General features: G+C 72.3%; 101 protein-coding genes, 3 tRNA genes, 5 pseudogenes and 1 riboswitch (2 of these 110 only partly in view). Of the genes and pseudogenes, 61 read left to right on the top strand and 48 right to left on the bottom strand.

Going from position 1 to position 114,063, the window contains the following annotated elements; genetic code table 11:
* The 6 genes in view from tdh to BEK98_RS17830 are tightly spaced (at most 46 nt apart) and all read left to right on the top strand, a layout consistent with a single transcriptional unit that may run on beyond the window.
* A protein-coding gene (tdh, locus tag BEK98_RS17805) for an L-threonine 3-dehydrogenase (protein WP_094217541.1) crosses the window boundary here: on the top strand, positions 1-439 show its end. It extends 590 nt beyond the left edge of the window; only the last 439 of its 1,029 coding nucleotides appear in the window; the start codon falls outside the window, past its left edge; the stop codon is at positions 437-439.
* A gap of 26 nt (positions 440-465) precedes the next feature.
* Positions 466-1,659, top strand: coding sequence for a glycine C-acetyltransferase (locus BEK98_RS17810; protein ID WP_094217542.1), 1,194 nt, complete (start codon positions 466-468; stop codon positions 1,657-1,659).
* Positions 1,660-1,690: 31 nt separating this feature from the next.
* Positions 1,691-2,593, top strand: a complete 903-nt coding sequence (locus BEK98_RS17815) for a LysR family transcriptional regulator (RefSeq protein WP_094217543.1) — start codon at positions 1,691-1,693, stop codon at positions 2,591-2,593.
* Positions 2,594-2,639: 46 nt separating this feature from the next.
* The gene (locus BEK98_RS17820; protein WP_094217544.1) at positions 2,640-3,212 is read left to right on the top strand and encodes a helix-turn-helix domain-containing protein; all 573 of its coding nucleotides are present in this window, start codon (positions 2,640-2,642) and stop codon (positions 3,210-3,212) included.
* Positions 3,209-3,739 (top strand): GNAT family N-acetyltransferase, encoded by a 531-nt coding sequence (locus BEK98_RS17825; RefSeq protein WP_425276611.1) that lies wholly within the window; start codon positions 3,209-3,211, stop codon positions 3,737-3,739. The genes BEK98_RS17820 and BEK98_RS17825 overlap by 4 nt, the downstream gene beginning before the upstream one ends.
* 30 nt (positions 3,740-3,769) lie before the next feature.
* Positions 3,770-4,129, top strand: a complete 360-nt coding sequence (locus BEK98_RS17830) for an MmcQ/YjbR family DNA-binding protein (protein WP_094217545.1) — start codon at positions 3,770-3,772, stop codon at positions 4,127-4,129.
* A 16-nt stretch (positions 4,130-4,145) separates the two neighbouring features.
* Here the strand turns inward: BEK98_RS17830 and BEK98_RS17835 are convergent, their stop codons facing one another.
* Both BEK98_RS17835 and BEK98_RS17840 read right to left on the bottom strand, forming a co-directional pair.
* On the bottom strand, positions 4,146-5,066 hold the full coding sequence (locus BEK98_RS17835; protein WP_094217546.1) for a transketolase family protein: 921 nt from the start codon (positions 5,064-5,066) through the stop codon (positions 4,146-4,148).
* Between the two features lie 32 nt (positions 5,067-5,098).
* On the bottom strand, positions 5,099-5,806 hold the full coding sequence (locus BEK98_RS17840) for a thiamine pyrophosphate-dependent enzyme (RefSeq protein ID WP_094217547.1): 708 nt from the start codon (positions 5,804-5,806) through the stop codon (positions 5,099-5,101).
* Between the two features lie 123 nt (positions 5,807-5,929).
* On the opposite strand from BEK98_RS17840, the gene BEK98_RS17845 reads away from it, so the two are divergent.
* Positions 5,930-6,006: transfer RNA gene (locus tag BEK98_RS17845), tRNA-Pro, on the top strand.
* Here the strand turns inward: BEK98_RS17845 and BEK98_RS17850 are convergent.
* From BEK98_RS17850 to BEK98_RS17880, 7 genes are all read right to left on the bottom strand, one after another.
* Complete coding sequence (locus tag BEK98_RS17850) at positions 5,985-7,052, bottom strand: MASE1 domain-containing protein (protein WP_094217548.1); 1,068 nt, start codon at positions 7,050-7,052, stop codon at positions 5,985-5,987. The two genes, BEK98_RS17845 and BEK98_RS17850, sit on opposite strands and share 22 nt — an antisense overlap.
* A 71-nt stretch (positions 7,053-7,123) precedes the next feature.
* Positions 7,124-8,458: a PP2C family protein-serine/threonine phosphatase gene (locus BEK98_RS17855; protein ID WP_094217549.1), complete on the bottom strand. Its 1,335-nt coding sequence runs from the start codon at positions 8,456-8,458 to the stop codon at positions 7,124-7,126.
* A 125-nt stretch (positions 8,459-8,583) separates the two neighbouring features.
* Complete coding sequence (locus tag BEK98_RS17860; protein WP_094217550.1) at positions 8,584-9,384, bottom strand: COG4705 family protein; 801 nt, start codon at positions 9,382-9,384, stop codon at positions 8,584-8,586.
* A gap of 183 nt (positions 9,385-9,567) precedes the next feature.
* On the bottom strand, positions 9,568-10,095 hold the full coding sequence (locus BEK98_RS17865; RefSeq protein WP_167444205.1) for an NUDIX hydrolase family protein: 528 nt from the start codon (positions 10,093-10,095) through the stop codon (positions 9,568-9,570).
* A 42-nt stretch (positions 10,096-10,137) separates the two neighbouring features.
* The gene (locus BEK98_RS17870; RefSeq protein ID WP_094217552.1) at positions 10,138-11,286 is read right to left on the bottom strand and encodes an amidohydrolase family protein; all 1,149 of its coding nucleotides are present in this window, start codon (positions 11,284-11,286) and stop codon (positions 10,138-10,140) included.
* Positions 11,287-11,288: 2 nt separating this feature from the next.
* On the bottom strand, positions 11,289-12,692 hold the full coding sequence (locus BEK98_RS17875) for a type I glutamate--ammonia ligase (protein ID WP_094217553.1): 1,404 nt from the start codon (positions 12,690-12,692) through the stop codon (positions 11,289-11,291).
* A 39-nt stretch (positions 12,693-12,731) separates the two neighbouring features.
* On the bottom strand, positions 12,732-13,577 hold the full coding sequence (locus tag BEK98_RS17880) for an SAM-dependent methyltransferase (RefSeq protein WP_425276612.1): 846 nt from the start codon (positions 13,575-13,577) through the stop codon (positions 12,732-12,734).
* A 146-nt stretch (positions 13,578-13,723) separates the two neighbouring features.
* Between BEK98_RS17880 and BEK98_RS17885 the strand changes: the two genes are divergently transcribed.
* Positions 13,724-14,584, top strand: a complete 861-nt coding sequence (locus tag BEK98_RS17885) for a Cof-type HAD-IIB family hydrolase (protein ID WP_094217694.1) — start codon at positions 13,724-13,726, stop codon at positions 14,582-14,584.
* Positions 14,585-14,636: 52 nt separating this feature from the next.
* On the opposite strand, the gene BEK98_RS17890 is transcribed toward BEK98_RS17885, so the two are convergent.
* Entirely contained in the window at positions 14,637-15,434 is a 798-nt protein-coding gene (locus BEK98_RS17890) for an SAM-dependent methyltransferase (protein WP_094217554.1), read from the bottom strand.
* A 155-nt stretch (positions 15,435-15,589) separates the two neighbouring features.
* Positions 15,590-16,459, bottom strand: coding sequence for an alpha/beta hydrolase (locus BEK98_RS17895; RefSeq protein WP_094217555.1), 870 nt, complete (start codon positions 16,457-16,459; stop codon positions 15,590-15,592).
* Between the two features lie 156 nt (positions 16,460-16,615).
* Here BEK98_RS17895 and BEK98_RS17900 point away from each other — a divergent pair, with 156 nt between their 5' ends.
* From BEK98_RS17900 to BEK98_RS17910, 3 genes are all read left to right on the top strand, one after another.
* Positions 16,616-17,803, top strand: coding sequence for a thiolase family protein (locus BEK98_RS17900; protein WP_094217556.1), 1,188 nt, complete (start codon positions 16,616-16,618; stop codon positions 17,801-17,803).
* A 73-nt stretch (positions 17,804-17,876) separates the two neighbouring features.
* A complete protein-coding gene (locus BEK98_RS17905; protein WP_094217557.1) occupies positions 17,877-19,391 on the top strand; it encodes a long-chain-fatty-acid--CoA ligase in 1,515 nt (504 codons plus the stop codon).
* Between the two features lie 64 nt (positions 19,392-19,455).
* Complete coding sequence (locus BEK98_RS17910) at positions 19,456-20,229, top strand: sulfite exporter TauE/SafE family protein (RefSeq protein WP_094217558.1); 774 nt, start codon at positions 19,456-19,458, stop codon at positions 20,227-20,229.
* Here the strand turns inward: BEK98_RS17910 and BEK98_RS17915 are convergent.
* Positions 20,218-20,997 carry a TIGR01458 family HAD-type hydrolase gene (locus tag BEK98_RS17915; RefSeq protein WP_167444198.1) on the bottom strand — a complete coding sequence of 260 codons (780 nt, stop codon included), beginning with the start codon at positions 20,995-20,997 and terminating at the stop codon, positions 20,218-20,220. The genes BEK98_RS17910 and BEK98_RS17915 overlap by 12 nt on opposite strands.
* Positions 20,998-21,057: 60 nt before the next feature.
* On the opposite strand from BEK98_RS17915, the gene BEK98_RS17920 reads away from it, so the two are divergent.
* Positions 21,058-21,813 carry a cobalt-precorrin-6A reductase gene (locus BEK98_RS17920; protein ID WP_094217560.1) on the top strand — a complete coding sequence of 252 codons (756 nt, stop codon included), beginning with the start codon at positions 21,058-21,060 and terminating at the stop codon, positions 21,811-21,813.
* A 40-nt stretch (positions 21,814-21,853) separates the two neighbouring features.
* On the opposite strand, the gene cobF is transcribed toward BEK98_RS17920, so the two are convergent.
* Positions 21,854-22,633: a precorrin-6A synthase (deacetylating) gene (gene cobF / locus BEK98_RS17925; protein WP_208643135.1), complete on the bottom strand. Its 780-nt coding sequence runs from the start codon at positions 22,631-22,633 to the stop codon at positions 21,854-21,856.
* Between the two features lie 50 nt (positions 22,634-22,683).
* Entirely contained in the window at positions 22,684-23,193 is a 510-nt protein-coding gene (locus tag BEK98_RS17930; RefSeq protein ID WP_094217561.1) for a DUF309 domain-containing protein, read from the bottom strand.
* 99 nt (positions 23,194-23,292) lie between these two features.
* Here BEK98_RS17930 and BEK98_RS17935 point away from each other — a divergent pair.
* Positions 23,293-23,366 (top strand) — tRNA-Pro (locus tag BEK98_RS17935).
* Between the two features lie 96 nt (positions 23,367-23,462).
* Here the strand turns inward: BEK98_RS17935 and BEK98_RS17940 are convergent.
* Both BEK98_RS17940 and BEK98_RS17945 read right to left on the bottom strand, forming a co-directional pair.
* Positions 23,463-24,038 carry a YbhB/YbcL family Raf kinase inhibitor-like protein gene (locus BEK98_RS17940; protein ID WP_094217562.1) on the bottom strand — a complete coding sequence of 192 codons (576 nt, stop codon included), beginning with the start codon at positions 24,036-24,038 and terminating at the stop codon, positions 23,463-23,465.
* 221 nt (positions 24,039-24,259) lie between these two features.
* The gene (locus BEK98_RS17945; RefSeq protein ID WP_094217563.1) at positions 24,260-26,332 is read right to left on the bottom strand and encodes a sensor histidine kinase; all 2,073 of its coding nucleotides are present in this window, start codon (positions 26,330-26,332) and stop codon (positions 24,260-24,262) included.
* 46 nt (positions 26,333-26,378) lie between these two features.
* On the opposite strand from BEK98_RS17945, the gene BEK98_RS17950 reads away from it, so the two are divergent.
* The 4 genes from BEK98_RS17950 to BEK98_RS17965 all read left to right on the top strand — a co-directional run bounded on the left by BEK98_RS17950 (position 26,379) and on the right by BEK98_RS17965 (position 30,243).
* Complete coding sequence (locus BEK98_RS17950; RefSeq protein WP_244201886.1) at positions 26,379-27,056, top strand: response regulator; 678 nt, start codon at positions 26,379-26,381, stop codon at positions 27,054-27,056.
* A 158-nt stretch (positions 27,057-27,214) separates the two neighbouring features.
* The gene (locus tag BEK98_RS17955; protein ID WP_094217565.1) at positions 27,215-27,622 is read left to right on the top strand and encodes a YciI family protein; all 408 of its coding nucleotides are present in this window, start codon (positions 27,215-27,217) and stop codon (positions 27,620-27,622) included.
* An 8-nt stretch (positions 27,623-27,630) separates the two neighbouring features.
* A complete protein-coding gene (locus tag BEK98_RS17960; protein WP_094217566.1) occupies positions 27,631-28,776 on the top strand; it encodes an RNA polymerase sigma factor in 1,146 nt (381 codons plus the stop codon).
* A gap of 315 nt (positions 28,777-29,091) precedes the next feature.
* Positions 29,092-30,243, top strand: a complete 1,152-nt coding sequence (locus BEK98_RS17965; protein ID WP_107428281.1) for an amino acid kinase family protein — start codon at positions 29,092-29,094, stop codon at positions 30,241-30,243.
* A gap of 72 nt (positions 30,244-30,315) precedes the next feature.
* Here the strand turns inward: BEK98_RS17965 and BEK98_RS17970 are convergent, their stop codons facing one another.
* From BEK98_RS17970 to iolD, 6 genes are all read right to left on the bottom strand, one after another.
* Entirely contained in the window at positions 30,316-32,343 is a 2,028-nt protein-coding gene (locus BEK98_RS17970) for a beta-galactosidase (protein ID WP_094217567.1), read from the bottom strand.
* Positions 32,344-32,378: 35 nt separating this feature from the next.
* A complete protein-coding gene (locus BEK98_RS17975) occupies positions 32,379-33,266 on the bottom strand; it encodes a carbohydrate ABC transporter permease (RefSeq protein WP_094217568.1) in 888 nt (295 codons plus the stop codon).
* Positions 33,263-34,243, bottom strand: a complete 981-nt coding sequence (locus BEK98_RS17980; protein WP_094217569.1) for a carbohydrate ABC transporter permease — start codon at positions 34,241-34,243, stop codon at positions 33,263-33,265. The genes BEK98_RS17975 and BEK98_RS17980 overlap by 4 nt, the downstream gene beginning before the upstream one ends.
* Positions 34,244-34,251: 8 nt before the next feature.
* Positions 34,252-35,565 (bottom strand): ABC transporter substrate-binding protein, encoded by a 1,314-nt coding sequence (locus BEK98_RS17985; protein WP_094217570.1) that lies wholly within the window; start codon positions 35,563-35,565, stop codon positions 34,252-34,254.
* A 291-nt stretch (positions 35,566-35,856) separates the two neighbouring features.
* Positions 35,857-36,642, bottom strand: a complete 786-nt coding sequence (locus BEK98_RS17990) for a GntR family transcriptional regulator (RefSeq protein WP_094217571.1) — start codon at positions 36,640-36,642, stop codon at positions 35,857-35,859.
* Between the two features lie 34 nt (positions 36,643-36,676).
* Complete coding sequence (gene iolD / locus BEK98_RS17995; protein WP_094217572.1) at positions 36,677-38,569, bottom strand: 3D-(3,5/4)-trihydroxycyclohexane-1,2-dione acylhydrolase (decyclizing); 1,893 nt, start codon at positions 38,567-38,569, stop codon at positions 36,677-36,679.
* 174 nt (positions 38,570-38,743) lie between these two features.
* On the opposite strand from iolD, the gene BEK98_RS18000 reads away from it, so the two are divergent.
* The 5 genes from BEK98_RS18000 (at position 38,744) to BEK98_RS18020 (ending at position 42,956) form a co-directional block, all read left to right on the top strand.
* On the top strand, positions 38,744-39,763 hold the full coding sequence (locus BEK98_RS18000) for a sugar ABC transporter substrate-binding protein (protein WP_094217573.1): 1,020 nt from the start codon (positions 38,744-38,746) through the stop codon (positions 39,761-39,763).
* Positions 39,763-40,839 (top strand): ABC transporter permease, encoded by a 1,077-nt coding sequence (locus tag BEK98_RS18005; RefSeq protein ID WP_094217574.1) that lies wholly within the window; start codon positions 39,763-39,765, stop codon positions 40,837-40,839. Before BEK98_RS18000 ends, BEK98_RS18005 begins: the two co-directional genes overlap by 1 nt.
* A 6-nt stretch (positions 40,840-40,845) precedes the next feature.
* Positions 40,846-41,757, top strand: coding sequence for an ATP-binding cassette domain-containing protein (locus BEK98_RS18010; RefSeq protein WP_094217575.1), 912 nt, complete (start codon positions 40,846-40,848; stop codon positions 41,755-41,757).
* A gap of 1 nt (position 41,758) precedes the next feature.
* The gene (locus tag BEK98_RS18015; protein ID WP_094217576.1) at positions 41,759-42,667 is read left to right on the top strand and encodes a sugar phosphate isomerase/epimerase family protein; all 909 of its coding nucleotides are present in this window, start codon (positions 41,759-41,761) and stop codon (positions 42,665-42,667) included.
* A gap of 97 nt (positions 42,668-42,764) precedes the next feature.
* Positions 42,765-42,956 carry a hypothetical protein gene (locus BEK98_RS18020; RefSeq protein WP_094217577.1) on the top strand — a complete coding sequence of 64 codons (192 nt, stop codon included), beginning with the start codon at positions 42,765-42,767 and terminating at the stop codon, positions 42,954-42,956.
* A 78-nt stretch (positions 42,957-43,034) separates the two neighbouring features.
* Here the strand turns inward: BEK98_RS18020 and BEK98_RS18025 are convergent, their stop codons facing one another.
* The 3 genes from BEK98_RS18025 to BEK98_RS18035 are packed head-to-tail and all read right to left on the bottom strand — an operon-like array spanning position 43,035 to position 46,076.
* Entirely contained in the window at positions 43,035-44,039 is a 1,005-nt protein-coding gene (locus BEK98_RS18025; RefSeq protein ID WP_094217578.1) for a Gfo/Idh/MocA family protein, read from the bottom strand.
* Positions 44,040-44,098: 59 nt separating this feature from the next.
* Positions 44,099-44,875, bottom strand: coding sequence for an SDR family oxidoreductase (locus BEK98_RS18030; protein ID WP_094217579.1), 777 nt, complete (start codon positions 44,873-44,875; stop codon positions 44,099-44,101).
* Between the two features lie 37 nt (positions 44,876-44,912).
* A complete protein-coding gene (locus BEK98_RS18035; protein ID WP_094217580.1) occupies positions 44,913-46,076 on the bottom strand; it encodes a phytanoyl-CoA dioxygenase family protein in 1,164 nt (387 codons plus the stop codon).
* Positions 46,077-46,186: 110 nt separating this feature from the next.
* Between BEK98_RS18035 and BEK98_RS18040 the strand changes: the two genes are divergently transcribed.
* Entirely contained in the window at positions 46,187-47,218 is a 1,032-nt protein-coding gene (locus tag BEK98_RS18040) for a LacI family DNA-binding transcriptional regulator (protein WP_094217581.1), read from the top strand.
* A 26-nt stretch (positions 47,219-47,244) separates the two neighbouring features.
* Here BEK98_RS18040 and BEK98_RS18045 read toward each other — a convergent pair whose 3' ends face one another.
* Positions 47,245-47,589, bottom strand: coding sequence for a cupin domain-containing protein (locus BEK98_RS18045; protein WP_094217582.1), 345 nt, complete (start codon positions 47,587-47,589; stop codon positions 47,245-47,247).
* Positions 47,590-47,732: 143 nt separating this feature from the next.
* Between BEK98_RS18045 and BEK98_RS18050 the strand changes: the two genes are divergently transcribed.
* Positions 47,733-48,248, top strand: coding sequence for a hypothetical protein (locus tag BEK98_RS18050; protein WP_094217583.1), 516 nt, complete (start codon positions 47,733-47,735; stop codon positions 48,246-48,248).
* Between the two features lie 100 nt (positions 48,249-48,348).
* Entirely contained in the window at positions 48,349-49,557 is a 1,209-nt protein-coding gene (locus BEK98_RS18055; protein ID WP_094217584.1) for a serine hydrolase domain-containing protein, read from the top strand.
* 2 nt (positions 49,558-49,559) lie between these two features.
* On the opposite strand, the gene BEK98_RS18060 is transcribed toward BEK98_RS18055, so the two are convergent.
* Positions 49,560-50,138, bottom strand: coding sequence for a TetR/AcrR family transcriptional regulator (locus tag BEK98_RS18060; protein WP_094217585.1), 579 nt, complete (start codon positions 50,136-50,138; stop codon positions 49,560-49,562).
* A 241-nt stretch (positions 50,139-50,379) separates the two neighbouring features.
* Between BEK98_RS18060 and BEK98_RS18065 the strand changes: the two genes are divergently transcribed.
* Positions 50,380-51,807 (top strand): MFS transporter, encoded by a 1,428-nt coding sequence (locus BEK98_RS18065; protein ID WP_094217586.1) that lies wholly within the window; start codon positions 50,380-50,382, stop codon positions 51,805-51,807.
* Positions 51,808-51,852: 45 nt separating this feature from the next.
* Positions 51,853-51,926 (top strand) — tRNA-Pro (locus BEK98_RS18070).
* A gap of 31 nt (positions 51,927-51,957) precedes the next feature.
* On the opposite strand, the gene BEK98_RS18075 is transcribed toward BEK98_RS18070, so the two are convergent.
* The gene (locus BEK98_RS18075) at positions 51,958-52,518 is read right to left on the bottom strand and encodes a nucleoside-triphosphatase (protein WP_094217587.1); all 561 of its coding nucleotides are present in this window, start codon (positions 52,516-52,518) and stop codon (positions 51,958-51,960) included.
* Between the two features lie 168 nt (positions 52,519-52,686).
* On the opposite strand from BEK98_RS18075, the gene BEK98_RS18080 reads away from it, so the two are divergent.
* From BEK98_RS18080 to BEK98_RS18095, 4 genes are all read left to right on the top strand, one after another.
* A complete protein-coding gene (locus BEK98_RS18080) occupies positions 52,687-53,304 on the top strand; it encodes a TetR/AcrR family transcriptional regulator (RefSeq protein WP_244201887.1) in 618 nt (205 codons plus the stop codon).
* A 23-nt stretch (positions 53,305-53,327) separates the two neighbouring features.
* Entirely contained in the window at positions 53,328-53,999 is a 672-nt protein-coding gene (locus BEK98_RS18085; RefSeq protein ID WP_094217589.1) for an enoyl-CoA hydratase-related protein, read from the top strand.
* 78 nt (positions 54,000-54,077) lie between these two features.
* Positions 54,078-54,536 (top strand): PaaI family thioesterase, encoded by a 459-nt coding sequence (locus BEK98_RS18090; protein ID WP_094217696.1) that lies wholly within the window; start codon positions 54,078-54,080, stop codon positions 54,534-54,536.
* 187 nt (positions 54,537-54,723) lie between these two features.
* Positions 54,724-55,473, top strand: a complete 750-nt coding sequence (locus BEK98_RS18095) for an SDR family NAD(P)-dependent oxidoreductase (protein WP_094217590.1) — start codon at positions 54,724-54,726, stop codon at positions 55,471-55,473.
* A 4-nt stretch (positions 55,474-55,477) separates the two neighbouring features.
* Here the strand turns inward: BEK98_RS18095 and BEK98_RS18100 are convergent, their stop codons facing one another.
* From BEK98_RS18100 to BEK98_RS18135, 8 genes are all read right to left on the bottom strand, one after another.
* Complete coding sequence (locus BEK98_RS18100; protein ID WP_094217591.1) at positions 55,478-56,212, bottom strand: WD40 repeat domain-containing protein; 735 nt, start codon at positions 56,210-56,212, stop codon at positions 55,478-55,480.
* Between the two features lie 58 nt (positions 56,213-56,270).
* Entirely contained in the window at positions 56,271-57,095 is an 825-nt protein-coding gene (locus tag BEK98_RS18105; RefSeq protein ID WP_167444199.1) for a S1 family peptidase, read from the bottom strand.
* A gap of 219 nt (positions 57,096-57,314) precedes the next feature.
* Positions 57,315-58,025: a GntR family transcriptional regulator gene (locus BEK98_RS18110; protein WP_094217593.1), complete on the bottom strand. Its 711-nt coding sequence runs from the start codon at positions 58,023-58,025 to the stop codon at positions 57,315-57,317.
* Between the two features lie 27 nt (positions 58,026-58,052).
* Positions 58,053-59,054, bottom strand: a complete 1,002-nt coding sequence (locus BEK98_RS18115; RefSeq protein ID WP_094217594.1) for a proline racemase family protein — start codon at positions 59,052-59,054, stop codon at positions 58,053-58,055.
* Between the two features lie 47 nt (positions 59,055-59,101).
* On the bottom strand, positions 59,102-59,998 hold the full coding sequence (locus BEK98_RS18120; RefSeq protein WP_094217595.1) for a dihydrodipicolinate synthase family protein: 897 nt from the start codon (positions 59,996-59,998) through the stop codon (positions 59,102-59,104).
* Between the two features lie 72 nt (positions 59,999-60,070).
* Positions 60,071-61,468 carry an FAD/NAD(P)-dependent oxidoreductase gene (locus BEK98_RS18125; RefSeq protein ID WP_094217596.1) on the bottom strand — a complete coding sequence of 466 codons (1,398 nt, stop codon included), beginning with the start codon at positions 61,466-61,468 and terminating at the stop codon, positions 60,071-60,073.
* On the bottom strand, positions 61,461-61,763 hold the full coding sequence (locus BEK98_RS18130; protein WP_094217597.1) for a (2Fe-2S)-binding protein: 303 nt from the start codon (positions 61,761-61,763) through the stop codon (positions 61,461-61,463). Before BEK98_RS18130 ends, BEK98_RS18125 begins: the two co-directional genes overlap by 8 nt.
* On the bottom strand, positions 61,760-62,938 hold the full coding sequence (locus BEK98_RS18135) for an NAD(P)/FAD-dependent oxidoreductase (protein ID WP_094217598.1): 1,179 nt from the start codon (positions 62,936-62,938) through the stop codon (positions 61,760-61,762). Before BEK98_RS18135 ends, BEK98_RS18130 begins: the two co-directional genes overlap by 4 nt.
* Positions 62,939-63,091: 153 nt before the next feature.
* Here BEK98_RS18135 and BEK98_RS50870 point away from each other — a divergent pair, with 153 nt between their 5' ends.
* From BEK98_RS50870 to BEK98_RS18190, 13 genes and pseudogenes are all read left to right on the top strand, one after another.
* Complete coding sequence (locus BEK98_RS50870; RefSeq protein WP_257033825.1) at positions 63,092-63,214, top strand: putative leader peptide; 123 nt, start codon at positions 63,092-63,094, stop codon at positions 63,212-63,214.
* Between the two features lie 165 nt (positions 63,215-63,379).
* Complete coding sequence (locus BEK98_RS18140; protein ID WP_094217599.1) at positions 63,380-64,267, top strand: glutathione S-transferase C-terminal domain-containing protein; 888 nt, start codon at positions 63,380-63,382, stop codon at positions 64,265-64,267.
* Positions 64,268-64,345: 78 nt separating this feature from the next.
* Positions 64,346-64,456, top strand: a riboswitch (SAM riboswitch).
* A gap of 33 nt (positions 64,457-64,489) precedes the next feature.
* Positions 64,490-64,639, top strand: coding sequence for a hypothetical protein (locus BEK98_RS49045; protein ID WP_167444200.1), 150 nt, complete (start codon positions 64,490-64,492; stop codon positions 64,637-64,639).
* Between the two features lie 160 nt (positions 64,640-64,799).
* The gene (locus BEK98_RS18145; RefSeq protein ID WP_094217600.1) at positions 64,800-65,780 is read left to right on the top strand and encodes an amino acid ABC transporter permease; all 981 of its coding nucleotides are present in this window, start codon (positions 64,800-64,802) and stop codon (positions 65,778-65,780) included.
* Positions 65,777-66,574, top strand: coding sequence for an amino acid ABC transporter ATP-binding protein (locus BEK98_RS18150; protein ID WP_094217601.1), 798 nt, complete (start codon positions 65,777-65,779; stop codon positions 66,572-66,574). The genes BEK98_RS18145 and BEK98_RS18150 overlap by 4 nt, the downstream gene beginning before the upstream one ends.
* Positions 66,575-66,642: 68 nt before the next feature.
* On the top strand, positions 66,643-67,668 hold the full coding sequence (locus BEK98_RS18155) for a transporter substrate-binding domain-containing protein (RefSeq protein ID WP_094217602.1): 1,026 nt from the start codon (positions 66,643-66,645) through the stop codon (positions 67,666-67,668).
* Between the two features lie 56 nt (positions 67,669-67,724).
* Positions 67,725-68,553: pseudogene (locus BEK98_RS18160) on the top strand (GNAT family N-acetyltransferase).
* A gap of 68 nt (positions 68,554-68,621) precedes the next feature.
* Positions 68,622-68,732 (top strand): putative leader peptide, encoded by a 111-nt coding sequence (locus BEK98_RS51110; RefSeq protein ID WP_341868975.1) that lies wholly within the window; start codon positions 68,622-68,624, stop codon positions 68,730-68,732.
* A gap of 127 nt (positions 68,733-68,859) precedes the next feature.
* On the top strand, positions 68,860-70,068 hold the full coding sequence (locus BEK98_RS18170) for an LLM class flavin-dependent oxidoreductase (protein WP_094217603.1): 1,209 nt from the start codon (positions 68,860-68,862) through the stop codon (positions 70,066-70,068).
* A gap of 19 nt (positions 70,069-70,087) precedes the next feature.
* Positions 70,088-71,464: an NtaA/DmoA family FMN-dependent monooxygenase gene (locus BEK98_RS18175; RefSeq protein ID WP_094217604.1), complete on the top strand. Its 1,377-nt coding sequence runs from the start codon at positions 70,088-70,090 to the stop codon at positions 71,462-71,464.
* Positions 71,461-72,540 (top strand): LLM class flavin-dependent oxidoreductase, encoded by a 1,080-nt coding sequence (locus BEK98_RS18180; protein WP_094217605.1) that lies wholly within the window; start codon positions 71,461-71,463, stop codon positions 72,538-72,540. Before BEK98_RS18175 ends, BEK98_RS18180 begins: the two co-directional genes overlap by 4 nt.
* Positions 72,541-72,550: 10 nt before the next feature.
* Positions 72,551-73,680: pseudogene (locus BEK98_RS18185) on the top strand (LLM class flavin-dependent oxidoreductase).
* Between the two features lie 184 nt (positions 73,681-73,864).
* Positions 73,865-75,649: a LuxR family transcriptional regulator AbsR2 gene (locus BEK98_RS18190; RefSeq protein ID WP_094217606.1), complete on the top strand. Its 1,785-nt coding sequence runs from the start codon at positions 73,865-73,867 to the stop codon at positions 75,647-75,649.
* A 23-nt stretch (positions 75,650-75,672) separates the two neighbouring features.
* Here BEK98_RS18190 and BEK98_RS18195 read toward each other — a convergent pair whose 3' ends face one another.
* Positions 75,673-78,276, bottom strand: coding sequence for a CHAT domain-containing protein (locus tag BEK98_RS18195; protein ID WP_167444201.1), 2,604 nt, complete (start codon positions 78,274-78,276; stop codon positions 75,673-75,675).
* Between the two features lie 146 nt (positions 78,277-78,422).
* On the opposite strand from BEK98_RS18195, the gene BEK98_RS18200 reads away from it, so the two are divergent.
* The 3 genes from BEK98_RS18200 to BEK98_RS18210 are packed head-to-tail and all read left to right on the top strand — an operon-like array spanning position 78,423 to position 80,967.
* Entirely contained in the window at positions 78,423-79,850 is a 1,428-nt protein-coding gene (locus BEK98_RS18200) for a S8/S53 family peptidase (protein ID WP_094217608.1), read from the top strand.
* Positions 79,847-80,485, top strand: a complete 639-nt coding sequence (locus BEK98_RS18205; protein WP_179852027.1) for an RNA polymerase sigma factor — start codon at positions 79,847-79,849, stop codon at positions 80,483-80,485. Before BEK98_RS18200 ends, BEK98_RS18205 begins: the two co-directional genes overlap by 4 nt.
* Positions 80,486-80,490: 5 nt before the next feature.
* Positions 80,491-80,967: a hypothetical protein gene (locus tag BEK98_RS18210; RefSeq protein ID WP_094217610.1), complete on the top strand. Its 477-nt coding sequence runs from the start codon at positions 80,491-80,493 to the stop codon at positions 80,965-80,967.
* 46 nt (positions 80,968-81,013) lie between these two features.
* Here the strand turns inward: BEK98_RS18210 and BEK98_RS18215 are convergent.
* Both BEK98_RS18215 and BEK98_RS18220 read right to left on the bottom strand, forming a co-directional pair.
* Positions 81,014-81,211: pseudogene (locus tag BEK98_RS18215) on the bottom strand (cytochrome P450); the annotation flags it as partial.
* A gap of 101 nt (positions 81,212-81,312) precedes the next feature.
* Entirely contained in the window at positions 81,313-82,104 is a 792-nt protein-coding gene (locus BEK98_RS18220; RefSeq protein ID WP_094217611.1) for an N-formylglutamate amidohydrolase, read from the bottom strand.
* Positions 82,105-82,184: 80 nt separating this feature from the next.
* On the opposite strand from BEK98_RS18220, the gene BEK98_RS18225 reads away from it, so the two are divergent.
* A complete protein-coding gene (locus tag BEK98_RS18225) occupies positions 82,185-82,526 on the top strand; it encodes a DUF5713 family protein (protein WP_094217612.1) in 342 nt (113 codons plus the stop codon).
* A gap of 9 nt (positions 82,527-82,535) precedes the next feature.
* Here the strand turns inward: BEK98_RS18225 and BEK98_RS50030 are convergent.
* Both BEK98_RS50030 and BEK98_RS18235 read right to left on the bottom strand, forming a co-directional pair.
* A pseudogene (locus BEK98_RS50030) lies at positions 82,536-82,777 on the bottom strand (homoserine O-acetyltransferase); the annotation flags it as partial.
* A gap of 175 nt (positions 82,778-82,952) precedes the next feature.
* Positions 82,953-85,172, bottom strand: coding sequence for an NADP-dependent isocitrate dehydrogenase (locus BEK98_RS18235; protein WP_094217613.1), 2,220 nt, complete (start codon positions 85,170-85,172; stop codon positions 82,953-82,955).
* Between the two features lie 217 nt (positions 85,173-85,389).
* On the opposite strand from BEK98_RS18235, the gene BEK98_RS18240 reads away from it, so the two are divergent.
* Together BEK98_RS18240 and BEK98_RS18245 are read left to right on the top strand one after the other, a co-directional pair.
* Positions 85,390-86,934 carry a M1 family metallopeptidase gene (locus BEK98_RS18240; RefSeq protein WP_094217614.1) on the top strand — a complete coding sequence of 515 codons (1,545 nt, stop codon included), beginning with the start codon at positions 85,390-85,392 and terminating at the stop codon, positions 86,932-86,934.
* Between the two features lie 84 nt (positions 86,935-87,018).
* Entirely contained in the window at positions 87,019-90,162 is a 3,144-nt protein-coding gene (locus BEK98_RS18245) for an amidohydrolase family protein (RefSeq protein ID WP_094217615.1), read from the top strand.
* On the opposite strand, the gene BEK98_RS18250 is transcribed toward BEK98_RS18245, so the two are convergent.
* The 3 genes from BEK98_RS18250 to BEK98_RS18260 all read right to left on the bottom strand — a co-directional run bounded on the left by BEK98_RS18250 (position 90,159) and on the right by BEK98_RS18260 (position 93,994).
* Entirely contained in the window at positions 90,159-91,250 is a 1,092-nt protein-coding gene (locus BEK98_RS18250; protein ID WP_167444202.1) for a mechanosensitive ion channel family protein, read from the bottom strand. The genes BEK98_RS18245 and BEK98_RS18250 overlap by 4 nt on opposite strands.
* Before the next feature lie 186 nt (positions 91,251-91,436).
* A complete protein-coding gene (locus tag BEK98_RS18255) occupies positions 91,437-92,963 on the bottom strand; it encodes an amino acid permease (protein ID WP_094217616.1) in 1,527 nt (508 codons plus the stop codon).
* 50 nt (positions 92,964-93,013) lie between these two features.
* On the bottom strand, positions 93,014-93,994 hold the full coding sequence (locus tag BEK98_RS18260; RefSeq protein WP_094217617.1) for a hypothetical protein: 981 nt from the start codon (positions 93,992-93,994) through the stop codon (positions 93,014-93,016).
* A gap of 255 nt (positions 93,995-94,249) precedes the next feature.
* Here BEK98_RS18260 and BEK98_RS18265 point away from each other — a divergent pair, with 255 nt between their 5' ends.
* The 3 genes and pseudogenes from BEK98_RS18265 to BEK98_RS18275 all read left to right on the top strand — a co-directional run.
* Positions 94,250-95,680, top strand: a complete 1,431-nt coding sequence (locus BEK98_RS18265; RefSeq protein ID WP_094217618.1) for an FGGY family carbohydrate kinase — start codon at positions 94,250-94,252, stop codon at positions 95,678-95,680.
* Positions 95,677-97,080 carry an FAD-dependent oxidoreductase gene (locus BEK98_RS18270; RefSeq protein WP_094217619.1) on the top strand — a complete coding sequence of 468 codons (1,404 nt, stop codon included), beginning with the start codon at positions 95,677-95,679 and terminating at the stop codon, positions 97,078-97,080. Before BEK98_RS18265 ends, BEK98_RS18270 begins: the two co-directional genes overlap by 4 nt.
* Positions 97,077-98,012 (top strand): annotated as a pseudogene (locus tag BEK98_RS18275) (NAD(P)/FAD-dependent oxidoreductase); the annotation flags it as partial. The gene BEK98_RS18270 and the pseudogene BEK98_RS18275, both read left to right, overlap by 4 nt.
* Here the strand turns inward: BEK98_RS18275 and BEK98_RS18280 are convergent.
* From BEK98_RS18280 to BEK98_RS18295, 4 genes are all read right to left on the bottom strand, one after another.
* The gene (locus tag BEK98_RS18280) at positions 98,012-98,776 is read right to left on the bottom strand and encodes a crotonase/enoyl-CoA hydratase family protein (protein WP_094217621.1); all 765 of its coding nucleotides are present in this window, start codon (positions 98,774-98,776) and stop codon (positions 98,012-98,014) included. The pseudogene BEK98_RS18275 and the gene BEK98_RS18280 overlap by 1 nt on opposite strands.
* Before the next feature lie 58 nt (positions 98,777-98,834).
* Positions 98,835-101,186, bottom strand: a complete 2,352-nt coding sequence (locus BEK98_RS18285) for a serine protease (RefSeq protein WP_094217622.1) — start codon at positions 101,184-101,186, stop codon at positions 98,835-98,837.
* A gap of 38 nt (positions 101,187-101,224) precedes the next feature.
* Positions 101,225-101,557 (bottom strand): trypco2 family protein, encoded by a 333-nt coding sequence (locus tag BEK98_RS18290; RefSeq protein ID WP_094217623.1) that lies wholly within the window; start codon positions 101,555-101,557, stop codon positions 101,225-101,227.
* 155 nt (positions 101,558-101,712) lie between these two features.
* Positions 101,713-102,696 carry a lysylphosphatidylglycerol synthase transmembrane domain-containing protein gene (locus BEK98_RS18295; RefSeq protein WP_244201888.1) on the bottom strand — a complete coding sequence of 328 codons (984 nt, stop codon included), beginning with the start codon at positions 102,694-102,696 and terminating at the stop codon, positions 101,713-101,715.
* 186 nt (positions 102,697-102,882) lie between these two features.
* Here BEK98_RS18295 and BEK98_RS18300 point away from each other — a divergent pair, with 186 nt between their 5' ends.
* From BEK98_RS18300 to BEK98_RS18335, 8 genes are all read left to right on the top strand, one after another.
* Entirely contained in the window at positions 102,883-104,760 is a 1,878-nt protein-coding gene (locus BEK98_RS18300) for an ABC transporter ATP-binding protein (protein WP_094217699.1), read from the top strand.
* 188 nt (positions 104,761-104,948) lie between these two features.
* A complete protein-coding gene (locus BEK98_RS18305; RefSeq protein WP_094217625.1) occupies positions 104,949-106,307 on the top strand; it encodes a ricin-type beta-trefoil lectin domain protein in 1,359 nt (452 codons plus the stop codon).
* Positions 106,308-106,329: 22 nt separating this feature from the next.
* Positions 106,330-108,519: an RICIN domain-containing protein gene (locus BEK98_RS18310; RefSeq protein ID WP_094217626.1), complete on the top strand. Its 2,190-nt coding sequence runs from the start codon at positions 106,330-106,332 to the stop codon at positions 108,517-108,519.
* A 78-nt stretch (positions 108,520-108,597) separates the two neighbouring features.
* Positions 108,598-110,973 (top strand): glycoside hydrolase family 65 protein, encoded by a 2,376-nt coding sequence (locus BEK98_RS18315; RefSeq protein WP_094217627.1) that lies wholly within the window; start codon positions 108,598-108,600, stop codon positions 110,971-110,973.
* Positions 110,974-111,018: 45 nt separating this feature from the next.
* The gene (locus BEK98_RS18320; RefSeq protein WP_094217628.1) at positions 111,019-111,786 is read left to right on the top strand and encodes a LytR/AlgR family response regulator transcription factor; all 768 of its coding nucleotides are present in this window, start codon (positions 111,019-111,021) and stop codon (positions 111,784-111,786) included.
* 115 nt (positions 111,787-111,901) lie between these two features.
* The gene (locus tag BEK98_RS18325) at positions 111,902-112,240 is read left to right on the top strand and encodes a hypothetical protein (RefSeq protein ID WP_094217629.1); all 339 of its coding nucleotides are present in this window, start codon (positions 111,902-111,904) and stop codon (positions 112,238-112,240) included.
* The gene (locus BEK98_RS18330) at positions 112,237-113,988 is read left to right on the top strand and encodes a sodium/solute symporter (protein WP_094217630.1); all 1,752 of its coding nucleotides are present in this window, start codon (positions 112,237-112,239) and stop codon (positions 113,986-113,988) included. Before BEK98_RS18325 ends, BEK98_RS18330 begins: the two co-directional genes overlap by 4 nt.
* Positions 113,985-114,063: the 5' portion of a sensor histidine kinase gene (locus BEK98_RS18335; RefSeq protein WP_094217631.1), read on the top strand. It continues 1,130 nt past the right edge of the window; the window shows 79 of its 1,209 coding nt (coding positions 1-79); its start codon is at positions 113,985-113,987; the stop codon falls past the right edge of the window. The genes BEK98_RS18330 and BEK98_RS18335 overlap by 4 nt, the downstream gene beginning before the upstream one ends.

Consider the following 114,063-nt stretch of genomic DNA (forward strand, 5'->3'; position numbering starts at 1 on the left):
TGAGGAGCGCCTCGAACTCGCCCGCAAGATCGGCGTGAGCCTCGCCCTGAACGTCTCCCGGACCACGATCGCCGACGGGCAGCGGCAGCTGGGCCTGCGCGAGGGCTTCGACATCGGTCTGGAGATGTCCGGCCGGCCCGAGGCCATGCGGGACATGATCGCCAACATGACGCACGGCGGCCGGATCGCCATGCTGGGCCTGCCCGCCGAGGAGTTCCCGGTCGACTGGTCCCGGATCGTCACCTCGATGATCACCATCAAGGGCATCTACGGCCGCGAGATGTTCGAGACCTGGTACGCGATGTCGGTCCTGCTGGAGGGCGGCCTGGACCTCGCCCCGGTGATCACCGGCCGGTACGGCTACCGCGACTACGAGGCGGCCTTCGCCGACGCGGCGAGCGGCACCGGCGGCAAGATCATCCTCGACTGGACCGCGTAACTCTCGTACAGCTTAGGAGCTTCCTCATGTTCAACTCTGTTCGCGACGACCTGCGCGTCACGCTCGACGAGATCCGCGCCGCCGGCCTGCACAAGCCCGAGCGGGTCATCGACTCCCCGCAGTCCGCGACCGTCAACGTCAGCGCCGGCGGCCGCCCCGGCGAGGTCCTCAACTTCTGCGCCAACAACTACCTCGGCCTCGCCGACCACCCCGAGGTGGTCGCCGCCGCCCACCAGGCCCTGGACCGCTGGGGCTACGGCATGGCCTCCGTGCGCTTCATCTGCGGCACCCAGGAGGTGCACAAGGAGCTGGAGGCGCGGCTGTCCGCGTTCCTCGGCCAGGAGGACACGATCCTGTACTCCTCCTGCTTCGACGCCAACGGCGGTGTCTTCGAGACCCTGCTCGGCGAGGAGGACGCGGTGATCTCCGACGCCCTCAACCACGCCTCCATCATCGACGGCATCCGCCTGTCCAAGGCCCGCCGCTTCCGCTACGCCAACCGCGACCTCGCGGACCTGGAGGCCAAGCTCAAGGAGGCCTCCGACGCCCGGCGCCGCCTGATCGTCACCGACGGCGTCTTCTCCATGGACGGCTATGTGGCGCCGCTCGCCGAGATCTGCGACCTCGCCGACCGCTACGACGCGATGGTCATGGTCGACGACTCGCACGCCGTCGGCTTCGTCGGCCCGTCCGGGCGTGGCACCCCCGAGCTGCACGGCGTCATGGACCGCGTCGACATCATCACCGGCACCCTGGGCAAGGCCCTCGGCGGTGCCTCCGGCGGCTATGTCGCCGCCCGTGCCGAGATCGTCGCCCTGCTGCGTCAGCGCTCCCGCCCGTACCTGTTCTCCAACACCCTGGCCCCGGTGATCGCCGCCGCCTCCCTGAAGGTCCTCGACCTGCTGGAGTCCGCCGACGACCTGCGCGTCCGCCTCACCGAGAACACGGCCCTCTTCCGCCGCCGGATGACCGAGGAGGGCTTCGAGATCCTTCCCGGCGACCACGCCATCGCGCCGGTGATGATCGGTGACGCGGCGAAGGCGAGCCGCCTGGCGGAACTGCTGCTGGAGCGGGGCGTGTACGTGATCGGCTTCTCCTACCCGGTCGTCCCGCAGGGCCAGGCCCGTATCCGCGTCCAGCTGTCCGCCGCGCACTCGACCGAGGACGTCGACCGGGCCGTGGACGCCTTCGTGGCCGCCCGGGCGGAGCTGGCGGCCTGACCGGCGCGGACACCTTGAGACAATTGGTCCCATGATCGAAGCGCGGCGGCTCCACATCCTCCGTGCGGTGGCCGACCACCGCACGGTCACCGCGGCAGCCGCCGCGCTCTATCTCACCCCCTCCGCCGTCTCCCAGCAGCTGGCGGCCCTGGAGCAGGAGACCGGGCACCGCCTGGTCGAGCGCAGCGCCAAGGGCGTACGGCTCACCCCGGCCGGCGAGATCCTGCTCAGCCACACCAACGCGGTCCTGGCCCAGCTGGAGCGGGCCGAGGCCGAGTTGGCGGCCTATGGCTCGGGGGAGGCGGGTACGGTCACCGTGGCCGCCTTCGCGACCGGCATCGCCCAGGTGGTGGCGCCCGCCGTGGCCCGTCTCGCGGCCGCCGCGCCCGGCATACGCATCCGCGTCCAGGACGCCGAGGGCGACGCCAGCCTGCCCATGGTCCTTGACCGGCAGGTGGACGTCGCGGTCGCCGTCGAGTACCGCGGGGCCCCGCCGGCCGACGACCCCCGGCTCACCCATGTGCCGCTGTACGCCGAGCCCTTCGACGCGGTCGTCCCGGTCGGGCACCGCCTCGCCGACGCCCCCGAGGTTCCGCTCGCCGAACTGGCCAAGGACCCGTGGATCGGCCCGTACCCCGGCAACCCCTGCCACGACGTGGTGGTCCTCGCCTGCGAGAGCGCCGGGTTCCAGCCCCGCCTCGAACACTCCTCGGACGACTTCCGCGCCGTCGTGGCGCTGGCCTCGGCCGACGCGGGCGTGGCCCTCGTACCGCGCTCGGCCCTGCGCGGCATGGACCTCACGGGCGTGGTCGTGCGCCCCGTCGACGGGGTGGCCCCGACCCGCCGGGTCTTCGCGGCCGTACGGCGAGGAGCCGAGGGACACCCCTTGATCCGCCAGGTGCTTCAGGCGCTGGGGGAGGCGGCGCAGGCGTGAGCCTTCGGTAACACGCTCGTCTCATATCCGGGATAGCGTCCCGTATATGAGAATCGAGGATCCCGACCCCGTCGACACCCGGATCGGCGCCCGGCTGGCCGAACTCCGGGCCCAGCACGGCTGGTCCCTGGGCGAGTTGGCCGAGCGCAGCGGAGTGAGCAGGTCGACCCTGTCCCGGGCCGAGCGCGCCGAGATCAGCGCCACCGCGGCCGTCCTGAACCGCCTCTGCCACGTCTACGGGCGCACCATGTCCCAGCTGCTCAGCGAGGTCGAGGCGGAACCGGCCCCGCTGGTGCGGGCGGCCGAGCAGCAGGTGTGGCAGGACCGCGCCTCCGGCTTCGTGCGCCGGTCCGTGTCCCCGCCGCACGCCGGTCTGCGCGGCGAACTGGTCGAGGGCCGGCTCGCCCCGGGCGCCGACATCGCGTACGACCGCCCGCCCGTGTCCGGGCTGGAACAGCACCTGTGGGTCCTCGAGGGCGCGCTGGAGGTGACCGTCGGCGACACGGGCCACCGTCTCGACGCGGGCGACTGCCTGCGGATGCGGGTGTTCGGGCCGACGAGGTTCCGGTGCGCCGGGCCGGAAGAGGCGCGCTATGTGCTGGCGGTGGTGCGGCCGTGAGGGTGCTGCGCTGGAACGAGGCCCAAGTGCGGGACGGCAGCGAGGAGCTGGCCGGGCTCCTGGCCGACACCGTGGCCGGGGGCGCCTCGGTCGGCTTCCTCGCGCCGCTCGGGCGGGCGGCGGCCGCCGCCTGGTGGCGGGAGCGGGCCGACGCGGTGGCGACCGGCCTGCTGACGGTGTGGGTGGCCGTGGACGACACCGACCGGGTCGCGGGCACGGTCGGTCTGGCCCTGCCCGACAAGCCCAACGGCCGCCACCGCGCCGAACTGGTGAAGCTGATGGTGCACCGCTCCGCGCGCGGGCAGGGCCTCGGCCGCAGACTCCTCACCACCGCCGAGCACGCGGCCGCCGCCACCGGCATCACCCTGCTCCACCTCGATACCGAGACCGGCAGCCCCGCCGAGCACCTCTACCGCTCGGCCGGCTGGACCCGGGCCGGCACCATCCCCGACTACGCGGCGAACCCGGCGGGCGAACCGCGCCCGACGACCCTCTACTACAAGCGGGTGGTTCCGCCGACCGGGTGACTGTCAGTGGCAGGGACTACCGTGCGTGGCATGCCGGATGCCGAAGACGTACGCCGTATCGCCCTGTCCCTGCCGGACACCACGGAGAAGATCGCCTGGAGCATGCCCACGTTCCGGGTGGCCGGGAAGATGTTCGCCACGCTGCCCGAGGACGAGACGTCCATCGCCGTGCGCTGCCCCAAGGAGGAGCGCGACGAACTGGTCATGGCCGAGCCGGGGAAGTTCTGGATCGCCGACCACGAGGCCCAGTTCGCCTGGGTGAGAGCGAGACTCGCCGCACTGGAGGACGAGGCCGAGCTGCGTGACATCCTCGCCGACTCCTGGCGCCAGGCCGCCCCGCCCCGGCTCCTGGACGCCTACCCCGAGGTGGGCCTGCCCGGCGGCCGTTGAACATCCCCCGCCCCGGTCACGGCCGTACGGACACCCGTCCCGCCCTCACGAACCCGCCGATCCGCTCCCGCAGGCTCCGGGCGTCGAGCCCATGGGCGGCGACGTGCTCCTCGATCGTCCCGTACCGTCGCAGCTCGCGTCGTCCCACGCCGAGGCCGAGTGTCCGGTGCGGAACGTCGGCCAGTGCCTCGCTCACGGCCGTCGTCGACGTTCCCGCGAGGTACGGCTCCACGAGTACGACGTCCGTGCCGGCGGTCTCCGTGGCCCGGCGCAGCCCGGCCGCGTCGAAGGGGCGCACGGTCGTCGCGTACAGCACGGTCACGTCCAGGCCCTCCGTGGCGGCGAGCACCGTGTCCAGCATCGGCCCGACCGCGACGACCACACCGGAGCGCCCCTCGCGGACCGTCAGGAAGTGCTGCCCGTCGACCGCCAGCCCCTGCCCGTTGGCCTGCGCCGAGAGGCGGACGTACACCTTGTCGTCCCCGGCGGCGACCGCGCGCCGCAGCAGTGTCTCGGCCTCGTCGGGATGGCCGGGCACGTGCACGGTCCAGCCGTCCAGGGTGTCGAGCAGCGCCACGTCGCCGGGCGCCATGTGCGTGTAGCCGCCGGCCGGCCAGTCGAAGGAGGCGGCCGCGCTCACCAGTACCGCCCCGGTGTCCTGGTGTCCGAGGTCCAGCTTGACCTGCTCGAAGGGCCGCTCCACCAGGAAGCTGGCGAAGGTGTGCACGACCGGCCTGAGCCCGGTGAGCGCGAGTCCGGCGGCGGCCCCGACCAGCAGCTGCTCGCGGATGCCGACGTTGATCACCCGGTCCGGATGGCGGCGCAGGGCCTCGGCGAAGCCGTCCTTGCCGATCTCGGCGAGCACGACCGCGACCCGCGGATCCTCGTCCAGCAGCCGGGAGACGACAGGAGCGAAACGGTCACGCATGGTGTCCATGGGATGGACCCTTTCCAGGGAGGAGGGGAGAGTCAGGCGTTCTTCGGCTCGACGCGGGCCACGACCACATGCGGGCGCCCCGGATGCGGGGCGGTGAACGCGGCGTACAGGGCCTCGTGGTCCCGCCCGTCGACGGTCACCGCGGACCAGCCCGCGGCCTCGAACCGGGCGGCGATCCCGCCGGGCCGGGCATGGCTCGCGGAGGAGTTGTCGATCACGACGGTGTGCAGCCGTTCGAGCCCGGCGGGCCCGGCGAAGGCAATCGCCTCGTGGTTGCTGCCCTCGTCCAGCTCGGCGTCGCCGATCAGCACCCACACGGCCGGCTCGTGCCGACCCTGGGCGCGCAGGCCCAGCGCGGTGCCCACGGCGATGGGCAGCCCGTGCCCGAGCGACCCGCTGCCGATCTCTGCCCCCGGCACCAGCACCCGGTCGGGGTGATGCCCGAGCGGGGAGTCGTACGACCCGAACCCCGGCAGCCACTCGACGGGCACGAAGCCCTTCGCGGCCAGTACCGCGTAGTACGCCATCGGCCCGTGCCCCTTGCTCAGCAGGAACCGGTCCCGGGCGGGATCCGCCCGCCGCTCCGGCGTGACCCGGAGCACCCGGTCGTACAGCACCCACAGCGCGTCGAGCGTGGAGGTGGCCGCGGGGCCGTGCTTCTCGTCGCCCGTCATGAGCGCCATGAACCCGGGCAGGTCGTCGTAGCCGTGGGCGCGGGTCTCGTCCGCTGCGATCTTCATACCGAAGATCGTGCAACCTCAACCAAGCTTGAGGTCAACCGGAAACGGGTGCGCGACCACCGACCCGAGTGCGGTATTGTTTCCCTGCGCGTTTCGACCGGGAAACCCCAGGTCAAACGGCACCGGGACGTGGCGCAGCTTGGTAGCGCACTTGACTGGGGGTCAAGGGGTCGCAGGTTCAAATCCTGTCGTCCCGACCAGCTTTGTTGCCGGTCGGAGGCCGTCTTCTCAGGAATGAGGAGGCGGCCTTTTCCGTGTCCGCGGGTCTCTCGCCCTCCCCGTCGGGGAGCAGCGGGCGGTGGTCGCCGGTGGCGATCCTGGCCGCCATCCCGGCGAGCTGCCGGCAGGCTCGCGCGATCTCCCGCTGGGTCGTGTTCCGCTCGCTGACGACCGCCGCGAGCAGCAGCGCGGTCAGCGCGGCGGAACCGTTGAACGCCTGCAGGGTGATCATGTTGGTGAGCAGGTTGTGACCGGAGAACGGGCCGGTGTGCCGGCCGGCGGCGATGATCGCGAAGGTCGACACGGCCAGCGCGCAGGGCGCGGCCCCCGCCAGCTGGAAGCGGAAGGCCGCCCAGACCAGCAACGGGAAGCCGAGGAACAGCAGCGGCGTGCGGCCGGTCTCGACGAAACCGATGCAGGCCGTGGCGGCCACCAGCAGCAGCCCCTCCATCCACCGGAACCGTGGCGCGTCCTTCGGCCAGCGGGCCGAGCTCAGCAGGAGCAGGACCGGCGTGACCACCAGGACACCCATCGCGTCGCCGGTCCACCAGACCGACCACGTGGGCCAGAAGTCGCCGGTGGTCAGCACACCGGCGAGGGCCAGGGTTCCGGTGCCCACGGTCGCGCTGACCAGCATCCCGGTGAACGCACCGAGAAAGATCAGGGCGAGCGCGTCCCGGAAACTGTCCAGTTCGTTGCGGAACCCGCTGCGGCGGAGCAGCCCGTAGGAGCAGAGGGGCGCGAGGGTGTTTCCCGCCACGATCGCCAGCACCGCCGGGGGCGACGGCCCCAGCGGGAAGTTGACCAGGAACGCGCCGAGCGCGACCCCGGGCCAGACCCGCGGGCCGCGCAGCAGCAGGCTCGCCACCGCGATACCGCTGGGCGGCCACAGCGGGGTGACCTGGCCGCGCACCAGCTGCTGGAGCAGTCCCACCTTGGCCGCGCCGAAATACAGCCCGGCAATGGCACAGATCTCCAGAACGGTCAGGCCGGTGCGCCGGAGCTGGTCATGCCGCGCGACAGCCATCGGGCGACCTCCGTGTCCATCGCCCCGAAGCCCATCATCCGCCGGATCCCGCGGATCCTCCACGGCACCGCTCAGCCGTGCGGGGCGCGCAGGGCGAGGATGGCCATGTCGTCGTGTCCGTCGCTGGGGTGGTGATCGGCCAGTGCCTGGACGAACTTCGGCAGGGGCAGGGAGGCGTGTGCCGCGGCGAGCCGGGCCAGCTCGGCCAGACTCTCGTCGATGGGGTGGTCGGGATGCTCGATCAGCCCGTCGGTGAAGAAGACCACGGTGGCGGACGGGGGCAGGAAGCGGGAGTGGTCGGGGCGCGCCTGCTCGGTGTCGACCCCGAGCGGCAGCCCGGGCTCGGCGAGCAGGAACTCCGCCCCACGCTCACGGGTGATCAGCAGGGGCGGCACATGGCCCGCGGTGCTCCAGCGGAGCTGCCAGCCCGGTCCGTCCGGTTCGATACGGGCCAGGGCGGTGGTCGTGACGGGATTGTCCGTGATGGCCTGCAGAATCCGGTCGAGCTGGGCGAGGACCGCGCCGGGCGGATTTTTCTGGTCGAAGAGCAGAGCGCGCAGCATGTTGCGGGTGGAGGCCATGGCGGCCGCTGCATGCAGATCGTGGCCGACCACGTCGCCGATGACGACCGCCACGACGTCGTCGGGCAGGAGGATGGCGTCGTACCAGTCCCCGCCGAGCTGACTCGGCTCGGCGGCGGGCCGGTAGATGGCGGCGGCGGTGAAGGGCCGCAGGTCGGGCAGGGTGGGGAGCAGCAGCCGCTGGAACTGCTCGCCACCGGCGCGTACCCGTTCGAACAGGCGGACGTTCTCGATCGCGATGCCGGCGGCGCTGGCCAGGGCGAGGACGACGTTCTCGTCGTGCACGTCGAAGGGGTGTCCGTCGCGCCGCTCGGAGAGGTAGAGGTCGCCGTAGATCTCGCCGCGCACGGTGATGGCGACGCCGAGCAGGGTCTGCATGCACGGATGCCCAGGCGGGAATCCGGTGGAGGACGGATGGGCCGGGATGTCGTCGACCCGCAGGGGTTCGGGGTGGCGGATCAGATGGCCGAGGACACCCCGGCCACGGGGCAGGCCGACGTTGGCCAGATCGTTGCGTTCCTGCTCGGACAGTCCGGCCGAGATGAACTGCGTCAGGCGCTCCCCGGACTCGCTGAGCACGCCCAGCGCCCCGTAGCGGGCCCCGACCAGGTCCATGGCGGTGGTCACGATGCGGTGCAGCACCGCCGGAAGCTCCACCTCGCGGCTGATGGCCACCACCGCGTCCAGCAGGCCCTGCAGCCGGTCCATGGCGGACAGCAGGTCGCGCAGTTGATCGTCGATCCGGCCCAGCTCGGAACGCAGGCGCACGTGGAGGTCGGGCAGGTGCGGCTGCCTCGGCTCCCTCCCCTCCCTCTCTCGCGCCATCACGCTCCGGCCTCCCGACACGATCCGATCAAGCGGCTGCGTCGCCTTCGATTGTGGCATCGGTGCACGGGAAAGGGCCTCGCGAGCGGTGATGCGCGAGGCCCTTTCCCGTGTCGCGGGCCGAGTCAGGCGGTCCGGACGTCCCGCCGGGACAGCGTGAGGTAGCCGACCAGCCCGAGAATGGCCACCGTCCAGGACAGCGTCACCGGGCCGAGGCCGAGGCCCAGACCGCCCCGGTGCGGCTCCAGGGCCATCCAGTCGGCGAGCGAGGCGCCGAGGGGGCGCGTGATGACGTAAGCCGCCCAGAACGCCGTCACCGGGCCGAGCGTGCCCGCCCCGTGGGCGAGGGCCGGGACACAGATCGCCACGGCGAACAGGACCGCCGAGCCGAGGTAGCCGAGGCCGATGGACGCGGTGAGGTCGCCCGCGGCCGTGCCGAGCGCGAACGTGGCGAGGACGGCCGCCCAGTAGAACGTCTCGCGGCGGCGGGTGCGGATGCCATGGATCGACAGGGTCCGCTCGCTCGCGTACCAGAGGGCGAAGACGGCGGCCAGGGCGACCATGAAGAGGGGCGTCGAGAGGGTGTAGGGGACGCCGAGGCCGACGTGCAGGACGTCGGCCGCCATCGTGCCGAACACGCTGACCATGACGATCGCCGTCCAGTAGATCCAGGCCACGTACCGGCGGACGGCGAACTGGAGCACCAGCGACGCCACGAAGGCCAGACCGCCGAGACCCACCGCCGGGATCGGGCCGAGGAGGTGGGCCAGGAAGTCGGACGCGGTCTCGCCCATGCCGGTGGTGAGGACCTTGATGATCCAGAAGTAGACGGTGACCTCGGGCACCTTGTTCGCGCTCTCGCGGATGCGCGCGCGGGCGCGGGCAGGGTCGCGGGGCCGCTGATCGAGGACGTGCTCTGTGCTCATGGCCCGCACCCTCGCATGGTCAACTGCCTCTGCCCCAGCCCCCTTTGCCATTGTTTTGGGGCTTCTGGTGCAGGTGTTGCCACGGGCCGCCGCGGGACTGAACACAACCTGAACGCATCCGGGAAGGCGCTGGTCAGCGACCTGACCGGCCTGATAGACAGGCCAGTCACCCGGTGGCCGACGTCAGGACACGACACCCACGTGGGCGAGGGCCTGCTTCAGCAGCACCCCGTGCCCGCCCGGCATCTCGCTCAGCACGACCTCGGAGGCGGCCTCCTGCGGGCTGAACCACACCAGGTCCAGTGCGTCCTGCCGGGGCCGGCAGTCGCCGGTCACCGGGACGACGTAGGCGAGGGACACCGCGTGCTGGCGCGGGTCGTGGTACGGCGTGATGCCGGCCGTCGGGAAGTACTCCGCGACCGTGAACGGCTGCAGGGAGGCCGGCACCCGGGGCAGCGCGACCGGGCCGAGGTCCTTCTCCAGGTGGCGCAGCAGGGCGTCACGGACCCGCTCGTGGTGCAGGACGCGGCCGGAGACCAGCGTCCGGCTGACCGTTCCGTCCGGGCCGATGCGCAGCAGCAGTCCGATGCTCGTGACTTCGCCGCTGTCGTCCACGCGCACGGGCACGGCCTCGACGTACAGGATCGGCATCCGGGCCCTGGCCATTTCCAGCTCGTCGCTGGTCAGCCAGCCGGGCGTGGTTTCGGTCATGTCAGACATTGCTTGATCATACTTTCCGGGTGGGGCGCGCGCTCAGTCGCGGGCCGGATCGTTCACGGGGAATCCGTACAGGCGGTGGGCGTTGTCACGGCCCGTCCAGGCCGCGATGCGCAGGGCGTCGGGCAGGCTCAACTCGTCGGCGTCCACCCGGGCCTGGAGCAATCCGGCCAGCCCCTGCCGGAAGGACAGCGCGCCCAGGTGGTGGAACTCGGCCACACCGTAGGCGTCCGAGCTGTACAGCAGTTTGCGGAACGGGGTGATCTCCAGGGCCTCCTCCAGCACCGCCCGGGAGCGGGCCGGGCCGGTGTAGTGCAGGGCCAGGCCGACGTCCAGGTACACGTGCTCGAACACCGTGGCCAGGTAGGCCGCCTGGCGCTGGTACGGCCAGCAGTGCAGCAGCAGGACCGGGATCGTGCCGGCCGTCAGATGCAGCCAGTCGGTGAGCAGGGCGGGGTCGGCGCGGTGCAGCCGTACGTCGGCGTCGCCGAAGCCGCTGTGCAGCTGGAGCGGCAGGCCCAGGTCGACGGCCGTCCACAGCAGGTGCCGTACCAGGACCGGGTCGGTCAGGCGGCCGCCGTGCGCGAGCCGGTGCCGGGCGGCCTCGGTCACCTCCGCGTCCGTGGGGCGCTCGGGGGCCAGCGCGAAGCCGGTGCGGTAGGCGGCCACCGACTTCACGGCGACCACTCCGGGCCGTCGTACGGCCTCCTCGGCGGCCGCCCGGAACCGGGCCGCGTACTCGCCCGCCTCGACGCCCCGCGCGGCCACGGCCTCGGCGACCTGTTCCAGCCGTACGACCTCGAAGGCGGCGGCGCCCGCAGCCTCGGCCAGTTCGGCGGGGGAGGTGACGGGGTGCGGGGCGTAGCCGGTGTCGACGCAGAAGACCTCGGCCCCCGCGGCGGTCAGAAAGCGGCGGTTGACCTCGCGCCAGCCGAGTTCGGAGCGCCGGGCCAGATAGTCGGCGGGGGGTGCGTGCCGGGGCAGGTCCAGCAGGGGTGCGCAGTGCCGGCGTACGGCCACGCCGACCGGGCTGTCGAAGGTCGAGACGCCGGGCCAGGCCTCGCCCTCGGTGATCAGCGACTCGAACTGCCCGGGTGCGAGATCGGCCGTGACGGCGCCGTGGCAGTGATGGTCGACCAGCGGCAGCGCGGCGAGGGCCTCGTGGACCGGGCCGGGGGCGGGCATCGTCAGTACTTCCAGCGGTAGGCGGCCGCCACCTGCGCGTCGTCCAGCCCGTCCACGGCGGCCGCCTCCCCGAGCCGTACGGCGGTCACCGCGTCCGCGAGGACCGGGCCCAGCGCGGACCGCAGCACCTGGTCGGCCCGGAACGCCTCGACGGCCCGCGGCAGCGAGGTCGGCAGGCGCTCCACCCCGCGGGCGGCCGCCTCCTCCGGCCCGTACCGGGCCGGGTCCCCGGTGATCTCCTCGGGCAGCGGCAGCGACGTGGTCATCCCGTCGAGGCCGGCGGCGATGACGCAGCCCAGCGCGAGATACGGGTTGGCGGCCAGGTCGACGGGCTTGATCTCCAGGTTGGCGTCCTGGTCCCCGCGGCCCGTCGTGCCGGTGACGACCCGCAGCGCGGCCTCGCGGGTCTCCCGGCCCCAGGCGGTGAACACCCCCGCCCACTGGGAGGGCTTGAGCCGCAGATAGCTGGCCGGGCTCGGTGCGGTCACCGCCGTCAGCGCCGGCAGGTGAGCGAGCACCCCGGCCGCGAACGACTCCGCCTCGGCCGTCATGCCGTACCGGCCCGCGCCGCCGGAGTGCAGGTTCACCCCGTCGCGCCAGCAGGACAGGTGCAGATGGCCGCCGTTGCCGACCCCCTCGGCGAGGAACGCGGGCGCGAAGGAGACCTGCAGCCGGTGCCGCTGCGCCACCGCCCGGATCGTCTGCCGCACCAGCACGCTGCGGTCGGCCGCCGCCACCGGGTCCAGCGCGCCCACCGACACCTCGAACTGCCCGGCCGCGTACTCGGGGTGGATCTGGTCGACATCCACGCCCTGTGCCGCGAGCGCCGCCAGCAGGTCGGCCGTGCAGTCGCTCAGCTCGACCTGCCGGGCCGCGCCGTACGCCGGCCCGGAGACCGCCGGGACGAACTCCGCGCCGGGCGCCGAGTCGAGCCCGACCGCCCACTCGACCTCGACGGCCGCCTTGAAGGCGAGGCCGTGCCGGTCCGCGGCGTCCGCGACGATCCGGCGCAGGAAGGTCCGGGCACAGCCGGGGTGCCGCTCGCCCTCCTGGGTGATCCGGTCCACGGGCGCCCACGCCCAGCCGGGCTGCCCGGCCAGGACCACCAGCCGGTCGAGGTCGGGGTAGAGCCTGAGATCGCCGTCCGGGGAGCCGAGGACGTCGGTGGTGACGATCGAGTCGTCGGCGAGGAACGTGTCGAACACCGGCGACATGCCGACACCCCAGGCCACGGCGGCCTCCAGGCGTGCCGTCGGAATCGTCTTGACCCGGCCGATGCCCGCCGTGTCCACATAGGCCAGGACGATCCCGTGCACGCCCTGGGCGGCCAGGTCGGCGGTGAGCCCGGCGGCCCGGAGCCGGGCGCCGGGGCGCCCGCCGGGCACCGGGTCGGCAAGGGTGGTCATACGTCCTCCTCGACGGGCTCGGCCCCGGTGTCGTCGGACTCAGGGTTTCACGGCCACCGCGCCGTACTGCGGTACCGCGGCGGCCCCGGGCTCGGCGCGCCACTGCGAGCACGGCACCAGGCCCGGCTCGACCGGCTCCAGACCGTCGAGGAACGAGGCGATCTCCGCGCCGCTGCGGGCGGTGATCGGCGGGGTGGCGTTGGCGTTCCAGAACTCCATCGCGGCGATGTTGCCCTCGCCGCCCACCTCGGCGTCGTACGTCGGGTGGGTGAGCACCAGGTGGCTGCCGGAGGGGACCGCCGCCATGATCCGCCGCACGATGTCCCGGGCCTCGTCGGTGTCCAGGACGAAGTTCAGGATGCCCAGCATCATCACCGCGACCGGCCGGTCCAGGTCGAGCGTGTCGACGGCGCGCCGCACGATGGCGTCCGGGTCGTGCACGTCGGCGTCGATGTAGTCGGTGACGCCCTCGGGGGAACTGGTGAGCAGGGAGCGGGCGTGCGCGAGCACGATCGGGTCGTTGTCGACGTACACGATCCGCGACTCGGGAGCGATCCGCTGGGCGATCTCGTGGGTGTTGTCGACCGTCGGCAGTCCGGTGCCGACGTCGAGGAACTGGCGCACCCCGCGCTCGGCGGTCAGGAAGCGCACCGCCCGCCCCAGGAAGTCCCGGTCCGCCCGGGCCACCTCCCGGATCACCGGGAACATCCCGGCCACGTGCTCGCCGACCCCCTGGTCGACCTCGTAGTTGTCCTTGCCACCGATCCAGTAGTTCCAGACCCGCGCGTTGTGCGCCACGGAGGTGTTCAGCCTCGCCGGTCCGGCCGTCGGGGAATCGCCCGCGCTCACGTCGTCGCCCTTCTCCCATGCGTTGTCCGCCGTCATTGTGCCGCCCCTTGATCGCGCTGTCCCGGGAAACGCACAGCGTGAGAGCCGGGCCACCCTCCGGGGCGCCCAGGCGCATGGGGAACACTGGACTCCGGGTGTTCACCAAGCCCACCCGGTATCCCGTTCCCGACCGGAAGAAGGACATGCCCGCCACGCCCGCGTCCCTCCTCGAAACCCCCGGCCTGCCCGCCGGTTCCGCCGACATCCGGCTCGTCGTCACCGACATGGACGGCACCCTGCTGGACGACGCCAAGCGGATACCCGACGGACTGTGGCCGATGCTCGCCGAACTGCGCCGCCGCGGAGTGCTGTTCAGCCCGGCGAGCGGTCGGCAGTACGCCACGCTGGCCCGGCAGTTCGCCGAGGTCGCCGAGGGCATGGTGTTCATCGCGGAGAACGGCACCTATGTGGTCCGCGACGGTGTGGAGCTGAGCTCGGACGTGCTCGACCGGTCCGTCGCCGCGGACATCGCCCGTACGGTACGACGCCTGGTCGCGGACGGCGTCGACGTGGGCGCCGTGGTCTGCGGCAAGCGGTCGGCGTACGTCGAGCGGACCGACGAGGCGTTCCTGGCGGAGGTGCGCAAGTACTACGTCGAGCACCGGATCGTCGAGGACGTCACCGCCGTCGAGGACGACGTGATCAAGGTGGCGCTGTTCGACTTCGGGCCGGCCGAGCGCACCACCGCCCCGGCCCTGGAGGCGTTCACCGCCACCCACCAGGTCGTCGTCTCCGGCGAGCACTGGGTCGACGTCATGAACCGCACCGCCAACAAGGGTGCCGCCCTGCGCGGCCTGCAGCGCGAGCTGGGCATCACGCCCGCGCAGACCATGGTGTTCGGCGACTACCTCAACGACCTGGAGATGCTGGACGCGGCCGAGTGGTCCTTCGCCATGTCCAACGCGCACCCGGAGGTCGTCCGCCGGGCCCGCCATCTCGCCCCGTCCAACAACGAGAACGGGGTGCTGCGCACGATCGCCGGGGTGATCGGGATACCGCTGTAGGCAGTGCGCTGCAGGCCGGTGCGGCTGCTTGAGCGCGGCTGCTTGTGTGCCCCTACTTGAGTCCCACGCCGCCGTACAGCGAGATCGGCCCGTCGCCGTCGGGCGCGTCCTCGGGCCGCCAGTCGGCCACGGACACGATGCCCGGCTCCAGCAGCCGAAGTCCCTCGAAGAACACGCCCACTTCGGCCTGCGAGCGGGCCACCAGGGTCACCCCGCCCGCCGCGTACGCCGCTATGCCCCGGTGGACGTTCTCCGGTTCGAAGTCGGCCGTCATCGTCGACAGCACCAGGCAGCTGCCCGGAGCCAGCGCGTCGAGCAGCGTGGCGACCAGCTCGTGGGCGCCGTCCTCGTCGGCGACGAAGTGCAGCAGGGCGATCAGGGACAGCGCGACCGGGCGGTCGAAGTCCAGGACGCGGGCCGCCTGTTCGAGGATGGCGCGCGGATCGCGGGCGTCGGCCTGGACGTACTCGGTCACGCCCTCGGGGGTGCCGCGCAGCAGCGCGTTCGCGTGGGCCAGCACGATCGGGTCGTTGTCGACGTAGACCACGCGGGCGTCCGGGGCGACGGACTGGGCGATCTGGTGCAGGTTGGGCTCGGTGGGTATGCCGGTGCCGATGTCCAGGAACTGGCGGATGCCCGACTTCTCGGCCAGCGCCCGCGTGGCCCGGCGCATGAACGCCCGGTTGGCGCGGGCGGCCCGCGGGGCACCCCCGTCGATCGCCGCGATCTGCCGGCCGAGTTGCTCGTCGACGGGGTAGTTGTCCTTGCCGCCGAGGAACCAGTCGTACACCCGCGCCGGATGCGGTCGGGTGGTGTCGATCTCCTGGGCGGCCGGCTGGGTCCCCGTCACGTCCTGCTCCTCCGTTCGACAGGCCCCCCGTGCCGTGCGGGGGCGTGCGCTCAGTCTGACATGATCTTGCGGTGCGGCGGAGGCGGTCTTCGGCCGGCCGCACGTCCGGGGCGCCGCGTCAACGCGGGTGCGGGCGCGGCCGGTTGGGGTTCTGATCAGCGGGGGAGCGCCGGATCTGCCGGGCGCTCCGGATCGGCCTGGTGCGCCGGATCCGGACGCGACTCCGCGTCGAGGAAGTCGAGGAAGTCGAGGAAGTCGAGCACCTCCGCGAAGACGTCCGCCTTGTCCGTCTCGTTGAACACCTCGTGCCGCGCCCCGGCGAAGATCCGCTCGGTGAGCCGGCCGCCGCTGAGCCGCTCCACCCCGACCCGGCTCCCCGGCAGCGGAACCAGCCGGTCGTCCTCCCCGTGCAGCCACAGCAGCGGCAGCGGGCCGACGTCCCCGCCCTCGGCGACCGTCTCCAGGGTGCGTACGAACGCCTGCAGCGTCGGCCGCTTCATCGGGCCGTGCCAGACCAGCGGGTCGGCGGCGTACGCGGCACCCACCGCCGGGTCACGGGAGAGCGAGGCCGGGCTGATCGGGATGTCGGGGATGTCGGGCAGGGCCAGCAGCCGCCCGGGCAGCTCCCAGACGCCGATCACCGGCCCGGACAGGATCAGCGCGCTCAGCTCCGCGCCGTACCGCTGGGCGTGCCGGGCCGCGATCAGGCCGCCCATGGAGTGGCCGACCACGACGAGCGGCAGGCCCGGATGCGCGGCGCGAGCGAGGTCCGCCGCCGCCTGCACGTCGGTGACGACGTCCTCGAAGTCTTCGATCACCACCCGCTCACCCGTCGACTTCCCGTGCCCGACGTGATCGGGCCCGTACACGGCCGCCCCGTGCCCGTTGAGCACGCCCGCCAGCTCGTCGTAGCGACCGGCGTGCTCCCCGTACCCGTGCACCACGAGGGCCAGATAGCGCGGCTTCGGGTGCGGCCACTCGCGTACGACGATGCCGTCGAGGATGTGCTCGCGGACGTCGGCCATGTCTCCTCCGGGTGCCTGGGGGAAGCTTCCGGGGGATCTTCCCAGGGAGCCGTCCGGAGGTCTATAGTCAAAAACTAGCAGTGCTAATTAAGCGGTTCCGCCGTTCACCCGTAGATTCGTGCTGATCCACAGCGTCGTAGGTCAGGAGTCCCAGCCGTGCGTCCCGTCCACTTCGCGGCCGCCCGCCGCACCCCCATCGGCAAGCTCCGCGGAGCCCTGTCCGCCGTGCGGTCCGACGACCTCGCGGCGACCGTGATCCGCCACCTGGTGGCCGACGTGCCCGCGCTCGACCCCGCCCGCATCGACGACGTCTACTGGGGCGCCGCCAACCAGGCCGGCGAGGACAACCGCAACGTCGCCCGCATGGCCGCGCTGCTGGCCGGCCTGCCCGAGTCCGTGCCCGGCGCCACCGTCAACCGGCTGTGCGCGTCCGGCCTCGAAGCGGTCACCACCGCGGCCCGCACCATCGCCGCGGGCGAGGCCGACATCGTGGTCGCGGGCGGCTCCGAGTCGATGAGCCGCGCCCCCTTCGTGCTGCCCCGCCCCGACGAGGCGCTTCCGCACCGCATCGAGACCTACGACACCCGGCTCGGCTGGCGCCTGGTCAACCCGGCCATGAAGGACCTGCACGGCCTGCTGGCCATGGGCGAGACGGCCGAGGAGGTCGCCGAACGGTACGGCATCTCCCGCGCCCGGCAGGACGAGTTCGCGCTGCGCAGCCACCAACTGGCCGCCGCCGCACGCAAGAACGGCCACTTCGACGACGAACTCCTGCCCGTGGAGCGCCCGGACGGCATCACGGTCGAGCAGGACGAGTGCGTCCGCGAGGACACCTCGCTGGAGAAGCTGTCCCGCCTCAAGCCGGTCTTCCGCGCGGGCGGCACGGTCACGGCGGGCAACGCCTCGCCGATGAACGACGGCGCCGCCGGGCTCCTGCTGGTCAGCGAGGAGGCCCTGAACGAGCTGGGCCTGGAGTCCCTCGGCCGCTATGTCGCCGGTGCCTCGGCGGGCGTCCACCCCGACGTCATGGGCATCGGCCCGGTCCCCGCCACCCGCAAGGCGCTCGCCCGGGCCGGCTGGGAGACCGGCGACGTCCAGGAGGCCGAGTTCAACGAGGCGTTCGCCGCGCAGGCGCTCGCGTGCGTCGACCAGCTGGGCATCGACCCGGACCTGGTGAACCCGAGCGGCGGTGCCATCGCCCTCGGCCACCCGCTCGGCTGCTCCGGCGCCCGCATCCTGACGACCCTGCTGCACCGGATGCGGCGCACGGGCGCGGAGCGGGGCCTCGCGACCATGTGCGTAGGGGTGGGGCAGGGGAGCGCGGTGCTGGTCGAGAGACACTAGCGACGCGCCAACGGGGGCTCCCCCCAAGGGGATTCGATACACGAGCCGCAGCAAGGAAACGGAGCACCACTCCATGGCAACCCTGTCCGTCGCCACCATCCTCGCCGAGAACGCCCGGCGCCGTCCCGACAAGACGGCTCTGGTCGAAGGTGATCTGCGGCTCACCTTCGCCGAGGTGTGGCGGAAGGCGCTGGCCCGGGCGGGCGCCCTCGCCGGCCTTGGCGTACGACCGGGAGACCGGGTGGCGCTGATGGCCCCCAACACCGCCGAGTTCCCGGTCGCCTACTACGCGATCGCCGCGGCCGGCGGTGTCGTGGTCCCCGTGCACCTGCTGCTGTCGACCGGGGAGGTCGAGCACGTCCTGCGGGACAGCGGTGCGACGCTGCTCCTCGTCCACCCGGCCCAGGCCGGGACCGGCCGGGCCGCGGCCGCCGCCACCGGCGTCCGGGCGGTCGCCCTGGGCGAGGAGTTCGAGCAGCTCGCCGCGGCCGCCGAGCCGCTGCCCTCCTACCTCACCCGGGCCGCCGACGACCCCGCCGTGATCTTCTACACCAGCGGTACGACCGGCGTCCCCAAGGGGGCCGTGCTCAGCCACTTCAACCTGGTGATGAACGCCACCGTCAACGCCTTCGACGCCAACGACATCCGCGCCGAGGACATCGCGCTCGGCGCACTGCCGCTGTTCCACGCCTTCGGCCAGACCGTGTCGCTCAACTCCACCTGGCGGGCGGGCGCCACCCTCGTCCTGCTGCCCCGCTTCGACGCGGCCCGCGCCATCGAGCTGATGGCGAAGGAGGGGGTGAACACCTTCCACGGTGTGCCGACCATGTTCGTGGCCCTCGCCGCGGCGGCCGCGGACGCCGGCGCCCTCCCCGAGCTGCGCGTGTGCATCTCCGGCGGGGCCTCGCTGCCGGTGGCCGTACTGGAGCGGTTCGAGGCGGCGTTCGGGGCCAGGATCTACGAGGGGTACGGGCTGTCGGAGACCTCACCCACGGCCACCGTCAACCAGCCCGTCTTCGGCACCAGGGCCGGCACCATCGGGCACCCGCTGTGGGGCGTCGACGTGGAGATCGCCCGCGCCGAGGTGGAGGGCCGTATCGAACTCCTGCCGCCGGGCGAACTGGGCGAGGTCGTCATCCGCGGCCACAACGTCTTCTCCGGCTACCTCGGCCGCCCCGAGGCCACCGCCGAGGCCCTGGTCGGCGGCTGGTTCCGCACCGGGGACCTCGGCACCAAGGACGAGGAGGGCTTCCTCAGGATCGTCGACCGCAAGAAGGACGTCATCATCCGCGGCGGCTACAACGTGTACCCGCGGGAGGTCGAGGAGGTCCTGATGCGGCACCCCGAGGTCGCCCAGGTCGCCGTCATCGGCCTGCCCGACGAACTGCACGGCGAGGAGGTGTGCGCCGTCGTCGTACCGGCACCGGGCGCCCTCCCCGACGCCGCCGGCATCACCGAGTGGTCCAAGGAGCACCTGGGCCGGCACAAGTACCCGCGCCGCGTGGAGTTCGCCGACGAGCTGCCGCTCGGGCCGAGCATGAAGGTGCTCAAGCGGGAGCTGCGGGCCCGGTACACCGGCCGTCAGTGACGCCGACCGCCCTGCGAGACGGTCCTTACGCCGCCGGATACGTGCGCATAGCATCGGTCCCCGCATGAACACGATGACGCTCTGGCACATATCCGGCTGGGAGTTCGCCGCCCTCGCCTTCGCGGCCCTGCTCGTGGGCTTCTCCAAGACCGCCGTCAGCGGGGCCAACACGGTCAGTCTCGCGATCTTCGCGGCGGTCCTGCCCGCCCGCGCCTCCACCGGCGTGCTGCTGCCGATCCTGATCGCGGGCGACGTCCTCGCCGTCCTCACCTACCGGCGGCACGCCCACTGGCCCACGCTGTGGCGGCTCTTCCCGGCGGTGGCGGCCGGCGTGGTGTTCGGCACGCTGTTCCTGGTGTGGGCCGACGACGGGGTCGTACGGACCTCGATCGGCGCGATCCTGCTGCTGATGGCCGGGGTCACGCTGTGGCGGCGGCGCCGGGCCGAGGCGGCGGACGAGCCGGACGCGGTGACCACCCGGACGGGCCGGGCGAAGGCCCGCTCGTACGGCGTCCTCGGCGGGTTCACGACGATGGTCGCGAACGCGGGCGGGCCGGTGATGTCGATGTATCTCCTGTCGGCGGGTTTCCGGAAGCTCGGCTTCCTCGGCACGTCGGCCTTCTTCTTCCTCATCGTCAACGTGTCCAAGGTGCCCTTCAGCGCCGGACTCGGCCTGATCGACGGCCGCTCCCTGCTCCTTGACGCGGCACTCGCGGTGTTCGTCGTGCCCGGCGCGTTGTTCGGCACCTGGGCTGTGAACCGGATCAACCAGCGGCTGTTCGAGCAGCTGGTGATCGCCGCGACCATCGTGGGCGGCCTGCAGCTGCTACTGCGCTAGCCCGAGCAGCGCCGGGAGGTCCGCGAAGGAGTCCACGACGTGGTCCGGTGCGCCGCTCGCGCTCGCGAGCGTCTCCGGCTGGAACTTCCCCGTACGGACCAGCACCCCCGTGATGCCGATGCGCTGTGCCCCGAGCACGTCCGACTCGATGTCGTCGCCGACCATCAGCGCCTGGTCCGCGGCCACCCCCAGCCGGGCCAGCGCCGCCTCGAAGAACGCCGGGGACGGCTTGCCCATGACCTCCGCCTCGACCCGCGCGGCCTTCTCCAGCCCGAGCAGGAAGGCGCCCGAGTCCAGCTGCAGCCCGGCCTCGGTCCGCCAGTACAGGTTGCGGTGCACGGCGAGCAGCCGAGCACCCCGCTGCAGATACCCGAAGGCCCGGTTGAGCGCCGCGTAGTCGAACTCGGGCCCGGCACCGCCCACGACGACCACGTCGGGACGGTCGTCGACCAGGGTGATGCCACCGAGATCCGCCTCGATGTCCCCGCTGTTGAACAGGGCGCACCGGGCACCCGGAAAGTGCTCGGCGAGGTGGGCGGCGGTGAGCGCGGGCGCGGTGAGGACGTCCTCGGCGCCCACCTCGAAACCGGCCCCCGCCAGGGCTTCGGCGATCGACGCCCGCGTCCGGGACGTCGTGTTGGTCACCAGGGCCACGCCGAGACCGGCCGCGCGGATCTCCCGCAGCGCCTCCACCGCACCCGGCAACGGCTCCCAGGAGACGGTGAGGACACCGTCGATGTCGATCAGGACGGCACGCACGGATTCCATGGCTGGACCCTAGCGACCCGGGCGGCGGATCGACGCGGACGACCTCGTACGCTCACCCCCATGTCCCCGCACATCCTGATCCTCGGCGGCACCACCGAGGCCCGGCGCCTCGCCGCCGACCTCGCCGCCCGCCCCGGAGTCAGGGTCACCACGTCGCTGGCGGGCCGGGTCACCCGCCCCGCAACCCTGGCCGGCGAGGTGCGGATCGGCGGGTTCGGCGGCGCCGTGGGCCTTGCCGACTGGCTGCGCACGCACGGCGTGGACGCCGTCGTCGACGCCACGCACCCCTTCGCCGAGTCGATCACGGCGAACGCCGCCCGGGCGGCGACGGCCACCGGAGTTCCCGCGGTCGTCCTGCGCCGCCCCGGCTGGCGTCCGGGCCCCGGCGACCGCTGGTACGACGTCGAGTCCCTGGCCGCGGCCGCCGAGGCCCTGCCCGGCCTGGGCCGCCGGGTGTTCCTCAGCACCGGCCGACTGGGCCTCGCCGCCTTCGCCCACCTGACGGACCTGCACTTCGTCGTACGGTCGGTCGACCCGCCCGTGGCGCCCCTGCCGCCGCACACCGAAGTGATCCTGGCCCGCGGCCCCTTCACCCTCGCCGAGGAGACCGAGCTGCTGCGCGCCCACGCCGTCGACGTGCTGGTGACGAAGGACAGCGGCGGCGAGGCCACGGCCGCCAAGCTGACGGCCGCACGGGAACTCGGGCTGCCCGTGGTCGTCGTACGACGCCCCCCGCTCCCGGACGGCGTGACGGCGGTACCGGACGTGGCGGGCGCGCTCGACACACTCGACCGGCTGGGGATCGACGGCCCCTGATCACCGTGCCCGTCGGTCAGGCCTCGACCGTGCCCGTCGGTCAGGCCTCGCCGGGACCGGGATGCCTGCGCAGCAGATAGGTGTCCATGATCCACCCCTTGCGCTCCCGGGCCTCGGCGCGCAGCCGCTCGATGCGCGGGCCCGCCTCGGCGAGGGGACCGGAGACCAGGATCTCGTCCGGGGTGCCCAGGTACGCGCCCCAGTAGATGTCGATGTCGTCCTCGGCGTACTTCCGGAAGGTCTGGTGCGCGTCCAGCATCACGACGACGTCGTCCACCCCCTCCGGGAAGCCCTCGGCCAGCCGCCGCCCGGTGGTGATCTGCACCGGCCGGGCCACCCGGTTCAGCCCCGTACGATGCCGGGCCACCAGCGAGGAGACGCTGCTGATGCCGGGCACCACGTCGTACGCGAACTCCACCGCGCCCCGCTCCAGCACCTCCTCCAGGATCCCCAGCGTGCTGTCGTACAGCGAGGGATCCCCCCACACCAGGAACGCCCCGGTGCCGTCCTCGCCCAGCTCCTCGGCGATCAGCCGCTCGTAGATGCCGGCGCGCGCACTGCGCCAGTCCTCCACTGCGGGCGAGTACGCGGCCCCGCCCGCCCGGCGGTCCCGCTCCGGGTCACGGGCCTCCACCACCCGGTACCCGCCCTCGGGCCGGTGTGCCTCCACCATGTCCCGGCGGAGCTGGGTCAGATCGCTCTTCACCTCGCCCTTGTCGAGCAGGAAGAACACGTCCGTGCTCCGCAGCGCCTTGACCGCCTGCAGGGTCAACTGGTCGGGATCGCCCGCACCGATACCGATGACATGAATCTTTCGCACACCCCGAGTCTGCCGTATGCCCTCGGGGCCCCGAGGAGGCGGTGCCTCGGTCAGGAACCGAGCCGCGGCGCCTCGGTCCCCGCGTCGACCGGCCCCGCCCCGCGTTCCACCCGCCCGGCCAGCTCCCGGGCCCACCCGGCCAGCCCGGCAAGATCCATCCCGTGCGGCCGCGCGTCGCCCCGCTCGGCCGCCCACTCCTCGATCGCCCCCGCGCCGCGCCGCAGCAGCCGCGCCCCACCGGTGGTGTTGCCGCGGGCCGCATGAGTGAGCCCCACCGCCAGCTGTGCCAGTCCCCGCCACAGCGTCCGCTCGGACTCGGGCCCCGACTTCCAGGCGTCCTCGAACACCTCATGGGCATGGAACGGCTTCCCCGCGTCCAGCAGCGCCTGCGCCTCGGCGACCGTCTCCCGAGGGGTCCGTACGACTCCCTCCGGCTGGCGCTCGACCCCCTGCGCCCCGTACGGCAACGGCCGCCCCAGCCCGTCCCGCGGCCGGGCGTTCCGCGCCCGCCCCGCCACATCCCGGTCCCGGCTGCCCGCCGCTGCGCCCACGTCTCCCATACGACCGATTGTCCCCGCCCGGTCCCACTTCGGCGCACCCCCGCCCGTGGGGTAAAGTTCTGTTCGCGCGATCACGTGGGTCACCACGAGTGAGCGCATCGGGACGTGGCGCAGCTTGGTAGCGCACTTGACTGGGGGTCAAGGGGTCGCAGGTTCAAATCCTGTCGTCCCGACAGCGATGTCGGATGTTTCCGCAGGTGAGGGGCGCTCTTCGGAGCGCCCCTCACGCGTGCGTGGGCTCCATCGGGTGAGCTTCCTCGGTGAGCGGGTCAGGCGCGCTCGTAGAAGCCGTCGAGGCGACCGCGTGCGAGCACGTCACCCGCGGCGGCCAGCACGGCGCGCGGTTTGGCGGAGTCCGGCACGGTGTTGCTCCTTCCGACGGTCAGCGGACCGCCCAGGGCGAACAACTGGAAGACATAACGGTGCGGGCCGTGGCCCTTGATCGGTGCGGGTCCGAGATAGCCGCGGCGCGATCCCGAACTCAGCAGGCGCACACCGTCCGCGGGGGTCCCGGCGTCGAGGCCACCCTGGGGGAGACCGGTCAAGGGCGGGTCGAGCAGGGTGATGCCGTGGTTGTACGGCAGGGCCGTCGGCGCATCCGGGTCCTCGATGACTTCAGTAACTTGCCTACCACTGCCATGGGTTACTCCTTGCGGTGTTGATATCGGGTGCGTCCGCGACAGGACTCGATCCTTATACCTCGGAGTCGCGACGGCTCGCACAGAAACAAAGCGGGCAACTCGCCTGAAACGGCAAGGAGTTGCGGCACTCGGCGCGTCACACGCAGGGCTCCGGCGTCCCGCGCCCTCCGGTAATCGGTGACGGGGATGGGGCGTCCGCCTCATGTTCCCGGGACAGGTGGGCCGGAATGTTTGTCCGCGCAATGCACGGCCGGGCCCTCGGGGGTGGGACGGGTCGGCTCAGGAGTGAGAGAGAGCGGACACAGCATGAAGTACTCGATGAACCTTCCGATGAAGTACGCGAACCTTCTGTTGGCCATGGCCGGAGCCGCGGCCCTGGTGGCCGGTGCCGCGTTGACCGAGTCGCAGGGGAAGGACGGAGCCGTTCAGGCTTCCGTGTCGGCGCGGCCGGCCGCGCCGGGTGACGGCGGCACGTGCGGTACCTGTCTCAACACGCCCTGACCGAAGGGCAGCGCGGCGCGTACCCGGGTGCCGCGTCCGCGGCGGTCGATGGTGAAGCTGCCGCCGATCTCGGCGGCCCGCTCGGCCATGGAACGCAGTCCGATGCCGTCGGCCTTCGGGTCGGGGTCATAGCCGATCCCGTCGTCGATCACGGTGAGAGTGAGGGTGTGCGCGTCGACGCGCACCCTCACTTGTGAGTGGTCGGCCTCGGCGTGCCGCATGACGTTGGTGAGCGCCTCGGCCGCGATCCGGTAGGCGGCCACCTCGACGGCCGCCGGAAGGGGCGGCAGGGGGGAGGGGGTGAGGTGCAGCTCGATCCGGGTGCGGGCGCCGTCGAAGGCCGAGACGAGCTGCCCGAGGGCGAGGCTGAGGCCCAGCTCGCCCAGGGGCGCGGGACCGAGGCGTTCCGTGATCCGCCGCACCTCCTGGATCGCCATGCCGAGTTCGTCGGCGGCGGCGCGGAGCGCGTCACGTACCGGATCGCCGGAGGGCAGGCGCGCGGTGGCGTTCTCGACCCGCAGGCGCAGGCCCGCCAGTGTCGGGCCGAGCCCGTCGTGGATGTCGCGCCGCAGATGGCGCCTCTCCTCCTCCCGGGCGAGGACGATCTGCTCACGGCCGGCCCGGAGTTCCTGCTGGAGGCGGAGCGATGCCAGGGCCGGTGCGGCGTGCTGGGCCAGGGACGCGAGGATGCTGGTGTCCTGTGCGTCGAGCGCCTGCTCCCCCTCGCGCGGACCGACCGACATACGGCCGATCACGGCGCCGTGGTGCCGTAGCTCGAAGTGCTGCTGAGCGGTGCCCAGCCGGCCGACGTCGGCGAGGACGCGCGGACCGGCACGCGTGTGCAGCACGAGGACCGCACCCGGAAGCCGTAGGTTCTCGACGACCGTGGTGCACAGCGCGCCGGGGATCTCCTCGGGACTGACCGCACGGCTGACCCGCTCGGCGAGCGTGTTCAGCACCTGGTAGGGATGTGCCCGCTCCCCGTAGAACAGCCGGTCCACCAGCTCGGTCGCCCAGGCCGTGGTGCGGCGCAACCCCGCGCCCAGGAGAAAGGCCACGGCCATCAGGACGAGAGCGTCCGCGGCCCTGCCCAGCACCATGCCGGTCGCCAGTACGGCGGCAGCGGTCACATAGAGGGCGACGAGCACCATGGTGACCATCAGCCCGGCCAGGACCCGCCGCGCCGAACGGCTGATGCGCCAGGTTCCGGTGCGTACGACGACGTAGAAGACGGACGTCGACAGCAGTGCCGAAGCACCCGCGAAGAGCCAGAACGTCGTCCAGAAGTAGCGGCTGTCCACGTGCTTGTAGATCGCCTGCGCAGCGGCCCAGATCAGATAGGCCGTCAGGAGCAGATGGATGTGGCGCCGGCGCGAGGACTCGCCCGCGCGGGACCACGCCACGAGTACGGCCACGCACGTGAGCACGTAGTGGCTCAGCTCCAGCACGGTCCCCAGGTGACGGTCCACGTACGCCGCGGTCTCGCCCCACCAGCCGACGGCCAGCGGGTTCGGCCCCCCGATCTCCTCGTCGGCTGTGAACGAGAACGCCTGCGGCACCATCCACAGGGCTACGGCGGCCACGTAGAGCCGCCACCACCGGCTGGGCAGATGCCCGTCCGGGAACCACAGCGGCAGGGTGTACCAGAGTGTGCCTCCGGCGATGTTGGCCAGCGTCTGCAGAACCAGCGTCAGGGCAGTGGCCGTCGGGCCGGGCTGCTCCACCCACACAGGCGCGATGGCCACCCGGGGCACGATCTTCGCCATGCCGTAGCCCAGCAGCACCCATCCGGCCGGGATGCCGGGCCGGTGGGCGTGCAGGAGCACCCCCGCGACCACGGGCGGCAGGCCGTACAGCAGAGCGGGGAGTTCCCGTGCGCTCGCCGCCACCCCCGGCGCTCCCAGCCGGGCCAGCAGGTAACACACCCACAGCCCGCTGAGCATGACCGTGACCGCGGCGCACACCGCCGCAGCGGTGAGCTGTCGCTCTCCGGCCACTCTCTGAGCACTCCATGCGATCATCTGATCACCTATAGTAATCATCGTGCCTGAGGAGAGCGCCCCGAGGACCGAGTCGGACACGGTGACCGTGTTGCTGGTCGACGACCATCCGATGTTCCTCGACGGGCTGTGCGGGGTGTTCCTGCCGCCGGACGGCTTCCGGGTCGTCGGCGTGGCCACCACCGGCGCGGAGGCCCTCGCGCTCAGCGTCAGCGCCGTCCCCCAGGTCGTCGTCCTCGACCTCGGGCTGCCCGACACGTCCGGCGTCGAGGTCACCCGGCGGCTGCTCGCCGACCGCCCCGACGTCAGGGTGCTCGTGCTGAGCATGTCGGACGACGACGACAACGTCCTCGCGGCCATGCGCGCCGGTGCCCACGGCTACCTCGTCAAGGGCGCGGACCGCGAGGAGATCCTCGCCGCGATGCGCACCGTCGCGCGCGGGGGCGCGGTCTTCAGCCCGCGCATCGCCGGGCGGCTCCAGGCCTTCTTCGGCTCGCTGGCGGCGGCGCCCGGGCAGCAGGCCTTCCCCGGGCTGACTCCGCGCGAGCTGGAGATCCTCGATCTGATCGCCTCCGGGCTCGACTACCGGCAGATCGCCCGGCGGCTGACCATCTCGGACAAGACCGTCCGCAACCACGTCAGCAGCATCTTCGCCAAGCTCCAGGTCAACGACCGGGCTCAGGCCATCGTCCGGGCCCGCAACGCGGGTCTGGGCACGTAGGTCCTGGGGCGTGAGTCGGCTCATCCACGAGAGCCGAGAAAAGAGCCCGAAAAAGCCCCCGAAAAAAGTCGGACGGCGATGTCGAGAACCCGCGTCCGGCTCCGTCCCCGGGGTGAACGCGACCACAATGGGTCGCACGAGCACCGAGGAGAACCACGATGGCCAAGTACCTGCTGCTGAAGCACTACCGCGGCGCCCCGGCTGCGGTCAACGACGTCCCGATGGACCAGTGGACGCCGGAGGAGATCTCGGCGCATGTGCAGTACATGAACGACTTCGCGGCCCGGCTGGAGAAGACGGGCGAGTTCGTCGACGGTCAGGCGCTCGCCCCCGAGGGAGCGTGGGTCCGCTACGACGGTGAGGGGCGCCCGCCGGTCACCGACGGACCGTTCGCGGAGACCAAGGACCTCATCGCCGGCTGGATGGTCATCGACGTCGACAGCTACGAGCGCGCCGTCGAGCTGGCCGGGGAGCTGTCGGCCGCCCCCGGGGCGGGCGGCAAGCCGATCCACGAGTGGCTGGAGGTGCGCCCGTTCTACGGCGTGCAGCCCACCATCACGGAGTGACGTCACCGATGGACGAGGTCCTCCTCAGGAGCCTCACACCGGGCGTGCTCACCGTCCTCGTCCGCCGCGGAGCCGACTTCGCGGCGGCCGAGGACGCCGTGCAGGACGCCCTGGTCGAGGCGCTCCGGGTCTGGGCGGCCGACCCGCCGCGGGATGCCAAGGGCTGGCTGGTCACCGTGGCCTGGCGCAAGTTCCTCGACGCGACGCGCGCCGACACCGCCCGCCGCCGGCGTGAGGACCGCGTCGAGGAGGAACCGGCGCCCGGGCCGGCGCCCGCGGTGGACGACACGCTCCAGCTCTACTTCCTGTGCGCCCACCCGTCGCTGACCCCGGCATCGGCGGTCGCACTCACACTGCGCGCCGTCGGCGGGCTGACCACCCGCCAGATCGCCGAGGCCTACCTGGTGCCCGAGGCGACCATGGCGCAGCGCATCAGCCGGGCCAAGCGCACCCTCTCCGGCGTGCGCTTCGACCGGCCCGGCGACGTCGCCACCGTGCTGCGCGTCCTCTACCTCGTCTTCAACGAGGGCTACTCCGGCGACGTCGACCTCGCCGCCGAGGCCATCCGGCTCACCCGGCAGCTCGCGGCCCGCATCGACCACCCCGAGGTGGCCGGGCTGCTCGCCCTCATGCTGCTCCACCACGCCCGGCGTGCCGCCCGGACCGCGTCCGACGGCAGCCTGGTGCCGCTCGCCGAGCAGGACCGCGGCCGGTGGGACACCGCGTTGATCGCCGAGGGCGTCGGGATCCTCCAGGCGGCCCTCGCCCGCGACCGGCTGGGCGAGTTCCAGGCCCAGGCCGCCATCGCGGCACTCCACGCCGACGCGCCCACCGCCGAGGAGACCGACTGGGTGCAGATCGTCGAGTGGTACGACGAGCTCACGCGCCTGACCGACAGCCCCATCGTCCGGCTCAACCGCGCGGTCGCCGTAGGGGAGGCCGACGGACCGCGCGCCGGCCTGGCGGCGCTCGCGGCGCTGGACGCCTCACTGCCCCGCCACGCCGCGGTGGCCGCGTACCTCCACGAGCGCGACGGCGACCCGGCGACGGCGGCACGGCTGTACGCCGAGGCGGCCCACAAGGCACCCAACCTCGCCGAACGCGACCACCTGACGCGCCAGGCCGCCCGGCTCAACGCCCGCCGGTGCAGCTGACGGGTCACGCTCGGAGACCGCGGTGGCCGTACCGGGAGGGGCCGCTCATGACAACCTCCCGGCACGGTGTCCCACCGACGACCGTCACTCTGCTCGGCGCGGTGCCCCGGGCGCATGGGGCACATGACTCCCTCGCGCCCCGGCTGCGCAGGTGACCCCTGGCCCGTCCCCGCCCGGGACGCGAAGGGAGCGGCCGACCCGCGTGCCCGGGCGGGCGGGCCCGGAAGAGTTCCGTCCGTGAGGCGCAATGGCCTCCCGTCCCCGGCCGGAGCCCGAGGGCTGCGGCATCCTCCCGTCCGAGAGGAAACCCCTTCCATGACTCAGGACACCGCCACCCGCACGATCCCCGTTCAGGCCCCCGCCACCCGGCCCCCGCGGGGCACCGATCCCGCCACCCCCGCCGTCCTCGAGTTCGGCGGATCCAGCTTCCCCTCCCTCGACTCCTACTGCGCCCTCGCCCGGGCCCTGCACCGCCGGCTCGACGACGAGCAGCAGCCCCTGGTCGTGGTCGTCAGTGCCATGCCGGGGGAGACGGAGAAACTCCTCGGCCTGCTGCACCTCACCGACCCCCACCCCGTCGACGCCACGTCCGCGGCCCTGCTCGGGCTCGCCGACACCGCCAGCGCCCATCTCCTCGCCGGTGCGCTGCACCACAGTGGCGTGGCGGCGACGGTGCTGGCCGGACAGCAGCTGGGCCTGGTCGCGGACGGCGACTTCCTCTCGGCCGACGTCGACCACCTCGACCCGGCGCCGCTCCGGCGCGCCCTGGAGACGTACCAGGTCGTCGTCGTGCCCGGCGGTCAGGCGGCCGACCGGCGCGGCCGGCCGACCCGGCTGGGTCCGTACGGCGCCGAACTCTCGGCCGTCCTGGTCGCCGGCGCGCTCGGCGCGGACCGGTGCGAGATCCACGCGGACGTCGACGGCGTCTGCACCGCCGACCCCGGCCTGGTCCAAGGGGCCCGTCTGCTGCCCGAACTCTCCTACGAGACGGCGGCGTTGATGGCCCGCTACGGGACGCGGGTGCTGCACCGGCCGTGCGTGCGAGCCGCCGAGGAGTACGGCGTCGCACTGGTCCGCCGCCGCAACCGGGCCCCGTACCCGGCGGGCACCCGGATCGGAGCCACCGGAGTCCGGGCGGCCGCCGTCGTGCTCAACACCGAGTCCAGAGTGCTCGGTTACCGCACGGACGCGCAGGCCGACCACGCGCACGGCGTGCTCGGCACCGAGGGCGTCGACACCGTACGGCTCCCCGGCGGGCCGCAGCTCGCCGTCATCGGCGGCCAGCGGGACCTCGACCGGTTGCACCGGGTCGACGACCTGCCCGAGGCGGAGGTCCTGGGCGTCCCGGTCACCGAGATCACCGGAACGCGTGCGACGACCCGTATCGCCCGCGACCCCGAGGAGGCCGTCCGGCTCGCTCGACGGCTCCACGACGCGCTGGTCGGTCAGTCGGACGTCCCCGCTTGACCGCCCGCACCCGCACCGGCAAGCCGGGCCCGCTGCCAGGTCGTCCCGGCCTCGGGCCCGGCCGGCCGCCGCTCACCGAGCGAGCGGCTCCCGCACCACCGCCACGTCCCCGGGCGCGACCGTGACCGAACCGGCCGTCTCCTTGCCGGTGAGGAGTTCCGTGGCGCCCGGTGCGACGGGCAGTTCCGCGCCCCGGCCGGAGTGGTCGATCACGAAGACGTAGTCCGCGTCCGGGCCGCGCCTGCGGACCACCTCCACACCGGCCGGGGCGGTGCGCACCGGCTCCACCCCCGCCTCGGTGCGGACGCGGTCCAGGAGGGCGGTCAGCGTGGCCGGGTCGGGAAGCGTGGCCAGGTACCAGGCGGCACCGGTGCCGTAGGCGTGCCGGGTGACCGCCGGGACGCCGGCCAGCGGGCCGTCGGCGTACGTGGCGACCGCCTCGGCGCCCTCCGTCCGCAGCCGCTCCGACCACAGCGTGCCCGCGGCGCCCTGAGGCACCGCGCCGCTCAGCCCGACCGACTGTCCGGGCAGCAGCGGGAACGGCTCGTCGGAGCGCACCCCCAGCACGTCCCGGAACGCACCCGGGTAACCGCCGAGCCGCACATGGCAGTTCTCGTCCACGGCACCGCTGTGGAAGCCGACGGCGAGGGTGCCGCCGCGCTCGGCGTACGCCGTGAGGTTCGCGGCGCCCGCGTCGTCGACCAGGTACAGGTTCGGGGCCAGCACCAGGCGGTAGGCGGACAGGGCTGCCTGGTCCGCGTCCGGGCGTACGAAGTCCACGGCCACGCCCGCCCGCCACAGCGGCTCGTACCAGGCCCGGACCAGGTCCAGGTACCGCAGTTCGCCGCTCGGCTGGGAGGGCAGCTCCAGGGCCCAGCGGGCGTTCCAGTCCCAGACGACGGCGACCTCGGCGGTACCGGTGCTGCCGCGGACCTCGGCCAGCGCCTTCAGGTCGGCGCCGAGGCGGACCACGTCCTGCCAGATCCGGCTGTCGGTGCCCGCGTGCGGCAGCATCGCCGAGTGCCACTGCTCGGCGCCCGCCTTCGCCGCCCGCCACTGGAAGTACGCGATGCCGTCCGCCCCGCGCGCCACATGGGCCAGCGCGTTGCGGCGCAACTCGCCCGGATTCTTCGCCCGGTTGACGGGCTGCCAGTTCACCGCGCCGGTGGAGTGCTCCATCAGCAGCCACGGGCCGCCCGCGAGCGAGCGCATCAGATCGCCGCTCAGCGCCACGTCGATCTCCGACTCGGGGTCGGTGGACATCAGGTAGTGGTCGTTGGCGACGATGTCCAGCTCCGGTGCCCAGCGCCAGTAGTCGAGGGCGTCGAAGGTGGCCATCACCATGAAGTTGGTGGTGGCGGGCGTGTCGGGGGCCGCCGCGCGCAGTACGTCACGCTCCGCCGTGTACAGCGACAGCAGCTCGTCCGAGCAGAAGCGGCGCCAGTCCAGCTGGTGCGTCGGGTTGGGTACGGCGCCCGTGGCGCGCGGCGGCAGGATCTCCTCCCAGTCGTAGTACCACTGGGACCAGAAGGTCGTGCCCCAGGCGTCGTTGAGGGCGGCCAGGTCGTCGCCGTAGCGCGCCCGCAGCCAGCGGCGGAAGGCCGCCGCGCTGGTGTCGCAGTAGCAGGCCGCGTTGTGGCAGCCGTACTCGTTGTGCACGTGCCACATGGCGACGGCCGGATGACCGGCGTACCGCTCGGCCAGCGCGCCCGCGATGCGCAGCGCCGCCTCGCGGTAGGTGGGGCTGGACGGGCAGAACGTCTGCCGGCTGCCGTAGGAGAGGGTACGGCCGTCCCGGTCGACCGGCAGCGCCTCGGGGTGGGCGCGGAAGAACCACGCCGGAGGCGCCGCCGTGGGGGTGGCCAGGTCGGCGGCGATGCCGTTCTCGTGCAGCAGGTCCAGGATCCGGTCCATGCGCGAGAAGTCGTACGCGCCCTCGGACGGCTCCAGCAGGGCCCAGGAGAAGATGCCGACGCTGACCATGTTCACGCCCGCTTCGCGCATCAGGCGTACGTCCTCGGCCCACACCTCCTCGGGCCACTGTTCGGGGTTGTAGTCGCCGCCGTAGGCGAGGCCGGGGACGGACAGGGTGCGATTCACTGGGGTTTCTTCGTTCTCTTTCACGTGCGCGCGCCTCAGCCCTTGTTCGATCCCAGGGTCAGACCGCTGACGAACTGGCGCTGGAGCGCGAAGTACACGATCAGCGTCGGGATCGCGGTGAGCAGGGCGCCCGCGGCCACCAGGTTGGGGTCGGTGAAGTACTGGCCGGAGAGGTTGTTCAGCGCCGAGGTGATCGGCATGTTCTCACCGGTCGAGATCAGCACCAGGGCCCAGAAGAAGTCGTTGTAGATCCAGATCGACAGCAGGGTCGCCAGGGCCGCCATCGCCGGCTTGCACAGCGGCAGTGTGATCTGCCAGTACAGCCGCCACACCGAGGCACCGTCGACCAGCGCTGCCTCGGTCAGCTCGTGCGGGAGCGAGCGCATGTAGTTGGCCAGCACGAACGCGCAGAACCCGGACTGGAACGCCACATGGATCAGCACCAGGCCGAGCGCCGAGTCGTACAGCTTGCCGCTCGCGGTGATGCCCGGCAGGTTCGTCAGCAGGTACAGCCGGTACAGCGGGGTGATGATGACCTGCTGCGGGAGCAGGTTGCCCGCCGTGAAGACCAGCAGCAGCGCCAGGTTGAGCCGGAAGTCGAAGCGGCTGACGTAGAACGCGACCATCGACGACAGGAACAGCGTGAGCAGCACGGCCGGGACCGCGATGATCAGCGTGTTCATGAAGTAGTGGGTCATGTCCGACTGCGTGAACGCGTTCTTGAAGTTGTCGAAGTTCAGCGTGTGCGGCCAGGACACATAGCCGCGCTCGCTGGTCTCGCTGTACGGACGCAGCGCCGAGAAGATCGCCCACAGCAGCGGGGCGAGCCACGCCAGGGCCGTACCGGCCAGGAAGACGTGCAGCAGGACGCGGGCCGGGCGGATCGGGGTGCGCTGCTTGACCGGCGCGCTCACGGTGCTCATGCGCGTCGCTCCTTCCGGAAGGTCGCGATCAGATACGGGATGATCACGATCAGCGAGATGACCAGCAGGACCACCGCGATCGCCGACCCGTAACCGATGCGGCTCGACTCACCGATGATGTTGTTGGTCACCAGGATCGACAGCAACTCGGTGCCCTGTGCGCCCTTGTTGAAGACGAAGACCAGGTCGAAGGCGCGCAGCGACTCGATGATGGTGACGACCAGGACGACCGTGTTGGTCGGGCGCAGCGTCGGGAAGATGACGTTCTTGAACGTCTGCCACTCGTTGGCGCCGTCGAGGGCCGAGGCCTCCCTGAGCGACGGGTCGACGCCCTTCAGGCCGGCCAGGTACAGGATCATCATGTAGCCGGTGTGCCGCCAGGACGCGGCGATCAGGACCGCCCACAGGTTGAGCTTGGGGTCGCCGATCCAGTCGATGTAGTGGCCCGGCTTGTTGGCGCCGATGAGGCTGTTGATCAGGCCCGTGTCCGGGTTGTAGACGAGCTGCCAGACGAACCCGATGCACGCCATGGAGATGACGACCGGCAGGAAGAACGCGGTCTGGTAGACGCGGCTGAACCGGATCTTCTTGTCCAGCTGCACGGCCAGGAACAGGCCGAGCGGCGTCGGGATCAGGATCAGCACCACGAACCAGACGACGTTGTGCTGGAGCGCCGGCCAGAACTGTGGGTTGTCGTTGAAGAGTTGTTTGAAGTTGTCCAGGCCCACCCACTTGATCGAGTCGAACCCGATGCCGTCCCAGGTGGTGAAGGCGAGCGCGATGGAGGCGAGGGCGGTGACCCAGACCAGGGCCACGTGCAGGACCGTGGGCACGCCCGCCATCAGGCCGAGCGTGATCCGGTCACGGCGGGTCAGCAGGCGCCGGTGGCCCTGCGCGGCCCGCTTGGATGCGGAAGCAGCGCCCGAAGGCGGCACGGCGGCCGCCTCCGGGGTCTTCGTCGTCGTGTCGGTCGTCATGCCGCTGCTCACGAGGACGCGAAGATCTGCTTCTTCTGGCGCTCGATCGACGACAGCAAGCCGTCCACGCCCTTGGGGTTCTGGAGGAACTTCTGCAGCGCGGGCTGCATCACCGTGGAGGTGAAGTCCGGGCGGGAGTCGCGGTCCATGAACTGGGTGAGGCTCTTGGCGCCGCTGATCATCTCGTACGCCTTCTTCTGCAGCGGGGTGTACGAGGAGGTGTCGGCCTTGCTGGAGGCGGCCACCACGCTGGAGTCGGCCTTCAGGTAGATCGCCTCGGCCTCGGGCGTGCCCAGGTACTCGAGGAGCTTGGCGACACCCTCCTTGTTCTTCGGGGCCTTGCTGACCATGAAGCCGTCGGTCGGCGCCTCGACGGTGTCCTGGCCGTACGCGGAGTTGATCTCCGGGAAGGCGAAGAAGTCGAGGTCGTCCAGGTCGGCCTTGTTGGTGAACTGCTGCGCCACGAACGAGCCCAGCAGGTACATGCCGGCCTTCTTGGACACGAGGGTCTGTGCGGCGTCCTGCCAGGTGCGGCCCATGAAGCCGTCCTGGTGGTAGGGGAGGATCTCGGACCAGTGGTCGAAGACGGCCTTCACCTTGGAGTCGGTCCAGGAGGCCTTGCCGCCCATCAGCTCGACGTGGAAGTCGTAGCCGTTGAGGCGGAAGTTGATCTGGTCGAAGGTGCCCATCGCGGGCCAGGCGTCCTTGTCGCCGAAGGCGATCGGGACCAGGCCGTCCTTCTTCATCTGCTTGCAGAGGGCGACCAGCTCGTCCCAGGTGGTGGGGACCTTGTAGCCGTGCTGCTGGAAGACGCTCTTGCGGTAGAAGAGCGCCCACGGGTACGTGTACAGCGGGACGAAGTAGTACTTGCCGTCCTCGCCCTTGGCGAGCTTCTTCATCGCGTCGGGGAAGTTGTCCCCGATCTTGGCCCACACGTCGTCGATCGGCGTGGCCAGCTTCTTCGCCGCGAAGAACTGCATGCGGTAACCGGCGAACCAGTTGAACACGTCGTCCGGCGTGCCCTGCAGATAGGAGTTGATCTGCTCCTGGAAGGTGTTGTGGTCCTTCGTGTTGACATCGACCGTGATACCCGACTGCTTCTTGAAGGCCGCGTAGATCTCCGCGAAGGCCTTCTTCGGCACCGCGTCGGAGGCGTTGGAGCCGAGGGTGACGGTCTTCGGGTCGGAGGACGAGCCACTGCCGCCACAGGCGGACAGCAGGGGTATGCCGGCACCGGCGAGGAGGGCGGCACCGCCCGCTCCACGCAGCAGCGAACGACGGCTGGGACCCGGGACCGAAAGACCGGAGGGGGAGAGGCGCATGGCGGCTCCTGAGGCATACAGGGTTCAGTCAAGGGGATGAGTCGATCACCGAAAGGTCTTCGAAACCGATCAGAAACCAACTCGACCGAACATCGTGGGCGTAATAACAGCCCCATGTCCGCTCATGCGTCAATAGCTCCGGTCCCACTGGGGTGTCTCTTGCCCGAAACGTAATCGACATCGTTACCTGCAACTTTGTTGAAGGGCAGGCAAAGCGGCCCCCGCGGCAACCGCGGCCGCGGGGGCTGTGTGAACACGAGTGGTTCCGTTTCCTGGTCTGACCAGCGGCGGTCAGGATCTGACCAGGAGCTGGAAGTCGAAGGCGTACCGCGACGCCCGGTAGACATGGCTGCCGTACTCCACCGGCCGCCCGGTGTCGTCGTACGCGGTGCGCTGCATGGTGAGCAGGGCCGCGCCCTCCTTCTCGTCGAGCAGGGCGGCCTCCTCGGCGGTGGCGCTGCGGGCCCCGACGGTCTGGCGGGCGCTGTGCAGGGCGATGCCCGCCGAGCGCAGCATCCGGTACAGGCCCGTCGACTCCAGCCGGTCGGTGTCGAGTTCGAGCAGTGCCGAGGGCAGGTAGTTGCACAGGAACGCCACCGGCTGGCCGTGGGTGCAGCGCAGCCGCTCCAGCACGACGACCTCGGCGCCCTCCGCGATGCCGAGGGCCGCGGCCACGTCGGCGCTCGCCGGGACGCGTTCGTTGCGCAGTACCTGGGTGGTCGGGCCCTGCCCGGCCGATTCCAGGTCGTCGTAGAGGCTGCTCAGCTCCAGGGGCCGTTTGACCTGGCTGTGCACCACCTGGGTGCCGACACCGCGGCGGCGCACCAGCAGCCCCTTGTCCACCAGGGACTGGATGGCCTGGCGGACGGTGGGCCGGGACAGGCCGAGGCGCACGGACAGGTCGACCTCGTTGCCCAGGAGGTTCCCGGGGGCGAGGATCCCGTGTTCGATGGCCGCCTCCAGCTGCTGGGCGAGCTGGTAGTAGAGCGGCACCGGACTCGCGCGGTCCAGGTCGAAGTCCAGGGAGTCGAGTGCGGAGACGGTCACGGGACGAGCGGAGTCACCGGTCCTCGCCACGGGGTACCTCCTTCCAGAGCGCGGACAGGGCGGTTCACAGGTGGTGGCGGCGGCCGGCCACCTGGCGGTCGTAGTCCTCGCGGGCGCGTACGGCCGCCTCGCGGGTCGCGGTCCCGGCGACCGGTACGTCCCACCAGGCCTCGGCCTCGGGGGCGGCAGGCCCTGAGCCCGAGGTGTCCGTCTCCACATACACACACAGGGGGGCGTCGGTGGCGCGCGCGGTGGCCAGGGCCTCGCGCAGCTCCCGTACGGTCTTGGCGCGCAGGACGTCCATGCCGAGGCTGGCCGCGTTGGCGGCGAGGTCGACGGGCAGCGGGGCGCCGCTGAAGGTGCCGTCGGCCGCGCGGTACCGGTAGGCGGTGCCGAACCGCTCGCCGCCGACCGACTCCGAGAGGCCGCCGATGGAGGCGTACCCGTGGTTCTGGATCAGCACCATCTTGACCGGCAGCCCCTCCTGTACGGCGGTGACGATCTCGGTCGGCATCATCAGGTAGGTGCCGTCGCCGACCAGCGCCCAGACCACCGTGTCCGGGGCCGCCTGCTGCACGCCGATCGCGGCCGGGATCTCGTAGCCCATGCACGAGTAGCCGTACTCCAGGTGGTACTGGCGCCGTGAGCGGGACCGCCACAGCTTGTGCAGGTCGCCGGGGAGCGAGCCCGCCGCATTGATGACCACGTCCTCGTCCCCGACGACCGCGTCCAACGCGCCGAGCACCTGCGTCTGGGTGGGTACGGCGTCCTCGTCGGCGGCGCCGAAGGCGCTCTCCACGACCTGCTCCCAGCGCTCCTTGCCCGCCCGGTACTCGGCCTCGTACGCCGGGTCGACGCGGAAGCCGGCCAGCCCTTCGGCGAGCGCCTCCAGGGCGGCCCGGGCGTCGGCGACCACGGTCCGGGCGGCGAGCTTGTGGGCGTCGAAAGCGGTGATGTTGAGGTTGAGGAAGCGGACCTCGGGGTGCTGGAACAGGGTGCCGGAGGCGGTGGTGAAGTCGGTGTAGCGGGTGCCGACGCCGATGACCAGGTCGGCGCCGCGGGCGAGGTCGTCGGCGACCGCGGTGCCGGTGTGCCCGATGCCGCCGAGGTCGGCCGGGTGGTCGTGGCGCAGGGAGCCCTTGCCCGCCTGGGTGGCGGCGACCGGGATGCCGGTGGCGTCCACCAGGGCCCGCAGCGCGTCCTCGGCGCGGCTGTGGTGGACTCCGCCGCCCACGACGAGAAGCGGCCTGCGGGCGGCCCGGACCGCCCGGACGGCCTCCGCCAGCTCCGCCGGGTCCGGTGCGGGCCGGCGTACGGTCCAGACGCGCTCGGCGAAGAACTCCTCGGGCCAGTCGTACGCCTCGGCCTGCACGTCCTGCGGCAGGGCGAGGGTGACGGCGCCGGTCTCGGCCGGGTCGGCGAGGACGCGCATCGCCTGGAGCGCCGACGGGATCAGCTGCTCGGGGCGGGTGATCCGGTCGAAGTAGCGGGAGACCGGGCGCAGGGTGTCGTTGACGGAGACGTCGAACTGGCCGGGGTGCTCCAGCTGTTGCAGCAGCGGATCGGCCGGGCGGGTGGCGAAGTAGTCGCCGGGCAGGAGCAGTACGGGCAGCCGGTTGATCGTGGCCAGGGCGGCGCCGGTGACCAGGTTGGTCGCGCCCGGGCCGATGGACGTCGTCACGGCCTGCGCCGAGAGGCGGTCGAGCTGGCGGGCGTGTCCGACCGCCGCGTGCACCATCGCCTGCTCGTTGCGGCCCTGGTGGTACGGCATGACATCGCCGTATTCGATCAGCGCCTGGCCGATCCCCGCCACGTTGCCGTGTCCGAAGATGCCCCAGGTACCGGCGATCAGCCGGTGCCGTTCGCCGTCACGTGCGGTGTACTGGGCGGACAGGAACCGCACCAGTGCCTGGGCGACGGTCAGACGGCTCGTCGCTGGGCTCGTCGAGTGGCTCATGCCTCACAGGTGTAGGTGGGAACAGGCGGCACTGTCAATGGTTTGTACTTACATTCTGACTAGCTCGTGAAATGATGTCTTAACAAAGTATTGACAGCGGGCTCTGCAGGGGCTTGTATCCCGTCCCAACGCATCAGCGTCCCTTCCCCCGTCGCACAGTGAGGTGCAGGACAGATGGACCGCTCTTCGCACTCCCGCCCCCGCAGACTGGCCCCCGTTGTCGCCGTGGCCGCTGCGGCAGCCCTGACCCTCGCCGGCTGCTCCAGCAGCTCCGGGGGGAAGAAGGCCGAAGAGGGAGGGTCGGGTGCCTCAGCGGGCAAGGCCAACACCCCTCGGATGACGGTCGCGCTGGTCACCCACCAGTCGCCGGGTGACACCTTCTGGGACATCGTCCGCAAGGGCGCCGAGGCCGCTGCCGCCAAGGACAACATCAAGCTGATCTACTCGGCCGACCCGAACGCCGGCAACCAGGCCAACTACGTGCAGAACGCGATCGACCAGAAGGTCGACGGCATAGCGATCACCCTGGCCAAGCCGGACGCCATGAAGGCCGTGGTCGGCAAGGCGGGCGCGGCGAAGATCCCCGTGGTCGGCCTGAACTCCGGGCTCAGCGACTGGAAGAAGCTCGGTCTGCTGCAGTTCTTCGGGCAGGACGAGACGGTGGCGGGCGAGGCGTTCGGCAAGAAGCTGAACGACGTCGGCGCCAAGAAGGCCGTCTGTGTGATCCAGGAGCAGGGCAACGTCGGCCTCACCCAGCGCTGCGACGGCGTGAAGAAGACGTTCTCCGGCACGACTGAGACGCTGTACGTGAACGGCACCGACATGCCGTCCGTGAAGTCCACGATCACGGCCAAGCTGAAGCAGGACAGCGCCATCGACTACGTGGTCACGCTGGGTGCCCCCTACGCGCTGACCGCCGTGCAGTCGGTGGGCGACGCCGGCAGCAAGGCCAAGGTCGCCACGTTCGACCTGAACAACCAGCTGACCAGCGCCATCAAGAAGGGCGACATCGAGTTCGCGGTGGACCAGCAGCCGTACCTGCAGGGTTACCTCGCGGTCGACTCCCTGTGGCTGTACAAGAACAACGGCAACTACAGCGGTGGTGGCGAGCAGCCGGTGCTGACCGGGCCGGCCTTCGTCGACAAGTCCAACGTCGACCAGATCGCCCAGTTCGCCGCGAAGGGCACTCGGTGATGAGTATGACGCAGCAGGCTGAGCCGGCGGTGGGGACATCGCCGGCGTCCGGCCCCAAGCAGACCGACGGCCGTACCGCCCGGCGCCCGCTGGCGATCCGGCTGCTGGCCCGCCCCGAAGTGGGCGTGTTCCTGGGCGCCGTGGCCGTCCTGATCTTCTTCCTGATCGCCGCGCCCTCGCTCCGTCAGGGCAGCTCGATCGCCACGGTCCTCTACCAGTCCTCGACCATCGGCATCATGGCCCTCCCGGTCGCCCTGCTGATGATCGGCGGCGAGTTCGACCTGTCCTCCGGCGTCGCCGTGATCAGCTCCGCGCTCGTCGCGAGCATGATCAGCTACCAGCTGACCATGAACGTCTGGGTCGGCGTGATCGTCGCGCTGTTCGCCTCGCTCGCCGTCGGCGCCTTCAACGGCTGGATGGTCGTCAAGACCGGGTTGCCCAGCTTCCTGGTCACCCTGGGCACCTTCCTGATCCTCCAGGGCGCCAACCTGGCCGTGACCAAGCTGGTCACCGGCAACGTCGCCACCGACGACATCAGCAACATGGACGGCTTTGACCAGGCCAAGAAGATCTTCGCGTCCTCCGTCGACATCGGCGGCGTCGAGGTGAAGATCACGGTCTTCTACTGGCTGGCCTTCGCGGCCCTGGCCACCTGGGTCCTGCTGCGCACCAAGTACGGCAACTGGATCTTCGCCGTCGGCGGCAACAAGGAGAGCGCCCGCGCCGTCGGTGTCCCGGTGAACTTCACCAAGATCACCCTGTTCATGCTGGTCGGCTTCGGCGCCTGGTTCATCGGCATGCACAACCTCTTCTCGTTCAACACCGTGCAGTCCGGCGAGGGCGTCGGTCAGGAGCTGATCTACATCGCCGCGGCGGTCATCGGTGGCTGTCTGCTCACCGGCGGTTCCGGCTCCGCGATCGGCCCGGTCTTCGGCGCGTTCATGTTCGGCATGGTCAACCAGGGCATCGTCTTCGCGGGCTGGAACCCCGACTGGTTCAAGGCCTTCCTCGGCGTGATGCTGCTCGGCGCCGTCCTGATCAATCTGTGGGTCCAGCGCACGGCGACCCGGAGGTAAGACCCGATGACCAACAACGAATCCGGAACCCACGGCGCCGTCCTCCAGGACACCGCCCCCGCCAAGGACGGCCCCATCGTCGAACTGCGCGGCGCGGGCAAGTCCTACGGCAACATCCGCGCCCTGCACGGGGTGAGTCTGCAGGTGCACCCCGGCAAGGTCACCTGCGTCCTCGGTGACAACGGCGCCGGCAAGTCCACTCTCATCAAGATCATCTCGGGGTTGCACCAGCACACCGAGGGCGACTTCCTCGTCGACGGCACCCCGGTGCGCTTCAGCACCCCGCGCGAGGCCCTCGACAAGGGCATCGCCACCGTCTACCAGGACCTCGCCACCGTCCCCCTCATGCCCGTGTGGCGGAACTTCTTCCTCGGCTCCGAGAAGACGAAGGGCCCCTGGCCCGTCCGCCGCCTCGACATCGACACGATGAAGAAGACCGCCGACCAGGAACTGCGCAACATGGGCATCGTCCTGGACGACCTGGAACAGCCCATCGGCACGCTGTCCGGCGGCCAGCGCCAGTGCGTGGCCATCGCCCGCGCCGTCTACTTCGGCGCCCGCGTCCTCATCCTGGACGAGCCGACCGCCGCCCTCGGCGTCAAGCAGTCCGGTGTGGTGCTGAAGTACATCGCCGCCGCCCGCGACCGCGGCCTCGGCGTCATCTTCATCACCCACAACCCCCACCACGCCTACATGGTCGGCGACCACTTCAGCGTCCTGCGCCTGGGCACCCTCGAACTCTCCGCCGACCGCAGCGAGGTCAGCCTCGAAGAGCTGACCAACCACATGGCCGGCGGCGCCGAACTCGCGGCCCTCAAGCACGAACTGGCCCAGGTCCGCGGCGTCGACACCGAGGAACTCCCCGAGGAGGAAGACCTCACCGCACCCGTGGCGACCCCCTCGGAAGGAACCACCTGACATGGCGAACCCGACTCCGCTCGACCGAATCCGGGTCGGCTCGGCCCCCGACTCCTGGGGCGTGTGGTTCCCGGACGACCCGCAGCAGGTCCCCTGGGAACGCTTCCTCGACGAGGTGACCGAGGCCGGCTACGACTGGATCGAACTGGGCCCGTACGGCTACCTGCCCACCGACCCGGCCCGGCTCACGGACGAGTTGGGTCGGCGGAGCCTGAAGGTGTCGGCCGGTACGGTCTTCACCGGCATGCACCGCGGCCCGTCCGTCTGGGAGGAGACCTGGGCCCACGTCAGCCAGGTGGCCGCCCTCACCCAGGCGATGGGCGCGCGGCACCTGGTCGTCATCCCCTCCTTCTGGCGGGACGACAAGACCGCCGCGATCCTGGAGCCGCCGGAGCTGACGGCCGAGCAGTGGGCGCACCTGACCAAGGGCATGGAACGGCTCGGCCACGAGGTGAAGGAGACGTACGGCCTCGAACTCGTCGTGCACCCGCACGCCGACACGCACATCGACACCGAGGCGCATGTCGAGCGGTTCCTCGACTCGACCGACACCGAGCTGGTCAACCTCTGCCTGGACACGGGGCACTACGCCTACTGCGGCGGCGACAGCGTCAAGCTGATCGAGACGTACGGCGAGCGCATCGGTTACCTGCACCTCAAGCAGGTGGACCCGGCGATCCTCGCCGAGGTCGTGGCGAACGAGGTGCCGTTCGGGCCCGCGGTGCAGCGGGGCGTGATGTGCGAACCGCCGTCCGGGGTCCCCGCGTTGGGCCCGGTGCTGGAGGCGGCGCAGCGGCTCGGTGTGGAACTGTTCGCGATCGTCGAACAGGACATGTACCCGTGCGAGCCGGACAAGCCGCTGCCGATCGCGGTGCGGACGCGCAAGTTCCTGAGGTCCTGCGGGGCCTGAGGGGTTCGGCGCGGCGCGGGCCGGGAACGAACGGGGGCGTGCGGGCGTTCTGACCGACAACGGGGGAACGCCCGCGAGCACGGGAGGACGGGACGACATGGCACACCGCACGGAACTCCACGAGACATCCCAGCAGGCCGCCGAGCCGGCCGACACCCCCGCCCGCTTCAGCCGCCTGCCCGAGCGGATACGCCCCGAGGACATGGTGGAAACGAAGCCGGCGACCCTGCCGGACCCGGCGCGTGACCGGTACAGCGCGGACGAGTGGCTGGTCCGTTACTGCCTCTGAGTCGCCCCGACGGGAACCGCAACCGTGAACGCGCCGCCCTCGACGAGGGCGGCGCGTTCCGGTCTTGACCGTCGGCGGTCAGGCCCCCCGCACCTCCGCAATCGTCACCGGACGGTGCTCGTGCAGCGACAGGGTGCAGGCATCGGCGATCCAGCCCGCCTCCAGGGCGTCCTCGACGGTGCAGGGGGAGGGGCGGGTGCCGGCCACGACCTCGGTGAACGCGGTGAGTTCGGCGCGGTAGGCCGCGGTGAAGCGGTCCATGAAGAAGTCGTGCGGGGTGCCGGACGGGAAGGTCACACCGGGCTCGACCGAGCGCAGCGGCAGCTTGTCCTCCAGACCGACGGCGATGGAGTCCTCGAAGCCGTGCAGCTCCATGCGGACGTCGTAACCGCGGGCGTTGTGGCGGGAGTTGGAGACCACCGCGATCGTGCCGTCGTCCAGGGTGAGGATCGCGCCGGTGGTGTCGGCGTCGCCCGCCTCCTTGATGTAGTCGGCGCCCCGGTTGCCGCCCACCGCGTACACCTCGGTGACCTCGCGGCCGGTCACCCAGCGGATGATGTCGAAGTCGTGGACCGAGCAGTCGCGGAAGATACCGCCGGAGGCGGCGATGTAGGCGGCCGGCGGCGGCGCCGGGTCCAGGGTCGTCGAGCGGACCGTGTGCAGCTTGCCCAGCTCGCCCGCCTGCACCGCGGCCCGTGCGGCGACGAAGCCCGCGTCGAAGCGGCGGTTGTAGCCGATCTGGATCGGCACGTCGCTGCCCTGTACGGCCTTGAGGACCTCGACGCCCTCCGCCATGGTGCGGGCCACCGGCTTCTCGCAGAAGACGGGGACGCCCGCCTCGACGCCCGCCCGGATCAGCGCCGGGTGGGCGTCGGTCGCGGCCGCCACGACGATGCCGTCCACGCCGGCGGCCAGCAGTGCCTCGGGGGAGTCGGCGACCTCGGCCCCGAACCGCTCGGCAGCGGTCTTGGCCGCGTCCGCGAACGGGTCGGTGACGACGAGGGACTCGACGACGTCGAGCCCGGAGAGGGTTTCGGCGTGGAAGGCGCCGATACGGCCGAGGCCGAGGATTCCGATACGCATGGGGGTGCGGCTCCTAGAGTGCGATGGTGCTGACGGAGAGAGGGCTGAAGGAGAGAGGGCTAGTCGAGGCCGCCGAGCACGGTCTGGTCCCAGTCGATCACCGAACCGGTGACCACTCCGGACCGGTCGGAGAGCAGGAGGACCACGAAGTCGGCGATTTCGTCCGGCTGGCCGAGCTTGCCCATGGGCAGCCTGGCGGCGGCCTGCTCCCGCCAGTCGTCGCCCGCGCCGTGGAAGGCGCGCTGGACGGCGTCCTCGCCCTCCGTCGCGGTCCAGCCGATGTTCAGGCCGTTGATCCGGATCCGGTCCCAGCGATGGGCGTGCGCGGCGTTGCGGGTCAGGCCCATGAGGCCGGCTTTGGCGGCGACGTACGGCGCGAGGAACGGCTGCCCGCCGTGCGCCGCCGTGGTGATGATGTTGACGATCGTGCCGGGCGCCTTGCGCGCCACCATGTCGGCCACCGCCGCCTGCATCGCGAAGAACGGCCCCTTGAGGTTGACCGCGATGTGCGCGTCGAACAGCTCGGGTGTCGTGTCGAGCAGGGTGCCGCGTGAGGTCAGGCCCGCCGCGTTGACCAGGCAGTCGATCCGGCCGTAGGCGTCGACCACCTCGGCCACCGAGGCCTTGGCCTGCTCGGCGTCCGACAGGTCGGCCTGGACGTACATCGCTCTGCCGCCGGCCGCGGACAACTCAGTCACCAGGGCCTCGCCCGGTTCGGGGCGGCGGCCGGTCACGGCCACCGTGGCGCCCTCGCGCACGGCGGCCCGCGCGATGGCGGCGCCGACGCCCTGACTGCCGCCGTTGACGAGGACGATCTTGTCGTCGAGAAGTCCCATGAGTTCCTTGCTCTTTCAGCTCTTGCGCGGCTCTCGCTCAGCTCTCGCGCCGCTCGGCGCCGGCCCGCAGCTCGTCCCGCAGCTGCCGTGGGGTCCATTCCTCGCGCACCGCCCGCCGTACGACCTCCGCCTGCGAGGGCGGGGCCAGACCGTCGACCGGCGGGTCGTCGTCCAGGTTGGTCGGGAACGGATAGCCCTCGGCGCTCGCGGCGATCACATGGTCGAGCCATTCCTGGCCCGCGCCTTCGGCCTTGCGCTTCAGCAGCACCGGGAAGACCGCGTTCACCACGGCCTCCCGGTCCACCGTCTCCATCGCGCGCCCGAAGGCCGAGGACACCTGGAGGAGGTTGGCCATGCGCCGGATGCCGGCCGAGCGGTTGTGCCCGGCGGCGTGGAAGAGCGCCGGGTTGAAGAAGGCCGCGTCACCCTTGGCGAGCGGGAGCTGGACGTGGTGTGCCTCGAAACAGGCCTGGAACTCGGGGAGTCGCCAGGCCAGGTACCCGGGCTCGTACTGCTGCGAGTACGGCAGGTACAGCGTGGGCCCGGACTCGGCCGGCATGTCGCAGTGGGCGACCGCGCCCTGCAGGGTGAGCACGGGGGAGAGGCGGTGGACGTGCGCGGGGTAGGCGGCGGCGACCTCGTTGGAGAGGAAGCCGAGGTGGTAGTCCCGGTGCGCGGTCTGGGCCGCGCCGCCCGGGTTGACCACGTTGATCTGCGAGGTGACCTGGTAGCCGGGGCCGAGCCAGGCCGCCGAGACCAGGGCCAGGATGTCGTTGGCGTAGTAGTCGGCGAACGCCTCCGCGTCGTACAGGGCCGCCTTCTCGAGGGCGTTCCACACCCGGTCGTTGGCGCCCGGCTTGGCGAAGTGGTCCCCGGCGGCGGCGCCCGAGGCGCGCTGCTCGGCGATCAGGGCGTCGAACACGTCCGTCGCCCGGTCGACGACCGCCGGGTCGGGGAAGGCGCCCTTGAAGACCGCGATGCCGGGCCCGTCGGTGAGCGCCCGGACCAGCTCGGCCCGCACGTCCCGGCGGTCACCGGCGCGCAGCCGCTCGCTGTCGTAGACGAGGACGTCGCTCTGCACCGACGAGGCGTACGGGTAGTCGGCGAGATCGGTGGTCCGTGCGACCAGGGCGCGGAAGGCGTCGAGGTCGCAGTCCTGCTCGGCCAGCCAGGCCCGGCCTTGCGCGGCGGTGAGGGACATCGTCGTCCTTCTTTCGTTCCCGGGGGCGACGTGGTGCTGTCATTCTTGTCAGTACAAACCCCTCGAACAACCAGCACCGAGCCATCAAAAACCCCTCAAGGAGCCGAAGCGTGGGCCACCCCTTCCCGATCCGCGAGATCGCCCGTCAGGCCGGCCTGAGCGAGGCCACCGTGGACCGTGTGCTCAACGACCGGGGAGGAGTGCGGGCCAGCACCGTGCAGGAGGTGCACCGGGCCATCGCCGACCTGGACCGGCAGCGCACCCAGGTCCGGCTCGTCGGCCGCACCTTCATGGTCGACATCGTGATCCAGGCGCCGGAGCGGTTCACCACGGCCGTGCGGGCCGCCCTGGAGGCCGAACTGCCCTCCCTGCACCCGGCGGTGCTGCGCTCCCGCTTCCACTTCCGGGAGACCGCAGCGGTGGGAGAGCTGGTCAGGATCCTGGACCGGATAGCCCGGCGCGGCTCCCAGGGGGTCATCCTCAAGGCCCCGGACGTCCCCGAGGTCACGGCGGCCGTCGGCCGGCTCACCGCGGCCGGCATACCGGTCGTCACCCTGGTGACCGACCTGCCCGCGAGCGGCCGGCTCGCCTACGTGGGCATCGACAACCGGGCGGCCGGCGCCACCGCCGCCTACCTCATGGGCCAGTGGCTCGGCGACCGCCCCGGCCACGTCCTCACTAGCCTGAGCAGCGGCTTCTTCCGCAACGAGGAGGAGCGCGAGATGGGCTTCCGCGGCACCATGCGCGCCCGGCACCCCGACCGCACGCTCGTCGAGCTGACCGAGGGGCAGGGCCTGGACGCCACGCAGTACGACCTGGTCCGGGCCGCCCTGGAGCGCGACCCGGACATCCGCGCCGTCTACTCGATCGGCGGGGGCAACATCGCGACGCTGCGGGCCTTCGACGACCTGGGCCGCGAGTGCGCCGTGTTCGTCGCGCACGACCTCGACCACGACAACACCCGGCTGCTGCGCGAGCACCGCCTGTCCGCCGTGCTCCACCACGACCTGCGCCAGGACATGCGCGAGGCCTGCCACCTCGTCATGCGCGCCCACGGCGCCCTGCCCGCGGCGGGCCCCACCCTGCCGTCCGCGATCCAGGTGGTCACGCCCTACAACATGCCCACGACGTCGGCAGGTTGACCGTACGGCTGCTCAGCCGCCCGGGCTCACAGGTTGATCGCGTACGCCTTGCGCAGCGTCTCGTGCACGGTCCACGTCGTACGGTCGCCCGCGCGCAGCACGGCCATGTCGCCGGGCCCCACCTCCAGCGTCGGCCCGCCCTCGACCTCGATCGTCGCCGACCCGCTGACCACCACGAACAGCTCGTCCGCCTCGGTGTCGGTGACCACGCCCGGGGTGATCTGCCAGATCCCGCGGATCTGCCGGCCGTCCGCCGACTCCCAGACCACCTTCCCGGTCACCTCAGGGCTCCCGGAGACGATCTGCTCCGGGTCGAGGGGCTCGGGTTCGAGGTCGGCGTCGGGGATGTGGAGAGCGAAGCTGTGCGTCATGGGGCGACCCTAACCAGCCCGCGCGCCGTCCGGCCGTCGACAGTGTGTGCGGCATCGGGCCTGGTGGGAGGACACTTCGTCGGGCCCGGCGGCCCGGCCGTGCGAACTGGCGGCGGCGCGGGGCGCGCGTGATCGTGGGGAGCATGGCTGACTCCACGGCGGCCGCCGCCGCACCGCACCGGCAGCACGACACGCGCGAGGCCGTCCTGTTCGGCGGGGTCTACGGCGCCGTCCTGGCCAGCTCCATGGTCGCCGCGCTCACCCAGTACGGCCACAGCTCCGCCGCCAGCCGCCGCTACGACGCCCTCTGGCTGCTGGTCACCGCGTGCGCCTCCGCCCTGGCCCACGGCTACGCCCACTACATCGCCGAACGTGCCCCGCACCACCGCTGGGACGTCCTGCGCACCCTCGTCGACGAGTGGCCGCTGGTCACGGCCGTCCTGCCGACGGTGTTCCTGCTCGCGGGCGCGGGCTGGGGCTGGTGGCCGCCGAACGGCGTCGAGTACCCGGTGTTCGCCCTGAACATCGCGATCCTCTTCGCCCTGGGCCTGGTCACCGCCCGCTGGTCGGCGCGCAGTTGGCCGGCCGCCGTCCTCATCGGACTGGTGGACTCGGTGCTCGGGGTGGTCGTGGTGGTGGCCAACGCGGTCATCAAGTAGCCGAGTCGGGTGCTGTCGGGCATCCGGCCCGGCCTCGTACGGGAACGCGCGTGCACCCCCTCGTGCTGCGGGCGGGACGCGACGGGGGCACCCTGGAGGCATGCGGGTGCGCTCCTACCGGGCCCGTACGGCCGCTCTGTGTGCCGCCGCGCTGCTCGCCGCGACACTGCAGAGCACGACGGCCGCGGCCGTCCCGCCCCGGGACAACGGCTGTGCGAGCACCGGGGGCAAGCCCACCGGCCAGGCCCGCCAGGTCCTCGACATCGTGCGCAAGGCGCGCAGCGACCTCGACCTGAAGGCCGCGCTGGTCAGGGTCACGCAGGACGGGCGGGACGTGGCCACCTTCGCGGACGGCGAGTCGATGAGCGGCGTGCCGGCCACCCCGGCGATGCACTTCCGGTCGGGCTCGGTCGCCATCGCCTTCATGGGCACGGCGCTGCTCCGGCTCGTCGACGAGCACCGGGTGAGCCTGGACGACCCCGTCTCCCGCTGGCTGCCCGACCTGCCGCACGGCGACAGGATCACCCTGCGGATGCTCGGCGACTCGACCTCGGGCCTGCACGACTACGTCACCGACCCGGCCTTCGTGAAGCAGCTCTACGCGGACCCGTTCCAGCACTGGACGCCGCAGGAACTGGTCGGCTTCTCCCTCGCCCACCCCCTCTGGTACGACCCCGGCACCGGCTGGAGTTACTCGCACGCCAACTTCGTACTGCTGGGCCGCGCCCTGGCGGAGATCACCGGAACGCCGCTGGACAAGCTGCTGACGCAGCTCGTCATGGATCCCCTGGGGCTCGGTGAGACCCGCAACGGCTTCACGCCCGAGATCCCGGCGCCCGTCCTGCACGCGTACGACGACGAACGCGGCCCCTACGAGGACGCCACCTACTGGGACCCCTCCTGGACCACCGCGCCCGGCGCCGTGCAGACCACCGACATCTGCGACCTGGCCCGCTCCGCCCAGGGCATCGGCTCGGGCCAACTGCTCACCCGCAGCTCCCGCCAGGTGCAGCTGAACCCCGGCACGGTCGGCCTCGGCGCGCCGACCTCGACCTGCCCCGCCACCGTGTGCTTCAAGCAGACCGAGGACTTCCACTACGGGGTGGGCGTCGTCGTCAAGAACGGCTGGGTCCTGCAGAATCCGTCGTTCGCCGGCTTCGCGGCCGTACAGGCCTATCTGCCGGCGAGCCGGCTGGCCATCGCCGTGTCCACGACGGTCGGCAAGAAGGCCCCCGAGGGCAACACGGCCCAGACCATCACCGAGCGCATCGCGGCGGCCCTCGCCCCGGACCACCCGCTGACCGGCTGACCTCAGCGGCCGGTGCGCACTCCGTCCAGCGCGATCGCGAGCACCCGATCGCGCTGGGCGTCGTCCTCGAACGCCGTCGCCGTGATGCCGGCCACCATCCGCAGCAGGTCGCCGAAGTCCATGTCCGCCCGGGCCACGCCCGCCTTCTGGGCGCGCTCCAGCAGCGGGCCGCCGGCCGCGTACATCGACTCGCGGCAGGCGATGAAGATGTCCGACTCGTCGTTCAGGGCCTCACGGATCGCGCGCTTGGTGACCATGTAGCCCGCGAACCCGTCCAGCCAGGTCGTCAGGGCCTCCCACGGTTCCCGGTCCGCCAGCTCTACGGCCGCCCGGCACAGGGCGTTCACCTCGTCCGCGTAGACGGACTCGAAGAGGTCGCGGCGGGTGGGGAAGTTCCGGTACAGGGTGCCGATGCCGACGGCCGCGCGGCGGGCGATGTCCTCCAGGGAGGCCTCCGCGCCGTGCTCGGCGAACGCCTCGCGGGCGGCCGCGAGCAGGGCGTCGTAGTTGCGGGCGGCGTCCTTACGGTGCGGCCGGCGGGTCGCGACGATCTCGCTGACGGGGAACGGCGTGGCCGTCACTGCTGCCTCCCGGAAGGGATTCGGTTGAACCGGAGGTGTGCCTCCGCTACAGTGGAGGGGTACCTCCACTTTAGCAGTGCGGGGGTGGCTTCGCCGTGGACGGACGCGTCCCGGCGCCGGCCCTCCCGCACCCCGGTGAGCACGGGCCCTGCGCATGGCGCACCGCCCGCCCCCCCCGGGAGGCACCCACACTCCACCTCCTCCTCCACCCTCCGCGTTCCGATTCCGGAGAGGCTTCTTCATGCCCCGCAAGTCCACCCGCCTCACCTTCGCGGTCCTCGCGACCGGTGCCGGCGTGTTCGCCATGCTGCAGTCGCTGATCGCGCCCGCCCTGCCGACCGTCCAGCACGCCCTGCACACCTCGCAGTCCACCGCGACCTGGGTGATGACGGCGTACCTGCTGTCCGCCTCGGTCTTCACCCCGATCCTCGGCCGCGCCGGCGACCTCGTCGGCAAGAAGCGCACTCTCGTTGCGGTCCTGGTGACCGTGCTGGCCGGCTGTCTCGTCGCCGCGCTCGCCCCCAACATCGGCGTGCTGATCGTCGCCCGGGTCGTCCAGGGCGTGGGCGGCGCCCTCTTCCCGCTCTCCTTCGGCATCATCCGCGACGAGTTCGCCGCGTCCGAGGTGAGCGGAAGCATCAGCAACCTGTCCGCCGTGATCGCCGCGGGCGGCGGTGTCGGCATGGTGGCCGCCGGGCCCATCGTCTCCGCGCTCGACTACCGCTGGCTGTTCTGGATCCCGGTGGCCATCGTCGCCGCGACCGTCCTGATCGCCCTGCGCTACATCCCCGAGTCACCCAACAAGGCCCAGGGAAAGGTCAGTTGGCTGGGTGCCATGCTGCTCTCCGCCTGGCTGGTGGCCCTCCTGCTGCCGCTGAGCCAGGCCGGGCAGTGGGGTTGGGGATCGGCGAAGGTGCTCGGCCTGTTCGCCGCCGCCGTCCTGTTGTTCGCGCTGTGGCTGACCACCGAGGCCCGCTCCCACAGCCCCCTCATCGACCTGCGCGTGATGCGCCTGCCCGCGGTGTGGACGACCAACGCGGCCGCCCTGCTGTTCGGCGCGGGCATGTACGCGATCTGGTCCTTCCTGCCGGGCTTCGTCCAGACACCGACCGCGGCCGGCTACGGCTTCGGCGCGAGCGTCGCCGAGTCCGGCCTGCTCATGCTGCCGATGCTCGTCGCGATGTTCCTGTCGGGCGTCCTGTCCGGGCGGCTCGAACCCCGCGTCGGCGCCAAGGCGTTGCTCACCGCGGGCGCCGCACTCGGCGCACTGGCCTGCGGCTTCCTGACCCTCTGGCATGAGGGGCAGTGGCAGATCGCTGTCGTCGCGGGCCTCTTCGGCCTCGGCATCGGACTCGCCTTCGCCTCGATGGCCAACCTGATCGTGGGCAGTGTCCCGCCCGAGCAGACCGGCGCGGCCACGGGCATGAACGCCAACATCCGCACCATCGGCGGCTCCATCGGCGCCGCGCTCACCAGCGTCCTGGTCACCGCCCGCCTCCAGCCCTCCGGCCTGCCCTACGCCTCCGGCTACACGCACGGCTGGGGCCTGCTCGCCCTCCTCTGCCTGGCCGCGACCGGCGCCGCCCTCCTCGTCCCGGTCCGCCGCGCCGGCCGTACGACGGACCCCGTTCCGGCGGGGGCGCAACGCGAACCCGTGCGCGTGCGGTAGGGTTGACCTGCGTGATCACGCGGAACACCCCGCGTGAGCCCGCAACGGGACGTGGCGCAGCTTGGTAGCGCACTTGACTGGGGGTCAAGGGGTCGCAGGTTCAAATCCTGTCGTCCCGACTCTGCTTTGCGCAGGTCGAAGGCCGTTCTCTCATGAATGAGAGGGCGGCCTTCCGTGCGTCCGGGGCCCCCGCAGCCGGGCCGCGAGCTGCCCGGGCAGGCCGTCTCGGTTGGCCGGGGTGAGGTGGACGACCTCGATGTCGGCGCGCCGCTTGAGGGCGTCGGTGAACGGATCGCGGTGCGCGTGGACCGTGGCGACGACGTCGATGTCCGCGGCGAACAGCGTGATGACCGCTTCCCGGAACGCCGTGCAGGCCAGTTCCATCCGCCCCAGCTCGTCGATGAGCACCAGTCGCCCGGTCGCCTCCTCGGCTGCTGCCGGCCGTAGCGACGGCAGTGCCAGTCGTTCCATGACGCCCAGGTCGACGCCGTATTTCCCCACCCGCGGCGGACCGGGGAGGTCGACGTGGGCGAGCACGTCCCGCCGGCCTGCCAGGGTCTCCAGGGCGAAACCGACCCGGTTGCCGGACTGCCGGATCTCCTCCGTGGTGAAACCGGTGGCCGCACGGGCGGGCAGCAGCGCGGCCAGCCGGCGGAGGGCGGTCGTCTTGCCCGCGCCGGGGCGGCCCTCCAGCAGGATCCTCGTCGGCATGCCGCCATCTTCATCCCCGCTCCCGAGGGCGGCCGGGTGGTGTCGGCCGAACGGGCGATGCGGCGTGTGGCCCGGAGCCGTCTCGGTGCCTCTTGCATGTTCTATGGCATACAGCATAAGTTACCTATCGGTAGTGTCGGTGAGTGGCCGAGAAGGGCCGGTGAAGGTGTGAGTCCGCGCAAGAGTGACAGCCGGGAGCGGATGGTCCTCGGTGCCGCCGCCCTGCTGGGCGAGTACGGCGTCGGTGCGACCAGCATCGACCGGGTCCTCGCGCACACCGGTGCTCCGCGCGGGTCGGTCTACCACCACTTCCCGGGCGGTCGCGCCCAGTTGATCGACGAGGCGGTGGCGCGGGCCGGCGACTACATCGCGGACCTCATCGACGCCGCGACGCGGGCCGACGACGTGACGGAAGCGATCGACGCGTTCTTCGCCCTGTGGCGGGAACGGCTCGTGCAGAGCGACTTCCGGTCCGGCTGCCCGATCGTGGCGGTGGCCGTGGAGACCAACGACGAGGCTCCGCAACTGGCCCGCTCCGCCGCCGAGGTCTTCGCTCGCTGGCGAGAGGCGCTGGCCGGCGTGTTCCTCCGCAACGGCCTGCCCGAGGGACGGAGCAGGAGGCTGGCCGCCTTCGTCATCGCCGCGGTCGAGGGCGCCGTGATCATGTGCCGGGCCGAACGCGGCACCGCCCCCCTGGACGACGCCGCCGCCGAGATCCACGACCTGCTGGTTCATGCCCTGTCCGACCGGCCCGACCCCGATCCCGGTCACGGCACCCGCTCGTGACCGCCCAACCCGAGGGAGCCGCCATGCCCGCACTCGACCGTCAGGGCGACGTCTTCGTCCTCGACCTCGGAGACGGCGAGAACCGTTTCCACCCCGACTGGCTCGCCGCCGTCGACGCCGCGCTCGACGAGGTGGAGAAGGCGGACGGGCCGCGCGCCCTGGTGACCGCCGCGACGGGCAAGTTCTACTCCAACGGCCTCGACCTGGACTGGCTGTTCGCCCACGCCGACCAGCACCAGGACTACGTCGTCTCCGTGCACGCGCTGTTCGCCCGGCTGCTGTCCCTGCCGGTGGTCACCGTGGCGGCACTGCAGGGGCACACCTTCGCCGCCGGCGCGATGTTCTCGCTGGCCCACGACTTCCGGGTGATGCGCGCCGACCGCGGCTTCTGGTGCCTGCCCGAGGCCGACATCAACATCCCCTTCACGCCCGGCATGTCCGCCCTCATCCAGTCCCGGCTCACCCCGCGGACCGCCCACGAGGCCATGGTCACCGCCCGCCGCTACGGCGGCCACGACGCCCTGGCCGCCGGCATCGTCGACCACACCGCCGACGAGGACGCCGTACGCACGACGGCCGTCGGGATCGCGCAGGCCCAGGCCGCCAAGGCGGGCGACACCCTCGCCACCATCAAGGCCCGCATGTACGCACCGGTCCTCGCCGCCCTGCGCGACACGGCCAACCCCCTGGGCTGACGGCCCCTCCCCTCTGCTCTGGCGATGGCCAGGGACGCCGCACACCAACTCGACCAGCACCACAGCAAGGAGCACCCCGTGTCCACGACCGACCTCACCGCCTTGTCCGGCCTGGAGCTGATGCGCTGGATACAGTCCGTGCGGCCGACCGAAGCCGACATCCCCTCGATCGGCAGGCTGTTGGGCATGCGGTTCGACGAAGTGGAGCACGGCCGTATCGTCATGTCGCTCGACACCCGGCCCGACTTCGCCAACCCCCTCGGCACCGTCCACGGCGGCATCGGGGCCACCCTCCTGGACTCCGTCATGGGATGCGCGGTGCACACCACGCTGCCCGCGGGTGTCGCCTACACGACCCTCGAACTCAAGGTCAACTACATCCGGGCCGCGCACACCGGCGGTCAGAAGCTCGTCGCGGAGGGCAACGTCATCCACGTCGGCCGCCGCACCGCCACGGCGGAGGGCAAGGTCGTGGACGACCAGGGGAAGCTGATCGCCCACGCCACCACGACCTGCCTCATCCTCGGCCGCGACTGAGGACCCAGCTGCCGTGAACAAGGGCTGTCGTCACGTGGTCCTCGGCGTGCCCGACCTCTCGTCTGCGCCGAACGGGCGTTACCGCACCACACCGCCGGCGAACACGCAGTTCAACATCGTCTCCGTGGCACTCTGACCTCGCCAGCCCAACAGCAAGACAGCACGGCACAGCGAGGACGGAAATCCCATGAGGCTTTCGCACAAGGTCGCCGTCGTCACCGGCGCTTCGAAGGGGATCGGCGCCGGCATCGCGCAGGCCCTGGCCGCGGAGGGGGCGAGCGTGGTCGTGAACTACGCCAGCTCGCGGGACGCGGCGCAGAAGGTGGTCGCCGGGATCGTCGAGGACGGCGGTAAGGCGGTCGCCGTACAGGGCGATGTCAGCAAGGCCGACGAGGCCCGGGGGATCGCGGAGGCCGCCGTGCGCGAGTTCGGCGGGCTCGACGTGCTCGTGAACAACTCGGGTGTCTACGAGTTCGCCGACCTGGCCGGCGTCACCGAGGCGAGTTTCCGCCGCGTGTTCGACATCGACGTGCTGGGGCTGATCCTGGTGACGAAGGAGGCCGTGGCCCGGATGAACGACGGTGGCTGCGTCATCAACATCAGCTCGCTGGCGTCGACGCTGAACCTGCCGGGCAGCCTGGTGTACAGCGCCGCCAAGCACGCGGTGGACGGCATCACCTACGTCCTGGCCAAGGAACTCGCCCCGCGCGACATCCGTGTCAACGGGATCAACCCGGGGCTGATCGAGACCGAGGGCTCCCGCGCGGCGGGCTTCGTCGGCGATGCCCGTGGCGAATCGGAGTTTGCGGCCGACGTCGATCTGGGCCGTGCGGGCACCCCGCAGGACATCGCGAGCATCGTGACGTTCCTGGCCAGCGGCGACTCCAACTGGGTCACGGGCCAGTCCATCGTCGCCAACGGCGTGCAGGTCGTATGAGCCGTCACCCCATCAGTTCCGGCCGGCCGGGATTCGACTCGGTCGAGTGCGGCCCCGGCTCCGGGCAGAGCGGCCCTTCCGGTACCTCGACCGGCAGCCCCGAGCGTTGCCCAGCCGTCAGTTCGCGGTAGCCGATGACGGCGCAGAGGGCGTCGCGCCACACGTCGAGGTCCAGGCGGAGCGGGGCGCTGCGGCCGTAGCCGTCGGTGTACAGCAGGGTCCGGCCGTCGTTCGAGACGGCCCGGAAGATGTACGGCTTGTATGTCGGGGGCGTCGGGCCGAGGTCGTAGACGTCCTCCTCCCTGGTTGGGTCCCCGAGCCGGTAGAGATGGATCAGGCCATGGCTGGCCAGCAGGAACGTGTTCTTGGTGGGGAAGCCGAGCGCGAACTGCCCGCTGTCGTCTCCCAGTCCCACGGGCCCGATCACCCTGCCCAGCGGTTCCCGGCGCCACATTTCCACCGCTCCGCCCCTGCGCAGCAGCGCGAAGTACCGGCCGTCCGGGGCGAACCCCACGGTGTTGGTGTCCGTCCCCGTGCGCAGCGTGGCTTGTGTGCGGCCGTCGGCCAGGTCGACCACGCGTACGTCCCGCTTGCCCCACACGGTGACCGCGACCCGGCCCAGCTCGGGGTATCGGGCCACCATCAGGTTCGGTGAACCGTTTTCCCAGGTCGGGTGGGGGGCCTTGGCGTCGTACCGCGCCAGCTGCCGTCCGCCGGCCGTGTCCCAGCGCTGGATCACCGTGCCGGAGACCGTGATCAGACTCCCCGACCGCTCGAAGAAGTAGCTGATGTTCCCCTTAGCCGGACGGGCCGACCAAACAGGTCCACCGCTGACCGGTGACCCGCTCCGCCAGCTCGGCGCTCTCCGCCGCCCGGCCGTGGAAGCGGCCCGCGTCGGCCTCGCGGAAGGCGGCCAGGCCCCGGAACGGCGACGGCGGCAGGGCGAGCGCGCGCAGCCCGGGCTGAGCGGCGACCAACGTGCCGGTCGGGATCAGATAGCCGGCGGGCGGCTCACCCGCCTCGGCCACGGTGATCATGCCGACCACGCCGCCGAGTTCGTCGTCCCACACGGGGCTGCCGCTGAACCCGCCGGTGACCCGGTAACCACCGCTCGCCGCGAGGTCGGCCTGCACCCAGCCGCCGGCCTGCCGGGCGCGCAGCACCCCCGAGTGCCAGGCCCCGCCCGGCCGCCCCACGGGAAACCCGAAGGCGCGCGCGGGATGCCCCCAGGTGTCGCTCGCCTCGACCAGGCGCACCGGCCGCGCCCCCGGTAACGGCGACACCAGCCGCAGGACCGCGATGTCCCCCGCCCCGGAGTCCTGCGCGGGCACCCAGCGCTCGACACGGGCGCTCGCGCGGGGCGGGGACGAGGGGTCCGGCTCGGGCGGAGCCTCGGCCAAGGGCAGGTCGACGACGACCTCCGCGCCGGTGGGCGGCCGCGCGCCGTCCCGCAGACCGAGCGCGGCGGAGACGACATGCGCGCAGGTGAAGGCGAGGTCGTCGGTGACGAGGAAACCGACACCGCGGGGGCCGCCCTGCGCGTCGCTGATCCGCAGCAGGGCCGCCGCCAGCGTGGCGGGTCCCGGTCCCGTGCTGTCCGGCCGGCGCACGGCGGCGGTCACGCCTGCTCCGGCATAGCGGCTGTGGGCTTCTGCGCGATGGCCACACCGACCGTTTCCCTCGCCTGCCCGAAGGCTCCCCCGAGCGGAAGTTCCACCCCACACGTCACGTGCCCGGCCCCCTCCCGGCCACCCGACCGGGAGGCCCCCTGTCCAGGGTGCCCTGTACCGGCGGTCACGACTCCCGCAACGGCACACACCTGCACCACACCTGCACCAAGGTCAGCCCCGGGCCGCCCACAGGCTGCGCACATGCCCGAGGTGCCGGGTCATGACCTCGTGTACGGCCTTCTCGTCGCGCTCCAGCAACGCGTCCAGGAGTTCCAGGTGCTCCTCGGCCGAGGCGAGCAGGCGGCCCGCTTCGAGCAGGGCGGTGAGGCCGTAGAGGCGGGAGCGCCCCCGCAGGTCGGCCACCACCTCGACCAGGTGGGCGTTGCCGGCCAGGGCGAGCAGGCCGAGGTGGAAGCGGGTGTCGGCCTCGACGTAGGCGATCAGGTCGCCCGCGGCCGCGGCGGCGACGATCTCCCGGGCCGCCGGGCGCAACGCCTCCAGGGAGACCCGGTCGGCCGTGCGGGCCAGCTCCACCACCGTGGGGACCTCGATGAGTGCGCGGATCTGGGTGTACTCGTCCAACTGCTTGTCGGAGACGGCGGTGACCCGGAAGCCCTTGTTGGGCACCGTGTCGACCAGGCCCTCCTTGGCCAGGTCCAGCATCGCCTCCCGCACCGGCGTCGCCGAGACGCCGAAGCGGGCCGCGAGCGACGGCGCCGAGTAGACCTCGCCCGGCCGCAGTTCGCCCGCGATCAGCGCGGCCCGCAGCGCGTCGGCGACCCGCTCGCGGAAGCTGCTCCGCCGGCCGCCCAGCCGGGGGAGTACGGGTGCGTCCGCGTCCTGCGGGTTGTGCCTGCCGGTCTGTGCCATGTCACGCATCATCGAAGTCTAGTCGGAGCCTGTCGGAGCCTAGAGGACGAACCCCTCCGGGAACGGGTCGGTCGGGTCGAGCAGGTACTGGGCCGTGCCGGTGATCCAGGCGCGGCCGGTGAAGCTCGGCAGGACGGCGGGGATGCCGGCGACCTCGGTCGTGCCCAGCAGCCGGCCGGTGAACCGGGTGCCGATGAACGACTCGTTCACGAACTCGGTGTGCAACGGCAGTTCGCCCCGCGCGTGCAGTTGCGCCATGCGCGCGCTCGTCCCCGTGCCGCAGGGCGAGCGGTCGAACCAGCCGGGGTGGATGGCCATCGCATGCCGGGAGTGGCGGGCGGTGGCGCCGGGCGCGTAGAGGTGGACGTGGTGGCAGCCGCGGATGGACGGGTCCTCCGGGTGGACCGGCTCCTCCGCGGAGTTGATGGCCTCCATCAGCGCCAGCCCGGCGGCGAGGATGTCGTCCTTGCGGGCCCGGTCGAAGGGCAGGCCGAACTCCTCCAGCGGCAGGATCGCGTAGAAGTTGCCGCCGTAGGCGAGGTCGTACGTCACCGTCCGCCCGTCGGCGAGCACCGCCTTGCGGTCCAGTCCGACACTGAACGACGGCACATTGCGCAACGTGACGTTCGTGGCGGCACCGTCCTCGACGGCGACCTCGGCGACCACCACCCCGGCCGGGGTGTCCAGACGGATGGTGGTCACCGGTTCCACGACCTCCACCATGCCGGTCTCGACCAGCACGGTCGCCACGCCGATCGTGCCGTGCCCGCACATCGGCAGATAGCCCGAGACCTCGATGTAGATCACACCCCAGTCGCAGTCGGGGCGGCTCGGCGGCTGCAGGATCGCGCCGCTCATCGCGGAGTGCCCGCGCGGCTCGTTCATCAGCAACTGCTTGATGTGGTCGCGGTGTTCACGGAAGTACAGGCGCCGCTCGTTCATCGTCGCACCGGGTACGGTGCCGATCCCGCCGGTGATCACCCGGGTCGGCATGCCCTCGGTGTGCGAGTCGACGGCGTGCAGGACGAGTTTGCTGCGCATCTCCGGTTTCCTTCCCGTGGTCCGTCACGTTTCCGTCCCGCCGTCCGTCACGCGAGCCCCGAGGCCACGGCCTTTTCCGTGGCCGCACGCACCGCTGCCTCCTGCTCGGGCAGCAGCGGGACACGCGGGGGGCGCACCGGGCCGCCGTAGCGGCCGACCACGTCCATGGACAGCTTGATGGCCTGGACGAACTCCACCCGCGAGTCCCAGCGCAGCAGCGGGTGCAGCTGCCGGTACAGGGGGAGCGCGGTGGCCAGGTCCCCGGCCACGGCGGCACGGTACAGCTCGGCCGAGGCCCGGGGGAGTGCGTTGGGGTAGCCGGCCACCCAGCCCTTGGCGCCGGCCACGGCCAGCTCCAGCAGGACGTCGTCGGCGCCGATCAACAGGTCGAGTTCCGGGGCGAGTTCGGCGATCCGGTAGGCCCGGCGGACGTCGCCGGAGAACTCCTTGACGCCGTGGATGTGGCCCTCGCCGTGCAGCCGGGCGAGGAGTTCGGGCACGAGGTCGACCTTGGTGTCGATCGGGTTGTTGTACGCCACCAGAGGGACGCCCGCCTTGGCGACCTCCGCGTAGTGGGCGAGCACGGACCGTTCGTCGGCGCGGTAGGCGTTGGGCGGCAGCAGCATCACGGACGCGCAGCCGGCCTCGGCCGCCTGCTCGGCCCAGCGCCGCGCCTCGGCGGAGCCGTACGCGGCGACGCCCGGCATCACCCGCGCACCGCCGATCGCGGCCACGGCCGTCTCCACCACCTTGGCCCGCTCCTCGGGCGTGAGCACCTGGTACTCGCCGAGGGAGCCGTTCGGTACGACGCCGTCGCAGCAGTTGTCGACCAGCCAGGCGCAGTGCTCGGCGTACCGGTCGTAGTCGACGGAGAGGTCGGCGCGCAGCGGGAGCGCGGTGGCGACGAGGACACCGCGCCAGGGGCGGTTCTCCGGGAGGGTCATGAGCGGTCCCCAATCCAATAGGGTGTGACATATTACTGAGGGGGAGAAGCGTGTGCACGCCTCCGGCGCCGGTCAGTCGGTCTCCTGCTCGGGCAGTGCCGCCAGCACCCCGAGGGGCACCGGCCGGGCGAACGGCCGGCGCCCGGGTGTGAACGGGCAGCCGGTCAGCCCGGCCACCGCGGGCCCGCAGATCCGGCCCTGGCACCAGCCCATCCCGGCCCGGGTGAGCAGCTTCACGGTGCGCACGTCGCCGGCCCCGAGCGTGTCGACCGCCGTACGGACCTGTTCAGCGGTGACCTCCTCGCAGCGGCACACCACCGTGTCGTCGGTGATCCGGTCGGCCCAGTCGGCGGGCGGGGTGTACACCGCGTCGAGTGCCGCGAAGAACTCCCGCAGCCGGGTACGGGACCGCGAGGCCGTGGCCCACCGGCGCGGGTCGGGCGTGGTGCCGTGCAGCCGGGCGGCGACGGAGCGGCCGGCGATGTGTCCCTCGGCGAGGGCGAGGGCCGCACCGCCGATGCCGGTGGTCTCCCCGGCCGCCCAGACGCCCGGCACATCGGTGCGCTGCTCGCCGTCGACCCGGACGTCCGTCCCGGACAGGGTGCAGCCGAGGGTCTCGGCGAGGTCGGTGTGCGGCAGCATGCCGTGCCCCACCGCGAGGGTGTCGCAGGGGATGCGGCGGGCGGTGCCGGGCCTGAGCCGTCCGTCCCGGTCGAGCCCGGCGACGGTGACCGCCTCCAGCCGGTCCGCGCCGTGCGCCTCCACGACGGTGTGCCGGGGCAGGACGCGGACACCGTGCCGTACCAACTGGCCGCTGTACCAAGCGCCTTCGGCGAGCTTGCCGGGCTGCGCGGCGAGGACCGGCGCACGCCGCACCAGGGCCTTCGGGTCGGCGGACTCGACCAGCGCGGCCACCCGGGCGCCCGCCGCCGCGAGTCCCGTGGCCACGGGCAGCAGCAGCGGCCCGGTGCCCGCGACCACGGCCGTACGGCCCGGCAGCACGAGGCCGCCCTTGAGCATGGCCTGCGCGCCGCCCGCGGTGACGACACCGGGGAGCGTCCAGCCCGGGAAGGGCAGCACCCGCTCGTAGCCGCCGGTGGCGAGCAGTACGGCGTCGGCGCGGACGGTGACACCCTCCTCCTGCGCGGGACCGCGCAGCGCGTGCACCGCGAAGGCACCCGATTCCCCTTCCACGCACCAGACATGGTGATCCGTCAGGTGGGTGACCCGCCCGGCGTCGACGTGCCGTTCGAGTCCGTCCCGCAGCCGTTCCCAGGTGCGCCACTGGTGGTGCAGGGCCTGGGGGCGGCGAGCGCCGAGCGCGGCGGCGGGCTGCCGGTAGAACTGCCCGCCCGCCTGCTCGGCCGCGTCGACCAGGGTCACACGCACGCCGCGCGCGGCCGCCGCCAGGGCCCCGGCCAGTCCCGCCGGACCCGCCCCGACGACGGCGAGATGCGGTCGCTCAGTCATCGTCCCGGCCCGTCCCCTCCTGTGTGCGGATCACATCACCCGGCCGTACCGGGACCAGACAAGCCCGTTGGTTCGCACGGTCGTTGACGGTCACCAGGCAGTCGAAGCACACCCCGATCCCGCAGAACACCCCGCGCGGCCGGCCCGCCCCGCGCGTGCTGCGCCAGGAGGTCACGCCGGCCGCCCACAGCGCGGCCGCGACCGTCTGGCCGGGCAGTGCCTCGACGGGCCGGCCGTCGAAGGTGACGGTGAACGCGGCACCCGGCCGTGCCTGGGCCAACTCCCATGGATTCACCGGTTGTTGTCTCCGTTCGTCCCAGGGGGTGCGGTCGCCTCGAACCGCTCCGGACGGAAGGGTCCGAGGTCCAGGTCCGGGGTCTTCCCGGTCAGCGCCTGGGCGACCAACCGCCCGGTGCCGGTGGCCAGTCCGATGCCCGCGCCCTCGTGCCCGCAGGCGTGGTACAGCCCGGGCACCCGGGGGTCGGGGCCGATCGCCGGGAGGTGGTCGGGCAGGTAGGGCCGGAACCCCGCGTACGTCCGCAGCGCGCTCACCCGCTCCAGGAAGGGGAACAGCCCGATCGCGCCGGCCGCCAGCGCCCGTACCGCCCGCAGGGACAACGAGCGGTCGAATCCGACCCGTTCACGGGTCGCGCCGATCAGGACCGGCCCGGCGGCCGTGCCCTCGACGACCGGCGAGGTCCTGAGCCCGGCCGAGTCGCTCGCCACGTCCGCCACGTAGTCCGCGGCGTACACCTTGTGCCGGACCATGCGCGGCAGCGGCTCGGTGACCAGGACGAAGCCGCGCCGGGGGAGGACCGGGAGGTGTGCGCCCGCCAGTGCGGCGAGGTCGCCGCCCCAGGTGCCGGCCGCGTTCACCACCGCCGGCGCGTGGATGTCCCCCTGGTCGGTACGGACGCCGAGCACCGCCCCGTCCGCCGCCCGCAGCACTCCGGTCACGGTCCGGCCGGTGTGCAGGCGGGCACCGGAGGCGCGGATCAGGTGGGCGGCGGCCAGCGCGGGCATCACCTGCGCGTCCTGCGGATAGCGGACACCGCCCGCCATACCGGGGGCCAAGTGCGGTTCCAGCTCGCGGAGTCCGGCCGCGTCGACGGGCTCGGCCGTCACACCGGCGGCGCGCTGGCCCGCGGCGAAGTCCGTCAGCGCGTCGAGCGTGCCGGACGTCGAGGCGACCACCACACCGCCCTTGGGTTCGTACTCGACCGACGCCCCCAGTTCCCCGGCCAGCTCCGCCCACAAGCGGGCGGACAGCAGGGCGAGTTCCAGTTCGGGGCCCGGCTCCTTGTCGGAGACCAGCAGGTTGCCCTCGCCGGCTCCGGTGGTGCCGCCGGCCACCGGGCCCCGGTCCACCACCCTCACGTCGAGGCCGGTCCGCGCGGCGTACAGCGCACAGGCCGCGCCCACCATCCCGGCTCCGACGACCACGACATCGCAGGTCAGTCGCTTCGCCACGGCAGTACTATGTCACATGTCGCACATTCTGAGGAGACCCCCGCGCCGGCCTCGTCACCCGTCCGGCGTCCCAGGCGTGGACGCCCCCTTGACGTCGTACGACGGCGGATCGACACTCCAGGGGAGGGAATCCTAGTGAACAGGTAGGGAAACATGGTGCGCCTCCAGACGGTCGTCGGCCGAGCGAGCCGTACGCCGTTGTACGCACCCCTTCTCACCTCCCGCCTGCACATCGACCTGCTGCGCGTCTGCAGCGCGATCAGCCCTCGGGGCTGAGCCTCCGGGGCTGAGGCGGGCCTTCAGGGGCTCGGCCGGTCCGCCCCTGAGCCGAGCCGGGCCTGCTGTCCCGGGCTTCCGGAGCCGGCAGGACGCCCTCCGCACCCACCGACCGACGACGCTTCCGCCGCGCGTACGTCCGCGCGCCCGCCACAGGGGAGACGCATGTCCATCACTCCGCTCGCCGCCGTCCCGACCGCCCACCGCACGGCCCCCGCCTTCCGGGGCCGGATCGGCCGGGACGCGCGCAGCGGCCACTACGCCGTCCCGCACCGCTACCGGCTCCATCTGTCCACCGCCTGTCCCGACGGACTGCGCCTCGCCATCGGCCACAGCCTCCTCGGCCTCGACGACAGCTGTCCGGTCACCTTCCTGCCCGCCGTCCCGGACCGTCCCGGCGGCGGCCACGCCGCCCTGCGACCGCTGTACGAGGCGAGCGCCCACCACTACACCGGACCGGCCCTCGCGCCGGTGCTCAGCGACGACTGGTCCGGACGCATCGTCAGCACCCACGCCCCGGACATCCTGCGCGACCTGGACCGCTTCCCCGGGGACGGGCGCCCCTCCCTGTACCCGTGCGGCGCGGAGAGCCAGATCGAAGCCGTCGAACGGCTCTGTGCCGAGGGCATCGAGGAGGCCGCGCAGCGCGCCGGACGGGCCGACGCCGACCCCGTCGAGCGGGCCGCCGCGCTCGAACAGCTGCTGGACACGCTGGGCAGGATCGAGCGGTACCTGGAAGGTGAGGAGTACCTCGTCGACGGCCGGCTCACCGCCGCCGACGTCGAGTTGTGGGTGACGCTGGTGCAACTGGACACCGTGCACCGCTGCCACCTCGACGCCTCCGCCGTGCACCGCATCGCCGGCCACCCGGCGCTGTGGGGCCACGCCCGCCGGCTGGCCGCCCACCCCGCCTTCGGCACCCACCTCGACCTCGACGGCATCGCCCGCCGCCACCACGAGCGCTGCCAAGGGCTGGAGGCCGCCGGAGCCGCCGTCCAGATCCTGGACTGGACGGGCCACGCGGCGGACGACCCGGGCACTTCCAGCAGGTGAGAGCCGACCGGGCAGGTCCATCCCTCGGACAGTCGTTGACATGTGAACGGCCAACTGCCTTTACTTACTGCACAGAACGGTCATGAGCGTCAGCGCCAAGCCCTGGCTCGCTGACCGGCAACCCTCGCATCGCGGTGGGGTGCCCCAGGTGACGACCGGACCGGACGACGAATTCGGTAAGCGCGAGGGCCCCGCAGGGCCGGAACAGTGACAGGTGACGCCATGTACGCAGCTCCCAGGACGGCCACCCGCCGCCCTCAGGGCTGCGTACGGTCGTCCGCGAACCTGCTGGTCGCCGACCGCGCCGTCGATCTGCTCCGCGTGAACAGCGCACTGTGTACCGCACCGGGCCGCGCCCGCTGTCGGGGCTGACACCTCCCCGCAGCCCCGCACTCCCCGACGAACACCGCCCGTGCGGTGTGCCGTTGCCCTCCCCGCCCCCGGTGCCCCCGCACACCCGTGCGCTGAGCATGCCGCCGTAGCGCACGGCTGCCGTGGCCCCCGGGGGTGTCCGACTCCGCCGGAGCCCACCATGAGTGAACCCCCAGGCGCCGCAGTGTCCCTCGCCGAGGCACCGTCCGCCGACGCCCCGTCAAAACCCCTCGCTGCACAGCGAGTTCTTCCGCTCAGGCGACCCGGACGCTGGATCGCCACCGCCGTCGTCCTGGTCCTCGTGGCCCAGTTCGTCCACGGCCTGACGACCAACCCCTTCTACCAGTGGGACCGCTTCGGGTACTGGTTCCTGCGGCCGACGATCCTCGACGGCCTGCTCATCACCCTCGAAGTAACGGCGTACAGCGCCGTGTTGGGCCTGCTCGGCGGCGTCCTCCTCGCGCTGGCCCGGCTCTCGAAGTCCCCGGTCCTGCGCGCGGTCAGCTGGACCTACGTGTGGGCGCTGCGCTCCATCCCACTGATCGTGGTGCTGCTCTTCCTCTACAACTTCAGTGCCCTGTACAAGACGTTGAGCGTCGGCGTCCCCTTCGGGCCGGCCTTCTTCTCCTTCGACGAGTCGAAGCTCGCCACCGACATGGTCATCGCCGTCATCGGCCTCAGCCTCAACGAGGCGGCCTACGCGGCCGAGGTCGTCCGGGGCGGCATCCTCTCCGTCGACCAGGGCCAGCACGAGGCGGCGGCCGCCCTCGGCCTGCCCAAGAGCTACCAGTTCACGAAGATCGTCTTCCCGCAGGCGCTGCGCTCGATCACCCCGAACTACGTCAACCAGCTCATCGGCCTGGTCAAGAGCACGTCGCTGGTCTTCTACGTCTCGCTCCTCGACCTGTTCGGCACCGCGCAGACCATGGGCGCCACCTACCCCGGCGACATCGTGCCGCTGCTGCTGGTCGTCACCGTCTGGTACCTGATCCTGACGAGCGTCGTCTCCGTCATCCAGTTCTACGTCGAGCGGTACTACGCCCGGGGCGCCAGCCGCAACCTGCCGCCGACGCCGTTGCAGCAGCTCCGTACGGGTCTGACCGACCTGCGAGCCCGCATCCGCAGGGAGGCCGCCGTATGACCGCGAAGACACTCGAGCCGCCGGCGGACGTCGAGGCCGCCACCGTCGAGGTGCACGACGTGCACAAGTGGTACGGCACCCACCGGGTGCTGAACGGCATCGACCTGACCGTGCGTCCGGGCGAGGTGACCGTCATCCTGGGCCCGTCCGGCTCCGGGAAGTCCACGCTGCTGCGGGTCATCAACCACCTGGAGAAGCCGGAGATCGGCCACGTCAGCGTCAACGACGAACTGATCGGCGTGAAGCGGCAGGGCGACCGGCTCAAGGAGCTGAGCGAGCGCGCCATCCTGGCCCAGCGCGGCCGGATCGGGTTCGTCTTCCAGAACTTCAACCTGTTTCCGCACCTGACGGTCCTGGACAACGTGGCCGCCGCCCCGGTCGCCACCGGCAGGCTCGGCAAGCCCGAGGCGCGGGAACTCGCCCGCGAACTCCTCGACCGGGTCGGCCTCGCCGACAAGACGGACGCCTACCCGCGCCAGCTGTCCGGCGGCCAGCAGCAGCGCGTCGCCATCGCCCGCGCCCTCGCCCTGCGCCCCGGCGTCATCCTCTTCGACGAACCCACCTCCGCCCTCGACCCCGAACTCGTCGGCGAAGTCCTCGCGGTCATCAAGGACCTGGCGTCCACCGGCACCACCCTCGTCATCGTCACCCACGAGATCGGCTTCGCCCGCGAGATCGCCGACCGGGTCGTCTTCATCGACGGCGGAAGGATCGTCGAACAGGGCCCGCCCTCCGAGGTCCTCGACAAGCCTCGGCACGAGCGGACCAGGGACTTCCTCAGCAAGGTCCTGTGACCCACCGCTCCCCACGACCTCCCCCCACGCCACCGCTCTCCTCACCCTCCCAGCGACAAGGAACGGCCATGTCTACCCACTTCACCCGACGCAGCCTGATACGCGGCATCACCGCGGCGACCGCCGTCGCCACCCTCGCCACCGGGCTCGCCGCCTGCGGTGGTGACAGCGACGCCGCCACCAAGACCGACGATGCCGCCTCCGGGAGCGTGACCGTCGGGCAGCTGTCCAACGGCGCGGCCAAGGAGACCGCCCTCAAGGTGTCCGAGGTGAAGTCGATCAGCGCCGAACTGCCCGACTCCGTCAAGAAGAGCGGCAACCTGGTCATCGGCATCGGCGCCCTGCCGTCCGGCTCCGCGCCCCTGGCCTACGTGGGCAGCGACCAGAAGACCATCACCGGCTCCGAGCCCGACTTCGGCCGCCTCGTCGCCGCCGTCCTCGGCCTGAAGCCGGAGATCAAGAACTTCACCTGGGAGAACCTCTTCGTCGGGCTCGACAGCGGCAAGGTGAACGTGGCCTTCTCGAACGTCACCGACACCGAGGAGCGGAAGAAGAAGTACGAGTTCGCCTCCTACCGGCAGGACAACCTCGCCTTCGAGGTGGCGAAGTCCAGCAAATGGAACTTCGACGGCAACTACGAGAACCTCGCCGGCAAGACCGTCGAGGTCGGTTCGGGCACCAACCAGGAGCGCATCCTCCTGGAGTGGCAGAAGAAGCTGCAGAGCGAGGGCAAGAAGCTCACCATCAAGCACTTCCCGGACAGCAACGGCACCTACCTGGCGCTCAACAGCGGCAAGATCGACGCCCACTTCGGCCCCAACCCGACCATCGCCTACCACATCACCCAGACGGCGAAGACGCCCAACGCCACCCGCAACGCCGGAACGTACTCCGGCGCCGGCTCCAGCCTCCAGGGCCTGATCGCCGCCACCGCTAAGAAGGACAGCGGCCTCGCCAAGCCGCTCGCCGACGCCGTCAACTACCTGATCAAGAACGGTCAGTACGCGAAGTGGCTGGCCGCCTGGAACCTCTCCAACGAGGCCGTCGCCAAGTCCGAGGTCAACCCGGCCGGACTGCCGCTGACCAACTCCTGACCAGTCGTCACACCGGCAGAAATACGCAAGTTGAGTTGAGAGAGGACTCCGCCTCCGTGACCCACCAGACCGATCTCCGCGGAGGCGGAGCCCTGTCCCTGCCCGCCGCCCCCGTCCTCGACAACGCGGTCTGGGCCGCCCTTGACGGTCCCCACGCCCATCTCGCCGAGCGAAGCGAGATGGGGGTCCCCCCCGGCCGAAGGCTGGGGGAGGGTCGGCCGCGCCGCCCGCTACCAGCCCGACATCTACGCGTACGCAGCCCTCGCCGACCCGGCAGACCCGGCCGCCTGGGCCGACCTGCACACGCTGGTCGGACCGGGAACGACCGTACGGATCAAGTCCGTTGACCAGGTTCCCGACGGATGGGAGGTCATCGGCGGCGGAGAAGGCGTCCAGCTCGTCGACACGGCGCTGCGGGCCGAGCCCGCCCCGGAGGCGGTACGGCTCGGACCCGTCGACGTGCCCGAGATCCTCGACCTGGTCGCCCGTACCAGGCCCGGCCCGTTCCTGAAGCGGACCGTAGAGATGGGCGCCTACCTCGGCATCCGGCACGAGGGCCGGCTGATCGCCCTGGCCGGGGAGCGGCTGCGGCTGCCCGGCTGGACGGAGATCAGCGCCGTGTGCACCGACCCGGAACACCGCGGCAGGGGGCTCGCCACCCGGCTGGTCCGCGCGGTCGCCGCGGGCATCAGGGAGCGCGGGGACACCCCGTTCCTGCACGCCGCGGCGGACAACACACCGGCGATCCGGCTGTACGAGTCGATCGGGTTCACCCTGCGCCGGCGCTCACGCATTCTGCAGCTCCGCAGCCCGGGAACACAGCTCGGCAGCCCGGGAACACAGTTCCGCGGCCCGGGAACATCCGGCGCCACCCGGGCGTTCTGACTCATGACGAGATCCGCCAGGCGGACGCCGACCCGGCCCGCCGCGCCCGACGGACGGAGGTGTGGGCCGTGACCCGTGTACTCCCGCTGCGCGTCCCGCAGTCGTACCGCTCCGTCCGCCTGCACTCCCGGCCGCACATCGACCTCCAGCGCGTGGCCGGCGCACTCTGTCGCCGCTGACTTCTCCCCGGACTCAAGGCTTCCTGTCGTAGCCAGTCCCGGGCTTCCCCCTGCCGCGCTCGCCCGCCGCCGACGCCCCGCTGTCGCGAGCCGGTGTTCTCGTACGGACATCCAGGAAGGCACCCACGTGTCGTCAACTCCCTCCCCTTCCCTGCATCTTGCCGTCGCCCTGGACGGCACCGGCTGGCACCCGGCCTCCTGGCGCGAGCCGGTGGCCCGGCCCCGGGACCTGTTCACCGCCGGTTACTGGGCCGACCTGGTCGCCGAGGCCGAGCGCGGGCTGCTCGACTTCGTGACCATCGAGGACGGCCTCGGCCCGCAGTCCTCCGGTTTCCTCGAACCGGACGACCGCACCGACCAGGTCCGCGGCCGTCTGGACGCCGTGCTGATCGCCTCCCGCATCGCCCCGCTGACCCGGCACATAGGCGTGGTTCCGACGGTGGTGGCCACCCACACGGAGCCGTTCCACATCTCCAAGGCGATCGCCACCCTCGACTACGTGAGCACCGGCCGTGCCGGACTGCGCGTGCAGATCACCGCCCGGCCGAACGAGGCCGCCCACTTCGGCCGCCGCACGATCCCCCTGATCGACGCCTACGACAGCCCGTCCGCCCAGGAGCTGGTCACGGAGCTGTTCGACGAGGCCGCCGACCATGTGGAGGTGGTGCGCCGGCTCTGGGACAGCTGGGAGGACGACGCGGAGATCCGGGACGCGGCCACGGGCCGCTTCGTCGACCGGAACAAGCTGCACTACATCGACTTCGAGGGACGCCACTTCAGCGTCAAGGGCCCCTCCATCACGCCCCGCCCGCCCCAGGGACAGCCGGTCGTCACCGCCCTCGCCCACGACACCGTGCCCTACCGGCTCGTCGCCCGCCAGGCCGACGTCGGCTATGTCACCCCGCACGACACCGACCAGGCGCGTGCGATCGTCGCCGAGATACGCGCCGAGCAGGCCGTGGCGGGCCGCGCCGACCAGACCCTGCACGTCTTCGGTGACCTCGTCGTCTTCCTCGACGACGACCCGGCCGCGGCCACGGCCCGCCGTGAGCGCCTCGACGCCCTCGCGGGGGATCCGTACACCAGCGACGCCCGGATCTTCGCCGGTACGCCCGCCCAACTCGCCGATCTGCTGGAGGAGTTGGGGGCGGGCGGGCTGACCGGGTTCCGGCTGCGGCCCGCCGTACTCGGCCACGACCTGCCCCGGATCACCCAGGGGCTCGTGCCCGAACTGCGGCGCCGTGGCCTGTTCCGGCAGGCCTACGAGGCCGACACCCTGCGCGGCCTGCTCGGGCTCGCCCGCCCCGCCCACCGCTACGCCGCAGCCATCGCCTGAGCCGGAGGAACGCACGACCATGAGCAAGCCGCTGAAGCAGATCCACCTGGCCGCCCACTTCCCCGGCGTCAACAACACCACCGTGTGGAGCGACCCGGCCGCCGGCAGCCACATTGAGTTCAGCTCCTTCGCGCACTTCGCCCGCACCGCCGAACGCGCCAAGTTCGACTTCCTGTTCCTCGCCGAGGGACTCAGGCTGCGCGAACAGGGCGGGCAGATATACGACCTGGACGTCGTCGGCCGCCCCGACACCTTCACCGTGCTGGCCGCGCTGGCCGCCGTCACCGACCGGCTCGGCCTGACCGGCACCATCAACTCCACCTTCAACGAGCCCTACGAGGTGGCCCGCCAGTTCGCCAGCCTCGACCACCTCTCCGGCGGCCGCTCCGCCTGGAACGTGGTCACCTCCTGGGACGCCTTCACCGGGGAGAACTTCCGCCGCGGCGGCTTCCTGCCGCAGGAGGAGCGCTACTCCCGCGCCAAGGAGTTCCTGGCCACCGCGAACGAACTGTTCGACTCCTGGCGGGGCGACGAGATCCTCGCCGACCAGGCCACCGGCACCTTCCTGGGCGACGCCAAGGCCGGCGCCTTCGTGCACCAGGGGCAGCACTTCGACATCCACGGCCGCTTCAACGTCCCGCGCTCCCCGCAGGGCCGCCCGGTGATCTTCCAGGCCGGCGACTCCGACGAGGGCCGCGAGTTCGCCGCATCGAGCGCGGACGCGATCTTCAGCCGGTACTCCACCCTCAAGGAGGGCCAGGCCTTCTACACGGACGTCAAGGGACGCCTCGCCAAGTACGGCCGCCGGCCCGACCAGCTGCTCATCCTGCCCGCCGCGACCTTCGTCCTCGGCGACACCGACGAGGAGGCCGCCGAACTCGCCCGCGAGGTGCGCCGGCAGCAGGTCAGCGGCGCCACCGCGCTCAAGCACCTGGAGTTCGTCTGGAACCGGGACCTCTCCGGCTACGACCCGGAGGGCCCGCTGCCCGACGTCGACCCTCTGGTCGGCGAGGACCACATCTCCCGGGGGCGCGCCCAGGTGCGGATGTACCGCGACCCGATCGCCATCGCCCGCGAGTGGCGGGAGCTGGCCGCCGCCAACGGCTGGTCCATCCGCGACCTGGTCATCAACACCGGCAACCGGCAGACCTTCGTCGGTTCCCCGGCCACCGTCGCCCGGACCATCAACGAGTTCGTGCAGGCCGACGCCTCCGACGGCTTCATCCTCGTCCCGCACATCACCCCCGGCGGCCTCGACCCCTTCGCCGACAAGGTCGTACCGCTCCTCCAGGAACAGGGCGTCTTCCGCACCGAGTACGAGGGCACCACCCTGCGCGACCACCTCGGCCTCGCCCACCCGGACGCCGACTCCGCGGCCGAGCGGGCCGCGTCATGAAGTTCCTCGCCATCACCCTGATCGTGCACCGCCCGGACCCGGTCACCGGCAGACAGAAGCCGACGCACGACCGTTTCCGCGAGGTCCTCGACAACGCGGTGCTCGCCGAGGAACTGGGCTTCGACGGATTCGGCGTGGGGGAGCGGCACGAGCGGCCGTTCATCTCGTCCTCGCCGACGGTGGTGCTCAGCCACATCGCCGCGCTCACCCGGCGCATCCGGCTCTTCACCACCGTCACCACGCTGAGCCTGCTCGACCCGGTCCGCGCCTACGAGGACTACGCGACGCTGGACCATCTCTCGGGCGGCCGCCTCGACCTGATCATCGGCAAGGGCAACGGCGCCGCCCAGCGCGAACTGTTCCAGGTCACCCCCGAGGACCAGTGGGACCGCAACGCCGAGAGCTACGAGGTGTTCCGGCGGATCTGGCGGCAGGACAGGGTCACCGCCGACACCCGCTTCCGTCCGCCGCTGACGGACGCCGAGGTCTGGCCGCGGCCGTACCAGCAGCCCGTCCGGGTCTGGCACGGCAGCGCGACCAGCAAGGAGAGCGTGGACCTCGCCGCCCGCTACGGCGACCCGCTGTTCTCGGCCAACGTGACCAACCCGATCGAGCCGTACGCCGAGCTGATCCGCTACTACCGGGAGCGCTGGGAGCACTACGGCCACGACCCCGCGGACATCGCGGTCGGCGCGGGGTCGGCGGGCCTGTACGTGGCCCGCACCTCGCAGGAGGCGCTGGACGTCTACCGCCCGGTCTTCGAGAGCAACCTGGCGTTCCAGAGGAAGGCCGGCCTGCCCGTGGTCTTCGAGACGCTGGAGGACTTCGTGGAGCGCAGCTCGGCGCTGATCGGCAGCCCCCAGCAGGTCATCGAGAAGGTCCACCGCTACCACGAGCAGTTCGGGCACACGGTGCTGCACCTGCACGCGGACGCCGGCGGACTGACGGACACCCGGCACCGGGACTCCCTCGAACGTTTCCAGGGCGAGGTCGCGCCGGTGCTGCGCAAGGACATCCCGGACCCGCCGTTCGCCTGGGCCCCGGTGCTGCCCGCGCCCGTACCCGCCCACCTCTGAGGAGCCGCCCGTGTCCGCCGACATCCCCCTCGGTGTCCTCGACCTGGTCCCGATCCCGTCCGGGTCCACCGCCGGCCAGGCCCTGCGCAACTCCGTCGACCTGGCCCGGCAGGCCGAGCGCCTCGGCTACGCCCGCTACTGGTTCGCCGAGCACCACCTCAACCCCGGCGTCGCGGGTACGTCCCCCGCGGTGCTGCTCGCGCTGACGGCCGAGGCCACCTCCACCATCCGGCTCGGCTCGGGCGCCGTCCAGCTCGGGCACCGCACCGCGCTCAGCACGGTCGAGGAGTTCGGCCTGCTCGACGCGCTGCACCCCGGCCGCTTCGACCTCGGCCTCGGCCGCTCCGGCGGCCGCCCGCCGGCCGGGAAGGCGGCCGCGCCGCCGACGCTCACCCCGGTGGTCGACGGCCGCGCCCCGAACGGCCTGCTCATCCCGCCCCGCTTCTCCTTCGAGCAGCTCCTCGGCTCGCCCGCATCGCCCTGCAGCGCAGACTGCTCCTGCTGCCGGGCGCCGAGTCCCAGGACTACGCCGAGCAGACGGACGACATCCTCGCCCTGCTGGCCGGCACCTACCGCTCCCCGGAGGGCGTCGAGGCACATGTCGTGCCGGGTGAGGGGGCCGACGTCGAGGTGTGGGTCCTCGGCAGCAGCGGCGGGCAGAGCGCCGAGGTCGCGGGCGCGCGTGGCCTGCGGTTCGCGGCGAACTACCACGTCAGTCCGGGCACGGTCCTGGAGGCGGTGGACGGCTACCGGTCCTTCTTCCAGCCGTCCGACGTCCTCGACAAGCCCTACGTCAGCGTCTCCGCGGACGTCGTGGTCGCCGAGGACGACACGACGGCCCGGGAACTCGCCACCGGCTACGGCCCCTGGGTGCGCAGCATCCGCACCGCGGAGGGCGCCATCGCGTTCCCGACCCCCGACGAGGCCCGCGCGCACCCCTGGTCCGACGAGGACCGGGCCCTGGTCCAGGACCGGGTCGACACCCAGTTCGTCGGCTCGCCGGGCCGCGTCGCCGACCAGCTGGAGCAACTCCGGGAAGCCACGGGCGCCGACGAACTGCTCATCACGACCATCACCCATGACCACGCGGACCGGGTCCGCTCCTACGAACTCCTCGCCGAGGAGTGGCGCCGCAGGTGAACGGCGTATCGGCGTGCCCGGCGGACGTATCCCTCCCCCGAAGGCTACGTCCGCCGGACCGCTTCCCCCGGTGCCGGACGGTGGCTCGGACTGCAAGGGTGCCCTCCCCCGGGGGCCGGACGCCTGAGTCGGGGTCTACTCAAGTCGCCCTGTATCAAACCTGAGTAGTCGCGCTCCATTTGGAGTGACGACTTACGAGCAGGACGCGAAGACGCTCGAACTGCCCTGGCCGTTCACCGGCCGGGAGGACGAACTGGAGCTGGTGCGCAGGTCGTTGGCGGCCGGACGGCCCGGCATCGTGGTGACCGGACCGGTGGGCTGCGGCAAGACCCGGCTGATCACGGAGGCGGTCCGGGGCACGGACTGCGCCCGGGTGACCGGGACGCCCGAGACCCGTGGACTGCGCTTCGCCGCCTTCGCGCACCTGCTGCCCGACACCGTCTCGCTGCACCGGGCGGTGCACCTCCTGTCCGGCGTACGGCTCCTCGTCGTCGACGACGCCCATCTGCTGGACGAGGCCTCCGCCGCGCTCGTCCACCAGCTCGCCGTGCACGGACGCACCCGCCTGGCCGTGGCGGCCACGGACGGGGTACCGGCGCCGGGCGCGGTGGCCCGGCTGTGGACGGGGGAGCTGCTGCCCCGTCTGACGCTGGAGCCGCTGCCCCGCCAGGACGCCGCCCAACTGCTCGCCGCGGCCGGTCTGGAGCCGCTCACCATGGGACGGCTGCACCGGATGTGCCAGGGGGATCTGCGGCTGCTGCGCGACCTGCTGGGCGCGCTGCGCCAGTCCGGCGGACTGGCCCGCGTCCCGGGCGGCGACGAGTGGGCGTGGCGCGGCCCGGTCCCGGTCACCGAGAGCGTCCGCGACCGCCTCGCCCCCGCCCTGGAGCGGCCCGACGGCGACGAGCGCGAGACACTCGACCGGCTCGCCTTCGCCGAGCCCCTGCCGCTCGCCCTGGACGAGCTGGACCTGGACGTCCTCGAACGCCTGGAGGCGAACGGCCTGATCGAGGTCGACGACGAGGGCTCCGTCACCCTGGCCCACCCCCTGCACGGCCCGGCCCTGCGCGCCACCGCCGGCCGGCTGCGGGCCCGGCGGCTGGCCCGCACACCCGACCGGTGCGGTCCGGCGCTGGAGGCCGAACAGGCTTCACTGGAGCGCGGGTTGGCGCTGCAGGACGTGCGGGCCGTACCGACGCCGGTGGGGGACTGGCTGCTGTCCGAGGGGCTGCCCGTCCCCGCCCGGTACGCGGTCGTTCGGGCTCGGTACGCCCGGCTGCGGGGGGAGCTGCGAGAAGCGGCGGCGTGGGCGCGGGAGGGGCTGCGGGCGGCCCCGGACGACGCGGACTGCGGTACGGAACTCGACTTAATCGCCGGGCAGCTGGGCGAGATGACGGCAGGCGGTGTGTGGGCCGCGGCGGCCCGCGGCGACCTCGATTCCGCCCTGGCCGGGATCGCCGGGGACGATGTGTTCGCGCACTACGACGCCGTACGCCTCGGTGCGCCCGAGCGGGCCGCGGGGCGGCTCCCGGGCGACGGGGTGTTCGGGCAGCACGCCGACGCGCTCGCCCGGGGTGACGGGCCCGCGCTGGACCGGGTCGCCGAGGCACTGGAGGGGCGCGGCTTCCTGCTGTTCGCGGCCGAGGCACACGCGCAGGCCGTGCGCGCCCACCGCGATCCGCGCGCCGCCCGGCTCTCCCGGACCCGTGCGGTCGCGCTGGCCCGCCGCTGCCAGGGTGCCCGCACCCCGGCGCTGTCCGGACTCGTCCTCGGCGAACTCACCGCGCGCCAACGGCAGATCGTCACCCTCGCGGCGGCGGGCCTGAGCAACCGGCAGATCGCCGAGAGGCTGACGCTGTCGGTCCGTACCGTCGGCAACCACCTGTACAGCGCCTACACGCGGCTCGGTGCCAGCGACCGCGGGGCCCTGCCGTGGCTCACGGATCTGCCGGAGGCGGAACCGGCCTGAGGCGAGCCCCGCACCGGACGCACTCACGCCGCCCCGAACGCCGCGAACGCCCATCCCGTCGCCTGGTGGACCGGGTCGCCGGGCTGGGCGGCGCGGGCGTCGCGCAGGGCCTCGGCCAGGCTCAGGCCCGCGTCGAGGCCCTTGTGGAGGGCGACCATCAGGGGGACCACCGCGGCGTCGTTGACCGGCGCGCTGCTCGCCACGACCCCCGCCGTGCCCAGCGGGAGCAACGCGGTGACCAGGCCGAGGAGTTCGTCGGCGCCGACCGAGGCGAGGCGGGCGGTGTCGCAGCTGGAGAGGATGATCCGGTACGGGCTGCGGGCCAGGCGCTCGAAGTCGTGCACGATCAGCGGGCCGTCCGCCATCCGCAGGGCCGAGAACAGCGGGCTGTCGGCGCGGAACGTGCCGTGCGCGGCCAGGTGCGCGAGGGCCGCACCGTCCAGGTCCTCCAGCACCTGGGGGACCTGCGCCGCCTCGCCCTCCAGGACCGTCGCCGTGCCGTAGCGGTCAGCCAGTTCGGGCACCTCCGCGCCACCCGTGGCGAGGCCGGGGCCGCGCACCAGGACGTGCCGGCCGCCGGACGGCGGCTCGGTCTCCCGGGCCCGCAGCCAACTGCCCGCGGACGGCGACACGCTGAGCACCCGCTCCCGCAGCGCGGGCAGCAGCGCCCACGGCACCCGGTGCAGCGCGCCGGGCGGCACGATCACCACCGGACCTGACCCGAGGTGCGGTACGGCACCGCCCAGCAGCAGCTCCTGCAGGCGCTGTCCCGCCGCCTCCACCAGCGGCAGCCGGGCCTCGCCTCCGGGGTGCGCGAGCCGTCGTAGCCCGGCCTGCACGTGCTCGGCCTCCGCCACCGCCTCCGCGAGCGCGCCGCCCGGGAACCGCCGTACCCGGCCCTGCCCGCAGAGCAGGATGTGCACCTGACCGTCCACGACGGCGAGTTCGACCAGCCGCGCCTCGCCCAGCCGGTCCAGCAGGCGGCCCGCGTCGAAGCGGTCGCCCTCGCCCGGTCCGTCGCCGCGCGTGTGATGGGTTCGGGAACGGATCTCCCGTTCCAGCCGCCGCTGTTCGCGCTCCAGTGCCGGGATCGGGCGGCCCTCCCTGCGGGCTTCCTCCGCCCGGGCCGCTATCTCCCGGTAGGCGGTGAGGCTGCCGAGCAGCGCGGGGTCGGCGGGCGGCCGGGTGGGCGGCGCGGACAGCACGGTCGCCCGCCAGCGCTCGCTCCACTCCAGCAGCCGCCGCGGACCACCGTTCTCGAAGCTCGCCTCCTGGGCGAGCGCGGCCAGTTCGGCGCCCTGCGCGGTGGCGCGGGCCCGCAGCTCGGAGGCGCCGAGCGTCATCCGGTGGTCGTCGAGGACGTCCAGGCCGCGCCGGCAGGCCTCCAGCACACCGCGCCCGGAACCCGCCGCCCGGGCCCGCAGCGCCTGCGCGGCCCAGCCCGTGACCCGGGCCGGCGGCGGACCGCCGTGCCGGCTGCGCGCGGCCACCGCCAGGTGCCGCTCCGCGTCAACCGTCCGGCCGAGGGCGAGCGCGATCCGGCCGGCGAGCAGGGAGGCCTCGGGCGCCGCGGGCGACCCGAAGGAGGCCAGCCGCTCGGCGACCGCCGCCGCGTCCGCGACGAGCCGCCCCGACCGGCGCCCGGCCGCCGCCCGCGCCTCGATGAGCACCAGCCGGGCATGCGTCTCCCACCAGGTCCGCCGCTGTCCCGCGAACAGCCGTACGGCATGGGCGGCGCGGGCGATGGCGGTGTCCGGGTCCCCGGCCGACCGGGCGGCCCGCGCGGCCGCCAGCAGCAGCTCGGCCTTGCGGGTGGACTGCCCGCCCATCCGGTCCAGCAGCGCGATCGCGGTGTCCGCCTCCGCCAGCGCCTCCGGGGCGAGTCCCGCCGCCATCAGCACCTCACACCGCCGGATGGACAGCATGAACGTGGGCGTGCCGAGCTTGCCGTACCGCTCCTCGGCCTCGTCCAGCAGCCGCAGCGCCGCCGGGATGTCCCCGGACCGGAACGCGGCCAGGCCCCGGCTCTCCACCGCATCCGCCTTGTCGTGCTCCTGGCCGGTGGTCTCCCACAGCCGCTCGGCGGCCGTGAAGTCCGCGACCGCCCGGTCCACCGCGCCCTGCGCCAGATGCACCGTGGCCCGCAGGGTCAGCGCCCGCGCGGTCCAGATGCCGTCGCCGGCGTGCCGCAGCACCGGAAGCGCCCGCCGTACGTCCTCCAGGGACTCCCGGTGATGCCCCAGCACCCACCACACATAGGCCCGCCGGTACAGCACCCGTGCCCTGGTGTGTCCGCTGCCCCGCGCGACACCCTGCTCGAACGACGCCAGCCCCTGCCGCGTGCGCCCCGCGTGCACCAGTGCGACCCCGAGCGTGGCGAGCACGTCCGCCTCCCGCTCGGCCGACTCGGCGCGCGCGGCGAGGTCCCGGGCCCTGCGCAGATGCCGCAGGGCGATCCTCAGATCGCCGAAGTCCCGCTGCCAGATGCCGAGTACCTGATGGGCGACGCTGGCGTGCAGCGGCGACGGATCGGTGTGCAGTACCTGATCCGCGCGTGCCCTGGCCTCGCCCGGATCGGCGAACACCATGGGCAGCAGCTCGAGGACCGACTCGCTTCCCGCTGTCACCCCTCGCATGGTAGTGGCCTGGGCAAACCCGTCACACGGGTTCTCCGTGGTCTCCTCGGGCTGTACCGCACGTACTTGCGGGCTGTATCAATCGGTCGTCGGGCGACTCTGACTGTCGGAGCACCGCCTCAGGGGGAGGACACACCATGGCACCACAGCGATTCCACGAGCAGTTCCACCACATCCAGGGCTCGATGCCCGACGTTCCCCTGGCCATGGGCCCGGACGACGACGCGCACTTCCTCTACGAGAAGGGCGTCGTCCTCGCCCGCGACGGCGAGGAGGCCCGCCTGGTCGAGGACACCGTGCGCACCCACTTCACCGACACCCGGGGCCTGGTCGCCGACCATGTGCGCCGGGCCGGCCCGGAGACCAACCGCACCGGCGTCACCCGCATCCAGGTCGGCGACCCCGCCCAGGGCGACGACGTCGTCCCGCACGCCCTGCGCGCCCTCCGGGAGGCCGAGGGACGCCAGGGGCGCCGGCTGGTCCGCCGCAACCACGTGATCCACATCGCCCCGGTCAACGCCTGCCCCGGCGACGAGCCCGTGCCCGCGCCGCGCAGCGAGCCGCCCAACCCGGCGGCGCAGGAGGGCCGCCACGACCCGGACACCGCCGTCGCCGTCCTCGTCATCGACACCGGTCTGGTGCACGACTACCGGTCCTACTCTCTGCTCGCCCACACCACCGGCGACCCGCAGGTGACCGAGACCGGCGCCGACGGAGTGCTCCACCAGTACGTCGGCCACGGCACGTTCATCGCCGGGATCGTCGCGGCCGTCGCACCCAACACCGACGTCACCGTGCGGGGCACGCTCGACGACGTGGGCGCCATCCTGGAGTCGGAGTTCGGCGCGAAGCTGTTCGAGGCCGTCGACCAGGGCGGCTGGCCCGACATCCTCAGCCTCTCCGCCGGCACCTCCACGGGCTCCGGTGAGGGCCTGATCGGCCTCGAGGCGTTCATGCGCGAACTCCGCGAGCAGCGCACGCTGCTGGTGGCCGCCGCGGGCAACAACGGCAGCGACACCCCGTTCTGGCCGGCCGCCTACGCGGCCCTGCCGGAGTACGCGGACAGCGTGCTGTCGGTCGGCGCGCTGCGCGGGGACGGCGAGTCGGGCGCCTGCTTCAGCAACCACGGCCCCTGGGTGCAGGTCTACGCCCCGGGCGAGCGCCTGACCAGTGCCCTCACCGGCTTCGACATCCCCGTGCCGTACGTCTACCAGCACTCCACCTACGACGCCTGCCGCTTCGGCTGCACCTACGCCTGCACCTGCCAGTACCCCCGCCACACGGGCGTGCTGAGCGAGGCGGGCGAGAACACCGCGGCCAAGCCCGACCAGGTGATGTTCGACGGCCTCGCGCAGTGGAGCGGCACCTCCTTCGCCACCCCGGCCGTCGCCGCGCTCGTCGCCGCCCACATGACGGCGCACAAGGAGCGCGACCCGCGCGCGGCCCGCGCACAACTGCTCGGCTCCCTCACGGAATCCGCCGAGGTGCGCGGGGCGCACGTTCCGGCGCTGCGGCCGCCCACCTGGCGCCCGGTTCCCGTCGCGATCCCGGCCCGGCCCGCATGAGGTCCGGAACCCTCCGCTCCACGGCGTACGATGACCTGCCGTACACGAGGGGTGGAGCCGTGGACCGTACAGAGGTCGGGGCGCTGGTCCGGTCTGCCGTCGACGGCGACGCCGCGGCCTGGAAGGCGCTGGTGGAAGGGATGAGTCCGCTGGTGTGGTCGGTGGTGCGCGCACACCGGCTCTCGGACGCCGACGGGCACGAGGTCTACCAGACCACGTGGTTCCGCTTCGCCCAGCACCTCGGCCGTCTCCGGGAGCCCGACAAGGCGGGCTCCTGGCTCGCCAGCACGGCCCGGCACGAGTGCCTGAAGGTGCTCAAAGGGCTGACGCGGCTGACGCTGACCGACGATCCGCAGGTGCTGGACCGGGCGAGCGAGGAGCGGACCCCGGAGCAGACCCTGATCGACGCCGAAGAAGAGGCGGACCAGGCCGAGCGGATCCGCCGGCTGTGGCAGGAGTTCGAGGCACTCGGCGAGCGGTGCAGGCAGCTGCTGCGGGTGCTGATCGCCTCGCCGCCGCCGAGCTATCTGGAGGTGTCGGCCGCGCTCGGTATCGCGGTCGGCAGCATCGGGCCCCTGCGCCAGCGCTGCCTGCGCCGGCTGCGGGCCCGGTTGGACGCACGGGGGGCGGCATGAGTGACATGCACGGGAACGGATTTCCCGAAGAGGACTTCGACGACGCCGGGTTCGACGGCGATCTGCTGGAGGAGGAGCTGCGCCAGGCGGCCGCCGTCCTGGACCCCGTCCCCGTCGGGCTGCGCCAACTGGCGCTCGAAGCCTACGCGTTGCACGACCTGGACGCCCGGATCGCCGAGCTGACCTTCGACTCGCTGGTGGACGCGCTGCCGGTCAGGGGAGTGCCGGAGGCCCCGCGGATGCTGACCTTCCGCGCGGGCGAACTGACCGTCGACGTCGAGGTCACCGGGGAGGGGCTGATCGGCCAGGTGCTGCCGCCGCAGTCGGCGCGCATCGAGGTGCTGGGCGGCCCGCAGACGACCCGCCCGGTCACGGTCGACACCCTGGGCCGCTTCACCAGCGACCAGCCGCCCACCGGCCCGTTCGCCCTGCGGCTGCGGACCGGCGGCGAGGTGATCGTCACGGAGTGGCTGCGGGCCTGAACCGGCTCACCAGGTCCGGAACCGGGTCACCGGGTCCCGAACCGGGTCACCAGGTGACGGGCTGCGTCCGCGGTCCGCGGATCATCGTGCGGTGCCGCCGGCGCACCTGCTCGGGCGGCACCGCGAGGCGCAGCCCGGGCAGCCGGTCCAGCAGCATGTCGACCAGCAGCTCGGTCCGCAGCCGGGCGAGGACGGCGCCGGTGCGGTAGTGCGGGCCGTTGCCGAAGGCCAGGTGCGGGTACGGGCGGCACGGCCTGTCCGCCGAGCGCGATCTCCTCGGTCGGCATGCCCCCAGCCTCGTACGCGCCCCGCCCGCTGTCCTGCGGGAGTGCTCCGGCCGGAGGGCTACAGGGCGTTCACGAGCGCGGCCAGCGCACCGGCGAGCCGCTCCAGACCCGGCCCGGCCGGCCCGCCCGGCTCGGTCATGTACGTGTCCCGCCGGATCTCCACCATCAGCGCGCTCACCCGCCGGTCCCGCCCGTAGTACTCCAGCGGCACATAGGTCCCGCTGAACGGACTGTCCAGCCCCGTCTCCCCGCACCCCGCGAACGCCTTCCGCGCGGCCTCCCTCAGCTCCGCCGGCGTGTGGAAGGCGTCCGTGCCGAGGCACACGGGCGGCCGCGGCCCTGTCCCGTGCAGCTCGTACGGCAGCGCCTCGCTCGGGTAGGAGTGGACATCGATCACGACCGCCCGCCCGGTCGCGGCGAGCCGCCCGGCCACCGCCTCGGTCATCGCCCGCGCATAGGGCCGGAAGTACCGCTCGACCAGGGGCTCGGGGTCGGTGTCCGCGGCCCGCAGCTCGCCCCGGTGCGCGGTCCGCGTGTACACGGCCCCCATCCCCACGGCGAGCATCTCCTCCCGCTCGTCCGGGAACCGCTCCGGGTCCACGACCAGCCGCGACAGCCGGTTGACGAACCGCCAGGGGGTGACCCCGGCCAGCCCCGCCGCCCGCTCGGCGATCAGGGCGGTGTGCGCGTCGGTGATGTGGTCCAGCTCCAGCCCGAGCGCCGCGTCGTCCAGCAGGATCCCTTCCCGCACGTCCTGCGGAATCGCCCGCGCGGAATGCGGCACATGCAGCAGCACGGGCGACTCGGCGGCACCCGGGAGGAGTTCGAACGAGGGGGCGGACTCGGGCACGGGCTGCTCCAGGGGCGTTGTCAGTGGCGTGGTGCAGGATCAAGGTGTCACACCAGCACCGAGCGAGGGCGGGCGGGAGCATGCCGATCAGCAACACCCGGGTGGCCGAACACCCCTTCCTGGAGGGCCTGTACAAGGACGGGTACTTCCCGGACCACGTCGTGGACAAGGGCAAGGCCATCCTGGTCGCTCTGTGCGAGCGCATCGAGGCGGAGCGGCCCGCGGACCTGGCCGCGCTCTACCGGCTCACACACGCCGCCACCGAGGAGTTCAACGCCCTGGAGGCCGAGTTCGAGGCGGCCGACAGCGAGATCGAGACCGTGGCCCGCGAGGAGATAGGCGGCGACTTCCGGTTCGTCGCGCGGGCCTACGGCTTCGAGGACGCGGACACCGAGGATCTGATCGCCACCCGGGAGTGGTGAGCGGATAGAGCCGGGGGGCGGATGGCCGGGCCCGGCGGGGCCGGAGACATGGCTGTCCCCGGTGAGCGCGTGCAACACCAGCACGGCGTTGGAGCGGTCGGGCGCGAGCCGCCCCCAGGTCTCGAACGCCGGCCGCGCCTCGGGCAGTTCACCGCCCGCCTCCAACGGCAGCGGTTTCTCCGCGACGTACCACCGGCGCCGCCCGGGCGGGTCCCCTCCCGCCAGGCCCCGGTGGCCGGCGGACCGAACAGGCTTGTACGAAACGTGACATGAGGCCGTCACATACGACATGTTGCCGCAATCCTGTGCGGCATCGGCGCAGTGGCGAGGGGGTCCCCGGACATGACTCCGCCCCGGCCGGGGGTACCGGCCGGGGCGGAGTCTCGGTCACGGCTGCGGCTCAGGCGCCGCAGGTGGCCGCAGGTGTCAGCTCAGGGAAGCGAGCGCCTCGTTCCAGGTGGCCGACGGGCGCATGATCGCGTCCGCCTTGGCCTTGTCGACCTGGTAGTAGCCGCCGATGTCGGCCGGGGAGCCCTGGACCGCGAGCAGCTCGTCGACGATCGTCTGCTCGTTCGCCGCGAGGGTCTCGGCGAACGGGGCGAAGGCCTTCGCCAGGTCGGCGTCGTCGGTCTGCTGGGCCAGCTCCTGCGCCCAGTACAGGGACAGGAAGAAGTGGCTGCCGCGGTTGTCGATGCCGCCGACGCGACGGGTCGGGGACTTGTCCTCGTTGAGGAAGGTCGCCGTGGCGCGGTCGAGGGTGTCGGCGAGGACCTTGGCGCGGGCGTTGCCGGTGGCCGTCGCGTACTGCTCGAAGGCCGGCACCAGGGCGAAGAACTCACCGAGCGAGTCCCAGCGCAGGTAGTTCTCCTTGACCAGCTGCTGGACGTGCTTCGGCGCGGAGCCGCCGGCGCCCGTCTCGAACAGACCGCCGCCCGCCATCAGCGGGACGACCGACAGCATCTTGGCGCTGGTGCCCAGCTCCAGGATCGGGAACAGGTCGGTCAGGTAGTCACGCAGCACGTTGCCGGTCACCGAGATGGTGTTCTCGCCGCGGCGGATGCGCTCCACCGACAGCTTGGTGGCCTCGACCGGGGAGAGGATCTTGATGTCCAGGCCCTCGGTGTCGTGCTCCGGCAGGTACTGCCGCACCTTGGCGATCAGGTTGGCGTCGTGGGCGCGGCCCTCGTCCAGCCAGAACACGGCCGGGTCGCCGGTGGCGCGGGCGCGGGTGACGGCCAGCTTGACCCAGTCGCGGATCGGGGCGTCCTTGGTCTGGCAGGCGCGGAAGATGTCGCCCTTGCCGACCGGCTGCTCGATCAGGACGTTGCCGGCCTGGTCGACGACGCGGACCGTGCCCGCGGCCGGGATCTCGAAGGTCTTGTCGTGGGAGCCGTACTCCTCGGCCTTCTGCGCCATCAGGCCGACGTTCGGGACCGAGCCCATGGTCGACGGGTCGTAGGCGCCGTGGGCGCGGCAGTCGTCGATGGCGGCCTGGTAGACACCGGCGTAGGAGGAGTCCGGGATCACCGCGAGGGTGTCGTGCTCCTGGCCGTCCGCGCCCCACATGTGGCCGGAGGTGCGGATCATCGCCGGCATGGAGGCGTCGACGATGACGTCGGAGGGCACGTGCAGGTTGGTGATGCCCTTGTCGGAGTCGACCATGGCGAGGGCCGGGCCCTCGGCCAGCTCGGCGTCGAAGGAGGCCTTGATCTCGGCGCCCTCGGGCAGGCTCTCCAGGCCCTTGAGGATGCCGCCCAGACCGTCGTTGGGGGTCAGGCCGGCCGCGGCGAGCGTCTCGCCGTACTTCGCGAACGTCTTCGGGAAGAACGCGCGCACCACGTGACCGAAGATGATCGGGTCGGAGACCTTCATCATCGTGGCCTTCAGGTGCACGGAGAAGAGGACGCCCTCCTCCTTGGCGCGGGCGACCTGCGCGGCGAGGAAGGTGTTCAGCTCGGCGACGTGCAGGACGGAGGCGTCGACGACCTCGTCCTTCAGGACCGGTACGGACTCGCGCAGCACGGTGGTGGTGCCGTCCTCGCCGACCAGCTCGATCTTCAGGGCGCCGGCCTCGGAGATCACCACGGACTTCTCGGTGGAGCGGAAGTCGTTCTCGCCCATGGTCGCCACGTTGGTCTTGGACTCGGAGGTCCAGGCGCCCATGCGGTGCGGGTGGGTCTTGGCGTAGTTCTTCACCGAGGCGGGGGCGCGGCGGTCGGAGTTGCCCTCACGCAGGACCGGGTTGACGGCGGAGCCCTTGACCTTGTCGTAGCGGGCGCGGATCTCGCGCTCCTCGTCGGTCTTCGGGTCGTCCGGGTAGTCCGGCAGCGCGTAGCCCTTGCCCTGCAGCTCGGCGACGGCGGCGCGCAGCTGCGGGATGGACGCCGAGATGTTCGGCAGCTTGACGATGTTGGCCTCGGGCGTCTTGGCCAGCTCGCCCAGCTCGGCCAGCGCGTCGGGGATGCGCTGGTCCTCGTTCAGGTACTCCGGGAAGTGGGCGATGATGCGTCCGGCCAGCGAGATGTCCCGGGTGTCGACGGCGACACCCGCCTGCGAGGCGTACGCCTGGATCACCGGCAGGAACGAATGCGTCGCCAGGGCCGGGGCCTCGTCTGTGTAGGTGTAGAAGATGGTCGAGTCAGTCACCGGGTGCTCCGCTCCACGTCTGCAACATTGCTCGACATCAAGATATCTCGTGATCGGGCTGGGCTCGACAGGGGTCCTGGCCGGAAAACATGCCGCACGGGTGCAACCGCTACCCCGTCTCTGTGGTCATGACAAACGATCGCTCGCTGACCACGCGCGATCGCCCACTGACCGGCGGCCGGCCCTGACCCTCCGGCCGCCCGAGCGAAGGCGGACGATGAGATATCGCACCCGAGTGACGGCCCCGGCGGCCGTCCTGATCGGTACGACGGCTGCGCTGACCCTGGGCTCCCCGGCCCGGGCCACCCCGGGCAGGCGTACGGGGGACCCGGGCCCGGAGACCCTGGGCGACCCCGTCTTCCCGGCCCTCGGCAACGACGGCTACCGCGTGTCGGCGTACCACCTGGACCTGGCCTACGACCCCACGACCAGGCTGGTCGACGCCACCGCCACCCTGCGGATCCGCACCACCCGGGCACTGAGCCGCTTCTCCCTCGACGCCCTCGGCCTGGACATACGCTCCGTGTGCGTCGGGGGCCGCACGGCCGTCTGGGAGCAGGCCGACGAGAAACTGCGCGTCACGCCCGACCGGCCGCTCCCGGCCAAGGCGGTCGCGACCGTGCGCGTCGCGTACTCCGCCGACCCGCGCCGCACCCTCGCGCACACCGCCTGGGTGCCCACCGCGGACGGCTTCGCGATCTGCCCCCAGCCGAACTCCGCGCACACCGTCTTCCCGTGCAACGACCACCCCTCGGACAAGGCGGACTTCAGCTTCCGCGTCACCGTCCCGAACGGGGTGCGCGGTGTCGCGAACGGCCTGCTCACCGACGTCGAGGAGGTGGACGGCGACCGTACGGCGTACTCGTACCGCTCGGCCTCCCCGATCGCCACCGAACTCGTCCAGATCACGGTCGGCGACTATGTGATCAAGGACCGCGAGGGCCCGCACGGCCTGCCGCTGCGCGACGTCGTGCCCACCGCGCGCGCCACGGCCCTGGAGCCGGCCCTCGCGCTCACCCCCGGCCTGGTGACCTGGCTGGAGGAGCGGCTGGGTGCCTTCCCGTTCGAGACGTACGGCCTGCTGCCGTGCAACTCCGACGACCCGAAGGCCTTCGACTTCACCGGTCTTGAGACCCAGACCCTCACCCTGTACAAGCCGAACTTCCTGCTCCAGGAGGAGAAGAAGATCGGCTCGCACATGATGCACGAGCTGGTCCACTCCTGGTTCGGCAACCTGGTCAGCCCGGCCACCTGGGCCGACCTGTGGCTGAACGAGGGCCACGCCGACTTCTACGGGCTGCTCTACCGCTACGAGCGCGGCTGGGCCGACTCCCTGGGCCTCACCACCATGGAGGCCCGGATGAAGGACACCTACGCGCGCGGCGACCAGTGGCGCCGCGACTCGGGCCCGGTGGCCGCGCCCAACGAGGTGAACCTCTTCGACAGCCAGCGCTACCTGGGTGGCGTGCTCGTCCTGTACGCCTTCCGGCAGCTGGTCGGCGAGGACGTCTTCCACGCCGTCGAGCGCACCTTCCTGGACCGCTTCCGCAACTCCTCGGCGTCGACGGACGACTACATCGCCGTCGCCTCGGAGGTCTCCGGCCAGGACCAGACCGGCTTCCTGCGCGACTGGCTCTACGGCACGAAGACCCCGCGCATGCCCGGCCACCCCGACTGGACGGTCAACCCGGTCAGCTCGTCCTTCGCGGCCCCGCACAGCCGGCGCGGCGGCCACTGGCACGAGAACTCCGCGACGCTCTGACCACCCCTGACCCCCGCCACGAACTGCCCGGCCGCTCGTTTCACCGGTCGGACCGGGCGTTCATGGGGAGGGAAGGGCAAGCACATGGGCTTCGTCAGCCGTCGGGGTTTCCTGGGTGCCTCCGCCGCCGGAGTGGCCGCCGCCGTCTCACCGGCGGCGGCCCCCGCGGCGGACCGGCGGGCCGGGGAGCGGATCCTCACCTACCGCGAGACGACCGGTGGATCGGTCACCGTCGGCCGGGACGGCTCGGTGCTGATCGCGGAGGTGCAGGGAGTCCTGTGGCACGTCCCGCGCGCCGGCGGGACGGCCCGGCAGCTGACGGACTGGTCACTGGAGGCGACCCGCCCGGCGCTGTCGCCGGACGGCGCGCGGCTCGCGGTCTGCGGGTACCGCGGTGGCGCCTTCCACCTGTGGTCGATGCGTCCCGACGGCAGCGAGCTGCGGCAACTGACCGACGGGCCGTGGGACGACCGCGGCGCGTCCTGGTCACCGGACGGGACGCGCATCGCCTTCTCCTCCGAGCGCGGCGGCGACCCGGTGAGCGGCACCTCGTTCGGCCTGTGGACCCTGGAGGCGGACAGCGGCCGGCTGCGTCGGCTGACCGGCGGGGACTTCGAGGACCTCGATCCGGCGTGGTGGCCGGACGGGCGGTCGCTGGTCTGCGTACGGGCCGCGCACCAGCCGGACGGCGGGAACGACGGCGGCCGGGCCCTGGTACGGGTGGCCGCCGCCGACGGCACGGCGGAGGCGGTGCGCACGGTGGCGGACGGCAGGCTGCTGTGCCCGTCCGTCTCCCCGGCCGGGCGGATCGCCTACCTGCACCTGTCCGGGGCGGGCGACTCGGCGTCCCTGCCGCCCACGCGGGCGGCGCTCATGGTCGACGGACACGTCGTCACGGCCGACGAGGACCTGGCGGCGGCCCCGCCGTGCTGGCTGGACGAGGACCGGCTGCTGTACGTCGCGGACGGCCGTATCCGCGTCCGTACCCTGGCCGAACCCTCCGTGACGGACGTTCCGTTCACCGCCCGCATGTCCGTGCCCCGGCCCCGGTGGCGGCCCCGGACCCGCGCCCTCGGCTCCCCGGCGCCGGATCCGGTGCGCGGCATCCACCTGCCGGCCCTGTCGCCGGACGGGAGGCAGGTGGCGTTCGTGGCACTGAACGCGCTGTGGCTGCTGCCCGTCGACGGCGCACCGCGCAGACTCCTCCAGGGCGAGCCGGCGCACTACGTGCAGATGCCCGCCTGGGCGCCCGACGGGCGCAGCCTGCTGTACTGCACCGACCGGGACGGCCTGGCCGCGGTGTACCGGCTCGGTCTGGAGGACGGCGGGGAACGGCTGGTGGCCGGTGGTGGGCGGCTGCACCCGGCCCCGTCCCCGGACGGCTCCCGACTGGCCTGCCACGATGTCGCGGGCAACCTGCTGCTGCGGGACGCGGCGAGCGGACAGGAGCGGGTGCTGGCCCGGCCGCTGGCCACGGACGGACCGCCCGGTGCCCCGACCTGGTCGCCCGACGGCCGGTACGTGGCCTTCTGCGACCGCAACCGGCTCAACCACCGCTTCCGCGAGGGCTACCACCTCATCCGTGTCATCGACACCATGACCGGCGCCGAGAAACGCCATCTGCCCGACGCGCACCAGTCGCTGTCGGACCGCGTCGCCGCCGGACCGGTGTGGTCACCCGACGGCCGCTGGATGGCCCTGGTCGCCGAGTCGGCCCTGTGGCTGCTGCCCGTCGGTGCCGACGGCACGCCCACGGGTCCGGCCCGGCGACTCACCGACGAGCCGGCCGACCACCCCAGCTGGTCCGGTGACGCACACACCCTGCTGTATCTGTCCTGCGGACGGCTGCGCCTGATGTCCCTGGGCTCCACGGCCGACGGCGTGCGCACCCTGTCCGCCGGTCTGACCAACCGCCCCGCTACGGCGGAACGCCAGGAGAGGCTGCGGATCCACGCGGGGCAGCTGTGGGACGGCACCGGGGCCGCTCCCCGCCAGGACGTCGACATCCTCGTCAGCGGCGCCCGCATCACCGCCGTCGAACCCCACCGCACCCGCCGCCCGGGTCACCGCACCGTCGACGCCTCCGGCCAGACCGTCGTCCCCGGCCTGTTCGACAGCCACACCCACCCCTACCACGCCACCTACGGCGGCCGGCAGGGCCTGACCGCGCTCGCCTACGGCATCACCACCACCGCCGGCCTGGGCGGACCGCTGTACGAGGCGGTGCGGCTGCGCGAGTCGGCCGCCACCGGGCACACGCTGGGCCCGCGTCAGCTCGCCTGCGCCGAACTCGTCGACGGCTCCCGCACCGCGTACAGCATGGGCCGGGCCCACCGCACCGGCGCCGGCGTCACCCGCACCCTGCGGCGGGCCACCGACCTCGACGTCGACTTCGTCAAGACGTATGTGCGCGCCTCGGGGCAGGTCATGGCGCAGGCCGCCGAGGCCGCGCACCGGCTGGGCGTGCCCTGCGGCAGCCACCTGTGCGCGCCCGGCCGGGCGGCAGGGCAGGACCTGACGACCCATCTGCAGGCCACCCAGCGTCTGCCCTACGGGCACGCCACCACCCCGCTCGGGCACATCCACCAGGATCTGGTCGAGCAGTACGCCGACGGCTCCTTCTCGCTGATCATCACGCCGTTCACCGCGCAGTGCCTCCTCGGTGCCGATCCCGGGCTGGCCGACGATCCACGGGTGGTCCGGCTCATGCCGCCGTGGGACGTCGCCGCCGTCCGCGAACGCGCCAGGTCCGCCCCGACCGCGCGGCAACTGAGCGCCCTGGCCATGGAGATGGCCGGCTACCGACGGCTGGCCGCCCAGGGCGCCGTACTCGCCCTGGGCACCGACTCCCCGCTGGTTCCCGTCGGCCTGTCCCTGCACCTGGCCCTGCGCGCCCTGCACGCCCACGGGTTCACCGTGGCGCAGGCCCTGCACTGCGCCACCACCGTGCCGGCCCGGCTCTTCGGCCTGGACGGCGACCTCGGCACCGTCCAGGAGGACAGGATCGCCGACCTGACCGTCGTGAACGGCGACCCGTTCACCGACTTCGCCACCCTCGTCGACACCCCGCTGGTCGTGCGCGACGGCATCCCGCACCGCCGGAGCGACCTGACAGATGCTCACCGGCACCGCGACCACCCCGCGCCCCCGGACACCGGCTGGCTGGAGGTCGCCCGCGGCCTCCGGCGCGGCTCGTGCTGCCACGCCGGCGACGGGGACACGTACTAGTCGGTCAGGGCCGGACCCGGCACCACGTCGTCCCCGCTGCGCTGCTGCGGGATCACCACCGCGCCCTGCTGCAGTGCCACCGTCCTGGTCGGGGCCGGGATGCGGATGCCCTCCGCGCGGTAGCGGCGGTGCAGGCGCTTGATGAACTCGTGCTTGATGCGGTACTGGTCGCTGAACTCGCCGACGCCGAGGATCACCGTGAAGCCGATGCGGGAGTCCCCGAAGGTGTGGAAGCGGATCGCGGGCTCGTGGTCCGGGAGGGCGCCGGTGATCTCGGTCATGGTCTCGGCGATGACCTCGGTCGTGACGCGCTCGACGTGGTCCAGGTCGCTGTCGTAGCTCACGCCCACCTGCACCAGGATCGTCAACTGCTGCTCGGGGCGCGTGAAGTTGGTCATGTTGGTCTTCGCGAGCTGGCCGTTGGGGATGACCACCAGGTTGTTGGACAGCTGGCGGACCGTCGTCTGGCGCCAGTTGATGTCCACCACATAGCCCTCCTCGCCGCTGCTCAGCCGGATGTAGTCGCCCGGCTGGACGGTCTTGGAGGCGAGGATGTGGATGCCTGCGAAGAGGTTGGCGAGGGTGTCCTGGAGGGCGAGGGCGACGGCCAGACCGCCGACGCCGAGGGCGGTGAGCAGGGGCGCTATGGAGATGCCCAGCGTCTGCAGCACCACCAGGAAGCCGATCGCCAGGACCAGGACCCGGGTGATGTTGACGAAGATGGTCGCCGAGCCCGCCACGCCCGAGCGGGACTGGGTGACCGAGCGAACCAGGCCCGCGACCACCCGGGCCGCGGACAGGGTCACCACGAAGATCAGCCACACCTGGAGGATCTGGTTGGTGTGGTGCTGGACGGTGCGGGTCAGCGGCAGCACCGCGGCGGCCGATGCGGCGCCGGCCGCGATCGCCGCCCAGGGGACGACGGTGCGCAGCGCGTCCACCATGACGTCGTCACCGCTCCACTTGGTCCGCTTCGCGTGCTTGGCCAGCCAGCGCAGCAGCGTGCGGGACAGGAAGGCCAGCACCAGGCCGGCGGCCAGGGCGATGCCGGCGAGGACGAGGTCGTCCAGGGTCAGCGCGCGGTTCACCGGTCACCTCCGGGGCGCAAAGCTGCGGCGGAGAGCCTGATGTGAAGTCTCGTCACGTTGTCACCTGCTCGATGTCCGGAATGTGCGATCGCGCCGCCACCGGATCACCGGCGGTCGGCGCGATCGTTCATCCTGCCGTATCCGGCGCACCAGTTCGTACCAGGACCGGGGCCGTGAGCAGGCGTCTCAGACGATGCCCTCGGCGAGTTCGGCCTGGTCGCGGTCGCTGCCGTAGGCGGCGGTGGTGGGCGTGCCGTACGAACGACGGGCGACGTACCACCAGATGCTGGCCAGGACCAGGACGACGACGAGGGCCACGGCCGCGTAGTTCATCGTGTCGACGGTGACCGGCGAGGACTGCGGCAGGCAGAACAGGACCGTCACACAGGCCACCCACACCACCGCGATCCAGCCGACCGGCCTGCTCCACCGGCCCAGGCTCCAGGGACCCGGCTGGAAACGGTCGCCCGCGCGCAGCCGCAGCAGGACCGGGATGGCGTAGGCGGGGGTGATGCCGATGACGTTGATGGCGGTGACCGCGCCGTACGCCGTCGCCGAGTACAGGGACGGCAGGGCCAGGACGCCCGCGACGATCACCGACAGCCACACGGCGGCGACCGGGGTCTGGGTGCGGTTGCTGACCTTGCGCCACAGGTGCGAGCCCGGCAGGGCGCCGTCCCGGCTGAACGCGAACACCATGCGGCTGGCCGCGGCCACCTCGGCGTTCCCGCAGAACAGCTGGGCGACGATCACGACCAGCAGCAGCGCGCTCGCGCCGTCGGTGCCGAGGCCGTCGAGCAGGATCTGCGCGGGCGGCACGCCGGTGTCGGTGGTGCGCGTGGCGTCGTAGTCCTGGATGGCGAAGGTCAGGCCGGCGAGCAGGACGAAGCCCGCGATCCACGACACCCAGATGGACCGTACGATGCCCTTCGCCGCCGACACCGAGGCGTTGGAGGTCTCCTCGGAGAGGTGGGCGGAGGCGTCGTAGCCGGAGAACGTGTACTGGGCGAGCAGCAGGCCGATCGCGGCCACGTAGAGCGGGCTCGACCAGCCGGTGTCGTTCACGAACTTGGTGAACACGAAGGACGGCGACTGGTGGTGGTCGGGGACGATCGCCAGTGCCCCGACGATGAGCGCGACACCGGCCAGGTGCCACCAGACGCTGACCGAGTTGAGCACGCTGACCAGGCGGACGCCGAACAGGTTCAGCACGGCGTGCAGCAGCAGGATCGCGCAGAAGATCAGCATGGTCCTGCCGGGCGTCGGCTCGAAGCCCCACTGGAGGTTGGCGAAGGCGCCGGTGAACAGGGCGGCGCCGTAGTCGATGCCGGCGATCGCGCCGAGCAGACCGAGCAGATTCAGCCAGCCCGTGTACCAGCCCCAGCGCCGGCCGCCGAGCCGGTCGGCCATGTAGTACAGCGCGCCGGAGGTCGGATAGGCGCTGGTGACCTCGGCGAGCGCGAGGCCGACGCACAGCACGAACAGGCCGACGCCCGCCCAGCCCCACAGCATCACGGCGGGCCCGCCGGTGCCCAGGCCGAAGCCGTACAGGGTCATGCAGCCGGACAGGATCGAGATCACCGAGAAGCTGATCGCGAAGTTGCCGAAGCCGCCCATGCGGCGGGCCAGCACCGGGCGGTAGCCCAGCTCGCGCAGCCGCTGTTCCTCGTCGTGCTGCGGCCGGGCGGGGGTGGGCGAGGGATCGGGGGACATGCGGAGACCTCCGGGGGTGAGGAAGGAGAGGTGGGGAAGGAGAAAGGGCGTCAGGCGTCCTCGGCGGCCGCCCGGCAGCGGTCTCTGGCCTGCAGGAAGACCTCCACGGCACGGCCGCGGTCGGGGGTGCGGTACATCCAGGGCGGCGGCGTGACGTACGGGCCGATCGCGTCGAACACCCGGGCCGCGTCGGGGAACTGCAGGGCGCCCCACAGGGCGTGGGCCAGGTGGTTGAGGTCCAGCAGCGAGCGTTCGGGCCGGGGCGACTGCTCGAACCAGGAGTGCAGCGCCCGGCGCGCCTCGCGGGTCGCGTCCTCCGCCACCCAGTGCAGGTCGAGCGCCGCGTCGTGCCCGCTGCCGCGCCGGTAGCGCTCGACCCGGACGTACAGCGGCAGCAGATGGAGCGCGGACCCGGGCGGCGCCGATCCGGCCGCCCACTGGGCGTAGCCCGTGGCCTCGGCGAGCCGGTCCGAGGAGCCGATCGTGTACAGGAACTGCAGCATCCGGTGGTGGGCCTCGCGGTTGTGCGGGTCGCGCCGGCCGACCTCGGCCAGCAGCCCCCACGGGCCCGGCGGCAGCACGGGCTCCGGCGGCGGCGCCCGGTGCTCGTCCCAGCGCTGCTGCGGGTCCAGCTGGGCCAGCGCCAGCAGACACACCCAGGGCACGGGGTCCTGCGGAGCGGTCTGGGTGGCGGACTGCGCGGCGTCCCACGCCTCGATCCACAACTCGTGCGTACGGCGGTGCCGTTCGCGCTGCGCCCGCAGGGCCCGCTCCACGCCGACCCGGGCGTGCATCACCGCGGCCGGCACGCTCTGCGGCTCCTCCGTGAGCCAGGCCCGCACCACATCGGTACCGGCCGCCGCGGCCGCGAGGATCTGGGTGCGCTGGGTCCACTGCCACCAGCTCGTGGTGTCCGCGAGCAGCGCGCGCATCGCCATCCAGCGCCCGGTGCGCAGATCCTGGAGGGCGGTGCGTAAGGCCCCGTCGTGGCCGGCGGGGTCGTAGGAAGGCCGTGCTCCTTCTCTGGCCATCAGCCACCCGCCCCGGTCCGCGAGCGGACGGGCGGGGTGGCGGGGTGCGGTAGCAACAGCCCTCCTCTGGGCGGTGGTCGAGCGCCTCCGTGCGGGTCGGCGGTCACTATAGGGGGGTCCCTTCCGCCTTGCCATTGTTGTCAACTCAACTAACTGGATGGCCAGTTGATCGACGACCGGTCGAGCTTGACGCCGGACGCGGCGCGACGGCAGGCTGTTCGCGCCGATCTTCGAAGGGGTGTGCGGGAGGATGCGATGACGGGGCCGGTGCTCGCCGTCGACCAGGGCACGTCCGGCACCAAGGCCCTGGTGGTCTGCCCCGAACGCGGCGTCCTCGGCGCCGGGTTCGCCGCCGTGACCCCCCGCTACCTGCCCGGCGGTCTGGTCGAGGTGGACCCGGCCGAGCTGTACGCCTCGGTGCTCGACGCCGGTCGCCGCGCACTCGCCGAGGCGGGCGAGGACGTCGTGGCGATGGGCCTGGCCAACCAGGGCGAGACCGTCCTCGCCTGGGACCCGGCGACCGGCCGCCCGCTGACCGACGCCCTCGTCTGGCAGGACCGGCGCGCCGAGACCGTCTGCATCGAACTCGCCGAGCACGCCGAGGAGTTGCGGCAGCTGACCGGCCTGCCCCTGGATCCGTACTTCGCGGCACCCAAGATGGCCTGGATCCGCCGCCGTCTCACCCGCGAGGGCGTCGTCACCACCTCCGACGCCTGGCTGGTCCACCGCCTCACCGGCGCCTTCGTCACCGACGCGGCCACCGCCGGCCGTACCCAGCTCCTCGACCTGGACCGCGCCGAGTGGTCGCCGCGGGCGCTGGAGACCTACGGGCTGTCGGACGAACGGCTCCCGCAGGTGGTCGACAACGCCCAACCCGTCGGAACCACGAGGGTGTTCGGCCCCGAGATCCCGCTCACCGGACTCGCCGTCGACCAGCAGGCCGCCCTGCTCGCCCAGCGCATCACCGGGCCCGGCGCCGCCAAGTGCACCTACGGCACCGGCGCGTTCCTGCTCGCGCACACCGGCGGCACACCCCGGCGCGGCACCTCCGGCCTGGTCAGCTGTGTCGCCTGGCGGCTCGCCGGAGACACCGGCTACTGCCTCGACGGACAGGTCTACACGGCCGCCTCCGCCGTGCGCTGGCTCACCGACCTCGGCGTCATCTCCTCGGCCGCCGACCTCGACCCGGTCGGCGGCGCCGTCCCCGACAGCGGCGGCGTCACCTTCGTCCCCGCCCTCGCCGGGCTCGCCGCCCCCTGGTGGCGCGGCGACCTGCGCGGCTCCCTGACCGGGCTCGGCCTCGACACCGGACCCGGACACCTGGTGCGAGCCCTGTGCGAGGGCCTGGCGGCCCAGGTCGTCGAACTGGCGGAGGCGGCCGCGGCCGACCTCGGCACCCCGCTCGACGCGCTGCGCGTCGACGGCGGCCTGACCCGCTCGGCGCTCCTCATGCAGACCCAGGCCGACCTGCTGCAACGCCCCGTCGAGGTCTCCGCGCTGCCCGACGCCACCGCCCTCGGTGCCGCCACCCTCGCCCGGCTCGGCGCGGACCCTGTGCTGAGCGTGGCGGACGCCCTGCCCGACTGGAAGCCCGCCGCCGTGTACGAGCCCCGCATCCCGGCCGACCTGGCAGTCGAACGCCTGGCCGGCTTCCGCAGCGCGGTCGCCGCCCTGCTCGGCTCATGACGGTCACCGCGGAGGGGCCGCTGCCCGAGCGGACGTACGACGTGGCGGTCGTCGGCGCCGGAGTCGTCGGCTGCGCCATCGCCCGCGAACTCGCCCGCCACGCCCGGCTGCGCATCGCCCTGGTCGAGGCCCAGGACGACGTCGGCCAGGGCACCTCCAAGGCCAACACCGCGATCCTGCACACCGGTTTCGACGCGACCCCGGGCTCCCTGGAGGCCCGGCTGGTCCGCGAGGGGTACCAGCGGCTGGCCGCGTACGCCGCCGAGTGCGGCATCCCCGTCGAACGGGTCGGCGCCCTGCTCGTCGCCTGGGACGAGGAGCAGCTCGCCGCCCTGCCCCGCCTCGCCGAGAAGGCCGAGCGCAACGACTGCCCGGACACCCGGCTCCTCGGCGCCGACGAGCTGTACGCCCGCGAACCGCACCTCGGCCCCGGCGCGCTCGGTGCCCTGCACGTGCCGGGCGAGAGCATCATCTGCCCGTGGACGACCACCCTGGCGTACGCCACCCAGGCGGTTCGCGCGGGCGTCGACCTGCACCTGAACACCCGGGTGGAGCAGTCGGGCCGGGATGGGCGTGGTCATCTCCTGACCACCTCCAGAGGCACCCTGCGCGCCCGCCGCCTGGTCAACGCGGCCGGACTGCACGCCGACACCCTCGACCGGGCCCTCGGCCACGACGACTTCACCGTCACCCCGCGTCGCGGCCAGCTCATCGTCCACGACAAGCTCGCCCGTCCCCTGGTCCGGCACATCCTCCTCCCCGTCCCGACCGCCCTCGGCAAGGGCGTCCTGGTCGCCCCCACCGTCTACGGCAACGTCCTGCTCGGCCCCACCGCCGAGGACCTGCACGACAAGCGGGCCACCGGCTCCACCGCCGAAGGTCTCGCCCTGCTGCGGGAGAAGGGCGGCCGCATCCTGCCCGCACTGCTGCGGGAGGAGGTCACCGCCGTCTACGCCGGGCTGCGCGCGGCCACCGAGCACGAGGACTACCGCATCACCGCCCACCCCGAGCAGGCGTACGTCACCGTCGGCGGCATCCGCTCCACCGGCCTGACCGCGTCCCTGGCCATCGCCGTCCACGTCGTCGGCCTGCTGACCGACACCGGGCTCGATCCCGGCCCGGCGCGCGACCTCGACCCGGTCCGCATGCCCAACCTGGGCGAGGCCTTCCCGCGCGCCCACCAGCGGCCCGAACTCATCGCCGCCGACCCGGAGTACGGCACCCTCGTCTGCCACTGCGAGCGCGTCTCCCGCGGCGAGATCCGCGACGCCCTCGCCGGTACGATCCCGCCGCGCACCCTGGACGGCCTGCGCCGCCGCACCCGGGCCCGGGCCGGCCGCTGCCAGGGCTTCTACTGCGGGGCGGCGGTACGGCAGCTGTTCGAGGAGGCGCGCCCATGACCGCCGACCGCCGGGTCGACGTCCTCGTCGTCGGCGCCGGTCCCGCCGGACTCGCCGCCGCGGCCCGGCTGGCCGCCGCCGGAGCCGGCCGGGTCGAGGTGCTGGAACGGGAGGCACAGGCCGGGGGAGTGCCCCGGCACTGCGCCCACGGCGGCTTCGGCACGTGGACGCATCCGCTGACCGGACCGGGGTACGCGCGGCTGCTCGTCGAGGCCGCCACGCACGCCGGGGCCGTGCTGCGGACCGGCGTGACGGTCCTGGACTGGGCGGGGCCGCGCACGCTCACGACCGTCGGCCCGCAGGGCCTGGAGTCGATCGAGGCCGAAGCCGTTGTCCTCGCCACCGGCTCCCGTGAACGCCCCCGCACGGCCCGGCTGGTGCCCGGCACCCGGCCCGTCGGCGTCTACACCACCGGCGAACTCCAGCAGGCGGTGCACCTGTTCGGACAGTCGATCGGCGCCCGGGCGGTGGTGGTCGGTGCGGAGAGGGTCTCCTACTCGGCGGCCGACACCCTGCGCACGGCCGGTGTGGCGGTCGTCGCCCTGCTGACCGAACACCCTCGGGCCCAAGCCCCGTTGCCACGTGCCCAGTCGGCCCGCCTCGGCCGCCGTGTCCCGCTCCTCACGGACACCACGGTCACTGAGCTTCTCGGCCACGGCCGCCTGTCCGCCGTCCGCGTCCGGCACCGCGACGGCCGTACGGCCACCCTGCCCTGCGACACGGTCGTCTTCACCGGTGACTTCGTCCCCGAGAACGAACTCGCGCGCCGGGCCGGCATCACACTGGACGGGAGCCCGCACACCTCGCGGCCGGGCGTCTTCGCCGTCGGCGCTGTGCTGCACCCCGGACAGCGGGCCAGGGCGGCGACCTGGGCCGGGGCGGAGTCGGGCGGTGCGGTGCTGGAGTGGCTGGCGGGAGGGGACTGGCCGGCTCACAGGTCCGTGTAAGACCCGTGCCGCCCCGCACCCCCGGCGAAGCGTGCCGCTCCCTCCAGGCCCTCCGCCAGCACGCTCATGCCGTACCGCAGCTCGCCGCGCAGGGCACTCTGCTCGGCCATCCCCTCCTGGTCCAGCACCGAGGCCCGGTCGCCGCGCAGGCAGGCCTGCGGGAAGCGGGCGACGGCCGCTGCCAGCTCCTCGGCCTCCGCGCGGGCGTGGCCGGTGGGCACGAGTCGGTTGGCGAGGCCGATGTCGTAGGCCTCGCGGGCCGGGACAGCGCGGCCGGTCAGGATCATGTCCATGGCCCGGCTGGTGCCGATCAGCCGGGGCAGCCGTACCGTGCCGCCGTCGATCAGCGGTACGCCCCAGCGGCGGCAGAACACCCCGAATACGGCGTCCTCCTCGGCGACCCGGAGGTCGCACCACAGGGCGAGTTCGAGGCCGCCCGCGACGGCGTGCCCCGCGACCGCGGCGATGACCGGCTTGGACAGCCGCATCCGGGTCGGCCCCATCGGCCCGTCGCCCTCCTCGGCGACCCGGTTGCCGCGCTCGCCGCCCATCGCCTTCAGATCGGCGCCCGCGCAGAACGTGCCGCCCTCGCCCCACAGCACCGCCACCCGCGCGTTCTCGTCGGCCTCGAAGTCCCGGAAGGCCGAGGCGAGTTCGGCGGCCGTCGGGCCGTCCACCGCGTTACGGACCTCGGGGCGGGACAGGACGATCGTGGTGACGTGTTCCCTGCGCTCGATGCGGACCGGCATGGGACCCCTTTTCATCTGGTGGGGCCCAGCAGCGTACTCGCCGCCGGGGCGCGGGCGTTCAGCTCCTGAACCCGCCCGGTCTCCCGAGCCCCTGGCCTGGGGTACGGGACGGGCGACGGTTGTCGACCGGGCCTGACCGTCGGGACAGCTCGAAAGGGTCGACGGGGTCCGGCAGGGCTTCAGTGGGCTGGGGATCTCGCAGGTCTTCCGATGCCCCGAAGCCGCTCGCGCTGTTGAAGGGGTCGTCGGCCAGGTCCAGATCCGGAGTTGTGCGGCTGCCCCCGAGCCGGCCGGGTCCCGAGTCTCCCGGCAGCTCCGGCCCACCGGGCCCAGGGAGTCCCCCCGGCCCTTCCGGCCCTTCCCCCGGATCGTTCGGCCATTCCAGGCCGTCAGGATCGGGCAGCGTGGCCCTCACCCGGCGCAGCCACACCTCCGGCTCGGTGGCCGCGTGGGCCACGTCGATGGCCACCTGGCCCAGCTCGTCCGGCGCGCCGGCCACTGTGTCCAGCGCGGTGGCGGTCAGATCGGGGCGATCGGAACCTGCGGCCAACAGCAGTGTCTCCAAGCCGCGCCGCCGCTGATCCACATCCAGTTCCGGTGCCCTGAGGAGGGCCTCCAGCAATCCGGGGTCCCTCCTCTCGGCGGATGCGAGGAGATGGGCGAGCAGGGCGTGCGGGCCCAGACCTCCCCATTCGGCCTCGCCGGACGGGTAGAGCGCCTTCAGCAGATTTCGCAGGAGCCTGGCCTCCGGGACGTCGGGCCCGTCAGGTATCAGACCGCCTTCCGCGAGACCGTAGTGGGTACGCCAGCCCGCCCTGACCGCGGCGGCCGCCTCATTGCGGTTGCGGCCACCGAACAGCCCTTGGGTGACCACCAGTGTCCTGAGCAGGTCGAGTGTCTCGGCGTTCATGATCGAGGGGGCGTACCAGCGGGCGGTCCGGAGCCAGTAGCGCTCTTCCCTGGACAGTACGACCTCGTACGGAGAGGTTCCGGCAGAGCCCCTGTCCCCCGTTCCCTCGAAGCGGGTGATGGCCTCGGCGCAGGCCATCAGGTTGAGGGTGAAGGGGTGCGTCACCGACGCCTCGGTGCGCAGTTCTTGGAGGGAGAGGGCGAACAGGTCGAACAGGAGGTCCGCGCCATACAGGCGTTCCGCGAACGTGTGGGCGGTCGCGCCGAGTGGTGTTGGGTCAGGGCCTTCTTGGTCGTCCGGTCCGAGGTTTTCGAGCCGCAGAGTGCTGTGGGGGCCGAAGTCGACAAAATTCTTCCAGCACGTCCGCCGCACGGACTCCGAGGCGGATGCGGGCCGGCACAGGAAGAGCACCCTCACCGGGACCTGCTTTCGGTAGCCCGCCAGTGTCTCCAAGACGCTCCGTTGCCAGTCCTCCCTGGTCTCCGCGTAGTCGATCACCAGCAGGAGCGGATGCTCGCTGGTGGTGATCGGGTGCAGGATCGACGCGGGGGGTGCCTCGGGTGGCTCGGTGCGCAGGAAGCCGGTGACCCAGTCGCTGCCCAGACGACGCCCCAGTTCCACCGCGAGCCGGGTCTTCCCGACGCCCATCGGTCCGGTCACCACCATGACGTCCATCGGGACCGGTGACAGCGCCCACGCCATCAGCCGTTCGAGTTCGTCCTCGCGCCCGATGAACTCCGCGGTACGGACCCGCGGGTGCAGAAGGTGAGCGACCGACGCCCCCAGGCTGTGCGGGTCGGTAGAGCCGTACTCGGCACGATTCGGAGGTGCCACCAGAAGAGGACACAGCTCCACTGACTCGAGTTCGGGCTCCGGGTATTCGCCGCGGCCCAGTACCGCCCGGAAGGAGGGGCATTCGAGCAGGGCGTGGGCCGGCACGGCGTTGGCCCGATCCGCGTGCAGGCCCTGGGGGACGGTCACGATCATGCCGGTGAGCAGCGGGCCGCAGAACACCGCCGAGCCCGACATCCCCTGCCAGCCGTTCCGATGCTCCAGGGGGCGCAGCTCGACCTGGTACCTGTCCGCGTACCTCTGGGTGATGCCGTGGAGCACTCCGTCCACGCTCATGGGGTTCCGGCCGGACGGTCCGGCCTGCACCCGAGGAAACCCGACGACCCCGCATTTGACGGGGTGCTGGGGATCGGGGGCGGTCAGGGTGCCGAAGCGAACGGGCGGCACCGACACGCCGTCATCGATGGCCAGAAGCACCGCGTCCAATGTGTCGTCGTGCCATACGGGTTCCGCCACGATCCAGTCGGCACCGTCCGTCATGCGCCGGACCTTGACCGAGGCGGGCACCTGGTGGCGGATGCCGCGGGTCACGATGTGCAGGGCGGTCAGCACCAGCCCGGTGGCCACTTGGTATCCCGTTCCGTACGAAAGCCTGTGGGGGGCGTCGTCGTTCAGGACCTCCACGACGGACGCCGAGTCGAAGGGCACGGATCTCCTTCCTGGCTTCGCTCCAGGTCAGGTGTGTGCTATCGCTTCCTGCCGTCAGGGCGTCGTAGCTCCTCCGGGCTCACCTGGTCGCCCACGGGCAGCTCCCTTCCGTCGTCGTCGACGACGCGCAGCCGGATGGTGACGCGCCGGCCATCGGTCCCCGCCGATTCACCCCCGGCTTCGCCCGACAGCACATAGGCCTTCACCGTGCCCCCGCGCTTCTTGCTGCGGCGCAACTCGATCGAGAAGTCGAGAGTCACTTCTTCCGGGACGAACTTGACCTCGCTGCCCGCGCCCATGCTCCGCGCGTCGGCCAGTCCGGCCCTCACCGCTGCGATGGCTTCCGACAGTTCCGTGCCGTCCGTCTGCATGCGCCCCCCGTCCGCCCTGTGGCCGTGCCGTCCATTGTGGGCGGTTGAGCCCGCAGCGCCAGAGGGCCCTTTGGCCAAAACGAGGGGGAGCGACTCTCCGCGTCAGGGATGTGCGGCAGGCTCCCGGGCACCGGAGACGCCGCGCGACGTGCCGCTCAGATGACCTTCAGCCGCACCAGCGCCCCCAGCGTCAACGCGCCCGGCAGCAGCGGCACCCACACGGTGATGATGCGGTAGGCGAGCACCACCGCCGTGGCCACCGCCACCGGGCCGCCCGCCGCCACCAGCGCCACGATCAGCGCCGCCTCGACGGAGCCGAGCCCGCCCGGCGTGGGCACCAGCGCCACCGCGACCGTCGCGGCCAGGTACGCGAGCGCCATGTGCGCGGGCGGCACCGGCAGCCCCAGCGCCTGCCCCACCGCCACCAGGCCGGTCGCCTGCAGCGCGGGGAAGGCGAGCGAGCCGCCCCACAGCGCCAGCGCCCGGGCCGGACGCGTGTGCACCGAGCGGGCCTCGCCCAGGGCGGTGCGGACGAAGCCGAGCACCGGCGTGCGCAGGCGCCGTACGAGGGCCACCGCGGCCACCGCCACCGCGAGGACCGCGCCCGCGACGGTCAGCAGGGGTCCGACGGCCCCCGAGGGCAGCAGGGTGCCGAGCCGCAGCGCGTCGGGGAAGGCGAGCAGCAGCGCGGCCAGCAGGCTCAGCCGGCCGACCGACTCGGCGAGCAGGTACAGCGCGAGCGCGGCGGAGGAGCGGGCCAGCGGCACCCCGCACACGCTCATGAAGCGCAGATTGACCGCGCCCGCGCCCAGACCCGTCGGCAACAGATGGTTGGCCGAGCCCGCCGCGAACTGCGTCGCCAGCAGCCGCCACCGGGGCAGCCGCTGGACCACGGCGCCCTGCCGGGTGACGGCCGCCGCCACCCAGGTCATACAGGTGGCACCGGCCGCCGCCAGCAGCCAGGGCCAGGAGGCGGTCCGCAGCTGGCCGAAGCCCTCGGCGAGCACCGACCGGTGCCGCACCGCGACGATCGCGACGAGCAGGAGCGGAAGCAGGCACAGGGTCTGCCGTACGGGGACGCGCCGGGCGAGCCGGGCCAGGCGTCCCTCGCGGAGGTCGGGGAGTCGTACCGCTGTCACATCCGGAGAGGTTCTCCGTGCCGTGCCAACGGCGGGTGGCGGAAGCGGGGACGGCGGCTTACGGACGGGCAGCGGATGAGCGGGGAGGGTCATGGGGGCCTTCGGGTACCAGGACGTCGGTGGGGTGGAAATGTCGCGGACATTGACCTCAACGAAGCTTGAGGTCCTACGTTCTCTCCCATGAGCATGGAGACCACCGCCTGGACGCAGCTGCACAGCGTGATGACCGCGCAGCAGGAGCGCCGCCCCTTCGCCCGCGCCACGTTGCGCCGTATCGCCGCCTTCGCCCGCCCGCACCGCGCGGGCATCGTCCGTTTCGTGCTGCTCGGGGTGGTGACCGCCCTGCTCGCCGTCGCGACACCCGTGCTCGCCGGCCACGTCGTCGACACGATCGTGGCGGGGCACGACTCCGGGAAGGTCGTACGGCTGTCCCTGCTGATCGCGCTCGTCGCGCTCGCGGAGGCGGGGCTCGGCATCCTCGGCCGGCGCCTGTCGGCGACGCTCGGGGAGGGACTCATCCTCGATCTGCGCACGGCCGTGTTCGATCATGTGCAGCGCATGCCCGTCGCGTTCTTCACACGTACTCGTACGGGCGCGCTGGTCAGCCGTCTCAACAACGACGTGATCGGCGCCCAGCGGGCCTTCGCCAACACCCTGTCGGGCGTGGTGACCAACCTGGTGACCCTGCTGCTCACCCTCGCCGTCATGCTCACCCTGTCCTGGCAGATCACCCTGCTCGCGCTGGTGCTGCTGCCGGTGTTCGTGCTGCCCGCCCGCCGCATGGGCAGCCGGATGGCCGGGATGCAGCGGGAGGCGGCGGCGCTGAACGCGGCCATGGGCACCCGGATGACCGAGCGGTTCTCCGCACCCGGCGCCACCCTGGTCAAGCTGTTCGGCCGCCCGGAGGAGGAGTCGGCCGAGTTCGCGGACCGCGCCCGCCGGGTGCGCGACATCGGGGTGCGCACGGCGACCGCCCAGTCCGTCTTCATCACCGCCCTCACCCTCGTCTCCGCCCTCGCCCTGGCCCTGGTCTACGGCCTCGGCGGCTGGTTCGCGCTGCGCGGCACCCTGGAGGCGGGCGCGGTCGTCTCCCTCGCGCTGCTGCTGACCCGGCTCTACGCCCCGCTCACCGCGCTCGCCGGAGCCCGGGTGGAGGTGATGAGCGCGCTGGTCAGCTTCGAGCGGGTCTTCGAGGTGCTCGACCTGAAGCCGCTCATCGAGGAGAAGCCGGACGCCGTCGAGGTGCCCGAGGGCTCGGTCGCGGTCGAGTTCGACGACGTCACCTTCGCCTACCCCTCCGCCGACCAGGTCTCCCTCGCCTCCCTGGAGGAGGTCGCCGCCCTCGACACCCGCGGCGGCGTCGAAGTCCTGCACGGCATCTCCTTCCGCGCCGAACCCGGCCAGACCGTCGCCCTGGTCGGCTCCTCCGGCGCCGGAAAGTCCACCATCGCCCAGCTCCTGCCGCGCCTGTACGACGTCGACGCCGGCGCCGTCCGCATCGGCGGGACCGACGTCCGGGACCTGACCGCCGCCTCGCTGCGGGTCACCCTCGGCATGGTCACCCAGGACGGCCACCTCTTCCACGACACCGTCCGCGCCAACCTGCTGCTGGCCCGCCCGAGTGCCACGGACGAGGAGCTGTGGGACGCCCTCGGCCGCGCCCGCCTCGCCGAGGTCGTACGGTCCCTGCCCGACGGTCTCGACACGGTCGTCGGCGAACGCGGCTACCGGCTCTCCGGCGGCGAACGCCAGCGCGTGACGATCGCCCGGCTGCTGCTCGCCCGCCAGCGCGTGGTCATCCTCGACGAGGCCACGGCCCACCTGGACAACACCTCGGAGGCGGCCGTCCAGGAGGCACTGGCCGAGGCCCTGGAGGGCCGCACCGCCGTGGTGATCGCCCACCGCCTGTCCACCGTCCGGGCCGCCGACCAGATCCTGGTCGTCGAGGCCGGCCGGATCGTGGAACGGGGCACGCACGAGGAGCTGTTGGCGGCGGGCGGACGGTACGCGGAGCTGCACCGCACGCAGTTCGCCCAGCGGGACGACGAGGTGGCGACGGCCTGAGTGAGCGGGAGGGGGGTGGGTTGCCGGTGGGTTGCCGCCGGGTTGCTGCCCACCCCCTTGACTCCAGTGGTCCGGACCTTTAACTTCACGCCTTAAACAAAGACTCCGGATGCACTCAACACCCAAACGTCACGCCTGTGTTGGGCCTGTCTCCGGGCACCCCCCCACGCGAAAGGCCGCCCCCGCACATGGCCAGACCACTCCCCGCAGCCGTCTCGCTCGCCGCCCTGTCCCTCGCCACCGGCCTGCTCACCGCCGCCCCGGCCCAGGCCGCCACCGGCACCATCACCGGCCTCGCCGGCAAGTGCCTCGACGTCGCCGGAGCAAGCTCCGCCGACGGCACGGCCGTCCAGCTCTACGACTGCAACGGCACCGCCGCCCAGCAGTGGACCGTCGGCAGCGACGGCACCCTCCGCGCCCTCGGCAAGTGCCTCGACGTCACCGGGAACGCGACCACCGACGGCACCAAGGCCCAGCTGTGGTCCTGCAGCGGCGGCGCGAACCAGAAGTGGACCGCCACCGCCGCCCACGACATCGTCAACCCGCAGGCGAACAAGTGCCTGGACGTCACCGACAACTCCTCGGCCAACGGCGCCCGGGCCCAGATATGGACCTGCGGCGGCGGCGCCAACCAGAAGTGGAACGCGCCCGCGGCGGACAGCGGCACCACCCCGTCCGCGCCGATGGCCGTCGCGCCGTACCTCTACAACGGCTGGGGCAGCCCGCCGAACCCGAGCACGATCACCCAGGCCACCGGCGTCAAGTGGTTCACCCTCGCCTTCGTGCTCAGCAACGGCTACTGCAACCCCCAGTGGGACGGCAGCCGCCCGCTGACCGGCGGGGTCGACCAGCAGACCGTCAACACCGTGCGGGCGAACGACGGTGACGTGATCCCGTCCTTCGGCGGCTACAGCGGCAACAAGCTGGAGAGCTCCTGCTCCAGCGCGGGCGAACTCGCCGGCGCCTACCAGAAGGTGATCAACGCCTACGGCCTGAAGGCGATCGACATCGACATCGAGGCCGACGCCTACAGCAACCCCACCGTGCAGCAGCGCACCGTGGACGCCCTGAAGACCGTGAAGGCCAACAACCCGGGCCTGAAGGTGTACATCACCATCGGCACCGGGCAGAGCGGCCCCGACACCAGCCTCATCAACCGGGCGGCCTCCTCCGGGCTGACCGTCGACGCCTGGGCGATCATGCCGTTCGACTTCGGCGGCGCCGGACAGAACATGGGCAACCTCACCACACAGGCCGCCGAGGGCCTGAAGAACGCGCTGAAGAACGCCTACCGCTACAGCGACGACCAGGCCTACCGGGACATGGGCATCTCGTCCATGAACGGCATCACCGACAACAACGAGACCGTCACGGTGAGCGACTTCCGGACCATCCTGGCCTACGCCCAGCAGCACCACCTGGCCCGGCTCACCTTCTGGTCCGCCAACCGCGACCGCCCGTGCACCGGCGGCCCCGCCGACAGCTGCTCCGGCGTCTCCCAGTCCGCCTGGGACTACACCCGCGTCTTCGCCGCCTACACCGGCTGACCCCGTCCGCTAGGAGAAACCCGTGCTTCCCCTCACCCGCCGGCGCAGATCGACGGCCGGCGCGCTGGTCGCCGTGGCCGCCGCGTCCCTGCTCACCGCAGCACCCGCGCGCGCCGCGGCCTCCGCCGCCGCCCTGCCCTCCGGCCTCGCTACCGTCGTCAACGCCGCGAGCGGCAAGTGCCTGGACGCCAAGGCCGCCGCGACCGCCAACGGCACCGTCGTGCAGCAGTACGCCTGCAACAGCACCACGGCACAGCAGTGGAGCTTCACCGCGACCAGCGACGGCTACGTCCGCATCGGCAACGGCAACAGCACGAACCAGGTCGTGGACGTCGCCGACGTCTCCACCGCCGACAACGCCCAGGTGCACCTGTGGAGTTACGGCGGCGGCGCCAACCAGCAGTGGCTGCCGGTGGACGACGGCGGCGGCGCCTTCCACTTCGTCAACCGCAACAGCGGCAAGTGCCTGGACGACCCGAGCGCCTCGCTCGCCGACAGCACGCAGTTCGTGCAGTACACGTGCAACGGCACCGCGGCCCAGCGCTTCCAGGTGGTCCCGGTGACCCAGTCCACCAGCAACCCCGACCTCGGCCCGAACGTCGTCGTCTTCGACCCGTCGATGTCGTCCTCGACCATCCAGAGCAAGCTGAACTCGATCTTCCAGCAGCAGGAGACCAACCAGTTCGGCTCCCAGCGCTACGCCGTGCTGTTCAAGCCCGGCGCCTACAGCGCGGACGTCAACGTCGGCTTCTACACCCAGGTGCTGGGCCTCGGCCTCACCCCCGACGCCGTCTCCATCAACGGCGCGGTGCACGCGGAGGCGGACTGGTTCCAGGGCAACGCCACGCAGAACTTCTGGCGCGGCGCCGAGAACCTGTCGGTCAACCCCACGGGCGGCAGCGACCGCTGGGCGGTCTCGCAGGCGGCGCCGTACCGGCGGATGCACCTGCGGGGCAACCTGGCCCTGGACGACGGCGGCTGGTCCAGTGGTGGCTATCTGGCCGACAGCAAGGTCGACGGGCAGGTCAACTCCGGCACCCAGCAGCAGTGGCTGACCCGCAACTCCCAGCTGGGCAGCTGGACCGGCTCCAACTGGAACATGGTCTTCGTCGGCAGCCAGGGCGTACCGTCCACCAGCTTCCCCAACCCGCCGTACACGACGGTCGCGCAGAGCCCGGTCGGCCGGGAGAAGCCGTTCCTGTACGTCGACGGCAACGGCGCCTACCAGGTCTTCGTACCGTCGGTGCGGTCCAACTCCACCGCGACCAGCTGGGCCGGCGGCAGCCCGGCGGGCAGCTCGCTGTCCCTGGACACCTTCTACGTCGTCAAGCCGGGCGCGACCGCGTCCCAGATCAACTCCGCGCTCGCCGCGGGCAAGAACCTGCTGGTCACCCCGGGCGTCTACCACCTGGACCAGACCCTGCAGGTGACCCGCCCCGACACCGTCGTGCTGGGCCTCGGCCTCGCCACCTTCGTCCCGGACAACGGCATCACCGCGATGACCGTCGCCGACGTCGACGGCGTCAAGATCGCGGGCCTGCTCTTCGACGCCGGCACCACCAGCTCGAAGACCCTGCTCGAGGTCGGGCCGACCGGCTCCTCCGCCTCCCACGCGGCCGACCCGACCTCCCTCCACGACGTCTACGTCCGCGTCGGCGGCGCGGGCGTCGGCAAGGCCGCCACCAGCATCGTCGTCAACAGCGACAACGTCATCGGCGACCACATGTGGATCTGGCGCGCCGACCACGGCAGCGGCGTCGGCTGGACCAGCAACACCGCCGACACCGGGCTCGTGGTCAACGGCGACAACGTGACCATGTACGGGCTGTTCGTCGAGCACTTCCAGAAGTACCAGGTGCTCTGGAACGGCAACGGCGGCCGCACCTACTTCTTCCAGAACGAGATGCCGTACGACCCGCCGAACCAGGCGGCCTGGATGAACGGCTCCACCCAGGGCTACGCCGCCTACAAGGTCGCCGACACCGTCACCAGCCACCAGGCCTACGGCCTCGGCAGCTACTGCTACTTCAACGTGAACCCGGGTGTGACCGCCGCGCGCGCCATCGAGGCACCGAACAACGCGAACGTCCGCTTCACCAGCATGGTGACCGTCTCCCTCGGTGGCACCGGCACCATCAGTCACGTCATCAACAACACGGGAGGACCCTCGAACTCGTCCACCAACGTGGCGAACCTCGTCAGCTATCCCTGACCGGCACGGCGGGCGGGTGCCCCCCGCCCGCCTGCGCCGTCCCCGACATCGAGGGAGACTGGATCGAGGAGGACGACGGTGACGGGTCTGCTGTGGGAGTACGACGGCTACGATCCCGCGGAGGAACGCCTGCGGGAGTCCCTGTGCACCGTGGGCAACGGCTACTTCGCCACCCGCGGGGCGCTGCCCGAGTGCGTGGCGGACGCCGTGCACTACCCGGGCACCTACGCGGCCGGCTGCTACAACCGGCTCGCCTCCGAGATCGCCGGGCGCCGGGTCGAGAACGAGGACATGGTCAACCTGCCCAACTGGCTGCCCCTCCGCTTCCGCCTCGCAGGGCATGACTGGCTCACCCCGGACACCGCCCCGGTCACCGAGCACCAGCAGATCCTCCACCTGGACCCGGGCGTACTGGAGCGCCGTACCCGCTACGCGCTCGGCACCGACGGCACACTCCTCGTGCGGCAGCTCCGCCTCCTCCACATGGCCGACCCGCACCTCGCCGCCCTGCGCACCGACCTCACGGCCGAGGGCCGCGCCGCCGAGCTGGACGTCGAGGCCGCGCTCGACGGGAGCGTCACCAACTCCGGCGTGGCCCGCTACCGGGACCTGGACGGCCGCCACCTCACCCGCGTCGAGACGGGCAGCGCGGCCGCACCCGGCACGATGTGGCTGCGCTGCCACACCCGTACCTCGGACACCGCCGTCGGGCTCGCCTCGCGGCTGGCCGCCGACGTGCCGGTGTCGGACGCCCACGAGGCGCAGCGGGCCGTCCAGCGACTGCGGCTGTCCCTGGAACCCGGACGTACGGTCACCGTCGACAAGACCGTCGCCCTGCACACCTCCCACGACCCCGCCATCAGCGACCCGCTGCGCGCGGCCCTCGACCGGGTCGCCGACGCGCCCGGCTTCGACGAGCTGCTCACCTCGCACATCACGGCCTGGGAGCAGCTGTGGCGGCGGGCCGAACTCGACGTCCCCGGAGACCCCGGCCGCATCCTGCGCCTGCACCTCTTCCACGTGCTGCAGACCCTCTCCCCGCACACGGCCGACCTCGACGTCGGCGTGCCCGCACGCGGACTGCACGGCGAGGCGTACCGGGGTCACGTCTTCTGGGACGAACTGTTCGTCCTGCCCTACCTCAACCTCCATCTGCCAGAGGTCTCCCGCGCTCTGCTGCACTACCGCCACCGCCGCCTGGACGCGGCCCGGCACGCGGCCCGCGAGACCGGCCGGCGCGGGGCCCTCTACCCGTGGCAGAGCGGCAGCGACGGCCGCGAGGAGACCCAGGAACTGCACCTCAACCCGCGCTCGGGGCACTGGCTGCCCGATTACTCCCGGCTGCAGCGGCACGTCGGCTCGGCCGTGGCCTACAACGTGTGGCAGTACTGGGAGGCCAGCGGCGACACCGACTTCCTGCACACCGAGGGCGCCGAGATGCTCCTGGAGATCGCCCGCTTCTGGGCCGACTCGGCCACCTACGACGAACACCTCGGCCGGCACCGCATCCGGGGCGTGGTCGGCCCCGACGAGTACCACGACGCCTACCCCGGCGCACCCGGACCCGGCCTGGACGACAACGCGTACACCAACGTCACCGCCGCCTGGGTCCTCACCCGCACCCTGGACCTGCTGCGCACCCTGCCCGAGCCGCGCCGCCGCGAACTCATCGAGCAAATTGGTCTGGAGGAGGACGAACTCGCCCGCTGGGAGGAGGTCTCCCGCACCCTGCACGTGCCCTTCCACGACGGCGTGATCAGCCAGTTCGAGGGCTACGGCGACCTCGCCGAACTGGACTGGCACGGTTACCGCGAGCGGTACGGCGACATCCGGCGCCTGGACCGGATCCTGGAGGCGGAGGGCGACACCGTCAACCGCTACAAGGCGTCCAAACAGGCCGACGTCCTGATGCTCGGCTACCTGTTCTCACCGGCCGAACTCCGCTCCCTCTTCGCCTGGTTGGGCCACCGCCTCGACGAGGACACCTGGACCGCGACGGTGGACCACTACCTGCACCGCACCACGCACGGGTCGACCCTCAGCGGCCTGGTGCACGGCTGGATCCTGGCCCGCGCCCGCCGCGCCGACGCCTGGTCCTTCGTCCAGGAGGCGCTGCGCGGCGACATCGCCGACGTCCAGGGCGGCACCACCGGCGAGGGCATCCACCTGGGTGCCATGGCCGGCACCCTCGACCTCGTCCAGCGCTGCCTCACCGGCCTGGAGACCCGCGACAGCGAACTCTGGCTCGACCCGGTCCCGCTCCCGGAACTCTCCTCCTACGGCTTCTCGTTGCGCTACCAGGGCCACTGGGGCGTACGGCTGCGGCTGCGCTCCGGCCAGCTGGAGGCCGCCATGCCGAAGGCCTCGGGGCCCACCCCCATCGACATCCGGCTGCCGGACCGCGTGGTGCGCGTCGGGCCGGGGGAGAGGGTGCGGATGCGGCTGCCGGACTGACACCCTGGGTGTTCGCAGGCAAGCGGAGACGAGGAGTCGCGGGAGATGTTGCGCGCACTTGCGGTGGACGACGAGGAACCCGCGCTCGAGGAACTGCTGTACCTCCTGGGCGAGGACCCGCGGATCGGCACCGTCCTGCCCGCCCTGGACGCCACCGGGGCACTGCGCCTGCTGGAGCGTGCCATGGAGGCCGGGCCGGACGGCCCCGAGGCCGTCGACGTGGTCTTCCTCGACATCAACATGCCCGGACTGAGCGGCCTCGACCTGGCCGAGCTGCTCGGGCGCTTCGCCGCCCCGCCGCTGATCGTCTTCGTCACCGCCCACGAGGACTTCGCCCTCCGGGCCTTCGACCTCAAGGCCGTGGACTACCTGCTCAAGCCGCTGCGCAAGGAGCGCTTCGCGGAGGCCGTACGGCGCGTCGCCGAGCTGACCCGGGCCGTTCAGGGCCCGGCGGGCGTGCTCGGCGACCAGGTGCCCGTGGAACTGGGCGGGGTGACCCGCTTCGTCTCCATCGCCGACATCACCTACGTGGAGGCGCAGGGCGACTACGCGCGCCTGCACACCCCGCACGGCAGCCACCTGGTGCGGATCCCGCTGTCCACCCTGGAGGAACAGTGGCGCTCCCGCGGCTTCGTCCGCATCCACCGCAGCCGTCTGGTCGCCCTCGGCCGCATCGAGGAACTCCGCCTGGAAGGCGGTAACCTGACCGTCCGGATCGGCGACCGGATCCTCGCCGTGAGCCGCCGCAACGCCCGGGAACTGCGGGACCTGCTGGCGCGGCAGGCCCAGGGCGCGGTGGGCGGGCCGCGGTGACCACGGGCTGCTGTGGCGAGCGTGTGCCGAACCTCGTCGGGCGTCTACCTCACCGATGGCGCGCTGCGTACACTCGCCGCAACAAGGTGATCACCGCGGCGTCGGGGAGTGCGTCATGGGTGCGGAGTCCGTCCCTCGCAGGGAAGTGGTCACCGGACGGCCCGGCACCGACCGCGCCGGCCTGCCCCGGCCCCGCCCCGCAGTCCCGGCCGAAGAGGACACCGCCGTAAGGATATTGATGCATCGTCAGATGCGGGCGGCGCTCACCGCCACGGTCCTGCTCGCGGCCTCGCTGGGCCTGCTTCCCGTGACGCTGCGGCTGCTTCCGCTCGCGGACACCTGGCCGAGTGTCTGGCTCGTCCTGGGCGTGGCGCCGTATCCCGCCCTGCTGTGCGCGGGTGCCTGGTACGTCCGCCGTGCCGAGCGCAACGAGGGTGACGTGACCGCGCGTTGAACCAGACGTACGGAATAGCCGGCGTGACGGCCGTGGTCCTGGCCACGGTGCTCGTCGGCGCGCTGGGTCTGCGCATCTCCCGGACCACCTCGGACTTCTACGTCGCCTCGCGCAGCGTCCCGCCGCGGCTCAACGCGTTCGCGGTCAGCGGTGAGTACCTGTCCGCCGCCTCCTTCCTCGGCGTCGCCGGACTGGTCCTCGCCCAGGGCGTCGACATGCTCTGGTTCCCCATCGGCTACACCGCCGGGTTCCTGGTGCTGCTGGCCTTCGTCGCCGCCCCGCTGCGCCGCTCCGGCGCCTACACCCTGCCGGACTTCGCCGAGGCACGGCTGGAGTCCCGGGCCGTGCGGCGGATCGCGAGCGTGCTGGTCGTCGGCGTCGGCTGGCTCTATCTGCTGCCCCAGCTGCGCGGCGCCGGACTGACCCTGCGGCTGCTCACCGGCGCGCCCAGCTGGTTCGGTGGCCTGGTCGTCGCCGCCGTGGTGACCGTGGCGGTGGCCTCCGGAGGCATGCGCAGCATCACCTTCGTCCAGGCGTTCCAGTACTGGCTGAAACTCACCGCCCTCCTGGTGCCCGCCGTGTTCCTGCTGCTGACCTGGCGCGCCGACCACACGCCGGCCCCGTCCTGGGACGAACGGCCCGTCTTCCAGCGCTCCACCCCGGTGCGCTTCGACAGTCCGCTGACCCTCACCGTCCACGAGCCGGTACGGATCACCGCGACCGGAACCGTCGACGGCCGGGCCCTGGACGGCGGCCCGCACACCCTGGAGGCCGGCAGCCACCGGATCGGCGCCGACACCACCCTGCGCTTCCCGCCCGGCGCCCGCGTGCCGCTGCCCGACGAAGGCGGCGGCCACGCGGCCCCGTCGAGCTGGGCGAACCCGCTGTCGGCCGGGCGTGAGGACCACGGTCTGTACGCCACCTACGGGCTGATCCTCGCCACCTTCCTCGGCACCATGGGCCTGCCGCACGTCGTCGTGCGCTTCTACACCAACCCCGACGGCCGTGCGGCCCGCCGCACCACCGTCGTCGTACTCGGGCTGCTCGGTGCCTTCTACCTGCTGATCCCGCTCTACGGCGTGCTCGGCCGGCTCTACGCGCCCGACCTGCTGCTGACCGGCGACACCGATGCGGCCGTCCTCGTCCTGCCGAAGCGGCTGATCGGCGGAGTCGGCGGCGACCTGCTCGGCGCGCTCGTCGCGGGCGGCGCCTGCGCGGCGTTCCTGTCCACCGTCTCCGGACTCACCATGTCCGTCGCCGGCGTCCTCGCCCAGGACGTGCTGCCGACCCTCGGCATCCGGCACTTCCGGCTGGCGACGCTGCCGGCGATCGCGGTGCCCACCGCGGCCAACGCCGTCGTCAGCGACCTGCCCGTGGCCGACGCCGTCGGCCTCGCCTTCGCCGTGTCCGCCTCCTCGTTCTGCCCGCTGCTCCTGCTCGGCATCTGGTGGCGCGGCCTCACCGCGCCCGGCGCCGTCGCCGGACTGCTCCTCGGCGGCGGCTCGGCGCTCACCGCGGTGACGGTGACCATCGCGGGCGGGGCCCGCTCCGGCCCGCTGCACACGCTGCTGGCCTGGCCCGCCGTCTGGTCGGTACCCGTGGGGTTCGCCGCGATGGTGCTGATCTCCCTGGCCACCCGCGACCGGGTCCCCGCGAGCGCCGCCGCCACCATGGCCAGGCTCCATCTGCCCGAGGCGCTGACCGGCGGTGCCGTGGTGCGGGACGCCCATCCGGACCGGGCCGTATGAGCGCACTCGGCACCGTCGCCCTGGCCCTCGCCGGGCTCGCGCTGTTCGCGCTCGGCGCCGCCCTCGGCCATGCCG

Source organism: Streptomyces diastatochromogenes, from assembly GCF_002242805.1.
In the GTDB taxonomy this organism is placed as follows: Bacteria; Actinomycetota; Actinomycetes; order Streptomycetales; family Streptomycetaceae; genus Streptomyces; species Streptomyces diastatochromogenes.

Coding starts and splice junctions, on each gene's coding strand:
- BEK98_RS17810 (WP_094217542.1), top strand. CDS start 466: ATGTTCAACTCTGTTCGCGACGACCTGCGCGTCACGCTCGACGAGATC.
- BEK98_RS17815 (WP_094217543.1), top strand. CDS start 1,691: ATGATCGAAGCGCGGCGGCTCCACATCCTCCGTGCGGTGGCCGACCAC.
- BEK98_RS17820 (WP_094217544.1), top strand. CDS start 2,640: ATGAGAATCGAGGATCCCGACCCCGTCGACACCCGGATCGGCGCCCGG.
- BEK98_RS17830 (WP_094217545.1), top strand. CDS start 3,770: ATGCCGGATGCCGAAGACGTACGCCGTATCGCCCTGTCCCTGCCGGAC.
- BEK98_RS17835 (WP_094217546.1), bottom strand. CDS start 5,066: ATGGACACCATGCGTGACCGTTTCGCTCCTGTCGTCTCCCGGCTGCTG.
- BEK98_RS17840 (WP_094217547.1), bottom strand. CDS start 5,806: ATGAAGATCGCAGCGGACGAGACCCGCGCCCACGGCTACGACGACCTG.
- BEK98_RS17850 (WP_094217548.1), bottom strand. CDS start 7,052: ATGGCTGTCGCGCGGCATGACCAGCTCCGGCGCACCGGCCTGACCGTT.
- BEK98_RS17855 (WP_094217549.1), bottom strand. CDS start 8,458: ATGGCGCGAGAGAGGGAGGGGAGGGAGCCGAGGCAGCCGCACCTGCCC.
- BEK98_RS17860 (WP_094217550.1), bottom strand. CDS start 9,384: ATGAGCACAGAGCACGTCCTCGATCAGCGGCCCCGCGACCCTGCCCGC.
- BEK98_RS17865 (WP_167444205.1), bottom strand. CDS start 10,095: ATGACCGAAACCACGCCCGGCTGGCTGACCAGCGACGAGCTGGAAATG.
- BEK98_RS17870 (WP_094217552.1), bottom strand. CDS start 11,286: ATGCCCGCCCCCGGCCCGGTCCACGAGGCCCTCGCCGCGCTGCCGCTG.
- BEK98_RS17875 (WP_094217553.1), bottom strand. CDS start 12,692: ATGACCACCCTTGCCGACCCGGTGCCCGGCGGGCGCCCCGGCGCCCGG.
- BEK98_RS17880 (WP_425276612.1), bottom strand. CDS start 13,577: ATGACGGCGGACAACGCATGGGAGAAGGGCGACGACGTGAGCGCGGGC.
- BEK98_RS17885 (WP_094217694.1), top strand. CDS start 13,724: ATGCCCGCCACGCCCGCGTCCCTCCTCGAAACCCCCGGCCTGCCCGCC.
- BEK98_RS17895 (WP_094217555.1), bottom strand. CDS start 16,459: ATGGCCGACGTCCGCGAGCACATCCTCGACGGCATCGTCGTACGCGAG.
- BEK98_RS17905 (WP_094217557.1), top strand. CDS start 17,877: ATGGCAACCCTGTCCGTCGCCACCATCCTCGCCGAGAACGCCCGGCGC.
- BEK98_RS17910 (WP_094217558.1), top strand. CDS start 19,456: ATGAACACGATGACGCTCTGGCACATATCCGGCTGGGAGTTCGCCGCC.
- BEK98_RS17915 (WP_167444198.1), bottom strand. CDS start 20,997: ATGGAATCCGTGCGTGCCGTCCTGATCGACATCGACGGTGTCCTCACC.
- BEK98_RS17920 (WP_094217560.1), top strand. CDS start 21,058: ATGTCCCCGCACATCCTGATCCTCGGCGGCACCACCGAGGCCCGGCGC.
- BEK98_RS17930 (WP_094217561.1), bottom strand. CDS start 23,193: ATGGGAGACGTGGGCGCAGCGGCGGGCAGCCGGGACCGGGATGTGGCG.
- BEK98_RS17940 (WP_094217562.1), bottom strand. CDS start 24,038: ATGAGGCGGACGCCCCATCCCCGTCACCGATTACCGGAGGGCGCGGGA.
- BEK98_RS17955 (WP_094217565.1), top strand. CDS start 27,215: ATGGCCAAGTACCTGCTGCTGAAGCACTACCGCGGCGCCCCGGCTGCG.
- BEK98_RS17960 (WP_094217566.1), top strand. CDS start 27,631: ATGGACGAGGTCCTCCTCAGGAGCCTCACACCGGGCGTGCTCACCGTC.
- BEK98_RS17965 (WP_107428281.1), top strand. CDS start 29,092: ATGACTCAGGACACCGCCACCCGCACGATCCCCGTTCAGGCCCCCGCC.
- BEK98_RS17975 (WP_094217568.1), bottom strand. CDS start 33,266: ATGAGCACCGTGAGCGCGCCGGTCAAGCAGCGCACCCCGATCCGCCCG.
- BEK98_RS17980 (WP_094217569.1), bottom strand. CDS start 34,243: ATGACGACCGACACGACGACGAAGACCCCGGAGGCGGCCGCCGTGCCG.
- BEK98_RS17985 (WP_094217570.1), bottom strand. CDS start 35,565: ATGCGCCTCTCCCCCTCCGGTCTTTCGGTCCCGGGTCCCAGCCGTCGT.
- iolD (WP_094217572.1), bottom strand. CDS start 38,569: ATGAGCCACTCGACGAGCCCAGCGACGAGCCGTCTGACCGTCGCCCAG.
- BEK98_RS18000 (WP_094217573.1), top strand. CDS start 38,744: ATGGACCGCTCTTCGCACTCCCGCCCCCGCAGACTGGCCCCCGTTGTC.
- BEK98_RS18005 (WP_094217574.1), top strand. CDS start 39,763: ATGAGTATGACGCAGCAGGCTGAGCCGGCGGTGGGGACATCGCCGGCG.
- BEK98_RS18010 (WP_094217575.1), top strand. CDS start 40,846: ATGACCAACAACGAATCCGGAACCCACGGCGCCGTCCTCCAGGACACC.
- BEK98_RS18015 (WP_094217576.1), top strand. CDS start 41,759: ATGGCGAACCCGACTCCGCTCGACCGAATCCGGGTCGGCTCGGCCCCC.
- BEK98_RS18020 (WP_094217577.1), top strand. CDS start 42,765: ATGGCACACCGCACGGAACTCCACGAGACATCCCAGCAGGCCGCCGAG.
- BEK98_RS18025 (WP_094217578.1), bottom strand. CDS start 44,039: ATGCGTATCGGAATCCTCGGCCTCGGCCGTATCGGCGCCTTCCACGCC.
- BEK98_RS18030 (WP_094217579.1), bottom strand. CDS start 44,875: ATGGGACTTCTCGACGACAAGATCGTCCTCGTCAACGGCGGCAGTCAG.
- BEK98_RS18035 (WP_094217580.1), bottom strand. CDS start 46,076: ATGTCCCTCACCGCCGCGCAAGGCCGGGCCTGGCTGGCCGAGCAGGAC.
- BEK98_RS18045 (WP_094217582.1), bottom strand. CDS start 47,589: ATGACGCACAGCTTCGCTCTCCACATCCCCGACGCCGACCTCGAACCC.
- BEK98_RS18050 (WP_094217583.1), top strand. CDS start 47,733: ATGGCTGACTCCACGGCGGCCGCCGCCGCACCGCACCGGCAGCACGAC.
- BEK98_RS18055 (WP_094217584.1), top strand. CDS start 48,349: ATGCGGGTGCGCTCCTACCGGGCCCGTACGGCCGCTCTGTGTGCCGCC.
- BEK98_RS18065 (WP_094217586.1), top strand. CDS start 50,380: ATGCCCCGCAAGTCCACCCGCCTCACCTTCGCGGTCCTCGCGACCGGT.
- BEK98_RS18075 (WP_094217587.1), bottom strand. CDS start 52,518: ATGCCGACGAGGATCCTGCTGGAGGGCCGCCCCGGCGCGGGCAAGACG.
- BEK98_RS18085 (WP_094217589.1), top strand. CDS start 53,328: ATGCCCGCACTCGACCGTCAGGGCGACGTCTTCGTCCTCGACCTCGGA.
- BEK98_RS18095 (WP_094217590.1), top strand. CDS start 54,724: ATGAGGCTTTCGCACAAGGTCGCCGTCGTCACCGGCGCTTCGAAGGGG.
- BEK98_RS18110 (WP_094217593.1), bottom strand. CDS start 58,025: ATGATGCGTGACATGGCACAGACCGGCAGGCACAACCCGCAGGACGCG.
- BEK98_RS18115 (WP_094217594.1), bottom strand. CDS start 59,054: ATGCGCAGCAAACTCGTCCTGCACGCCGTCGACTCGCACACCGAGGGC.
- BEK98_RS18120 (WP_094217595.1), bottom strand. CDS start 59,998: ATGACCCTCCCGGAGAACCGCCCCTGGCGCGGTGTCCTCGTCGCCACC.
- BEK98_RS18125 (WP_094217596.1), bottom strand. CDS start 61,468: ATGACTGAGCGACCGCATCTCGCCGTCGTCGGGGCGGGTCCGGCGGGA.
- BEK98_RS50870 (WP_257033825.1), top strand. CDS start 63,092: ATGGTGCGCCTCCAGACGGTCGTCGGCCGAGCGAGCCGTACGCCGTTG.
- BEK98_RS18140 (WP_094217599.1), top strand. CDS start 63,380: ATGTCCATCACTCCGCTCGCCGCCGTCCCGACCGCCCACCGCACGGCC.
- BEK98_RS49045 (WP_167444200.1), top strand. CDS start 64,490: ATGTACGCAGCTCCCAGGACGGCCACCCGCCGCCCTCAGGGCTGCGTA.
- BEK98_RS18145 (WP_094217600.1), top strand. CDS start 64,800: ATGAGTGAACCCCCAGGCGCCGCAGTGTCCCTCGCCGAGGCACCGTCC.
- BEK98_RS18150 (WP_094217601.1), top strand. CDS start 65,777: ATGACCGCGAAGACACTCGAGCCGCCGGCGGACGTCGAGGCCGCCACC.
- BEK98_RS18155 (WP_094217602.1), top strand. CDS start 66,643: ATGTCTACCCACTTCACCCGACGCAGCCTGATACGCGGCATCACCGCG.
- BEK98_RS18175 (WP_094217604.1), top strand. CDS start 70,088: ATGAGCAAGCCGCTGAAGCAGATCCACCTGGCCGCCCACTTCCCCGGC.
- BEK98_RS18180 (WP_094217605.1), top strand. CDS start 71,461: ATGAAGTTCCTCGCCATCACCCTGATCGTGCACCGCCCGGACCCGGTC.
- BEK98_RS18200 (WP_094217608.1), top strand. CDS start 78,423: ATGGCACCACAGCGATTCCACGAGCAGTTCCACCACATCCAGGGCTCG.
- BEK98_RS18205 (WP_179852027.1), top strand. CDS start 79,847: ATGAGGTCCGGAACCCTCCGCTCCACGGCGTACGATGACCTGCCGTAC.
- BEK98_RS18210 (WP_094217610.1), top strand. CDS start 80,491: ATGCACGGGAACGGATTTCCCGAAGAGGACTTCGACGACGCCGGGTTC.
- BEK98_RS18225 (WP_094217612.1), top strand. CDS start 82,185: ATGCCGATCAGCAACACCCGGGTGGCCGAACACCCCTTCCTGGAGGGC.
- BEK98_RS18240 (WP_094217614.1), top strand. CDS start 85,390: ATGAGATATCGCACCCGAGTGACGGCCCCGGCGGCCGTCCTGATCGGT.
- BEK98_RS18245 (WP_094217615.1), top strand. CDS start 87,019: ATGGGCTTCGTCAGCCGTCGGGGTTTCCTGGGTGCCTCCGCCGCCGGA.
- BEK98_RS18255 (WP_094217616.1), bottom strand. CDS start 92,963: ATGTCCCCCGATCCCTCGCCCACCCCCGCCCGGCCGCAGCACGACGAG.
- BEK98_RS18260 (WP_094217617.1), bottom strand. CDS start 93,994: ATGGCCAGAGAAGGAGCACGGCCTTCCTACGACCCCGCCGGCCACGAC.
- BEK98_RS18265 (WP_094217618.1), top strand. CDS start 94,250: ATGACGGGGCCGGTGCTCGCCGTCGACCAGGGCACGTCCGGCACCAAG.
- BEK98_RS18270 (WP_094217619.1), top strand. CDS start 95,677: ATGACGGTCACCGCGGAGGGGCCGCTGCCCGAGCGGACGTACGACGTG.
- BEK98_RS18280 (WP_094217621.1), bottom strand. CDS start 98,776: ATGCCGGTCCGCATCGAGCGCAGGGAACACGTCACCACGATCGTCCTG.
- BEK98_RS18290 (WP_094217623.1), bottom strand. CDS start 101,557: ATGCAGACGGACGGCACGGAACTGTCGGAAGCCATCGCAGCGGTGAGG.
- BEK98_RS18300 (WP_094217699.1), top strand. CDS start 102,883: ATGGAGACCACCGCCTGGACGCAGCTGCACAGCGTGATGACCGCGCAG.
- BEK98_RS18305 (WP_094217625.1), top strand. CDS start 104,949: ATGGCCAGACCACTCCCCGCAGCCGTCTCGCTCGCCGCCCTGTCCCTC.
- BEK98_RS18320 (WP_094217628.1), top strand. CDS start 111,019: ATGTTGCGCGCACTTGCGGTGGACGACGAGGAACCCGCGCTCGAGGAA.
- BEK98_RS18325 (WP_094217629.1), top strand. CDS start 111,902: ATGGGTGCGGAGTCCGTCCCTCGCAGGGAAGTGGTCACCGGACGGCCC.